Genomic DNA, 112675 nt, shown 5'->3' with positions numbered 1-112675 from the left:
CATACGGTGGCCCTGTGACACACGCCCGGACGATCTGGGAGGAAGGCCGCGAGCCCGGCCGCGAGCTGGTGGCGCTCGCCAGCGCCGCCGCCCTGACCGCCGTGGTGATCGACCTCCTCGTGGGCGGCCACGTCTCCTTCTTCTTCGACCTGTGCTTCGTGCTGCTCTGCGTCGGCCTGGCCCTGGCCGTCCGGCCGACCGACTTCTTCACCGTCGGGGTGCTGCCGCCGCTGCTCATGGTCGGCGTCTTCGTGCTGATCGGGATCAGCCGGCCGACCGTCCTCGGCAACGCCGGCGACGGCACCCTCCAGGCCGTCATCACCGGTCTGTCCGAGCACAGCATCGCGCTGGTCACCGGCTACCTGCTCTGCCTGGCGGTGCTCTACGTCCGCCAGCGGGTGCTGCCCGCCACCGACCTCGACGGCATCACGCAGGTCCTGCCGGAGGCCGACCTCGCCGAGGCCGACGAGATGTCCCGCAGGCTCAGCTGAACCGGTCGGGGTCCCCCGCGCCACGGCGTACGACCTCGGGCACGCCTGAGGACCAGTCGACGACCGTAGTCGGCTCCGCCGGGGTGTCACCGGCCTCGATCACCAGGTCCACCTCGTGGTCGAGCTCCTCCTTGATCTCCCAGCCCATCGTGCGGGGCTCGGTCTCGCCGGGGAGGATCAGCGTGCTCGTGAGCAGCGGCTCGCCGAGGGTCTCGAGCAGGGCCTGGACCACGACGTGGTCGGGGATCCGCACCCCCACCGTGCGCTTCTTGGGGTGCATCAGGCGCCGTGGCACCTCGGGCATCGCCGGCAGGATGAAGGTGTAGGGCCCCGGGGTCGCCGCCCGGATCGCGCGGAACGCCGAGTTGTCGACGTGGACCATCTGCCCGAGCTGCGAGAAGTCCTTGCACACGAGCGTGAAGTGGTGGCGGTCGTCGAGGCCGCGGATGCGCAGGATCCGGTCGCGGCCGTCACGGTTGCCGACCCGCGAGCCGAGCGCGTAGCCGGAGTCGGTGGGATAGGCGATCAAGGCGTCGTCCCGCAACGCGTCGGCCACCATGTTCAGCAGCCGCGGCTGGGGGTTGACCGGATGAATGTCGACGTACCTCGCCACTGCCAGCTCCTCTCGAGCGCCACCCGGGGGACGCGGGTCGCCCCGGTCCGGTCACTCCTGGCGTGCCACGATACGGACTTGACCGAGGACGACGAGAGCGAAGGCCATGTCTGACCAGCAGCACTCCCCGAGCCCGACCGAGGCTGTCGAGGTGACGCGCGCCAAGATCGCCTACGTGCTCCCCGTCTACAACGAGGGAGACAACATCGCGGTCTTCCACGGCGCCCTGATCGCGGCGACCCTGCCGCGCGCGGACGTCGACTTCGAGTTCGTCTACGTCGACGACGGCAGCCGGGACGCCTCGCTGGAGAAGCTCCTCGAGCTGCGGCAGGCCGACAGCCGGGTCACGGTGCTGAGCTTCTCGCGCAACTACGGGCACCAGATCGCGGTCACCGCGGGCCTCGACGCCGCCACCGACGCCGACGCCGTGATCATCATGGACACCGATCTCCAGGACCCGCCGAGCGTCAGCATCGAGATGATCTCGATGTGGGAGGACGGCGTCGACGTCGTCTACGCCCAACGGCGCAGCCGCCAGGACTCGCTGTTCAAGCGCGCGACGGCGTACCTCTTCTACTGGGTCCTCGACCGGCTCGCCTCCATCGAGATCCCTCGCAACGTCGGCGACTTCCGCCTCATGGACCGCAAGGTCGCCCTCGAGGTGGCGCGCTACCGCGAGCACGGCCGGTTCCTGCGCGGCATCGTCTCCCACGTCGGCTTCCGGCAGGAGGCGCTGCTGTTCGACCGCGACCCGCGCCACGCCGGTGAGACCGGCTACCCGTTGCGCAAGATGATCGCGTTCGCGGCCAACGGCATCCTCGGCTTCTCGACCGCGCCGCTGCGCTGGATCTCGAGGCTCGGCTTCTTCATCTCCGCCGTGAGCATCCTGCTCGCCGTCTACGTGCTCTGGGTGCGGCTGTTCATGCCGCAGCAGGCCGTGCCCGGGTGGGCGTTCCTCGGGGTCGGCATGTTCCTGCTCAGCGGACTCCAGCTGATCATGATGGGCGTTATCGGCAGCTACCTCGGCCGGGTCTACGTCGAGACGCAGGACCGGCCGCTCTACTCGCTGGCGCTCAGCGCGCGCGGTGAGCGGGTCGGTGTGACCGCGTCCCGCCGCGACCCGCGCATCCGCTCGATTTAACTTCACGTCCCCGCATTGCCGGGACAGGTGGGGAGCGCAGGCCCTACAGTTCCATGCGGGGAGGACTGTGGGGGGCTCCTTTCTGGCAGCGCGATCCTGGGGGGGACCGGATGCAAACGATCGTGTCGACGACTGCTGCTCTCTTCGCCGCAGTCATCCTGCTCATGACTCCCACCGCTCCGGCTGCCGCCGACGAGCTGGCGCTGCCTCAGTCGCTCACGACCCAGAGCTCGCAGCCCAATGTCACCCGTCTGGTCGTGCCCGACGGGGTCACGCCCAGTGCGCTCCGCGGGCTGCTGAACGTGGAGAACGCCGAAGGTGGGCAGGTCCGGATCTCGGTCCACGGGCGCCTGGTGCGAGCCGTGCCGGCCCGGCCCAGCCAGTGGGTGACGATCCCCGTCTCGGCCCGCGACCTGGAGGCGGACGGGGCCATCTCGGTGGGTCTGGAGTACGACGCACCGACCGCTGACCGCTGCGTCGCCGGCAGTGCACCGGCGCTCACCCGCCTGAGCCACCTCCGGCTCGCCTTCACCGGTAGCGAGTCCGCCCCCACGTCCGTCGCCGCCTTCCTTCCCGCCACGGCATCACGCGTCGACGTGGTGGTACCGGACTCCGCGGACGACTTCCTGGTCGAGGCCGGGCTCACCGCGGTGGTCGCGCTCAGTCAGAAGTACCCGGCCGGGGTGCCGGTCACCCTGTCCCCCGCGGGCGAGCCGGTTCCGCGTGTGGGGGCCGGGCAGCGAGTGGTCCGCTTCGTGCCGGGGGGCGGAGGGCCCATCACGTCGACCGTCGGGGTCGAACGCGGGATCCCCACCCTCACCATCAAGGGCTCCGGACCAGCCGTGGTCGACGCCGCGCGCGCGCTGCGAGCCGACGCGCTGGCCATCGCTGACGCCGAGACCGCCGAGGGCATGTCCCTGCGCGTGGCCGACTCCGACCTCGACACCCGGTCGTCACTCGCAGACCTCGGAGCCGAGCGGCTCCGCCTGTCGGGGTGGGGACAGACGGACGTGTACGTCGGCATCCCCCAGGACGAGTTCGGAGGTCCGATCGACTCGCTCGAGATCGACCTCGTGGGGACGCACACCGCCGTCCAGGGGATCAACGCCCAGGTCGACGTGTTCCTCAACGACGTGCTCGTCGGGTCGACCCTCTTGGATGACGAGGCCCAGTTCCACCTGCCGATCACGGTCGACTCGGTCCTGTTGCGTGCCGACAACGGTCTCCAGGTCGTGCTGCAGGCATTCCCGCAAGACGGCCGTTGCGGCGATGCCGCCACGCATGCTCCCCCCCTGCTCGACATCGACGGGACCCGCTCGGTGATCACGGCCGAGCGCGGCGCCGGCCGCCTCACAGGCTTCGAGCTCTATCCCCAGGTCTTCGGCGGCGACGTCCCGGTGGCCCTACGCAACACCTCGGCGAGAACGCTGGGCGACGCGGTTGCCGCGGCCTCGCTGCTCTCCGCGCTGCAACGTGCAGCCACACACCCGCTGACGGTCAGGCTGGTCAGCCCTGACGACCTGATCAACGGGAACCAGTCCGGACTGCTGGTAGGGGCGTCGTACGCCGACTCCGCCGCGATCGGGGCACCCCTGCGGCTCGCGGAGATCCAGCTGATCGACATGGCCGAGGAGACCTTCCAGATCGGCACCGCTCGCCCGTTCGCGGCGTTGGAGTCCGTCTCCAACGACAGTCGGCACATCCTGATGCTCGGGGGATGGACCCCGGACACCGAGACCTCCGAGAGGGACCTCGAGTCCGAGGTCGTGGCCAGCGTCACGGACTCCGGATGGCGTGCGCTGCGTGAGGACCTGCTGATCGCCACGCCGGACCAGGAGCCGTTCAACCTCTCGACCGACTCGGTGCTGCCACAGGCCGACCGGGTCGACGAGCAACGGTCGAAGGTGTGGTGGTTGATCGGCGGAGCCGCGCTCGTCGGTGCTGTGCTGCTCCTCCAGATGGCGCTCGCGAGCCGGCGTCAACGCGCCGTCCGCGATCTCGTCCGCGCCCAGGAGTGTCTCGGCGGCCCAGGAGAGCGTGAGTGACGCCGTGGTCGATCTGCGCCCGGCACCCGCACCCGCACCCGTAGTCGTCCCTGCCTCCGCGCCCGCAGCCGGGAAGCGCCGGGTAGCCGGGAGCGTCCCGGTCTTCGTCCTCACCTGCGCGATCGGGACCCTCGCGTCGATCTACACCGTGCGCAACGGGACCAACCTCGACTACGGCGACGCCATGGCGCACCTGACCATCGCGCGTCGCGTGATCGACAACAAGGCCCCGGGGTTGGCCCAGCTCGGGACCGTCTGGCTGCCGCTGCCCCACCTGCTCCTGATGCCGTTGGTGCAGAACATGTGGCTCTTCCGGACCGGGGTCGCCGGGTGCATCGTGGGCACCCTGTGCCTCGGCGCCTCGGCGACCGCGATGTGGCGGATCACGGCACGCCTCGGCCTCGGCCTCGGCGGACGGGTCGTGAGCCTGCTCCTGCTGGTCGCCAACCCCAGCCTGCTGTACGTGTTCACGACCGCCCTCACCGAGCCCGTCCTCATCGCCGCGATGCTGTGCACGATCGCCGGGGTCGCCGGATGGGTGCACAGCTCCCGACAGCTGAGCGGTGGTGAGCTGGCCGTCTTCGCGGGCCTGCCGGCCGCGGCCGGCGTACTCACGCGGTACGAGGCGTGGCCCCTGGTGCTCAGCACCATGGTCGTCGTCATCGCAGCCAGTCGGCGTCGCGGGCACTCGTGGCGGCGGGTGGCCGGCTATGCCGCGGCGTTCGCGGCTCCCGGCGTGGCCGCGGCGGCGTGGTGGTTGGCCTACAACATGGCCACGTACGGCAGTCCTTTCGAGTTCCTGAGCGGCCAGTACTCCGCGGCCGCGTTCACCCAAGTCTTCATCGACAAGGGCCAGCTGACCACCAAGGGCAACCTGGGGCTGTCGTTCGCCGTCCTCAGCTGGGCACTCATGGAGACAGCTGGCCTGGTGGCACTAGTGGCGGCCGGGGTCGGCCTGCTGCTGATGACGTGGCACTGGGGACTCGACAACCGCTCACTCATCGTCTGGACGGCAGCCACCTCGACCGCGTTCCTGCTCTTCAGCCTCACGACCGGGCAGCACATCATGGTCAACGACAAGTCACTGCCGACCGGGGCCTACAACAATCGCTACGTCCTCTCGGCCATCCCCTGGCTCGCCCTGCTCGCTGGCGTCGGCGTCCATCTGCTGGTCCGGCATCTGTCCCGGCTCTGGCTGCCGCTGGTCCTCGCCTGCACGATCGCCGTCACCGCGCAGAACCTGTGGTGGACCGAGAGACCGGGCGAACGGATGACGGTCATAGAGGAGGCCCAGGACCAACACGTGGCCTACCAACGTGTGAAGACCGCCGGGGAGTGGCTGAGGACCCACTACGACGGGGGCGGGATCCTCATGGACCAGACGCCAGACAAGTCGTCGATAGCACCGATCCTCGGGCTGCGGATCGACGAGTTCTTCACCCGAGCGTCCGGCGACGTGTTCGAGGAAGCTATCGCCGACCCCTACAGCCACGCCCGCTGGGTGTTCATGCATCGCGAGCAGGTCACCGACAGTGCGACGGAGACCGGCGTCGATCTCGTCACTGAGGCGCTGATGCCCGATCCGCAGTTCCATGCGCGCTTCCGGCTCGTCTACGCAATCGCGGATCTCGGGATCTACCGGCGGATCGGACCAGTCGGATGACCATCGTGAACGACGACCCCAGCGTCGACCTGGTCCTCGAGCCACCGGACGCAGCGCTGATGGCACGGATGAGCTACCGCGTGGCGATGCGCGAGGGGTGGATCCCCTGGAGGCGGAACGGCGACACCCTCGTCATCGCCACGGCCGTACCGCCGACCCAGCAGGCGGCGAGAGTGGCCGCCGAGCTCTTCGGGGCCGGGCCGATCGAGTTCCGGACCACGAGCCCAGCGGCGTTGCGCAACTCGTTCGAGCTCGCCCACCGCGACCAGCTGCTCTTCGAGTCCGCGGACCGGCTGGCCACAGAACGCCCGCTCGCCTCGGCTCGCTCGGGGCTCAGCGCGTGGCAACGACGCCTGCCACTCGCGGCGGTGGCGATGCTGGCAGCCGGTTTCGCCTGGGACCCCCTGGACGCACTGGTCACGCTCCTGGTGATCGCGAACCTGCTGTTCCTGACCAACATCGCGTTCAAGATCATCGCTTCCTTCCTGGTGCCCACCCGCAACCTGCTGCGGTCGAGGCGTGACCTGGCGGAGGTGCGCGAGCGCCTCCGTCGTGGTCTTCCTGCTGTGTGGGAGCCGTTCTCGGACGACTCCGACCTCCCGGCGTACACCGTGCTGGTGCCGGCCTACAAGGAGGCCAACGTCGTCGCCAAGCTCGTGACCAACCTCGGCGCCATCGACTACCCCTCCTCGAAGCTCGACGTCATGCTCCTGCTCGAGGCGGACGACCAGGAGACCATCGACGTAGCGCGCAGCATGGCGCTGCCCGACCACATGCGGGTGGTGATCGTGCCCCCCGGGACCCCGCAGACCAAGCCCCGCGCCTGCAACTACGGGCTCGCCTTCGCGCGGGGCAAGTACGCCGTCATCTTCGACGCCGAGGACCGCCCGGACCCACAGCAGCTGCGCACCGCCGTCGAGGCGTTCGAGCGAGACCGCTTCGAGCGCGAGACCGGCACCAGCGCACGGCCTCCACTCGCGATCGTCCAGGCGTCCTTGCACTACTTCAACGCTGACTACAACGTCCTCACGAGGATGTTCGCCATCGAGTACGCCCACTGGTTCGAGGCCATGCTGCCCGGCATGGACACCGCACGACTCCCGCTGCCGCTGGGCGGCACGTCCAACCACTTCGACGTCAGTCTCCTGCGGGACATGGGCGGGTGGGACCCCTACAACGTCACCGAGGACGCCGACGCCGGGCTACGAGCCAGCCTCATGGGCTACAGGGTGGCCGTCATTCCCTCCTCCACAGGCGAGGAGGCGTGTGCTCACATCGGGGCCTGGATCAAGCAACGGACCCGCTGGATCAAGGGCTACATGATCACCGCGGCGGTCAACACCCGGCGGCCGGCCCGGTTCGCCCGCGCCGTCGGCGTCCGAGGGGTGATCGGCATGGCCGGCCTGATCATCGCCACTCCGCTGGCGTTCCTCGCTTACCCCTTGGCACTCAGCCTGACCATCGCGACGTACATCGGCGTCCAGTTCATCGGGCTGACCTTGCCGCCAGCCCTCGTCCAGGTCAGCGTCGCGACGTTCGTGGTCGGCAACCTCGTCATGATCGTCTCCGCCGGGCTGGCCGCCACCTGGCGCTACAACTGGCGCATCGGAATCTTCGCGATCTTCAGCCCCGTCTACTGGCTCCTCCACAGCATCGCGGCCTGGCGGGCTCTCTACCAGGTAATCTGGGACCCCCATCGATGGGAGAAGACACCACACGGACTCACCGAGGACTACGAGTCCGAGGCGCATGTCTGAGGCGGTGACCGGTTACCCTCGGCGCACCATGACCGAGCCTGACACCGTCCCCCGACGACACGTCGTGCTCGGGCGGTTCGCGGTCGTCGGGGTGGCCAACACGGTCATCGACATCGTGCTGTTCATGGTGCTCCACGACCGGATCGGCATCATCGGCGCCAACTTCGTCTCCACCAGCGCGGGCATGACGTTCAGCTTCGTGGTCAACGGGCTGTTCACGTTCCGCGCCGACCGCCTGACGCTGCGCCACGCCGTACTCTTCCTCGCCACGACCGGCCTGACCATGTGGCTGGTGCAGCCACTGGTGATCCACGGCCTGTTGCGGCTGCTCGACTGCCTCGCTGACGGCGACCTGCTGGTGCTGGTCGTGAAAGTGCTCGCGATCGGGGTCAGCTTCGTGCTGAACTTCGCGGCCTACCGGTGGGTGGTGTGGCCCACGATGGGCGCCACCGCCGACGAGGCGGTCAGCTCCGACCCGCGGCCTTGAGGTCGCGGCGCAGCTCCTTGGGCAGCGAGAAGATCAGCGACTCCTCGGCGCTGTGGACCGCCTTGGCGTCGGGGTAGCCGCGCTCGGCGAGGTAGGCGAGCACGCCGTCGACCAGGGCCTCCGGGACGCTCGCACCCGAGGTGACGCTGACGGTGCGGACGCCGTCGAGCCACGACTCGTCGATCTCGGAGGCGTCGTCGACGCGGTAGGACGCCTTGGCGCCGGCCTCGAGGGCGACCTCGACCAGGCGTACGGAGTTGGAGGAGTTGCCGGAGCCGACCACGATCAGGAGGTCGGCGCCCTCGGCGATCTCCTTCACCGCGAGCTGGCGGTTCTGGGTGGCGTAGCAGATGTCGTCGCTGGGCGGGTCCAGCAGCAGCGGGAAGCGCTCCCGGATGGCCGCGACCGTCGTCAGCGTCTCGTCGACCGAGAGCGTGGTCTGTGACAGCCACGCGACCCGCGCCGGGTCGCGTACGACGATGCCGGCGACGTCCTCGGGACCCTGCACGAGCTGGATGTGGTCGGGGGCCTCGCCCGCCGTACCTTCGACCTCCTCGTGGCCCGCGTGGCCGATCAGGAGGATGTCGTAGTCGTCGTCGGCGAACCGCCTGGCCTCGTGGTGGACCTTGGTCACCAGCGGGCAGGTCGCGTCGATGGTCTTGAGCTCGCGCTCCTCGGCCTGGCGGTGGACCTCCGGAGAGACGCCGTGGGCGGAGAAGACGACGGTCTCGCCGGCCGGCACCTCGTCGAGCTCCTCGACGAAGATCGCGCCGCGCGACTCGAGGTCGGCCACGACGTGCTTGTTGTGGACGATCTGCTTGCGCACGTAGACCGGCGCGCCGTAGAGGTCCAGCGCCTTCTCGACCGTCACCACCGCCCGGTCGACCCCCGCGCAGTAGCCACGCGGGGCCGCCAGCAGGACGGCCTTGTCGGCCTCCTCGGGCGAGAGCAGGCGCGGCGTGCCGAGGTCGGTCGTCATGCTCCCCAGTCTACGGGCGGCCCCGTTCCTCACCGACTCCCCGTTGACCCGCCCGAAACTTTCGGGCGGGTCAACGTGGCCTCCGCTGAGTTTGTGACGGGTCAACGCCACGGGGTGGCTCGGCTGGCCTAGGGTCGCGGCATGGCTCTGCAGACCTCCGCGCAGGCACCGGCGCCGGTCCGTCAGATCGCCACCGCGATCTCGGGCTGGGTCGAACGGCTGGGTGCGGTGTGGGTCGAGGGGCAGGTGGCGCAGGTGAGCCGGCGGCCGGGGGTCGGCACGGTGTTCCTGACGCTGCGCGACTCGGTGGCCGACATCTCGGTGCCGGTGACCTGCTCGCGCGTGCTGTACGACGGTCTCAACCCGCCGCTGGTGGAGGGCGCGAGCGTCGTGATCCACGCCAAGCCGTCCTACTACGCCAACCGGGGCACGCTGTCGCTCTACGCACGCGAGATCCGGATGGTCGGGCTCGGCGAGCTGCTCGCCCGGCTCGAGCAGCGCCGGCAGCTGCTGGCGGCCGAGGGTCTGTTCGCGCTCGAGCTGAAGCGGCGGCTCCCGTTCCTGCCGGGCAAGGTCGGGCTGATCACGGCACCCAACTCGGCGGCCGAGCGCGACGTGCTCGACAACGCCAGGCGCCGGTGGCCGGCGGTGGAGTTCGTGGTGGTGCACGCCGCGATGCAGGGCACCCGCTCCGCGGCCGAGGTGATGGAGGCGCTCGACCGGCTCGACCGGGACGCAGAAGTCGACGTGATCGTGATCGCCCGGGGCGGCGGCGCGGTCGAGGACCTGCTGCCGTTCTCCGACGAGGGGCTGATCCGCGCGGTCGCCAAGGCCCGCACTCCGGTGGTCTCGGCGATCGGCCACGAGCCGGACTCCCCGCTGCTCGACCTGGTCGCCGACGTCCGCGCCTCCACTCCCACCGACGCCGCCAAGCTCGTCGTGCCCGACGTCCACCAGGAGCTCTCCGGCCTGGGTCTCGCCCGCGACCGGATGCGTCGCTCGGTCTCGGGGCTGGTGCACCAGGAGCAGTCGCGGCTCGATGCGCTGCGGTCCCGCCCGTCGCTCGCCGACCCGCGCTCTCTGCTCGACGACCGGGGCGACGAGCTGGCCGCGTTGCGCGACCGCTGCCGTCGTACGGTCCGGCACGCGCTCGACCGCGCCGCCGACGACATCGGCCACCAGCGGGCCCGCGCCCGGGCCCTCTCCCCGTTGGCCACCCTCCAGCGCGGCTACGCCGTCGTCCAGGACGCCGACGGCCACGTGCTCACCTCGGTCGACGGCGTCGCTGCCCGCGCCGCCGTCAGCGTCCGGGTCGCCGACGGCCGCATCCACGCCACCGTCGACAGCGTCGCCCCAGATCCCGTCACCGCCCAGGAAGAGTCCCGATGACCGACGACAAGCCGTCCTACGAGCAGGCCCGCGAAGAGCTGCTCGACGTCGTACGCCGCCTCGAGACCGGGGGGACCACCCTCGAGGAGTCCCTGGCCCTCTGGGAGCGCGGCGAGCAGCTGGCCACCATCTGCCAGGAGTGGCTCGACGGCGCCCGTCAGCGCCTCGACACCGTGCTTGGCGAAGACTCCGCCGAGGACTAGAGCGGGTCGACCGTCAGCGACTCGAGCAGCAGCCGCAGGTCGCCCTCGTCGGCCGAGCCGTAGACCAGCAGGGTGTCGTCGCCGAGCTCGGTCGCGTAGGCAGTGTCGCCGCCCTCGTCGGTGTAGGTCTCCCACGTGGTCGAGATCCGGCTGTCGAACTCCGTGGTCCCCTGCTCGCTGGCTTCCTCGTCGACGTACGTCTCCAGCAGGTCGGCCACCGACTCGTCCTCCTGGCGCACCCCGATGAACGTCTCGTCGTCGGTGAGGATCGAGAGCCCGAACGCCGGGCGGTCACCGGGCACGAACGCGACGTTGGTGGCGATCCAGCCCTCCGGCAGCGTCGGCGGGTAGACGAGCGTCAGGTCGGAGTCCTGCGCGAGCCCGACGGTCTCCAGGTAGTCGACCGGCTCCGGCCGGACCTCGAGGTCCTTGCTGGTCACGGCGCGGAACCCCACGAAGGCCAGGACGGCGACGACGGTGACGACCAGCGAGGCGATCAGGCCGTTGGCCGACCGCGCGTACTTGCCCGGCTTCTCGCTCTCGCTCACGGGCCCATCCTCACAGGTGACGTAGATTGCGCGAGTGCCGACCCTCGCCCACCCGGCGCCTGAAAGAACCGCAGTCACGGCACTGTGGCTGGTCACCTGACCGCACCTGCGGCACACTGGCTGCGTGAACACCTACCGAGTTGCGGAAGCCGCAGAGGTCCTCGGCGTCAGCGACGACACCCTGCGGCGCTGGGTGGAGGCCGGCCGGCTGCGGGCCTCGGTCCTCGACGGCCGCACCGTCGTCGACGGCTCCGACCTGGCGGTGCTGGCCGAGTCGCTCGCCGACTCCCGCGACCCCGACCCGGGCCGTGCGGCGACGGTCAGCGCACGCAACCGGCTCACCGGGATCGTCACCCGCGTCAAGAAGGACACCGTGATGGCCCAGGTCGACCTGATCTGCGGGCCCTACCGGATCGTCTCGCTGATGAGCTGCGAGGCCGCCGACGCGCTCGGGCTGGCGCCGGGGGTCCGCGCCGTCGCCTCGGTCAAGTCCACCAACGTCGTGGTGGAGCGCCCATGACACGCCTGCTCACCCTCGCATTGCTCCTGCCCCTCGCCGCGTGCGGCGCCGGGGACGACGCCGCCTCCAAGATCACGGTGCTGGCGGCCGCCTCGCTGACCGAGTCGTTCACGACCCTGGCCGAGGAGTTCGAGCGGGAGCACGAGGACGTGGAGGTCGAGCTCGCCTTCGACTCTTCTGCCACCCTCGCCGAGCAGGCGGTCGGCGGGGCGCCGGCAGACGTGCTCGCCACCGCCGACACCGCCACCATGGACAGCGCCGCCGACGCCCTGGCCGCCGACCCGGAGATCTTCGCCACCAACACGATGGTGCTCGTGACCCCTGCCGACAACCCGGCCGGCATCACGTCGTACGACGACCTCGCGACAGGCGACGTGACCTACGTCGTCTGCGTCGACACCGCCCCGTGCGGCAAGGTCGCGGCCACGCTCATCGCCGCCACCGGTCTCGCCGCGGAGCCGGCCAGCCTCGAGGTCGACGTCAAGTCCGTGCTGGCGAAGGTGATCAGCGGCGAGGCCGACGCCGGGCTCGTCTATGCCACCGACGCGGTCGCCGCTGGTGCGGCCGTGCAGACCTTCGAGATCCCGGGGGCCGCCGAGGTCGTCACCACCTACCCGATCGCGCCGCTCGACCAGTCCGAGGAGGCCGACCTGGCCCAGGAGTTCGTCGACCTGGTGCTCGCGGAGTCCGGCCAGCAGATCCTCCGGGACGCCGGGTTCGGTACGCCGTGAGCCAGCAGGCCGCACTGGGCCGCCCACCCACACCGCTCGTGGCGCTCGCGGCGGTGGCGGCGACCCTGCTCGTCGTACCGCTCCTCACGCTCGTGGTCGACACCCCCTGGGGCAGCTTCTTCTCGCTGCTCGGCAGCGAGGCGGTGCTCGACGCGCTCCGGATCACGGCGCTGACCTCGCTGCTCACGGTGGTCGGCTGCCTTGTCCTCGGCACGCCGCTGGCCTGGCTCCTGGCCCGCGTCGACTTCCCCGGCCGGTCACTCCTGCGCGCGGCGGTGACCGTGCCGCTGGTGCTGCCGCCGGTCGTCGCGGGCGTGGCGCTCGTGACCGCCCTGGGCCGCAACGGCGTGGTCGGCGGCCCGCTGCACGATGCCTTCGGCGTGACGCTGCCCTACACCACGACCGCCGTCGTGATCGCCCACACCTTCGTCTCGATGCCGTTCTACGTGCTGAGCGTCGAGGGCGCGCTGCGCTCCTCCGGAGAGCGGTACGACGTCGTCGCGGCGACGCTGGGTGCCACGCGGTGGGAGACCCTGCGCCGGGTCACGCTGCCCCTGGCGATGCCCGGGATCCTCGCCGGGTCGGCGCTGGCCTGGGCCCGCTCGCTCGGGGAGTTCGGTGCGACGATCACGTTCGCGGGCAACTACCCCGGCACGACCCAGACGATGCCGTCGCTGATCTACACGACCCTCCAGGGCGACCCCGAGGTCGCCCGCACGCTGAGCATGATCCTGCTGGTCGCGTCGGTGGCGATCCTCGCGGCCCTGCGCAACCGATGGCTGACGACACCGTGACCGGCCTCCACGCGACCGTCGCCGTGCCCGGCCGGCTCGATGCCGCCGTCACCGCCGAGCCCGGCGCCGTCGTCGCCGTGATCGGGCCCAACGGCGCCGGCAAGACCACGCTGCTGCGGGCCGTCGCCGGGCTGGTCGAGATGCAGGGCGAGATCACGGTCGACGGCGAGAGCTGGACCACGCCGCGACGCCTGGTCCGCGAGCGCCGGCTGGGCTACGTCTTCCAGGACCAGTCGCTGTTTCCCCACCTGAGCGCCCTCGGCAACGTCGCCTTCGGCCTCCGGGCACGCCGTACGCCGCGGCGCGAGGCGGAGGCCGCGGCGCACGGCTGGCTCGAGCGGTTCGGCATCGACGACCTGGCCGACCGCCGGCCCGGCGAGCTGTCCGGCGGCCAGGCGCAGCGCGTCGCCATCGCCCGGGCCCTCGCGCCCGACCCGGCGCTGCTGCTGCTCGACGAGCCCTTCGCCGGCCTCGACGTCGGCGTCGCCACCTCGCTGCGTCTCGAGCTCGCCCGCCACCTGCGCGACTTCGCCGGCGTCACGCTCCTCGTCACCCACGACGCCCTCGACGCCCTCACTCTCGCCGACCAGGTGCTCGTGCTCGACGGCGGCACCGTCGCCCAGGCCGGCACCCCCCGGGAGGTCGCCGCCCGTCCGCGCACCGACCACGTGGCCAGGCTGGTCGGGCTCAACGTCATCCGCGACGGCGACACCTACCGCTCCTTCAGCCCGCGCGCGGTCACGGTGTCCCTCAACCGACCCGAGGGCTCGGCCCGGCACCAGTGGGCCGGGCCGGTCGTGAGCGCAGTCCCCCACGGCGACGCCGTACGCCTGCTGGTCGCCGCCGACCCGGACCTGCTGGCCGACGTCACCCCCGCCGCCGCCGCGGAGCTCGGACTGGCCCCGGGGCAGCAGGTCTGGCTGTCGGTCAAGGAGACCGCCGTCGAGGCGTACGCCGTGAGCTGACCGGCACCGTTAACATGCGCCCTATGGAACGCCTTGACGTCGCCCCCCAGTCTCCCGACCGCAACCTGGCCCTGGAGCTGGTCCGGGTGACCGAGGCCGCCGCGATGGCTGCTGGCCGCTGGGTCGGACGGGGCGACAAGAACGGCGCCGACGCGGTCGCGGTCAACGCGATGCGGGTGCTGCTGGCCACCATCGGCATGAACGGCACCGTCGTCATCGGCGAGGGCGAGAAGGACGAGGCCCCGATGCTGTTCAACGGCGAGCAGGTCGGCGACGGCACCGGCCCTGACTGCGACGTGGCCGTCGACCCGATCGACGGCACCACACTGACCGCCAAGGGCATGACCAACGCGGTCTCCGTGCTCGCCGTCTCGCCCCGCGGCTCGATGTACGACCCCTCGGCGGTCTTCTACATGGAGAAGCTGGTGACCGGCCCCGAGGCCGCCGACGTCGTCGACATCCGCTACCCCGTCGCGGAGAACATCCACCAGGTCGCGAAGGCCAAGGGCTCTCGCCCCTCCGACATCACCGTCGTCCTGCTCGACCGGCCGCGCCACTCCCAGCTGGTCGAGGAGATCCGGGCGACCGGCGCGATGATCAAGTTCATCTCCGACGGCGACGTGGCCGGCGCGATCATGGCCGCGCGCCCCGAGACCGGCATCGACCTCCTGCTGGGAGTCGGCGGCACTCCCGAGGGGATCATCACCGCCTGCGCGATGAAGTGCCTCGGCGGCACCATCCAGGGCCGCCTGTGGCCCCAGGGCGACGAGGAACGGCAGAAGGCCACCGACGCGGGCCACAACCTCGACCCCGACTTCGTGCTCGGCACCGACGACCTGGTCACCGGCGACGACTGCTTCTTCGTGGCCACCGGCATCACCGACGGTGAGCTGATGCGCGGGGTCCGTTACCGGGCCGGGGGCGCCACCACGCACTCGCTGGTGATGCGCTCGCGCAGCGGCACGATCCGGTCGATCACCTCCGAGCACAAGCTCCAGAAGCTACGCGCTTACTCCTCGGTCGACTTCGAGCACTGAGGTCTGCGCCGTCCGGCGCAGCGACCCGACCACGTGGTCGATGACCCGCGGGTCGAGGGCCATCCCGATGTGGGAGGCCGTCACCTCGATCGCGTGCGCCGTCGGTCCGACGCAGGCCCGCCAGTCGACGATGCCGTCGCGCTTGGAGAAGATCGACGTGAACGACACGTCGTGGGGCATCGGCTCCTGGCTCTCCTCGAAGCTCTGCCGCGCACACCCGCCGGCGACGCACTCCTCCGACATCAGGCCGGGGATGCCGGCCCGGCTCAGCCGGATCAGGACGTCGACCCCGGCGGTCAGCGCGCGGTGGTGCGCGCCGGGCGCGAGCATCGGGCTGCCCAGGGTGACGATGCCCGACACCAGGTCGGGTCGTCGTACGGCGATCCCGCGGGCGAGCATGCCGCCGAGGCTGTGCCCGACGATCTGCACCCGGGAGCCGCGGCGGATCGCGATCGACTCGAGCCGCGCCTCCAGCTGGGCGGCGGCGTTGAGCGTGCAGCCGACGTTGGCGCGGATGTGGGAGCGGTAGGTGCGGTAGCCCTGCGCACGCAGCGACCGGGACATGAACGTCAGCGACGAGTCGCCGGCCATGAAGCCCGGCACCAGCAGGACCGGGTCGGCCTCGCGGGTGGTCTGGCGTCCGGTGTAGGGGGCACTGCGTCGTTCGCGCCGCTGGCCGACCGAGTGGAGGGCGTAGCGGCCGGCCTCCGCGACCAGGCTGCCCTCCCGCAGGACGGCGGCCACGGCAGGCCTCGCGAAGCCCTCCGGAAGGAGGAACGAGGCCAAGGTCGAGGTGCTCACCGCGATGACGTTACGCCGAAGTAACACCAACTCGGCGCCAATTCGACCCATTTGAAGACCGCTCTTGTTCTGTGCGGTTGACTCTGGGTATGCCAACGCCTGCCTCACGCCGCGCCGCTCCCGAACCGGAGGTGACCGTCTCCGGTGAGCTGTTCGCCCCTGTGAACAAGGGGATCGAGCTCTGCTACCAGACCTTCGGCGACCCCGACGACGACCCGCTGCTGCTCGTCATGGGACTCGGGGGCCCGATGACCTGGTGGGACGAGGACCTCTGTCGGCTGTTGGCGCGCAAGGGCTTTTTCGTCATCCGCTACGACAACCGCGACACCGGCCGCTCGAGCCGGGTCGGCGTCCGGGTCGGCCGTACGGCGCTCCTGCGCGCCGTCGCCGCCGGCACCCGGGCACGGCCGCCGTACACGCTGGACGACATGTCCGAGGACGCCTTCGGCCTGCTCGACCACCTCGGCCTCGAGTCGGCCCACGTCGTCGGCGTGTCGATGGGCGGGATGATCGTGCAGACGATGGCGATCCTCCAACCGCGGCGCATCCGCAGCCTGACCAGCATCATGTCCAGCACCGGCAAGCGCACCGTGGGCTGGCAGCACCCCAACCTCACCCCGACCCTGCTCGCACCGCGGGGACGGGGCCGGGAGGCCTACATCAAGTCGAGCGCCACCATGTGGCGGTTGATCGGCTCCCCCGGCTTCCCGCTGGACCACGAGACGATCACGACCCGCGCCGGGGAGACCTTCGACCGGGGCGTGAGCGCGTCCGGCGTCGTGCGCCAGATGATGGCGATCGTCACCCAGCCCAACCGGTCCGCACGGCTCAAGAGCCTGAAGGTCCCGGCACTGGTGATCCACGGCCTGGCGGACAGGATGGTGCACGTCTCCGGGGGCCGCGCCACCGCCGCGGCGATCCCGGGAGCCGAGCTGCTGCTCATCGACGGCATGGGCCACGACATGCCCCGGCCGCTCTACGAGACCATCGCGAGCGGCATCCGGCGTACCGCCGACCGGGCCTGACCGAGCGCCTTGACCAACCTCCTGAGCATTCTCTGAGCAGGATCGCCTCACCCCTGCGGGCAGTGGACAAACGCGGCGATCAGGACTAGACCATGTGACCACAGCCACATGATTTCGGGGAGGGGCCGCATGACGCACGCATCCGCACCACCGAGGGGTCGCGGAGGGGGCGGACGTCGTCGGCGCCGCGGTCTCGCCGTCGCGGCCTCGCTCGCCCTGGCCAGCGGCCTGCTGGCGGCCTGTTCCTCCGGCGACGACAGCGGTGTGCCCGAGCTCGTCTGGTACACCAACCCGGACGCCGGCGGACAGGCAGCGGTCGCGGCCAACTGCACCGAGGCCAGCGACGGCGCCTACAAGATCTCGGTCCAGGTGCTCCCGCAGGACGCCAACCAGCAGCGGATCCAGCTGATCCGGCGGCTCGCGGCCGAGGACACCGGCATCGACATCATGAGCATCGACCCGCCGTTCACGGCCGAGTTCGCCAACGCCGGCTACCTCGCCGAGATCCCGCAGGACCTTCAGGACAAGTTCCGCGAGCAGTCCTTCGACGGTGCGGCCGAGGCCGCCACCTGGGAGGACCAGCTGGTCGTCGCACCGTTCTGGTCGAACACGCAGGTGCTCTGGTACCGCAAGTCCTTCGCAGAGAAGGCCGGCCTGGACATGAGCCAGGCGGTCACCTGGGACCAGATCATCGACGCCGCCGACAAGGGCGGCGGCACCGTGGCGGTCCAGGCCAACAAGTACGAGGGCTACGTCGTGTGGATCAACGCCCTCATCGCCGGAGCCGGCGGCGACATCGTCAGCGAGACCGAGAAGGGCGTCGACCTCTCGATCGACATCGACGACGAGGCCGGCAAGGCCGCGGCCGCGGTGATCGAGAAGCTCGCGAGCTCCAAGGCCGCACCGTCCGACCTGTCGATCGCCCAGGAGGGCCAGGCCGGTGCCACCTTCGGCTCCGACGTCGGTGCGTTCCTCACCAACTGGACCTACATCTGGACCAACTACGACGCGGCCCAGCCGGAGGTCAAGGAAGACCTCGGGTTCGCCCGCTACCCGCAGACGGTGGAGGGCGAGGAGTCGCACCCGCCGTACGGCGGCATCGGCGTCGGCGTCAGTGCCTTCTCCGAGCACACCGAGGAGGCGATGCAGGCCATCGAGTGCATCACCAACGCGGAGAACCAGGGCGTCAACGCCGAGCTGACCGGCAACATGCCGGCCAGCGAGGGCGGTTACGAGTACCCCGCCCTGGCCGAGATCTACCCGCAGGAGCTGCTCGACCTGTTCCAGGAGTCCCTGGACGCCGCCACCCCGCGCAGCGTCACCCCCTACTGGAGTGACATCTCCGGTGCCATCCAGGGGACCTGGCACCCCGCCTCGGGCGTCGACTCCGACACCCCGGCGGACTCCAAGTCCTTCATCGACGACATCCTCCAGCAAAGGAGCCTGCTGTGAGCACCTCCGTCGCACCAGCGGCGGCGCAGGAGCCGCGCCGGCCGGGCAAGTTGGGCAAGGCGCCCGCCACCGCGCGCTCCGTGTCGGAGAACCGCCTCGGTCTCAGGTTGGTGGCCCCGGCCGTCATCCTGATGCTGCTGGTCACCGCGTGGCCGATGATCCAGGCGCTCTACCTCTCGATGTTCCGCTACCGGCTGACCGCTCCGGACGACAAGGAGTTCGTGGGCATCGGCAACTACACCACGATCCTCGGCGACTCCCTGTTCTGGCAGGACACGTTCAACACCGTGCTGATCATGGTGATCACCGTGGCCGTCGAGCTCGTGATCGGCTTCGCGTTCGCGATGGTGATGCACCGCATCATCTTCGCCCGCGGCCTGATGCGGACCTCGATCCTGATCCCCTACGGCATCATCACCGTGGTCTCGGCGTTCGCCTGGCAGTTCACGTTCAGCATCAACAACGGCTGGGTCAACAGCTGGTTCGAGTGGCTGCCGTGGATCGGCCCCGACACCAACTGGTTCGGCGACCACTGGCCGGCGATGTTCGCGATCATGGTCTCCGAGATCTGGAAGACCACGCCGTTCATGTCGCTGCTCCTGCTGGCCGGGCTCTCCCAGGTCTCCGAGGACATGCTCGAGGCCGCGAAGGTCGACGGCGCCACCTGGTGGCAGCGGCTGTTCAAGGTGATCCTGCCCAACATGCGGGCCGCGATCATGGTCGCCGTGCTCTTCCGGGCACTCGACGCCTTCCGCATCTTCGACAACATCTTCGTGATGACACGAGGAGCACAAGACACGGAGTCCTCGTCGTTCCTGACCTATCGGCAGGTGATCGAGCAGCTACAGCTCGGGTTGGGCTCGGCTCTCTCGGTGCTGTTGTTCCTGTCCGTGCTGCTGCTGGCGTGGTTGATCGTGAAGCTGTTCCGGGTCGACCTGGCCCAGGCGAGGGGTGAAGGCTGATGAAGAAGAACAACCTCGGCACCGGAGCGGGCTTCGTGCTCATCCTCGTGTGGTGCCTGCTGCCCGTGGCCTGGATCATCTCGCTGTCGTTCAAGTCCCCGGAGGAGACCGCGGCCGGAAGCCCACAGTTCCTGCCGAAGGACGCGACGCTCCAGAACTACCGCGACATCCTGGACAACCCCGACTTCCTCGACGCGCTGCGCAACTCCTTCGGGATCGCGCTGATCGCGACGTTCCTGTCGGTCGTGTTCGCGACGCTGGCGGCCTACGCCATCGCTCGGCTGGAGTTCCGCGGCAAGCGCGCCGTGCTGTCCCTGGCCCTGGCGATCGCGATGTTCCCCGTGGTCGCCCTGGTCGGGCCGCTGTTCGACATGTGGCGCACGTTCGGGCTGTTCAACACCTGGCCCGGCCTGATCATCCCCTACATGTCCTTCACGCTGCCCCTGGCGATCTGGACCCTCGCAGCGTTCTTCCGGGAGATCCCGTGGGAGCTGGAGCAGGCGGCCCAGGTCGACGGTGCCACGTCGTGGCAGGCCTTCCGCAAGGTGATCGTCCCGCTCGCGGCACCCGGTGTCTTCACCGCCGCGATCCTGACGTTCTTCTTCGCCTGGAACGAGTTCGTGCTGGCCATCTCGTTGACCTCGACGACGGGGTCGCGCACGGTGCCTGCTCAGCTGTCGTACTTCGTCGGGCCGGACCCGTTCAACCCGCCGTACGGGCAGCTGGCGACGGCCTCGGTCGTCGTCACGGTCCCGATCATCATCATCGTCCTGATTTTCCAGCGCAAGATCGTCGCCGGCCTGACCTCCGGCGCAGTGAAGGGTTGATCTCATGGCTGCCATCGACATGAAGAACATCGTCAAGAAGTACGGCGACGGGTTCCCGGCGGTGAACGACGTCTCCATCGACGTGCAGGACGGGGAGTTCATGATCCTGGTCGGCCCGTCCGGCTGCGGGAAGTCCACGCTGCTGCGGATGATCGTGGGCCTCGAGGACATCACCTCCGGCGACATGGTCATCGGGGACCGGAAGGTCAACGACCTGGCACCCAAGGACCGCAACCTCGCCATGGTGTTCCAGAACTACGCGCTCTACCCGCACCTCACCGTCTACGAGAACATCGCGTTCCCGCTTCGGCTCGCCAAGACCGACGACAAGACGGTCGACGAGAAGGTGCGCGCCGCCTCGAAGACGCTCGAGCTCGACGAGCACCTCGACCGCAAGCCGGCCAACCTGTCGGGTGGCCAGCGCCAGCGGGTGGCCATGGGTCGGGCCATCGTGCGTGACGCCGACGCGTTCCTCTTCGACGAGCCGCTGTCCAACCTGGACGCCAAGCTGCGTGGGCAGATGCGCAGCGAGATCGCGCGGCTGCAGAAGAAGCTGGGCATCACCACGGTCTACGTCACCCACGACCAGACCGAGGCGATGACGCTGGGCGACCGCGTGGCGGTGCTCAAGCGGGGCATCCTCCAGCAGCTCGCGACCCCGCGGGAGCTCTACGACAACCCGGGCAACCTGTTCGTGGCCGGGTTCATCGGCTCCCCGCCGATGAACTTCCTGCCCGCGAAGGTCGAGGGCACGTCCGTCGAGCTGCCGTTCGGCAAGGTCGAGATCTCCGCCGAGAAGGCGGAGCGGGCGGCCGGCCGCGGCCTCCTGATCGCCGGCATCCGGCCCGAGTCGTTCGAGGACGCCTCCGTGGTCGACGCCTCCCGGAAGGGTTCGACGTTCCGCGCGAAGATCGACGTGGTCGAGTGGCTCGGCAACACCGCCTACGCCTACATCCCGTTCGAGGCGCCGCCGGAGGTGCTCGAGCAGCTCCAGCAGCTCGAGCGCGACCTCGACGGCGAGACCCTGCGCACCCAGCTCGTGGTCTCGCTCGACGGGTCCAGCCGGGTCGCCGAGGGCGACGACGCCGAGATCTGGGTCGACACCTCGAAGATGCACCTGTTCGACCCCGCCACCGGTGAGAACCTCACCATCGACACCGCCAACGCCGGTCGGGTGCCGGCGCTGGAGCAGGGCCACGACCCGGCCCAGGAGATGGCGGCCGAGAGCCGCGTCGCGGACGAGCAGACGGCAGCAGCCGAGGGCAGCTGACAGCAGCAGAACCTATGCCCGGTCCAGCCGCTTCCCGCGGCCTGGGCCGGGCATCTGCTTGCGCTCCACCGACACGCCGCCCCACACTGCGACGCCCTTGATCCGCACCGTCGGTGACGACTCGTCGAGGACGGCGTCGACCAGCCCGGACGGGCCGGAGTAGCCGCCCATGACGCCGATCCCCTCGACCACGACGTGCGTGTGCGGGCCGACGATGATCGAGGCACCGCCCATGAACGCGTTGACGGTGATCACGACCTCGCGCGCGGCGAACGTCGCCTGGCGCAGGTCGAGGTTGGCGCCGCCCATCAGGCACAGGATCGTGAGGTGCTCGGGCACCGTCCAGACACCCGAGCGGTCGACGCCGCTGAGGATCGCGAACCGGCGCTGGGTGCGGGTGTCGACGGGCGCCGTCGCCGGTGCCGGTGCCGGGGACGCCACCGGGTCACGATGGGCGGGCAGGTCGTGGGTGATCGGCACCAGGTCGCCGTACGTCCTGGCGGCGTAGGTCGCCTCGAGCCGCTGGTCGAGCTCGGTGAGGTCGATCCGACCGTCACCGGCCGCCTCGCGCAGGATCTCGGCCACCCGGTGGCGCTCGGCGTCGGAGATCCGCAGCCGGCTCCGGTCGGGCCGGCGCTCCAGCTCTCCGTCCATGAGCACGACTGTAAAGCCTGTCCCCCACTAGCCTGGCCGGGTGAGAGCCCTCACCGCCCTCGCAGTCTGCGCCGCCCTGGCCGCGGCGTCGTGCACCACGGCCTATGACGAGCCGCCAGGCCCCGAGACGGTCGAGCTTGCCTGGGCGTACGTCGACCTGCCGCAGCCGCCCGGGCCCGCCGGACGGGTCGCCGTGCGCGAGGCGGTCTCCTGCGCCGACACGTGGTGGCTGGTGGGCGGGGTGCTCGGTGCGGACGGCGAAGGCTTTCCGGCCGGGTGGCGCAGCGACGACGGAGGTGTCACCTGGACCTCCGTGCGGTTCGCCGCGCGCGAGTACTGGGCCGAGCGGGCACTGCTGGCGTCGGTGGCCTGCCACGGCGACCGGGTCGTGATGGTCGGCGCCAAGTCCGGTGGTGCGCACGGCAACCCCCGGGTCTCCACCTGGCGCCAGCGGGCCGACGGCGTGTTCGTCGACGTGAGCGCCCCGTTCCCGCTCTACGGCGGGCCTTCGGCCGTCAGCGTCGGGCGGGTAGAGGGCGGCCCGTCCGGCTGGCTGATCTCCGGCAACCGGACCGCGGGCGCCGCGGTGTGGGTCGCCGCCAACGACCACGACTTCGTGCTGGTCGACGACGACCCGGCCCTGGTCCGTGACGAGGAGGTCGACACCCTGGCCATCGACCACGTCCACGACGGCACCGGGTGGACGGTGGTCGGCAGCGGACAGGTGGACGACGGGGGCCAGGTGGTCCCGATGGCGTGGTCCTCCGTCAACGGCATGACCTGGGAGCGGCAGGAGGTCCCGGCCGACGAGGGCTTCGGTGACCTCGAGCGGGTCGCCGCCACCGACGACGGGGTGCTGGCGCTCGGCCTGCGGGGTGACGCGTTCGGTGCCTGGCGCCGGACCGACGGCACCTGGCGGCTGGGCGAGGAGTTCGGCGCCGTGGACCCCGACGGCTACGCCTTCCGTGGGGCCTCCGGGCTGGCGACCGACGGCGACGACGCGATCGCCGCGGTGAGCGACGGGTCGTCGTACGGGCTCTGGGCGAAGCTCGGACCAGCCGCCTGGGCGCCTGTGGACGTGCCGGTCGCTCCGGACGCCGGTGGCGGGCAGGTGCTGACGGTGGCAGGTGCGGACGGCACGGTGCTGCTGCTCGCCGACGACGGCCAGACGGGTCGCCTCTGGCGCGCGGAGTGGCCGGAATAGGCTGCGCTCGTGAGCACCGAGCCCGAGTTCCACTACTCCGACCTCCTCCCGATCGGTCACGACGAGACGCCCTACCGGCTGGTCACGACCGAGGGCGTCTCCACGTTCGAGGCTGACGGGCAGACGTTCCTGCGGGTCGCCCCCGAGGCGATCCAGCGACTGACCGCCGAGGCGATGCACGACATCTCGCACTACCTGCGACCCGCGCACCTCGCCCAGCTGCGGCGGATCATCGACGACCCCGAGGCGTCCGGCAACGACCGGTTCGTCGCGCTCGACCTGCTCAAGAACGTCAACATCTCCGCCGGCGGCGTGCTGCCGATGTGCCAGGACACCGGCACCGCGATCGTCATGGGCAAGAAGTCCGAGGGCGTCCTCACCGGCGCCGACGACGGCGAGGCGATCAGCCGCGGTGTCTACGACGCGTACACGCAGCTCAACCTGCGCTACTCCCAGCTCGCGCCGCTGACCACCTGGGAGGAGAAGAACACCGGCACCAACCTGCCCGCGCAGATCGAGCTCTACTCGACGCCCGACAAGCCCGGGCCAGATGGGATCTCTCGGGCGGAGTACAAGTTCCTGTTCATGGCCAAGGGCGGCGGCTCGGCCAACAAGTCGTTCCTCTTCCAGGAGACCAAGGCCGTCCTGAACCCCAAGCGGATGCTGGAGTTCCTCGACGAGAAGATCCGCTCCCTCGGCACGGCCGCCTGTCCGCCGTACCACCTGGCGGTGGTCATCGGCGGCACGTCGGCGGAGTTCGCGCTGAAGACCGCGAAGTACGCCTCGGCGCACTACCTCGACAACCTGCCGACGGCGGGGTCGATGAGCGCGCACGGCTTCCGCGACCTCGAGCTCGAGGAGGAGGTCTTCAAGCTCACGCAGTCGTTCGGGATCGGGGCGCAGTTCGGCGGCAAGTACTTCTGTCACGACGTCCGGGTGGTGCGGCTGCCCCGCCACGGCGCCTCGTGCCCGGTGGCGATCGCCGTCTCCTGCTCGGCCGACCGCCAGGCGCTGGGCAAGATCACCGCCGAGGGTGTCTTCCTCGAGCAGCTCGAGACCGACCCCGCCCACTACATGCCCGACGCCGGCGTGGCCGACGACATCTCCGGGGGCGCCGTCGTACCGATCGACCTCAACCAGCCGATGGCCGACATCCTGGCCGAGCTGCGCAAGCATCCCGTCAAGACCCGCCTGTCTCTGACCGGCCCGCTGGTCGTGGCGCGCGACATCGCGCACGCCAAGATCAAGGAGCGCCTCGACGCCGGCGAGGAGATGCCGTCGTACCTCCGCGACCACCCCGTCTACTACGCCGGACCGGCCAAGACGCCGTACGGCATGGCATCGGGCTCGTTCGGCCCCACCACCGCCGGGCGCATGGACTCCTACGTGGAGCAGTTCCAGGCCGCGGGCGGCTCGCTGGTGATGCTCGCCAAGGGCAACCGGTCCAAGCAGGTCACCGAGGCCTGTCACGCCCACGGTGGCTTCTACCTCGGCTCGATCGGCGGCCCGGCCGCCCGGCTGGCCCAGGACTGCATCCGCTCGGTCTCGGTGCTGGAGTACGAGGAGCTCGGGATGGAGGCGGTCTGGAAGATCGAGGTCGAGGACTTCCCCGCCTTCATCGTGGTCGACGACCAGGGCAACGACTTCTTCACCGACCCCTCCGGGACCGTCACCGTCCCGATCAGTGGTATCCGGGTCCGCTCCGTTCAATGACATGTTGACCCGCCCGAAAGTTTCGGGCGGGTCAACGTGATTTCAGGCGGTGAGGGTGCGGAGGGTGTCGACGAGCGGGGTGGTGGGGCGGCCGAGGAGACGCGAAAGCGTGCCGTCGGTGTGGTCGAGGACGCCGTCGCGGATGTTGCCCTCCAGCGCCGCGACGAAGCCCGCCGTACCGGCGTCAAGGCCGATCTGCGTGAGCTGGGCGACGCGCTCCTCGGGAGTCAGCTGCTCCAGGACCACCTCGCGACCGAGCACCTCGGCCAGGGTCGCGGCCAGGGTCGGGAAGTCCCAGGCGACGTCGCCGGCGAGCTCGTAGACCTGGCCGATGTGCCCCTCCGTCGTGAGTACGACGGCAGCGACGTCGGCGAAGTCGGCGCGCGACGCGCTGGGCACGCGACCGCCCCCTGCGCTGGTCACGAGAACGCCGTGCTCACGGGCGACCTCGAGGTCCTGGGCGTAGTTCTCGGTGTACCAGTTGTTGCGCAGGATCGTGGCGGGCAGCCCGGACGCAGCGATGTGCTCCTCGGTGGCCTTGTGCTCGGGGGCCAGCACCAGCTCGCTGGTCGTGGCCTGCGGGGCGCTCGTGTAGACGAGCTGCTGCACGCCGGCGGCCGCGGCGGCCTCGATGACGTTGCCGTGCTGCGCGATGCGCTGGCCGACCTCGGAGCCGGAGATCAGCAGCACCTTCTCGACACCGGCGAGGGCTGCTCTGGCCGAGTCGGCGTCGGCGTAGTCCAGCGCGACGACGTCGACGCCGCGCTCGGCGTACTCCGACAGCGTCTCGGGCCGGCGGGCGGCCGCGCGGAGCGTGGCGGGCGCGACGCCGCGGTCGAGCAGCGAGTCGAGGACGAGGCGGCCGAGGTGGCCGGAGGCGGCGGTGACGAGGATGGTCATGAGGGGTCCTTCGCGGTCGTGCGGATGGGTGTCACCAGCCCGAACCCCTACATCTGACCGATACTTCCCGATCCGCCGTACCCACCTTTAGGTAAGGTACCTACATGACAGTTAGTCTCTCCTCGCTCCGTGGTGACGGCGACGCCTTCACGGACGGCTGCCCGACCCGCGTCGTGCTCGACCACGTGACCAGCAAGTGGGGCGTGCTGGTGCTCGCGGCCCTCGCCGACGGCACCCTGCGCTGGAGCGAGCTGCGCCGAGCCGTCGACGGCATCAGCGAGAAGATGCTCGCCTCGACCCTCAAGACGCTCGAGCGAGACGGGATCGTGGAGCGCGTGGCACACCCGGTCATCCCGCCGCACGTCGACTACAGCCTGACCGACCGCGGTCGCGACCTGATGGAGGCGATGTCACCCCTCCTGCTGTGGGTGGCCGCCAACGCCGATGACATCGTCCCGTCGGGATAGTCCCTCACAGGAGAGACCATAAGAGTCCTCTTATTCGCTCTCCTGTTGGGGACTATCCCGCCAACCAGGTCATTCGGCGGCCGCGAGGACTGCGTCGAGCGCGTCGTCCACCCGCTGGATCTCGTCGTCCGAGCCGGTGACGGCGCTGCCCTGGATGAGTACCGAGCTGAAGCGGCCGTCGCCACAGGTCTGCGCGGTGACGGCCTCGGGCGACTCCGTGGAGGGGATGACGTTGACGGTGCGGGTCTGGCCGGGCGCCAGGCCCTGGATCTCGAGGAACAGCCCGAAGAGCTCGCAGCCCTCGACGTCGTCGACCTCCTCCGAGGCGATGAGGTCGCGGGCCTCCTCGAGCTTGGCGGCGGTCGCGGGGTCGTCGGCCAGATCGCTCCGCTCGGCCTCGTCGAGCACGGGGTCGAGGTTGGCGACCCACTCCGCCACCGGCACGTCGATCACCTGCACCCCGATGCCCTCGGGCGAACCCCAGCGGCAGGTGGGCAGCCCGGCGGCGTCGCCCGGCTCGGGATCGCCGAGGTCCTCGCCGGCAAGGGCGACGACCTCGTCGCTAGAGAGCAGTGCGCAGGTGTCCTCCGCCTCCGGGCTCGCCTCGGGCTCGGAGCCGCCGACCGCACAGGCGGACACGGCCGCGACCAGCAGGGCGGCGGTCAGGGTCGTCGTGAGACGCATGCAATGCTCCGAGCGTGGATGGAACCCCGATCCTGCCTCGTCCGTTAGCCGGGTAGAAGCCCCCCACCTCAGGAGCGACCCATGCAGTGCCCCACCGACGGAACCACGCTGACGATGAGCGAGCGCAGCGGCATCGAGATCGACTACTGCCCGACCTGTCGCGGCGTCTGGCTCGACCGTGGGGAGCTGGACAAGATCATCGACCGCTCGCTCGCCCAGCAGGCTCCCCCACCTCCGGCCCAACCTCCGGCCCAACCTCCGGCCCAGCCGGCCGCTCCGCAGCAGTCGCGCGAGCGCGGCTACGAGCGCTACGAGGAGCCGCGCCAGGGCTACCCGCAGCAGGGCCAGTACAAGAAGAAGCGCAAGGAGAGCTGGCTCAGCGAGATCTTCGACTGACCTTCTCGGGCGCCCCCGCACCCAGGGCGCGGCCCCACTTGGCAGGATGGGCCCATGGAGTACGTCGAGCTCGCGCGCGCCGAGTCCGAGCGCGGTGAGCTCGTGCTGCGCGAGCGGCGTCCCCACGACGGGCCGACCGCGGTCGAGCTGCGCGCCAACGGCGTCTTCGTCATGGACACCCTCGAGGTCAGCACCGAGCGCGCGCTGGCCTCCGCGGCCCTCGCGCTCGTCGAACACCCGGCCGCCGTCGTGGTCGGCGGTCTCGGCCTGGGCTTCACGATGCACGAGGTGCTCTCCGACCACCGGGTCGAGCACTGCGCGGTCGTCGAGATCGAGGAGGCACTGGTCGGCTGGATGCGCGACGGCACCATCCACCACGGCCCCGCCCTGCTCGCCGACGCCCGGGTACGCATCGTGGTCGCCGACGTGGCGATCGCGCTGACCGAGGCCCACCCGGCGTCGTACGACCTGATCCTGCTGGACGTCGACAACGGCCCCGGCTACCTCGTCCACCAAGGCAACGCGGCGCTCTACGAGAAACCCCTGCTGTCCGCGGCCCGGCAGGTGCTGCGTCCCGGCGGCGCTCTGGCGGTGTGGTCGGCCGACGAGTCGCCCGACCTGGCCGCCGCCCTCGAGAGCGTCTTCGGCAACGTCGAGGTGACGCCGCTCGACGTCGAGCTCCAGGGCCACGACGAGCGCTACTGGCTGTTCGCGGCCCGGATGGACTGACACATGACCCGACCACACGGCGGGCGGCGCTACGTCGCCCTCGGCAGCTCCATGGCGGCCGGGCCCGGCATCACGCCCCGGGCCTCGGGCAGCCCCCGCGCTGCGATGCGGTCGGCCAGCAACTACCCCCACCTGCTGGCCGCCGACCTGACCCTCGACCTCGTCGACGTCTCCCACTCGGGAGCCACGACGGCCAACGTGCTCACCGATCCGCAGCTGGGCACGCCCCCGCAGGTGGAGGCTCTCGACGGCACCGAGGACCTGGTCACGATCACCATCGGCGGCAACGACATCGGCTACGTGCCCGGGCTCTTCGTCGCCACGCTCCCGGGCGTCGTCCGGGCGCTGCCGGTCATCGGCGCTCGGCTGCGCGACGCGCTCGACCGCGACGCGCGCGAGGAGGCCCTGGTGCGGGTCGCCGACTCGCTGCGCGCGGTCGGAACGACGCTGCGCCGGCGGTCACCGCACGCGCGCATCCTGTTCGTGGAGTACCTCACCCTGATGCCACCCCCGGGCGAACCCGCCTGGCCGCTGAAGGCGAAGCACGTCGACCTGGCCCGGCACCTGGCCGACCGGCTCGTGGAGATCACCTCGGAGGCCGCGGCCGAGACCGGCTGCGAGGTCGTGCCGGTCGCCGAGGCGAGCCGCGAGCACCACGCCTGGTCCGGGGCCCCCTGGACCGTCGGCGCGGCGCTGCCGCTCCCCGGCCGGCCGCTCGCCTACCACCCCAACGCCGCCGGCATGCGCGCCGTGGCCACGAAGATCCGGCAACACCTCGCGGGTTAGCGTGGACCTATGACCGACGAGTTCCGCACCGAGCACGACTCCATGGGCGAGGTACTCGTCCCCCGTGACGCCCTCTGGCGGGCGCAGACCCAACGCGCGGTCGAGAACTTCCCGATCAGCGGCACCCCCCTGGAGCGCCGGATGATCGAGGCGCTGGCCCTGGTGAAGGGTGCCGCCGCCCGGGCCAACCGCGACCTCGGGATCCTCCCCGAGGAGCAGGCGACCGCGATCGCCGACGCCGCCGCCGAGGTCGCCGCGGGCACCCACGACGCGCACTTCCCGATCGACGTCTTCCAGACCGGGTCCGGCACCAGCTCCAACATGAACACCAACGAGGTGATCGCCTCACTTGCCACCAACGCCGGCATCGAGCTGCACCCCAACGACCACGTCAACGCCAGCCAGTCCAGCAACGACACCTTCCCGACCGCCATCCACGTGGCCGTCACCCGCGCCGTCGTCGGCGACCTGCTGCCCGCGATCGACGTCCTCGGGTCCAGCTTCGAGGCCAAGGCCGAGGAGTTCGGCGGCCTCGTGAAGTCCGGTCGCACGCACCTGATGGACGCGACGCCGGTGATGCTCGGCCAGGAGATGGGTGGCTACGCCGCGACCGTGCGCTACGCCGCCGAGCGGCTCGAGTCGGTGCTCCCCCGGGTGCGCGAGCTGCCCCTCGGCGGTACGGCGGTCGGCACCGGCATCAACACCCCGCCGGGTTTCGCGCAGGCCGCCATCGGCGCCCTCAACGTGCTGACCGGCGAGGCGTTCACCGAGGCGCGCAACCACTTCGAGGCTCAGGGCACCCGCGACTCGCTGGTCGAGCTCAGCGGCGTCCTGCGCACGCTCGCGGTCGGCCTCACCAAGATCTGCAACGACCTGCGCTGGATGTCGTCCGGCCCCACCACCGGCCTCGCGGAGATCCACCTGCCCGACCTGCAGCCCGGGTCGAGCATCATGCCCGGCAAGGTCAACCCGGTGCTGCCCGAGGCGACGCTGATGGTCTGCGCGCAGGTGATCGGCAACGACACCGCGGTCACGGTCGCGGGCGCCAGCGGCAGCTTCGAGCTCAACGTCGCCATGCCGGTGATCGCACGCAACCTGCTCGAGTCGGTCCGGATCCTCTCGACGTCGATGACCCTGCTCGCCGAGCGCTGCGTCGACGGCATCACCGCCGACGCCGAGCGGATGCGCCGCTACGCCGCCTCGTCGCCGTCGGTGGTCACCCCGCTCAACAAGTACGTCGGCTACGAGAACGCCGCCAAGATCGCCAAGAAGGCGCTGGCCGAGGGATCGACGATCCGCGAGACCGTGCTCGCGATGGGCTACGTCGAACGCGGCGACCTCACCGAGCAACAGCTCGACGAGGCACTCGACCTCGAGAGCATGACCCACCCATGAGCGCCACCACACCGCTGACGGTCGTCATCACCGGTGCCAGCGACGGCATCGGGCTCGAGTCGGCGCGCCAGCTCGCGGCACTCGGGCACCGCGTCGTCATGGTCGGCCGCAACCCCGACAAGACCCGCGCCGCGGCCGCCTCCGTCGCCGCCGAGCACCCCGACGCGGTGGTCGAGACGGCGCTGGCCGACTTCGCGTCACAGGCCTCGGTCCGCGCGCTCGCTGCCGAGCTGCTCGAGCGCTGCGAGCGGATCGACGTACTCGTCAACAACGCCGGCACCGTCTTCGAGAAGCGCACCGTCACCGACGACGGCATCGAGGCGACGTTCGCGGTCAACCACCTCGGCGGCTTCCTGCTCACCGAGCTGCTGCTCGACCGGATCCTGGCCAGCGCGCCCGCGCGGATCGTGCTGACCAGCTCGACCGGTCACTACCAGGGCACGATGGACTTCGACGACCTCGGCTTCGAGAGCGGCTACGGCATCATGCGCGCCTACGGCCGCTCCAAGCTGGCCAACGTGCTCCACACCCGCGAGCTCGCCCGTCGCCTCCACGGCACCGGCGTGACCGTCAACTGCCTCCACCCCGGCACCGTCGCGACCAGCATCTGGGGCGGAGCGCCCTGGTGGGCCAGGCCCGTGCTCGCGCTGGCCAAGCGGATCGTGATGGTCTCGCCCAGCGAGGGCGGCCGACGGATCACCTACCTCGCCGTCGGGCCGGAGGTCGAGGGGCTCACCGGTGGCTACTACGACGACGACCGCCTCAAGGAGCCGTCCGAGCTCGCCCAGGACGACGCGACCGGGATCCGGTTGCGCGACGTGAGCCTCGGCCTCGTGGGGCTCCCCGAATGAGCGCCCTCAACGAGCCGGCCCGGGTCCGCGAGCAGTACGCCACGGAGGACAACCTCCAGACCCGGCTTTCCGTGTGGCACCCGACGATCGACGGGCGTGACCCCGCCACCGTCGCCCTCGACGAGATCCGCGACCTGCGACCGGGTCGGGTGCTGGAGGTCGGCTGCGGCACCGGTGCGTTCGCCGCGCGGCTGCTCGACACCCTGCCCGGCGTCGACCTGGTGGCGATCGACCAGTCCGAGCGGTTCGTCGAGCTGACGGCGACGCGCGGGGTGTCAGCGCGGCTCGCCGACGTACAGGCGCTGCCGTTCGAGGACGACTCCTTCGACCTCGTGGCCGCGATGTGGATGCTCTACCACGTGCCCGACCTGCACCGGGGACTCACGGAGATCCGTCGGGTGCTGCGCCCGGGCGGCACGTTCGTCGCCGCCACCAACGGCGACGAGCACGTCGGCGAGCTGCGCCGGGCGGTCGGGCGGCCGCCGGCCGTCACCCAGTTCAGCAGCCAGAACGGCGAGGCCGTGCTGCGCTCCCACTTCACCGACGTACACCGTGAAGACCTCGTCCCGCGCGCGATCTTCCCCGACCACGCCGCCGCCGTGGCCTACCTCGCCTCCTCCGACGAGCCCGACGAGCGCGAGCTCCCGTGGTTCGACGGCCCCCGCGAGTACGCCGGTCAGGTCACCGTCTTCGTCGCCCGCTGAGGCGTCGACCCGCCCGAAACTGACTGAAATGCACGTTGACCCGCCCGAAAGTTTCGGGCGGGTCAACGTGGAAGAGTCAGTACCAGCCGACGGACTCGGAGTGTCCCCAGGCGCTGCAGGGGCTGCCGTAGCGGTCCTGGATGTAGCCCAGGCCCCAGCGGATCTGGGTGACCGGGTTGGTGGCCCAGTCGGCGCCGGCCGACGACATCTTGGAGCCGGGCAGGGCCTGCGGGATGCCGTAGGCGGAGGACGACGGGTTGTCGGCGTTCCAGGTCCAGTTGGACTCGCGGGTCCACAGCGAGTCGAGGCAGCCGAACTGGTCGGAGGAGAAGCCGAACTCGGCGAGCAGGGCCCGGCCGATCTCGCGCGGGTCGTCGTCGGAGAGGTCCTCGGTGCGGGTCATCGCGGGGCCGTCGGTCTGCAGCAGCGACGCGGCCTTGACCGGGTCGGCCGCGCGGCGGCGGTCGGAGGAGCGCGACACCGCGGGGGCGCGGTCGGCGAGACCGCGCTGGCTCAGCGAGCTCAGGGTGCCGGACGCCTGGGCGGCGGTCGCCGGGCGGGTGTCGCCGGACGCGGCCGACACCGCCGGGGCCTGGCCGATGAGGCCGGTCGTCACCGTCGCGCCGGTGGCCGCGACGGCCACCGAGGACAGGATCACGGTGTTGCGCAGCGCCTTGCGAGGAGCCTCGACGAGAGCGGGCCGGGTGACCGGACCGCGGTGCTTGGGGACGTGCTTGACGTGCTTAGACACAGAGAAGTAGTCCAGGGGTAGGCAACGGGTTTCGTACGACAACCGATCAACGTGGCGTTAGGTCACGAATTGGTCTCGGCCCACCATGCCCGAGCCTCGGAGGGCGTGCAAACCGAACGGCCGAACTGGTGGGCAAAACCGGCGAGTTCTGCGCCACACCGGACCCTGCTGTGCCCCATGAGTCACAACCGACCCATGGGGCACAGCAGGCCCAGGAAGCGTCAGATGGTGACGTTCTCCAGCATCTCGGTCACCAGTGCCGCGATCGGCGAGCGCTCGGAGCGGGTCAGCGTGACGTGGGCGAAGAGCGGGTGCCCCTTCAGCTTCTCGATGACCGCCACCACGCCGTCGTGCCGCCCCACCCGCAGGTTGTCGCGCTGCGCGACGTCGTGGGTGAGCACCACCTTGGAGTTGGCGCCGATGCGCGAGAGCACGGTCAACAGCACGTTGCGCTCCAGCGACTGTGCCTCGTCGACGATCACGAAGGCGTCGTGGAGCGACCGCCCGCGGATGTGGGTCAGCGGCAGCACCTCGAGCATGCCCCGATCGAGGATCTCGTCGATGACCTCCTTGGAGGTCATCGCGCCCAGGGTGTCGAACACGGCCTGGCCCCAGGGCGACATCTTCTCCGACTCCGAGCCGGGCAGGTAGCCGAGCTCCTGGCCGCCCACCGCGAACAGCGGCCGGAACACCACGACCTTCTTGTGCTGGCCACGCTCGAGGACCGCCTCGAGTCCGGCGCACAGCGCCATCGCCGACTTGCCGGTGCCGGCCCGGCCGCCGAGGGAGACGATGCCGACCTCGGGGTCGAGCAGCATCTCCAGCGCGATCCGCTGCTCCGCACTGCGACCGTGGATGCCGAACGCCTCCCGGTCGCCACGCACCAGGTGGACCTGCTTGTCCGGACCGACCCGGCCGAGCGCCGTACCCCGGTCGGAGAGCAGCACCAGGCCCTGGTGGCACGGGAAGCCGCGGGCGGTGTCGAGATCGAGCACGCCGTCGTCGTAGAGCTCGTCGAGCTGGGCGGCCTCGACGTCGAGCTCCATCATCCCGGTGTAGCCGGTGTCGGAGTCGCTGATCGCCTCGGCGCGGTACTCCTCCGCGTCCAGGCCGACGGCGGAGGCCTTGATCCGCAGGGGCAGGTCCTTGGAGACCAGGGTCACCTGGTGGCCCTCGTTGGCGAGGTTGCGCGCGACGGCGAGGATCCGGGTGTCGTTGTCACCGAGCCGGAAGCCCGACGGCAGCGCGTTGGGGTCGGTGTGGTTGAGCTCGACGCGGACCGTGCCGCCGAGGTCGCCGACCGGAACCGGCTCGTCGAGACGGCCGTTGACCGCGCGCAGCTCGTCGAGCATGCGCAGCGCCGAACGCGCGAAGAAGCCGAGCTCGGGGTGGTGCCGCTTGCCCTCGAGCTCGGTGATCACCACGACGGGCAGGACGACCTCGTGCTCCTCGAACCTGCGCAACGCCCCTGGGTCGGCCAGCAGGACGCTGGTGTCGATGACGTAGGTGCGGGTCGCAACAGCTGAGCTCTGGGACTGTGTGGCCTCGGTCGGCACGGGTCACCCCTCACGGGTCGGCGCGCGCACTCGTCGCCCGGCCCTAGTCAGCGAAGTTGGACCGAGGGACCCGAACGCCGGAGTGCCGGCATCCGGTCACCGGCGACGAAGGGCAGGGGTTGACCTGCTTCGTCGTACCAGCGAGCTGGTCGTGAGCGATCACGAACGGGCCTCCGATGTGGCGAGCTTCCCCACTCGCCATTGCAGCGAAAGTACGCCCGAGACCGGACACTCTTTCGGCGACACGCCCGAACGCGGGATGAAGGCCGCATTACGAACGAGAGTCGGTTCAGGACCCGTAGCGCCGCTCGCGCAGGGCGTAGGCCCGGATGGCGCGCAGGAAGTCGACGCGCCGGAACTCCGGCCAGTAGGCCTCGCAGAAGTAGAACTCCGACTTCGCGCTCTGCCACAGCAGGAACCCGCCCAGCCGCTGCTCGCCCGACGTACGGATCACGAGGTCGGGGTCGGGCTGGCCCTTGGTGTAGAGGTGGTCGGAGATGTGCTCGACGTCGATCAGGTTGGCGAGGTCCTCGAGCGAGGTGCCCATCGCGGCGTGCTCGTGCAGCAGGCTTCGTACGGCGTCGGCGATCTCGCGCCGCCCGCCGTAGCCGACAGCGACGTTGACCAGCATCCCGTCGACGTCGCGGGTGGCCTCGGCGGCGGCCTTGAGCCGCTCGGCGGTGTGGGCGGGTAGCAGGTCGAGGGCGCCGACCGGGTGGAGGCGCCAGCGGCGCTGGTCGGCCAGGGAGTCGACCGCCTCCTCGATGATCTGGAGCAGCGGCGCGAGCTCGGCCTCGGGACGGTTGAGGTTGTCGGTGGAGAGCAGCCAGAGCGTGACCACCTGGATGCCGACCTCGTCGCACCAGCCGAGCAGCGGCTCGATGTTGGCGGCTCCGGCCCGATGCCCGTGCGCGGTGTCACGGCCGACGGCCTTCGCCCAGCGCCGGTTGCCGTCGAGCATCACGCCGACGTGCTGGGGCAGGCTGTCAGGCAGCCTCCGCAGGAGCCGGGACTCGTAGGCGGGGTAGATCACCCGTCGCAGTCCGCCCTTCCAGTCCATGTCTCCGATGGTAGGGGGTGAAGCGGCTCACGTCGGCACGTGACGTTCACCCCGTCGTTGTCACCTATCTCGCGGTAATGGGTACCTTCTAGGTATGAACCAGCCCTTCCACCACGCCAACGAGGCCGTGCGCGCGGGGCTCGAGTCGATCCAAGAGTCGATTCACGAGACGATCCAAGAGGTGAAGCCCAGGCTTCGCGGCTGGATGCACCTCGTGCTCACGCCCCTGGCCCTGGCCGGCGGCATCGTCCTGATCGTGCTCTCCCCCGACGCCACGACGCGCTGGGGCTCGGCGGTCTTCGCCGCCAGTGCGCTGCTGCTCTTCGGCATCTCGGCGCTCTACCACACGCGCACGTGGTCGCCGAAGACCTGGGCCCGGCTCCGGGCCTTCGACCACGCCAACATCTTCGTGCTGATCGCGGGCTCCTACACGCCGCTCACGCTGATCCTGCTCGACGGCACCCAGCGCGTGGTGCTGCTGACGACGGTGTGGTCCTGCGCCGTCCTCGGCGTGCTGTTCCGGGTGTTCTGGACCGACGCGCCACGCTGGCTCTACACCCCGCTCTACATGGGCCTGGGCTGGGCCGCGGTCTTCTTCATCCCCGGGTTCATCGACGGCGCCTCGACGCGGCTCGGCTCGGGAGTGGGCACCGCGGTGCTCGTGCTCGTCGCGGTCGGCGGCGCGCTCTACACCATCGGCGGCGTGGTCTACGGGTTCAAGCGCCCCAACCCGTGGCCCCAGTGGTTCGGCTTCCACGAGGTCTTCCACACGTTCACGATCCTCGCCTTCGTGAGCCACTACGTCAGCGTCTCGCTGGCGACCTACTCCCTGCGCTGAGGGTTGCGCTGAGGCTTGTGCTGAGCCGCTGCCGTCGTACGGTGGGGTGATGGCCACCATCGACCTGACCAACGACAACTTCACCTCGCACGTCGAGAACGACGACATCCTGCTCGTCGACTTCTGGGCCAGCTGGTGCGGCCCGTGCCAGCAGTTCGCCCCGACGTACGAGGCGGCCTCCGAGGCCCATCCCGACGTCACCTTCGGCTCGATCAACACCGAGGAGCAGCGGGAGCTGGCCTCGGCCGCGGGCATCCAGTCGATCCCGACACTGATGGCGTTCCGCGAGGGCATCCTGGTCTTCGCCCAGCCCGGCGCGCTGCCGCCGCAGGCGCTGGAGCAGGTCATCACCGGCGTCAAGGGTCTCGACATGGACGACGTACGCCGACAGATCGCCGACGCACAGGAGTCCGAGGCCGAGGCCGGCACCGGCACCGGCACCTGACGCTGACCGATCGCAAACTTTGCGACGGGTCAGTCCTGGTCAGTCCTTCGGGATGGTCCCGCCGCGGCCGTGCAGGATCGCCATGATCGAGGCGAGCTGCTGGTCGGCCTTCTCGGTGCGGGTGAACGACGTGAGCGCGAGCACCGGCTTGAACCGCTGGCGTGAGATCGCCTTCGGGTAGGTGAACTCCCGCAGCCCGTCGGGCCCGTGGATGCGGCCGAAACCGGAGTCGCCGACGCCGCCGAACGGCAGTGACGGGATCGCGGCGAAGGTGATCACGCCGTTGATCGCGGTCATGCCGGATCGGATCCGCTCGGCGATCTCCATGCCGCGCGCCTTGGAGAACACGGTGGAGCCCAGGCCGTAGCGGGTCGCGTTGGTGCGGGCGATCGCCTCGTCCATGTCGCGCACCTTGGCGACGGTGACGGTGGGACCGAAGGTCTCCTCCTGCACGGCCAGCGAGTCCTCGGGTACGTCGACGAGGATGGTCGGCTGCACGAAGCGGTCGCCCACGGCGTCGATGCCGCCGACCACGGCGCGGCCGCCCCGGTCGAGGGCGTCCTGGATGTGGCTGCGGATCACGTCGAGCTGCTTGGGCATCGTGATCGGCCCGAGCTGGGAGCCGGAGGTTGCGTCGGCGCGCAGGCCCTGCGCCTTCTCGACCAGCGCGTCGAGGAACTGGTCGTAGACCCGCTCGTGGACGTAGACCCGCTCGACCCCGGTGCAGGTCTGGCCGGCGTTGGCGCACGCGCCCCACAGCGTGGCGTCGGCGGCCGCGTCGATGTCGGCGTCGGAGTCGACGATGACGGCGTCCTTGCCGCCCGCCTCGATCACGACGGGGGTCAGGGTCTCGGCGCAGGCGGCCATCACCCGCTTGCCGGTGGCCGTCGAGCCGGTGAAGGCGACCTTGTCGACGCCGGCGCGGCACAGTGCGGCACCGGTGTCGCCGAGCCCGGTGACCACCTGGAAGACCGGCCGGCCGACCGCCTCGACGAAGGTGCGGGCCAGCCACTCGCCGACGCCCGGGGTGTATTCGCTCGGCTTGAAGACCACCGCGTTGCCGGCAGCGAGCGCGTAGGCGATCGAGCCCATCGGCGTGAACACCGGGTAGTTCCACGGGCCGATCACGCCGACCACGCCCAGGGGGCGGTACTCCACGCTGGCGGCCTGGTTGGCCATCAGCAGGCCGGACGGCACGCGGCGCCGCTTGAGGACTTTCTCGGCGTGGCCGCCCGCCCACGCGAGGTGGTCGATCGCCAGCGCCGCCTCGAGGGTGGCGTCACCGTGGGGCTTGCCGGTCTCCTGGTGCATGACGTCGGCCAGCTGCGCGAGCCGTCGGGTGATGACGCCCCGCCAGGTGGTCAGGTGCCGCGCGCGCTCGTCGTACGACAGGGCCGACCACCACGCCGCGGCCTCCCGGGCGCTCGCGACAGCGGCCTCGACGTCGGCGGCGGAGTGGACCGGGTGGGTGCCGACGACGTCGCCGGTGATCGGGTTGAGCGAGTCGAACGTCTCGGTGCGGGTCTGGTCCAGCTGCTGTGTCATCGGTTCTTCCTGATCTCGTCGGCGGCCTTCTCGGCGATCATGATGGTCGGGGCGTTGGTGTTGCCTCGGGGGACGGCCGGCATCACCGAGGCGTCCACGACGCGCAGCCCGTCGACCCCGCGCACCTTGAGCGAGGCGTCGACGACGGCGTCGTCTCCGCTGCCCATCGCGCAGGTCGCGACCGGGTGGTAGAGCGTCTGCGTCCAGGTGCGGATGTGCTCGAGCAGGTCCTCGTCGGAGGGGTCGTCGGGCAGGTTCCACGGCCGGTCGAGATAACGGGCCAGGGGGCCTTGCGTGCAGATCTCCCAGGTACGGCGCGCTCCCGCGAGCAGGGCGTCGAGGTCGCTCTGGTCCTCGAGGTACGCCGCGTCGATCGCCGGGTGCCACGACGGGTCGGCCGAGCGCAGCCGGACCGAGCCGCGGCTCTGTACCGACACCAGGGTCGGCGCGGCGGTGAACATCCGGCTGGTCGGCTCGTGCATCCCGTTGTCGTAGAACCCCGAGGGCGCGGCGTGGATCTGGAGGTCGGGAGCGGCGAGGCCGTCGCGGCTGGTGAAGAAGGCGCCGGCCTCCCCCACGTTGGAGGACAACGGACCGGTGCCGCGCACCTTCCAGCGCAGGAAGTTGGACACGTTGTTGAGCTGGGCCAGGTCGCTGATCCCGCGGGTGTACCAGAGCATCGGCACGACCGGGTGGTCCTGCAGGTTGCTGCCGACCCCGCCCAGCTCGACCTTGCCGGTCACCCCGACCTCGGCGAGGTGGGCGCCCGGCCCGACGCCGGACAGCATCAGGAGCTGCGGGCTGTTGACCGCGCCACCGCACAGCAGCACCTCGCGGGTGGCGGTGACCGTGTGCTCGGCGCCGCCCTGCCGGAAGGTCACGCCCGTGGCCCGCTCGCCGTCGATCTCGACGCGCGAGGCCAGCGCCCCCGTGGCCACGGTGAGGTTGGGGCGGCCGCGAGCCGGCCGCAGGTAGCCCTCGTTGGTCGACCAGCGGCGCCCGCCCTTGCAGGTCACCTGGTAGAGCCCAGCGCCCTCCTGCTCGGCGCCGTTGAAGTCGTCGTTGGGCTTCAGCCCGGCGGCGACCGCGCTCTGCACGAACAGGTTGCTCAGCGCGTGGGTGTAGCTGCGGTCCTCGACGTGCAGCGGGCCGCTCCGGCCGTGCAGCGGCTCGCCGAGCCGGGTGTTGGTCTCGCTGCGAACGAAGTAGGGCAGCACGTCGTCGAAGCCCCAGCCCGCGGCGCCGTACTGGTCACGCCAGGAGTCGTAGTCGGCCCGGTTGCCGCGAATGTAGATCATCGCGTTCATCGACGAGCAGCCGCCGAGGGCCTTCATCCGAGGCCAGTAGGCGCGGCGGCCGTGGAGCTGCTTCTGCTCGGTGGTCTGGTAGTTCCAGTCCCACTTGGTCTTGAACAGCGTCGGGAACGCGGCCGGGATCATCACCTCGTCGGCGTCGGCCTCGCCTCCTGCCTCGAGGAGCAGGACCGTGGTCCCGGAGTCCTCGGTGAGCCGTGCCGCCAGCACCGCACCCGCGCTGCCGGCTCCCACGATGACGTAGTCGTACCTGTCCTCGGCCATCTGCGAAACGTACTCTGCCGGTGGCTGCGCAACCACCGTCCCGGCCAGCTTGCTCAGACCGTGAGCAACCTGGCCGGGTCGCCCGTGCTGACCCGTCCGGCGACGGTGACCATGGCGTCGACACCGAAACCGAGCTGCTGGTCACGGCGACAGCGAGCGAGGGCCTTCAGCAGAGCCAGGTCGGGTACGCCGGAGTCGGGACCGAGGTCGACCACCGCACAGCGCGGGATGACGCTCCGGACCTCGATCTCGGCGGCGCCGAGCCGGAGTCGTCTCCCGACCCACTCGTCCTCCGTGTGCGGTGTCAGCTCGTCGCCGTCGAGCTGGAACGTGGCTCGGAAGCGGGCGCCGTCGACGTGCCCCCCGACCTCGTCGGCCAACCGCGCCAGCGACGCGCTCGTCACCAGCGACACCGAGGCGCCGTAGACCACGGCGCCCGGAGCGGCGGAGGCGAGGAGCACCTCGCGGCCCAGGTGCGCAGAGAACGCTGCCGCCCACGGCCCGTCCATCACCCGCAGCATCGCGGCTCGACCCCAGTAGTCGGCCGTGCGGATGTCGTTCGTCGGCTCCGGCTCACCGACCACGGTGCCTGTCGGCAGCTCGGCCGAGAGCACGGTCCCGTCCCACTCTGCGCGCGCCTGGAGCAGCGTCGGGCGCTCGACGGTCCGCAGGCAGCGGTCGGTCGCCGGGTCGATCAGGCAGAAGGCCCGGTCCCCCACCGGTCCGATCGCGCTCAGCTCCACCGAGCCGTGCGTGAGGTGCCGGCCGCCCTTGAGGGGCGTGAACCCGACCCGTGCCACCCGCATGTCGCTCACCCTGTCATGTCTGCGCACGGGCGGGGGCCCGAATGTCGCGGCGCAGGCGGCGAACGTCGGCAGTTCGCGCGAGTCCGGTCGAGCCTGAGCGCGGGCTGCGTCGGTTGCGTGGCGAACCGCCGACATTGCAGGCTGGCTGGCCGCACTGGCTCCACCGGTCATCCGCTCGGAAGCTCTGCGGAACGTTGTCGTATCCACGCCACCCCGTTCGTGGTGAGGGTGGAAGGTGGTCACCGGACCACCCAGAACCGAGGAGAAGTCTGATGACGCACTACCTGATGAGCGTGCACGGCCCCGCCGAGCGGAACGAGTTCGGCAACTACGGCTCCGAGGAGGAGATGGAGGCGGCGTTCGCCGCGACCGGCGCCTTCAACGAGAGGCTTCGCGCCGGGGGCTACTGGGTCTTCGCCGGGGGCCTCGAGCCGGCGTCGACGGCGACGGTCGTCGACGGCCAGGGCGACACGCCGGTGATGACCGACGGCCCCTACCTCGAGACCAAGGAGCTCATCGGAGGCTTCTGGGTCATCGACGCGCCCGACCTCGACGTGGCTCTGAGGCTCGCGGCCGAGGGCTCGAAGGCCTGCGGCGGCAAGGTCGAGGTCCGTCCCTTCCAGGGCATGGCCTGAGGCGGCTCCCTACTTGTCGATGCGCTCCCAGCCGCGGCGCGAGCTGTGGCTGCCGAGCTGCACGTCGTCGCGGCTGCGGTAGACGATGTAGGGGCGGGTGAGGTAGCCGACCGGCGCGCTGAAGACGTGGACCAGCCGGGTGAACGGCCAGAGCGCGAAGAGGGCGAAGGCGACCAGCGCGTGCAGCTGGAAGCCGATCGGGGCCTCCCCCATCAGCTCGGGCTGCGGCTGGAAGGCGAGGAACGAGCGGTACCAGACCGAGACCCCCTCACGGTAGTCGTAGTGGCCGCCGACCGAGAGGATCGAGCCGGCGATGGTGTTCCACATGCCGAGGGCGATCGCGGCGCCGAGGAAGGCGTACATCACCTTGTCCATGTTGGTGGTCGCGGAGAAGACCGGGCCGACGGTGCGCCGGCGGTAGATCAGGATCACCATGCCGACCAGGGCCATGACCCCGGCGACGAGACCGCCGCCGACCGCCGCCACGTGGTACATCTCGGTGGAGATGCCGACCGCGTCGGTCCACGACTCCGGGATGAGCAGGCCGATCACGTGCCCGCCCACGACGCCGAGCATGCCGAAGTGGAACAGCGGGCTGCCGATGCGCAGCAGCCGGTCCTCGTAGAGCTGCGAGGAGCGGGTGGTCCAGCCGAACTTGTCGTAGCGATAGCGCCAGAAGTGGCCGACCACGAACGTCGTCAGGCACAGGTAGGGCACGATCACCCAGAGGAAGACGTCCATCAGCTTTCCCCTCCATGGGACCGAGCCCGGAACGACGGCATCGGCAGTGAGATGGGACCGTCGGGCCGCGCCGGTCCGGGGTCGAAGGCAGGCGTCTCGTACGGCGTGAGGCCGACCTCCTCCTCGGGTGGGCCCTCGGCTGCGAGCCGGCGTACGGCGTCCCACTCGTCGCCCTGGAGCGGCGGCAGCGTGGCGGTGACCGCCTCGACCGCGCCGGCCCAGCGCGAGCCGGACTCACCGAGCGCGATCCGGAGCAGCTCGAGCCCGGCCCGGTGGTCCAGCAGCAGCTGGCGCCCGCGGTCGTGGTCGATCGTCGCGGCGTACTCGAGGACGACGCAGAGGTGATCGGGCAGCTCGGTGTCGGTCAGCTCGAAGCCGGACGCGAGGTAGGTCTGCTTGAACCGCAGCAGCGCCATCCCACGCTTGCGGGTGTCGCCGTGGGCGAAGTAGGTCAGGAACAGGTTGTGCCGACGCCGGGTGTCGAAGGTCTCGACGTAGTCGGCCTCCAGCTCGGTGAGCGGCGTCGCCTCCAGCTGCGCGACGCACGCCCGGAGCGGCTCACCGACCCGGTCGGGCAGTCCCAGAGACGCCTGCCGGATCAGGTCGAGCCGGCCGAGGAGCTCCTCGTCGGGGTAGCCGAGGAGCAGCGACGCCGCCTGCCAGGCCACCGTCAGCTGGGACTCGGTGAACGCGGGGCTGCGACGACTCTTCGGGGCACGTCCGGTCAGGGTGCGGCTCACGGGGTCGCCTCCTCGTCGTCGGACCGGCGCGGGAAGAGCCCCTCGGGGGTGCCCTTGCCGTCCCAGTTGAGCAGGTTGACCCGCGACGACTTATCGGCCGGCGAGGCCAGGCTGTCGGCGGTCTGGCGCTCCTGGAGCATCTGGAAGTTCTCCACCGCGATCGGCACCGGCGAGCCGGAGCCCTCGCCGAACAGGTCCTGCTGCCCGCCGCCGTACTCGGAGACCGAGCACTCGGTGCCCAACTCCTCCAGGGAGTGCGCCTGCTCGGCGTGCGCCGCCGGGATGACGTAGCGCTCGTCGTACTTGGCGATCGCCAGGAGGCGGTACATGTCGTACATCTCCTCCTCGGTCATCCCCACGGCCTCGGGGATCGAGGCGTCCGCCTCGCGGCCCATGTTGATGTCGCGCATGTAGGACCGCATCGCCGCAAGCTTCTTGAGCACCCCGTCGACGGGGGCGACGTCACCGGCTGTGAAGAGCTCGGCGAGGTACTCGATCGGGATCCGGAGCGCGTCGATCGCGGCGAACAGGTTGCCCTTGTCCTCCGCGTCGAAGCCGGTGTCCTTGACGACGTCGACCACCGGCGAGAGCGGCGGGATGTACCAGACCATCGGCATCGTGCGGTACTCCGGGTGGAGCGGGAGCGCCACCTTGAACCGGTTGATCAGGGCGTAGATCGGCGAGCGCTGGGCGGCCTGCACCCAGTCGCGCGGGATCCCGGCCTTCTCGGCCTCACGCTGGACCTCGGGGTCGTTGGGGTCGAGGAAGACCTCGCGCTGGGCCTCGTAGAGACCGTGCTCGTCGGTCGTGGTCGCGGCCTCGAGCACCTTGTCTGCGTCGTAGAGCATCAGGCCGATGTAGCGCAGCCGGCCGACGCAGGTCTCGGCGCAGACCGTGGGCAGCCCGACCTCGATCCGCGGGAAGCAGAACGTGCACTTCTCGGCCTTTCCGGTCTTGTGGTTGAAGTAGATCTTCTTGTACGGGCAGCCCGAGATGCACATGCGCCAGCCGCGGCACTTGTCCTGGTCGACGAGGACGATGCCGTCCTCCTCGCGCTTGTAGATCGCGCCACTGGGGCACGACGCGGCGCACGACGGGTTGAGGCAGTGCTCGCAGATCCGCGGCAGGTAGAACATGAAGGTCTGCTCGAACTCGAACTTCACCTTGTCGGCGATCTTCTTGAGCATCGGGTCGTGCTCGAGCGTCGCCGCCGAGCCGCCGAGGTTGTCGTCCCAGTTCGACGACCAGGTGATCTTCATGTCCTTGCCGGTCAGCAGGGACTTGGGCCGAGCGACGGGGGTGTGCTCCTGCGCCGGGGCGTCGGTCAGCGTGGAGTAGTCGTAGGTCCAGGGCTCGTAGTAGTCCTGGATCGACGGCATCTTCGGGTTGGAGAAGATCGTGGCCAGCTTCTTGAACCGTCCGCCGGCCTTGAGCTTGAGCCGGCCGCGCTTGTTGAGCTCCCAGCCGCCCTTCCACTTCTCCTGGTCCTCGTAGGTGCGCGGGTAGCCCTGCCCGGGCCGCGTCTCGACGTTGTTGAACCAGACGTACTCCGTGCCCGTGCGGTTGGTCCACGCCTGCTTGCACGTGACCGAGCAGGTGTGACACCCGATGCACTTGTCGAGGTTCATCACCATCGCCATCTGCGCCATGATTTTCATCAGTAGGTCACGTCCTGCGAGCGCTTGCGGATGACGGTGACTTCATCGCGTTGGTTGCCGGTGGGCCCGAGGTAGTTGAAGGCGAACGACAGCTGGGCGTAGCCGCCGATCACGTGGCTCGGCTTGACCAGGATCCGGGTCAGCGAGTTGTGGATGCCGCCCCGCTTCCCGGACGTCTCCGCGATGGGGACGTCGATCAGCCGGTCCTGGGCGTGGTGCATGTAGACGGTCCCTTCGGGCATGCGGTGGGAGACGATCGCACGGGCGACGACGACGCCGTTGCGGTTGACCGCCTCGATCCAGTCGTTGTCGACGACGCCGACCTTGGCGGCGTCCTGGTCGCTCATCCAGATCGTCTGCCCACCTCGGGACAGCGAGAGCATGAACAGGTTGTCCTGGTACTCCGAGTGGATCGACCACTTGTTGTGCGGGGTCAGGTAGCGGACCGTGACCCCCAGCTCGCCCACGTCGCCGATCTCCGGCTCGCTGAACAGCGCGCCCATGTTGAGCGGCGGCCGGTAGACCGGCAGCCCCTCGCCGAGCTCGGTCATCCAGTCGTGGTCGAGGTAGAAGTGCTGGCGCCCGGTCAGTGTGTGCCACGGTTTGAGCCGCTCGACGTTGATCGTGAACGGCGAGTAGCGACGCCCGCCGGTCTCCGAGCCGGACCATTCCGGCGAGGTGATCACGGGCACCGGCGCGGCGACCGTGTCGGCGAAGGTGATCTGCTTGCCCTCGTGCTCGGCCGCGAGGTCGTGCAGCAGGTGGCCGGTGCGCTTCTCCAGGGTCTTGAACCCCTGCGTGGCCAGGTGGCCGTTGGTGGTCCCGGACAGCGCCAGGATCGCCTCGCAGGCGTGCACGTCCTTCACCAGGGAGGGCCGGCCGTCGGCCGCGCCGCCCCGGATCGCGCCGTTCTTGTGGAGCAGGTAGTCGACCGACTTCGTGACGTCGTAGGTGACGCCCTTGGTGGTCGTGCCCAGCTTCTCGAGCAACGGCCCCAGGGCCTGCATCTTGTCGCCCACCGCGGTGAAGTCACGCTCGACCTCGACGATCTTGGGCATCGTGACGCCCGGGATCGGCTCGCACTCACCGTGCTTCCAGTCGCGGACCACGCCGTGCGGGTTGGCCATCGCGTCCGGGGTGTCGTGCAGCAGGGGTACGGCGACGACGTCCTTGCGGGTGTCGAGCCTGCCCGCCGCGAGCTCGCTGAACTTGGTGGCGATCGTCTGCCAGGCGTCCCAGTCGGTGCGCGTCTGCCACGGCGGTGCGATGGCGGGGTTGAAGGAGTGGATGAACGGGTGCATGTCGGTGGTGTTGAGGTCGTGCTTCTCGTACCACGTGGCCGCCGGCAGCACGACGTCGCTGAAGATCGTCGTGCTGGTCTGGCGGAAGTCGAGCGTGAGCAGCAGGTCGAGCTTGCCCTCGGGCGCACCGTCGTGCCACTCCACCTCCTGCGGCCGTTGGCCCTCGGAGGCCTCACCGGCGCGCAGCGAGTTGTCGGTCCCGAGCAGGTGCTTGAGGAAGTACTCGTTGCCCTTACCGGACGACCCGAGCAGGTTGGCCCGCCAGATCGCGAGCACCCGTGGGAAGTTCTCGGGAGAGTCGGGGTCCTCGGCGGCGAACCGCAGGTCTCCGGACTTCAGCTGGTCGACGACGTGCTCGGCGACCGGCTTCCCGGCCGCGGCCGCCTCGTCGGCGACATCGAGCGGGTTGCGGTTGAACGTCGGGTACGACGGCATCCAGCCCATGCGCGCGCTCTTCGCGATTACGTCGGCGGTGCTCATCCCGGCCAGCAGGCCGGTGCCGGTCTTGGCGGAGACCGTGTCGGCGCCGAACGTGTCGTAGCGGAACTGGTCGGTGTGGAGGTACCAGTAGGCGGTGTGGATCATCTGCCGCGGCGGGCGGTTCCAGTCCAGGCCGAACGCGAGCTGCGCCCAGCCGGTCACCGGGCGGCACTTTTCCTGACCGACGTAGTGCGCCCAGCCGCCGCCGTTGACGCCCTGACAGCCGGTGAGCGTGGTCAGGCCGAGGAAGCCGCGGTAGATCGTGTCGGAGTGGAACCAGTGGTTGGTGCCCGCGCCCATCAGGATCATCGAGCGGCCGTTGGAGTCCTCGGCGTTCTGCGCGAACTCGCGAGCGATCCGGGCAGCCGCCGACGCGGGGACGTTGGTGATCGACTCCTGCCAGGCCGGGGTGTACGGCGCCGAGGCGTCGTCGTACCCGCTGGCGTAGCCGGCCAGGCCGTCGCGGCCCACGCCGTACTGGGCGAGCATCAGGTCGTAGACGGTGGTGACCAGGCGGTCGCCGATGCGTCGGACGGGCACATCCCGCGGCAGCGAGCCGGGGGTCCCGTCGACGTCGTCGAAGCGGGGCAGCTCCAGCGAGACGGTCTCGCCGCCGGGCTCGAGCACGCTCAGCCGCGGGTCGACGTCGCCGAGGTCGAGGTTCCACTTGCCGACCCCGGCCTCGCCGAAACGGTCGCCGAGCGAGCCGTTGGGCACGACGACCTCGTTGGTGTGCGCGTCGAGCAGGACGGTCTTGAAGTGGGCGTTCTCCTCCGCGGCGTGCGCGGGCAGGTCGGCGGCGGTGAGGAACTTGCCGGCCCGGTAGGTGCCGGGCGCGTCGGCGACCTCGTCGAGCGAGACGAGGTAGGGCAGGTCGGTGAACTTCTTCGTGTAGTCGGTGAAGTACGGCGTCTGCCGGTCGACGAAGAACTCCTTGAGGATCACGTGACCCATCGACATCGCCAGCGCGCCGTCGGTGCCCGGGTTGATGGCCAGCCACTCGTCGGCGAACTTCACGTTGTCGGCGTAGTCGGGCGCGACCACGACGACCTTCTGGCCGCGGTAGCGGGCCTCGGCCATCCAGTGCGCGTCGGGCGTGCGGGTCACCGGGACGTTGGAGCCCCACATGATCAGGTAGCCGGCGTCCCACCAGTCCCCCGACTCGGGTACGTCGGTCTGGTCACCGAAGACCTGGGGCGACGCCACGGGCAGGTCGGCGTACCAGTCGTAGAAGGACAGCATCGAGCCGCCGATGAGCGACGTGAACCGGGCGCCGGAGGCGTGCGAGACCATGGACATCGCGGGGATCGGCGAGAAACCGGCGACCCGGTCGGGCCCCCACTTCTGGATCGTGTGCACGTAGGCGGCGGCGACCATCTCGGTGGCCTCGTCCCAGGTAGCGCGGACCAGGCCGCCCTTGCCGCGCGCGGACTTGTAGGCCTTGGCGCGCTGCGGGTTGTCAACGATGTGCGCCCAGGCCTTGACCGGGTCGCCGCCGTGCTGGGCCTTGGCCTCGCGGTACATCTGCAGCAGCACGCCACGGACGTAGGGGTAGCGCACCCGGGTCGGCGAGTAGGTGTACCAGGAGAACGCGGCACCACGCGGACAGCCGCGGGGCTCGTACTCGGGAGAGTCGGGGCCGACCGAGGGGTAGTCGGTCTGCTGGGTCTCCCAGGTGATGATCCCGTCCTTGACGTAGACCTTCCACGAGCAGGAGCCCGTGCAGTTGACCCCGTGGGTGGAGCGGACGACCTTGTCGTGGCTCCAGCGGTCGCGGTAGAAGTCGTCGGCCGACCGGCCGCCCTTCTTCGTGAGGGTCCGCAGGTCCGGCGAGACCGTCCCCTTGGTGAAGAACCTCCGGCTCCGCACCAGTGCGTCGTTCAAGGACCCGTCCATCCCTGGGTCGACTGTCGGCTTCGGCTCTGGCTGGACGTCGGTGCTCAATGTGGGTTCCCTCGGTGTCGTCGCCGGCTGGTCGCGCGCTGTCGTCACACCATAGGCGCGTGAGCGCCGTGGATATCTCGACACTTGGTCCTGCAGTTCCGATGACCAAGGTCCCTTCTGAGTCCCCCCGGCGTGGCGCATCCTGACCAAGGTCACCCTCACTCGGGGTGCCCTTCGCCACTCACCGGAGCCTTGATGCCAGCCACCGACCTCGCCGGGAACCCGGGCCCTACGGCCTCGGATCCCGCACCGTCAGCCGTCCCGCCCGGCGCGCGGAGGGTGTTGGCACTCTCCACCGTCGCCTTCACCCTGATGTTCGCGGCCTGGCTGATGTTCGGCGTCCTGGGCCTCCCGATTCGCGACGAGTTCGGCCTGACCGACGTCCAGCTGTCCTGGCTCTCCGCCGTCGCCATCCTCAACGGCGCACTGTGGCGGCTCCCTGCGGGCATCGCCGCTGACCGGTTCGGTGGCCGGGTGGTCTTCACGGTGCTGCTGCTGGCCACCGCACTCTTCTCCTACCTCATCTCGCTGGCCGGTAGCTACGGCATGCTCCTGGTGCTGGCCTTCGCCGTGGGGTTCGCGGGCAACGCGTTCACCGCTGGCATCGCCTGGAACTCCGCCTGGTTCCCGCGCCACCACCAGGGGTTCGCGCTCGGCGTCTTCGGCGCCGGCAACGTGGGCGCGTCGGTCACGAAGTTCATCGGCCCCGTGCTGATCACCGCCACCGCGGGAGGCACCTACCTGGGCTTCGTGGAGGGCGGCTGGCGACTGATCCCCGTCATCTACGCCGCGCTGCTGGTCATCGTGGCCGTGCTGCTCTGGACCATGACGCCGCGCCAGGACCGCAAGCCCGGCGCCGGGCGGCCGCTGCGCGAGCAGCTGGTCCCGTTGCGCCAGGTCCGGGTCTGGCGTTTCAGCGCTTACTACGTGGCCGTGTTCGGCGCGTACGTCGCGCTCTCGGCCTGGCTGCCCAAGTACTACGTCGACAACTTCGACCTGTCCCTGAGCACGGCTGCCCTGCTCACGGCGACGTTCATCTTCCCGGCCAGCCTGCTGCGCCCGGTGGGCGGCTGGTTCTCGGACCGGCTGGGCGCGCGCCGGGTCATGTACTGGACCTTCGCCATCATGCTCGTCACGACCTTTCTCCTGATGATGCCGAACGGCCACGTCGTGGTGGAGGTCTCGGAGAAGCACACCTCGGCCGGCACCGCCGATGTCCTCCCCTACTCGATCGGCCTCTGGCCGTTCGCCATCCTGGTCTTCCTGCTCGGGTGCTCCATGGGCATCGGCAAGGCGGCCGTCTACAAGCACATCCCCGAGTACTTCCCCACCGAGGTCGGCTCCGTCGGCGGGCTGGTGGGCATGCTCGGCGCCCTGGGCGGGTTCTTCCTCCCGCCTCTGTTCGCCTACACGACCGCGTGGACAGGCCTGCCGTCCGCGACCTTCTTCGTCCTGTTCCTGCTGACCTTGGCGTGCGCCATCTGGATGCACTTCACGGTCCTTCAGATGCTGCACGAGCAGTCGCCTGAGCTGGCAGACCACTTCGAACAACCCACCCCCAGAGAGGCCCACGTCTGATGCCCACTTCATCAACCTCCACCGAGGACGAGCGGACCGGGAAAGAGTGGCTCCAGGACTGGGATCCTGAGAACGACGAGACGTGGGACAAGGCCCTCGCCTGGCGGACCCTGTCCGTCACGACGTTTACGCTGACGCTGGCCTTCGCGTCCTGGTTCATCGCCAGCGCCCTGGCTCCCAAGCTCACCAACCTCGGCTTCGACCTCACGCAGAACCAGCTGTACTGGCTGGTCGCCCTGCCGGGCCTCTCCGCAGGTCTCCTGCGGTTGGTGTGGATGGTGCTGCCGCCGATCCTCGGCACCCGCAGGCTGGTGTCGATGACCACCCTGCTCCTCCTGTTCCCCCTGGTGGGCTGGGCGATCGCGGTGCAGGACCCTGACACGTCCTACACGTGGCTGCTGGCGCTCTCGTTCATGTCCGGCATCGGCGGGGGCGCATTCTCCGGCTTCATGCCGAGCACGTCGTACTTCTTCCCCCGCCGCATGCAGGGGACGGCACTGGGCGTGCAGGCCGGCGTGGGCAACTTCGGTGTGTCACTGGTCCAGTTCGTGACCCCGTGGATCATCGGCTTCTCGATGATCGGCTTCCTCGGCGCCTCCCAGACCGAGTCGTTCCCGGGGAAGGCGTCCAAGGACGTCTGGTACCAGAACGCCACCTACGTCTACGTGCCGTTCGTCATCATCGGCGCGGTCCTTGCCTGGACCATGCTCAAGAGCGTCCCGATCAAGGCCAACGTGCGCCAGCAGTTCGACATCTTCAAGAACCAGGACACCTGGTGGATGACGCTGCTCTACATCATGACCTTCGGCACCTTCGCCGGTCTGTCCGGGCAGTTCGGCCTGCTCATCAAGAACCTCTACGGCGGAGGCAACGCCGAGATCGCGCGCCTGCTGTCGGACGGGACGACACAGGTGCTGGTGGAGGGCTACTCCATCCCTGACCCGGTCAAGTTCGCTTTCCTGGGCCCGCTCATCGGCGCCGGCGCTCGGGTGGTGTTCAGTCCGCTCACGGACAAGACGGGCGGGGCTCGGTGGACGCTCTTCAGCGGCATCGGCATCCTGGGGTCGGTCCTCTACACGAGCATGCACCTCTCACCGGAAACCTCCAGCGCCGCCGCCCTGGAGGCCGACTTCGACAAGTTCCTCTACGGGATGCTCGCGATCTTCCTGTTCGCCGGGATCGGCAACGCCGCCACGTTCAAACAGATGCCGATGATCTTCGAGCGGCGACAGGCCGGCGGAGTGATCGGGTGGACGGCAGCGATCGCCGCCTTCGGACCGTTCTTCTTCGGGGTCGGGCTGACCCTGATGGAACCGGAGACCTTCTTCTACATCGGAGTCGCGTTTGCGGCGATGTGCGTCGTGATCACGTGGATGCGGTACGTCCGTCCCGGCGCGCCCAAGCCCTCCTAGAAGCGCGGCGCAGCACAACACCGAGGTGGTTGGCTCCACCTCGGTGTTGTGTCTTGCTCACAATGAGCGCATCAGCGACCGAGCAGCTTGCGCCAGCCGCCTTCTCCCGCGACCCGGGGGTGGCCCGGACAGCGGTCGGCCTGGGGGACGTGGGCGAGGACCTGCTGGACGTGCCGGCCGCAGCCGGCCCAGCCGGTCTTGCCGCAGGTGCGGCAACGGACGGGTCTGCACATGGTCAGGCTCCTTCGGTCAGTCGTGCGAGAAGCGGACGGACGGCAGGATCCGGGTGAGCCACGCCGGGCTGTACCAGGCGGCCGCACCGGTGAGCCGCAGCATCACCGGCAGGAGCACGAGACGGACCAGGAAGGCGTCCAGCAGGACCGCGACGCCGAGCACGATACCCATCTCCTTGGGGGGCAGCGGGCCGGACAGGGCGAAGGTGAAGAACACCGCGACCATGACCGCTCCCGCGGCGAAGATGACCCGCCCGGAGTGGGCCAGGGAGCCGACCATCGCCTCCTTGGCGTCACCGGAGTGCTCCCAGTGCTCCTTGGCCGAGGCCAGCAGGAACACGGTGTAGTCCATCGCGATCGCGAAGATCATCGCGAAGAAGAACACCGGCGCCCAGGCGTCCAGGAAGCCCTGGGACTCGAAGCCGAGCAGGTCGGCCCCGATCCCCTCCTGGAAGACCAGGCGCGCCACGCCGAACGCCGCGGCGGTCGACAGCAGGCTGGCCAGGGTGCCCAGCAACGCGATCAGCGGCGCCTGGAGGGCGAACAGCAGCAGCAGGAAGCCCAGTGCCAGGATCACTCCGATCACGATCGGCGTGGAGTCGTCGAGCTGGGTCTTCAGGTCGAGGTTCTCCACGGGGGCACCACCGACGAGGGCGGAGTCGGGCAGGTCGGCGCGTAGCCGGTCGACGGTCTCTCCCAGCTGCGGGTCGGAGGGGTCGACCGTGGGCACGGCCTGGATCATCACCGAGTCGGTGCCGTCGGAGGCCGGCATCGGCGGCATGGCTCCCGCGATCCCCTCGTCGGCGTTGAGGACGGCCGTGGCGGCGTCGGCGTCGCTGGCGTTCATCACGATGGTCAGGGTGCCGGGGGCGCCGTCTCCGAAGGCGTCCTGGACCTGGTCGTAGCCGACCCGGGCGCTGGCCTCCTCCGGGAGGACCTTGATCGAGGGCATCGCGGTCTTGAGGCCGAAGATCGGTGCGGCCAGGGCCAGCAGGACGACGAGCGAGGCCAGTCCCCAGACCACCGGGCGCTTCCACAGGCGCTCGCCCCAGGCGGCGAACCTGGGCGAGCGGTGCTCACCGGTGTGCACCCACGGCAGGGACAGCTTGTTGATCTTGTAGTCGAGCTTGAACAGCACCAGCGGCAGCAGGGTGAGGGTGGCCGCGAGCACGAAGACCACCGAGAGCATGATCCCGCCGGCCATGGAGCGGAAGGACGGCGAGGGCACGAGCATCACCGCGGACAGTGAGATCAGCACGGTGGCACCGGAGAGCAGGACCGCCTTGCCGGCGGTGTCCATGGTCTCGGCGACCGCTTCCCTGGCCGTCTCGTGGTGCCCCATCCGGGCAGCTCGGAAGCGCACGACAAGGAACAGGGCGTAGTCGATCCCGAGCGCGAGCGCGAACATCATCGCGAAGTTCATCGCCCAGATCGAGACCGGCACCAGCTCGTTGATCAGGACCAGCGAACCGGCGGAGGCGACCAGCCCGGCCAGGGTGAGGATCAGCGGGAGCCCGGCGGCGACCAGGGCTCCGAAGGCGAGGACGAGGATGGCGAGGGTCACCGGCCACGAGACCATCTCGGACTTGAGCATCGCGTCCAGGTTGGCCTCGTTGAAGTCCGACCACAGCAGCGAGGCACCGGTCGGGTTGACCTCGACCCCGTCGCGGGACATGTCGGCCAGTGGACCCTTCAGGTCGTTGGCGGCGCGCACCATGTCGTTGGGGTCCGCATCGGCACCGGCGAGGAGGATCGCCGTCGTGCCGTCCTCGCTGAGCGTGGCACCCGGCACCGGCTGCACGATCTGGGCGATGCGGGAGTCCTCCTCGAGCAGTGCGGTGGCCTCGGCGAGGATCTCCGCGCCGGCCCCTTCGGTCACGGGGCCTTCGGTGCTGTGCACGACGACCTGGATGGCCGAGCTGGCGTTGCCACCGAAGCTCTCCTGGGCCAGCTCACGGGCCGCGACCGACTCAGATCCGTCGGCCTGCCAGCCCGCGCCGGAGAGGTTGTGCTCGACCTGGGGCGCGAACGCGCCAAGGCCCGCGATGATCAGCAGCCAGACCACCATCGTCAGGCGGGCATGCTCGGTCACCCACACGCCGAGGCGACCCAAGGGGCCGGGTCGCCACGGCAGGTCGTCGGTGGGCGGGTGGACAGGTGGGCGGCCGGTAGCCGTCGAGGTCATCGTCAGTCCGTTCGAGAGTGCGTCATCCCCCTAGGGGGTTTCCGGGAGAACATTAACAGATCCCCCCAGGGGGTTGTATAGTTGACGGCATGGCCGACTACACGATGAGCATCACGACCTCCCGCCCCTACGACGAGACGGTGGCTGCCGTGCGCGAGCAGCTCGCCGAGGCCGGTTTCGGCGTCCTGACCGAGATCGACATCAAGGCCACGCTCAAGGCGAAGCTGGACGTCGACGTCGACCCGCAGGTCATCCTCGGTGCGTGCCGCCCGCAGCTCGCCCACCGGGCGCTCGAGGTCGAGCCCTCGATCGCGGCCATGCTGCCGTGCAACGTCGTGGTCCGGGCGACCCCCGACGGCACTGTCGTGGAGGCCTTCGACCCGAACGTGATGATGTCCTTCGCCGGCGACGGTGCCGCGGGGGAGACACTGAGGTCCGTGGCGAGCGAAGCCCGCGACCGCCTCTCGGCCGCACTGGCCGCCCTCGACGAGAAAGCAGGAAGCTGATGGAGCTCGAGCCCACCGAGATGAAGGCGATCATCACCCGGATGAAGCGCGCCAACGGCCACCTGGCCAGCGTGATCCGGATGATGGAGGAGGGCTCCGACTGCGAGTCGGTCCTCACCCAGCTCGCCGCCGTCAACAAGGCGATCAGCCGCAGCGGCTACGCGATCGTGGCGACCGGGCTGCAGAACTGCCTGGAGGCCGGTGACGGCCTCGACAGCGTCGACGTGAAGAAGATGGAGAAGCTGTTCCTCGCCCTCGCCTGACGGTGAGCCGACGGCTCAGCGCCGCCCCTTCCCCTTGCCCTTGCCCTTGCTCTTCGGCTTGGCGTTGGCCTTGGGCTTCGTGACCTTGGGCTTCGTGACCTTGGGCTTCGTGACCTTGGGCTTGGTCTTGGTGGCGCCCGCGTGGGCCGTGGGTGGAGCGGTCGCGCTGGAGGCGACCTTCGCGGGCGCGGGCGTCTGGACCGCCTTCTTCGTCCCGGAGACGCTCGGGGTGCGGTCGGGAACGGCCCGGCCCGCGGCCGTCGGCTCCCCCGCCCCGAAGACCCCGGTCCCGGCGATGATCATCGCGGCCGCCACCAGGGCCGCCGAGGCCATCATCCCGGCCAAGGGGCGGCGACGACCGGCGCCCGCGGTGGGTGCCAGCGGGACCAGGTCGTGGGTGCTGCCGTGCTCCAGGGCGGTCAGGCGTCCGACCACCTGCTCCGCGGAGGGCCGGTCGGCGGCCTCCCGTGCGGTCATCGCCCGCAGCAGGTCCTGCCAGGCCGGCGGCAGGTCCGTGGGCACCTCCGGGTCGCGGGTCAGCCGGGCCAGCGCGGCCTCGGCGGTCGGCCCGATGAACGCCCGCTCGCCGGTGACGGACTCGAGCAGCACCAGCCCCAGCGCGTAGATGTCGACGGCCTGGGTCAGCTCGCCGCCGGTCACCTGCTCGGGCGCGAGGTAGCTCACCGTGCCGATCGTGGTGCCGGTCGCGGTGTGCCGGATCGCGTCGCCGACCAGGCGGGCGATGCCGAAGTCGGCGAGCTTGACCCGGCCGTCATGGCCCACCAGGACGTTGCCGGGCTTCACGTCGCGGTGGACGACGCCCTGACCGTGGGCGTAGGCCAGCGCCTCGGCCACCACCCGCAGGATCCGCGCCGCCTCGCCGCGGCCCAACGGACCCGCCTCCAGTGCCGCGGCCAGGTTGGTGCCTTCGACGAGCTCCATCACGAGGTAGGGATGGTCGTCGCTCGTGCCCGCGTCGAGTACCGTGACCAGCCCGGGATCGGACAGCTGCGCCAGCGTGCGGGCCTCGGCCGTGAACCGCGCCCGGTCCGCCTCCGACGTGGCCTCCTGACGCAGCAGCTTCACGGCGACCTCGCGGTCGAGCAGGGTGTCCTGGGCCCGGTGCACGTCGGCCACGCCCCCGCGCCCGATGACCGGGCCGAGCTCGTAACGACCGGCGATCCGGTCCATGAGCGCCGGCACCGCGAGCGGCTCGGAGGGCTCCGCGAGCAGCGCTGCCATGTCCGCGATCGCCTGGGTCGGCTCGGGGTCGACCTGTCCGGGGAGTTCCTGGTCGCGGTTCATGGGGCCTCGTCGTGTCGGTCCGCCCACGGGGGAGGCGGTGCTCCTCCCCCGGTTCCCGCTCCCCGCAGGCGGCAAACCCCGGGTAACGGCTAGGTCTTCGGTCAGTCGGGTCGACCGGTCGCGGCGATCCCGATCCCGAGCCCGATCATCGAGAGACCGCCGACGGCGCCGAGCGCGCGGCCCCGACCCGCGGAGGCGTTGAACCAGTCCCGCAGCCGGCTCGCGGCCGCCGCCCAGACGGCGTCGCACACCAGGCCGAGGGTGACCGCCAACGCCCCGAGCACGAACATCTGGACCGGGACGTGGCCCCGCGAGCGCTCGACGAACTGGGGCAGCAGCGCCGCGAAGATCATGAACCCCTTGGGGTTGCTGACCCCGACGACGAAGCCCTGACGCATCGCCGTACGCCACCCGATCGGCGATCGCGCCAGGTCGTCGTCGACGTGCAGGGCCGAGCGGTGGCGGAAGGCCTGGATGCCGAGCCAGACGAGGTAGGCCGCGCCCAGGACCTTGAGCACCGTGAACACCAGGATCGACTCGGCCACGACCGCGCCGAGCCCCACCGCGACCAGCGTCATCACCAGCAGCAGGCCCAGCGTGTTGCCCGCGACGCTCGCCAGTGCCACGCGCTGGCCGTAGGCCAGGGCGCGGCCGATCACGAAGACCACGCTGGGCCCCGGGATCACGATCAGGACCAGCGCCGCGAGCCCGAACGTCAGCAGCTGCTCACCGGACACGTTGGTCGACATCGGCGCCGCCTGGGGCTAGTCGAGCTCGCTGCGCGCGATCATCGGGGTGACCCGGACGTCGGCGTGGACGAACGCGTGGTCGGTCGCCGAGCTGACCGGCGAGCCGTAGTCGACGACGTGGCCGGAGAAGTCGACCTCGCCGGCTCCCATGATCCAGTCGATCTTGATCGGGCCGGCACCGGTGCTGCAGCCGCCCGAGTAGTAGGCACCGTTGGAGCCGACCATCCCGGTCGAGGCCGCGACCCGGCAGAAGAACTCGGTGTGCTCGTTGGTGTCGCCCAGGATGAAGACGGTCTTGCCGGTGCTGCGCAGCTCGTTGATGAGCGCGATCTCCTCGCCGGTCGCGGCGTCGCGATCGCCCTCCTGGTCGCGGGGCGAGTTGTGGATGTCGATGACGTAGAACTCGCCCTGGGTGGCGCGGTGCTGGAGCAGCACCCACGGGATCGGGCGCTGCTGGCGGTCGAACGTGGTCGTGATCGAGCCGGTGTCCTGCAGGGAGAACATCGAGTCGCGCCACGCGATCTGAAGCCGGACGCCCTGGTTGCCGAGCCCCTGGCCGGGCCAGATGGTGTAGCCCCCGAGCTGGCTCTGCATGACGGCAAGCTGGTCGTCCTGGACCTCCTGGAGACCCACGATGTCGACCCCACGACCCTCGATCGCGCCGGCCAGCGCGGCCGCGCGGCTGGTGCCTCCGGGAGCGTGCTGGCTGCCCAAGATGTTGAGGGTGCCAAGCCTGAAGGAGAACGGATCGCCCGGGACGGGGCCGGGCGGCAGCTTCTCGATCGTGGGCTTGGCCTCGACGACCTTGTAGGGCGGGATGCGCACCAGCGAGGACTCGGGGGCCTTCGCCGTGGCCGTCGTGGCCTTCAGGGCCGGCGTGCGGTTGCCGGACGCGAGGCCGCCGCGCGAGACGTCGACCGGTCGCGCGGTCACGTCGGCGCTGTGGACGACCGACTGGGCGGCCACGTCGACGACCGTCAGGTCGACCGGGCCGGGGGCGCTCAGGATGCCGATCCCCACCGCGGCCGATGTGACCAGGGTCGCCACGAGCAGCAGGGCTCGAGAGCGTGTGGGGCGGCGGCGCACCGGACGAGGATAGCGGCCGGAGCGGCCGATCACCCCATCAACGACCGACCCTGGACCTCAGCCGGGCGGTCGCGCGGACGAGATGGTGGTCGCTGGCACGACGTACTGCCTTGCCGTCCTCGGACTCGTAGTCGGAGAGCTCCAGAAGCCCTCGCCCAAAGATCCAGTCGACCCGAAGTGGGCGTTCGGGCGGCGCGCAGCGCCGAGCCGAGACCCAGCCGCCGTTAGCCGCTCTGAGGTCGGTGCGCCCGACGACCTTGCAGAAGCCCTCCCGGTGCTCGTTGAGGTCGCCCAGCAGCAGGACGGTGCGCCCGGTGCTCCGCAGCCGGTGCACGAGCTCGATGATCCGACCGGTCGCCCGGTCGCGTTCGAGCTCCTGGTTACGGGGAGAGTTGTGCACGTCGATGACGTAGAGCGCCCGCCCGGTGGCGCGGTGGCGGAGCAGGACCCAGGGGATCGGCCGGTTCTGGTGGTCGAACTTGGTCACGAGCGTGCCTGTGTCGAGCAGGTCGAAGGCCCGCTCGCGCCACACGACCTGCAACCGCAACGATCCCTTGCCGAGCTGGTAGGCCGGCCAGATCCGGTAGTGGTCCAGCTCGTGCTTGAGCACGAGGAGCTGGTCGGCCTGCACCTCCTGGAGCCCCACCAGGTCGAGGCTCTTGCGCTCGATCAGCTCGCTGACGATCCGGGCCCGCTTCTTGCCCGGTGGGCGCCCGCCGGGTCCCACCGTGTGCTGGCTGCCCAGGATGTTGAACGTGGCGACCTGGAACGACGCGTAGCGCGCGCGGGGAGTATCGGACGGCGCGGGCAGGGTCGGCACGGCGACGGCCGGGACCCCGAGGACGAGCGCCAGCAACCCCACGAGCGCGCCCACGCCATTGGACGTACGGCGCAGCGGTGCCGTGGGAGATGGTCTAGTCCGGGTCACGCATCGACGCTACAAATGCGCGGCGGGCCGGGGAAGCCACCGCGCCGCAGTGACGTGCGTGTTGTCGGAGGTGACGTCAGGGGTGTCCGGGTTGCGACTTCTTGGTGGAGGGGTCGAAACGGCCCTCGGCCTCGGACTGGGCGGCGCGCTTGAGGTGCTTGGTGAGGCTGAAGCCGAGCAGGGCGACAGCGAGGATGCCCAGCCCGAAGAGCGCGAAGGCGGTCCAGCCGGCGACGACGTCGTTGGGCTCGGGTCCCTTCTCCACGAGCGGGAGAAGAAGCAGGGTCAAGGCGTCCATGGTCACAGTCTCTCAGGCGGGGTCGATGATGGCGGCGAACAGGTCGTCCTCGGGGGTTCTCGACGCGACGTGGCTCACGACCAGCTCGTAGTCCTCGGTCGGCCAGACCTTCTCCTGGAGCTCGCGGGGCACTGCGAACCAGAAGCCGTCGGGGTCGATCTGGGTGGCGTGGGCGAGCAGCGCCTGGTCGCGCACGCCGAAGTAGTCGGCGCACGGAACCTTGGTCGTGATCCGGGCGTCCCACTCGGGCTCTGGCTTCCACTCGGCGAGCCGCTCGGCCCACGGCGACTCGAGGTCGTGGGCGAGCATCGCCTCGTGGATCGCCTGCATCCGGGGCCGGTTGAACGAGTGGTGGTAGTAGAGCTTGAGCGGCTGCCACGGCTCCCCCGCGTCGGGGAACAGCGAAGGGTCGCCGGCCGCCGCGAACGCCGCGACGCTCACCTCGTGGCAGCGGATGTGGTCGGGGTGCGGGTAGCCGCCCCGCTCGTCGTACGTCGTGACCACGTGGGGCCGGAACGAGCGGATCAGCGCGACCAGCCGCTCGGTCGCCTCCTCGAGCGGGACCTGGGCGAAGCAGCCCTCGGGCAGCGGGGGCTTGGGGTCGCCCTCCGGCCAGCCCGAGTCGACGAAGCCGAGCCAGTCCTGGGTCACGCCGAGGATGTCGCGCGCGCGCTCCATCTCCTGGCGGCGCACCTCGGAGATGTTGGCCAGGATCTCGGGTCGGTCCATCTTCGGGTTGAGGATCGAGCCGCGCTCGCCCCCGGTGCAGGTGACGACGTGGACGTCGACGCCCTCGGCGACGTAGCGCGCGGTGGACGCGGCGCCCTTGCTGGACTCGTCGTCGGGATGGGCGTGCACGTGCATCAACCGGAGGCCCTCACGGGCGCCGGTCGGAGGGTGCTGCGGCATCCCTCCATCGTAGGTGTCACCCTGGAGTGGTGACCGCGCAGACTCCCCCAGCACCTTCGGTCGACCGGTACGGCGCGCCCCGGCCGGGCCGGCGCAGGGCCGTCATCGCCGTCTCCGTCGTCGTCGCCCTCGCCTTCCTCGCGTGGCTCGCCTGGACCACGTGGGAGCACGCCAACCCCAGCGTCGACTCCGAGCTGGTGTCGTTCGACATCGTCGACGAGCACACCGCGACGGCGGTGCTCCAGGTCGAGTTCTCCGACGACGACATCGAGGCCAGCTGCATGCTGCGCGCCCTTGCGGAGGACCACTCCTCGGTCGGTGACCTGTCGTTCACCCCGGACCCGGACGAGGGCGACCGCTTCGAGGTGACGATCCGCACCGAGCGCCGGGCCACGTCCGTCGAGTCCGTCGGCTGTCTTGCCGAGGGCCAGTCACGCCGCCGCTGAGCCTGCTGCCGCCCGTACGAACCAGGTCTTTGGCACTTCCTTTGTATACTGATCCTTTGACCCGTCCCCGGGGCGTCAGCCCTGCGACGCCGAGACCGGCCGATCGGCCCGTTGTCTCGAAGCCTCACCACGCAGTCTCACCACTAATGCAGCAGTACAGGAGTACCCCCATGACGCAGCAGACCGAGCAGGGCACCATCTGGTTGACCCAGGACGCCTTCGACAAGCTCACGGCCGAGCTGGCCAACCTCAAGGGGCCTGTGCGCGAAGAGATCATCTCCAAGATCAGCGCTGCGCGTGACGAGGGTGACCTCAAGGAGAACGGCGGCTACCACGCCGCCCGCGAGGAGCAGGGCAAGCTCGAGGGCCGGATCAGGCAGCTCGAGGACATGCTGCGTCGCGCCGAGGTCGGCGAGACCCCTCCCGACGACGGCGTCGTCGAGCCCGGCATGGTCGTCACCTACCGCTTCGTCGGCGACGCCGAGGACGAGACCGAGACGTTCCTGCTGGGTGCCCGCGAGATCGAGCCCGAGGGCCTGACCGCATACTCCCCGCAGTCCCCGCTCGGCTCGGCCATCAACGGCCACAAGAAGGGCGAGACCGTCTCCTTCGAGGCGCCCAACGGCAAGCAGCTCGAGGTCGTCATCGTCGACGCGGTCCCCTACACAGGTTCGTGAAGCGACGGGAGTACGAGCGCAGCGAGTACTCCCAATGGAGCGACGGAGTCGCTCCACCGTCGCTCCACTCTTACTCGACGATCGTGTAGCCGCACTCGCGGAGGCGGGACTTCACCTTCGCGGCGTGCGGCTCGCCGCGCGTCTCGAGCTGGAGGTGTACCTCGACCTCGTCGAGGTGCAGCAGCGGCGAGATCCGCTCGTGTGCGACCTCGAGGACGTTGGCGCCGGCGTCGCCGACCTCCGCGAGCAGCTTCGCCAGCCCGCCGGGCAGGTCGGGGATGTTGACGCGCAGGTTGAGGTAGCGCCCCGCGGCGGCCATGCCGTGACGGATGACCTTGCCCAGCAGGAGCGGGTCGATGTTGCCGCCCGACAGGACCGCGACCACCGGGGTCTCGAACGCCGTCGGCTGGTCGAGCAGCGCCGCGACCGCGGCCGCTCCGGCCGGCTCGACGACCATCTTGGCCCGTTCGACCAGGGCCAGCAGCGCCCGTGACATCGACTCCTCGGAGACCGTGATGATGTCGTCGACGTAGTCGCGCACCGCGGCGAACGTGATCTCGCCGGGCAGGCCGACCGCGATGCCGTCGGCCATGGTGTTCATGGAGCTCAGCGCGACCGGGCGGCCCTGCCTCAGCGAGTCGGGATAGGCGGCAGCGCCCTTGGCCTGGACGCCGACGACGCGAACGCCGGGGAGCAGCGCCTTGACCGCGATCGCGATCCCGGCGAGCAGCCCTCCGCCGCCGGTCGGGACCAGCACCGTGCGCATGTCCGGTGCCTGCTCGACCATCTCGAGACCGCAGGTGCCCTGGCCCGCGACGATGTCGGCATGGTCGAAGGGGTGGATCAGCACGGCCCCCGTCTCCGCCGCGTGCTGCCCGGCGGCCCGCAGGGAGTCCTCCAGGTAGCGGCCCTCGAAGACCACCTCGGCGCCGTACCCCCGAGTGGCCTTCTCCTTCGGGATCGGAGCGCCCTCCGGCATGAACACGGTGGAGTGGATGCCGAGCAGCTGCGCGGCGAGTGCCACACCCTGTGCGTGGTTGCCGGCCGACGCCGCCACGACGCCGCGGGCCCGTTCCTCGGGGGTGAGCCGCGAGATCCGGACGTAGGCACCGCGGGCCTTGAAGGAGCCGGTGCGCTGGAGGTTCTCGCACTTGAGCCACACCGGACCGCCGACCAGCGCGGAGAGCCACCGGGACTCCTCCATCGGGGTGTTGATGGAGACCCCGGCGAGGACCGCCCGCGCCGACTCGATGTCGTCCAACGTCACGTCACTCATCAACCGGCGCCTCGATCTCCACGCTCGTGCCGGTCTCCTCGTAGTCCTGCCGGAGCTCCTCCACCGGATCCTCGTCGCCGATCGGCGTATAGGTCGCCAGGTGCTGGACGACGGCGTTAGCGGCGGCGGCCAGGGGTACGGCGACGAGGGCCCCGGCCACGCCGGCCACGATGACGCCGGCACCGATGGCGAAGATGACACCAAGGGGATGCATCGAGACCCAGCGGCCCATGAGGAACGGCTGGAGCACGTGCCCCTCGATCTGCTGGACTCCGATCACGACGCCGAGCATCAGCAGCGCGGTGATCGGGCCCTGGTCCACGAGCGCCACCAGGACCGCGACCGTCCCGGCGACAGACGCACCGATCATTGGCACGAACGACCCGAGGAACACGAGCACGCCGATCGCCAGCACGAACGGCACGCGGAGCACGGCGGCGCCGATCATGATGCCGACCGCGTCGACGAGGGCGACCAGCACCGTGGCGCGCACGAACTGGGTCAGCGAGATCCAGGCGACCCGACCCGAGCTGTCGACATGGGAGCGGGCGGCGCGCGGGGAGAGCCGGACCATCCACGCCCAGATCCGCTCGCCGTCGGCGAGGAAGAAGAAAGTGGAGAAGAGCACGATGAAGAAGCCGGCCAGCACGTGGGTGAGAGTGCTGCCGAGCGAGGTCACCTGGCTGAGGATCTCGCCGTTCTCGGCCCGGCTCGCGATGCCGTCCTGTGCCTGGTTGATCCAGTTGTTGATCTGCGACTCGCTGGCGTCGACCGGACCGTTCTTGAGCCAGTTCTTGATCTCCTCGAGGCCTTCGACCGTGGAGTCGGCGAGGTCGTTGGCGCCGTTGGCCACCTGCTGCCCCGCGAACGTGAGGAGCAGACCCACCATGCCGAGGCCACCGAGCACCACCAGGATCGCGGCAATGCCTCGCGGCACGTGGTGGCGAGCCATCCACGAGACCACGGGGCTGACCAGCGCCGAGATGAGCAGGGCGATCACCGCGGGGAGCGCGATGACCGAGAAGAATCCGATCGTCTTGAAGAGCACCGCGCCGGCCGCCACGATGACGAGGAAGCGCCAGCCCCACGCCGCGGCGAGGTCCAGCCCCCACGGGACCTGGGCCCGGTTGAAGTTGGACGGCCCGGACACGATCACCGGCGGCTCGCTGCGCCGCTCCTCGCGCATCGCGGACCACTGGTGGGCCAGGCGCTGGGTGATCGGCTCGAGGTGGGACGAGGAGCCCGGGAGCCGGAGCCGACGCCGGTGCTCGGGCTGCGCGTCCTGCCCCGGTTCGGCGTCGTCGTTGCTCACGGCGTCACCCTAGGCCAGGGGGTGTGACAACGGGTGTCACAGCAGTGTCATCGCGAGCCGGTAGGCGGCGTCGGGGTGGTCGGCGGCGAGCAGCCCCACCGCCGCCAGGACGTACGACGAGTCCACGACGACTCGGGCCCGCTCCGGCAGCTGCCACGCACCGTCGAGGTCGGCACCGACGCTGCCGGCGAGCACCCGCTCGGCCACACCGTCGCGGCCGTGGCGCAGCACGCCGCCGGACCCGACCAGGAGGTCCACCTCGCGCAGGTCCTTGCCGGAGCGCTCGACCACGCGGCCCTCGGGCCCGACCACGACCTTCGACCGGCCGGCGTGCCGGCGCAGGGCCAGCCCGACCGCGGCCCGGGCGATCGCCTCGTCGGCGTCCTGCTCGTCGGCGGTGGTGGGGAGGAAGCCCGGGTCCGACGCACGGCGTACGGCCTGGTGGGCGAGATCGGGGAGGCCGGCCGCCTCGACGGTGGTGTGCGCCGACCAGCGCATCCCGAGGTCGCCCTCGACGGTGCGGGTGACCGGCGTCGTCGCCACCACCTCGCGGGAGAGGCCGGAGTCCTCGGGGTCGACCTCGACGACCGAGTGCACGTCGGTGGTCGCGCCGCCGACGTCGACCACGACCACGTCGCCGGCTCCGGGGTGCTCGCTGTCGAGCCCGTTGGCGAGCAGCTCGACGCCGGTGAGCACGAGGTCGGGCGTGGCGCCGCGAACCATGGCCGTGAAGTCGGCGCGGCTGCTGAGGTGCTTGCCGCCGATCACGTGGGCCAGGAACATCTCGCGGATCGCGGCGCGCGCGCCGGCCGGGGCCAGCACGCCGATCTTGGGCACCACGTTGTCGGCCAGCACGTGCGGCACTGCGCCGAGGACGTCGCCGACCTCGGCCTGCGCCTCGACGTTGCCGGCCACGACGACCGGGCCGGTCCACCCGGACGCCACCAGGTCGCGTGCCGCCTGGAGCAGCACGTCGCTGTTGCCGCCGTCGGTGCCGCCGGTGAGCAGTACGACGTCGGGCCGGGTCGTGTGCCTCAGCGAGCGGTAGGGCGCACTGTCAGGGCCACGACCCGCCGCCGCGACCACCTCGACCACCTTGCCGCCGCTGGAGAGCGCCACCCGGCGACCCGCCTCCGCGGTCACCAGCTCCTCGTTGCCGATCACCGCGATCCGCAGCCCTCCTCCGGCGCTCGAGCAGGCGAGCACCTCGGCGTCCGCCGCGCGCGGGTCGGCGGCCACCAGCGCGGTCAGGCACTCGTCGTACCCGTCGAGGACGTCGCCGACCCCGTCGACCGGCAGCGTGGTGGCGTGCTCGGCGGAGGCCACGATCCGGCCCTGCGTCAGGTCGACCAGCGAGGCCTTGGTGAACGTCGAGCCGAAGTCGACGCAGACCGCGACGTCAGCCGAACGCACGGTCGAGGTCGGCGATCAGGTCGTCGACTGTCTCGATGCCGACGCTGAGCCGGACCAGGTCCGCGGGCACCTCGAGGTCGGTGCCGGCCACGCTCGCGTGGGTCATCCGACCGGGGTGCTCGATCAGCGACTCGATCCCGCCCAAGGACTCGGCCAGCGTGAAGACCTCGGTGCGCTCGCAGACGGCGAGCGCCGCGGCCTCGCCGCCGGCGACGCGGAACGACACCATCCCGCCGTACCGCTTCATCTGGCGCCCCGCGACCGCGTGCCCGGGGTGCTCCTCGAGGCCGGGGTAGATCACCTGGCTGACCGCGGGGTGGCCGGTGAGGAACTCGACGACCCGCTCGGCGTTGTCGCAGTGGCGGTCCATGCGCACCGCGAGCGTCTTGAGCCCGCGGTGGGTGAGGAACGAGTCGAACGGGCCGGGCACCGCACCCATGGCGTTCTGGTGGAACGTGACGGCCTCGGCGACGTCGAGGTCGCGTACGACGATCGCACCGCCGACCACGTCGGAGTGGCCGCCGACGTACTTCGTGGTCGAGTGGACGACGACGTCGGCACCGAGGACCAGCGGCTGCTGGAGGTAGGGCGAGGCGAACGTGTTGTCCACGACCAGCAGCGCACCGGCATCGTGGGCGACGGCCGCGAGGGCCTCGATGTCGCCGATGTTGAGCAGCGGGTTGGTGGGGGTCTCGACCCACACCAGCTTGGTCTCGCCGGGCCGGATCGCCGCGCGCACCGCGTCGACGTCGGAGACCGGTGCCGGGCTGTGCGTCAGCCCCCACGCCTGCTCGACCTTGTCGAACAGCCGGAACGTGCCGCCGTAGGCGTCGTCAGGGATCACCACGTGGTCGCCGGGCCGGCACAGGGCGCGCACCAACGTGTCCTCGGCGGCGAGGCCCGAGGCGAACGCGAAGCCACGCTCCCCCTCCTCCACCGCCGCCAGCGCGCCCTCGAGCGCAGTGCGGGTGGGGTTGGCCGAGCGGCTGTACTCGTAGCCGCCGCGCAGCCCTCCGACGCCGTCCTGCTTGTACGTCGAGGTCGCGTAGATCGGTGGGATCACGGCCCCGGTGGTCGGATCGGGCTCGTAGCCGGCGTGGATCGCACGCGTCTCGAAGCCGGACTTGTTCCTGTGCTGCTGCTCGCTCACTCATCGAGCGTACTCAGACCGATCTCGACGCCGACGGGGTAGTCCTCCTGGGTTCCCGCGTAGTCACTTCGAGTCATTTCGTCGCCCACGGGTATCGCTGGCCGCCGACACTCGTTGTGCTGTGCAGGGAGATGTCGCTCGGGCTCTCCTCACCCTGCCGGGGAGGCGGGAACGATGCAGACCACGCGCACCTTCACCATGGCCGTGTCGGGCGACCTCGACCTCGAGGGCGCCCTCCGGCTGCGCGAGGCGGTCTGCCGCCAGCTCGCCCCCGACGTGGCCGCCGACGTGACGATGGACCTCACCGACGTCCGCTTCATCGACTGCTCCGGGGTGGGCGCGCTGCTGTGGACCCGCCGTCGCGTCCGGGACTCCGGCGGCACCCTCGTCCTGTCCGGCGGCAACCGCAGCGTGACCCGCCTGCTCCATCCCCTCGGGCTCTCGGCGGTGCTGTCCGAGACCCGCCGCCTTGCGTGACCGGAGACAATGGAGCCATGTTCTTCTCCCGCAGCAAGACCGAGCTGATCGACGCCGAGCAGGCCCTTCCCGGCCGTAGCGAGCGCAACTTTCCCCTGGCCGAGAAGCACCTGGTGCTCGGCACTCCGCTGGTCACCGACGAGGCACCCGCCGGCTTCGACGTCGCGGTCTTCGGGCTCGGCTGCTTCTGGGGCGCCGAGGAGATCTACTGGAAGACCCCCGGCGTCTGGTCGACGTCGGTCGGCTACGCCGGCGGACACACCCCGCATCCGTCGTACGAGGAGGTCTGCTCGGGGCGCACCGCGCACACCGAGGCCGTCCGCATCGTCTTCGACCCTGCCCGTGTGTCCTTCGCCGACCTGGTCAAGCGCTTCTTCGAGGTGCACGACCCGACCCAGGGCATGCGCCAGGGCAACGACGTCGGAACGCAGTACCGCTCCGCCATCTACTTCACCTCCCCCGAGCAGGAGAAGGTCGCGCGCGAGCTGACCGACGTGTACGGCGCCGAGCTCGCCCGCCGCGGCTTGGGCGAGATCACCACCGAGGTGCGCGAGGTCCCGACGTACTACTACGCCGAGGACCACCACCAGCAGTACCTCGCCAAGAACCCCCACGGCTACCGTTGCCACGCCAACACCGGCGTGAAGTTCCCCGAGACTGCCTGACCGGCACGGACGGGCCCCATCGTCATCGGCCTCAGCCCCATCGCCGTCGCCACCCCGAGCCCGCAATGCCTTGGGCGCTCGCATCGCGGCAGGAGCTCGCACTCTTGGGAGACGCAAACCACGTTCACGGGCGCTGGCGCACGCGCCTGTTCTCGCCGAACGGGCGGTCGCACACCGGTGCCGGTGCCGCGGCGACCGGCGGCGCCACAGGTCTGTGCCGTGGGTAAGTTAGTCCTTCTTTCGGGACTTCTTCGAACGCTCCGGCGGCATGATGAGCTCGGGGATCTTACCTTCTTTATCTCTGTTTATCGGATCTCGATAAAGCGGACTAAAGTTTGTAAGGGTCCGCAGGACGCTAGCCCATCGCGGCCTCCAGTTACACGGCGCTGTTCTGGAGCACGCCTACCCCCGCGGGTCGGCTCACGAGCGACGCGCCGCGCCGGGGCCACACAGCTTCTTCCCGCTCCCAGCTCGGTACTAGGGCGGCGATGATCCGACGTCCGCTCATCGACGTTGCGCACCATCAGCGGCATTATGCACAGGATCGCGGCGGTCGCTCATGATGCTTCGCCTTCCGTGAGGCCGGTGAGGAGCTGGTCGAAGAGGGCGGTTCGGTGGTGTTGGCCCTTGGCTGCAGCGTCGTCGTGCTGGGCTTGCAGGGTGGGTCGGAACTCGATGCTGGTCTGGAAGAAGCTGCAGTTCTCGCAGATGGCCTCGAAGGCGCAGTCGAGCTCGGTCGGGCGGGTGCAGTAGCCGTTGCCGAGCAGTCGCATGAACTCCAGATAGTCGTCGACCAGCGGCACCCCGAGCCGGACCACCACCTGCCCGGACGGCCCTCGAGAACGGATTAGACACGGATCGAGCAGCGACATCTCGGGGCCTCCAGCTCCGTCGACAGGCAGCCACAACGGCTGGTCGAAATGTCCTGCTGGATCACGTGCATAACTGGATCACGTGCATAACAAGCAAGAGCGTGCGTCTTCGGGCGCACGCTGCGCGGCAAGATCGCTCGTTGGCCTCGACAGGCAGATGCGACTGCATCGGCCATGCGCCACGCTCAACTTCAGCCGGTGGCAGCCAACCTGCCTGTCCATGTGTCACGAACGCGGGTCCGCTGGGAACATGTCTCAGTGCGGACAGTCCATGACGTCCGCGGCCTCGACCTCAGACAGGTCACACCGATGAGGGCCGTCCGTCGCTAGGACAGCGGGTCCGTGTGGTGGCCGATCATGGCCCACCGGTCACCCTCGAGGCGGTACATGCTCGTGGCCCGGATGTCGACAAGTTGCGTGACGCCTCCGACTTCCACGCTGCCGCGTTCGCAGCCGACCACGAAACCGAGGTCGGACGAGCTGAGGCACCGGAGCTCCTCAGCGGCGACCTGACCGCCGAGTCGGGCAGCGGCCTGTTTCTCCCACGACTCTCGGACGGCCTCCCAACCCACGAGAAGCTCGCCGAACGGGCTCATGTAAGTCACGTCGTCCGCGTGCGACCAGACCTCCAGCATCGGTCCCACGTCTCCGGTCAGCATCGTGTTGAGTGCCCTGTAGAACGTGTCGGAAGCCTGCTCGAGGGTGCTCATCGCCAGAGCGTCCCACCGCGCTGGTAGCACGTCAAGGAAGGTCCGGAAGCAGCACGGATGACGAAGGGGTCGCGACTGAACCGCTTCTGCAACCTCGTCTAGATCCATGCCGTCCGGCATGTAGCGACTGAGGAACAACGGCTCAGTCGAGGCATCTAAGGGTCGAGCTTGAGAAGATTTTCGATCATTGTGGCGACGGAAACCTAACGGCGACGGGTGTCCGTGATGAGGCTGCAGAGGGAGGGGGCGGGTGAACCTCGTCCACAGGAACCTGCCAAACGTCGCGGAAGTCTTACTGACTAGCCCACATCCGCGTACGGCTGCGCCGAAGAGGGCGCCAGGGCTAACGTCGCCTCACTACTTTCGTCGGGTGCTCCGAACGACGTCCGAGCTTGAGGTCGGACGCCGTCGCCGCCGCTGGAGCGTCTCATCACAAGTCGACGGAAGGCCAACACATGTCCCCCACGGAGCCCCTGACCTGCCTTCGACGACGCAGGGCGGTCGTCATGGCGGTGGCCGTCTGCCTCAACGGCTCGCTCCTCCTCCCGGCCCACGCGGAGGCACACGCAACGATCCGGCAGCCCACGACGGTCTCGTCGGACTCGCACGGACCCGCCTCGACGCTGACCGACCCGGGACGAATTCGCTCGCTGGCCGCCAAGGCCTACCGGTGGGGCCTGCCGGCCGAGTTCGTCTACCGCTTCTCGCGCTACAACTACCTGGCGACCGCACCCCGCAACAAGCTCGGCGGCGGGAGGGCCGCGGCCGCCTGGAACAACAACGCGACCAACGCAGGCGACGCCTCGGTCGTCTACCTCAACGCGATGCTCGACCTGAGCGGCGACCCGAGCCGTGGCCACACGCGCGAGCTCGTCATGACGGTGCCCCCGTCGCAGGACGACTACTACGTGGCCAACCTCCTCGACAGCTTCGTCAACACGGTGGGCAGCATCGGCACCCGGACCACGCCGTCCACGACCGCGCAGACGTACCTGGTCGCCGGCCCGTCGTCAAAGTACGCACATCGGCGGAAGGTCACGATCAACGGCTTCACCTATCGGGTGATGACGATGGACACGAACCTCAACTGGCTGCTGATTCGCATCCGGGCCGACACCCTCGTGGACCCGGCGTCCCCCGCGTCGGCTCGGTCGGTCATCGACCACGTCGTCGCGGGCTTCGGACTCCAGAGCCTGCGTAGCTTCGAGCGGAGTCATCATGAACCCCGCTACTTCGAACCCGGGTACACCCCCACTGCCTGGCAGAAGGCGGCAGCCCAGAAGTGGCACAACACACCCACGGAGGCGACGACGTTCCTCGAACAGATGGGGCGCTCACTGCGCATCAGCCCCCTGCCCACCCGAAACACCGGGCTCAACGGCACGCCCCTGAAGGCGCTGCCGCCGTGGGTGATCGCGCAACCCGGCGCGAAGAAGATCTACCGGTACCCGTCGTACGGCCAGCGGAAGTCCCTAGAACGGTTCGCGCGACTCGGCCTGACCGAGCGCGGCTTCCACGTCCCCAGCAACTGGGGCGAAGCCCAGCTGGAGGCCCTGCAGGACGGCTTCGAGCTCGGTCAGCAGCGGGTCGCCCGAGCTGCGACCGCGGTCGGCGTCAGCAGCAGCACCCACTACTGGAGCTACCTCAACAACGACATCGGCAGCTACCCGAACTCCGCGGCCGGCTACCTCATGCGCGCCATCGTGGTCCTTGCGGGCGGGTCGGCGAACCTCCCGGAGGACGCCGTGTACGCCCAGCTGAACGAGTACGTCGACCCCGACGGCGTCGCGGAGGGCCTCGACGGCAACAACACCTACACGCTGACCTTCACGCCCCCGGTCGACGGCGCACCCGTGCCCGCCGACGGGATCCTGCCGCCGATGGTCACCGGCCCCAACGGCAACCCGAAGGGCTTCTGGTCGATCCACGCCTACGCGACGGACGCCTCCCAGGCAGCTGCGCCGTTCATCACCCAGGCCAGCGTGCTCAACACGGCCTACTCGGACGCCGACCTCACCGTCACCGCGGTGGACGCCGTCGCCGACACGGTGACAGTGACGCCCTCCGACTGGGGCCCGTTGGTGCAGAGTTCACCCGTGCTGTTCGGGTCGACGGCCGGGTCGTACGGGCTGCAGCCCAACACGCCGCACTACGTGGCCAGCGTTCCGACCGAGACCACCGCCGACGGGATCGTCACGAGCTACACATTCCAGGTCAGTACGACGTGGCAGCAGGAATGGAAGGCGACAGACGCACACCCCGTGCCGATCCAGGGGACGGGCGGCGAGCCGGGAGACGTGGTGCCAATCGACGACCCGGGCGATGCGGTCGACCTCACGTGGGGGCCGGTCCAACCGGTGTCCCAGCTCGGCTCGCAACAGATCACGTCGGGCCGACTAGCGACGAACCCCGACGGCTCGGTCACGATCTGGATCGCACCCACACTGCCGGACGGCGCGCCGATGACCAACTGGCTCCCGACGCCCTCGACGGCGTACAACGAGTCGGTGTACGGCGCCACCGGCACGTCGATGGCGACGAGCATCCGGCCGATGATGCGGATGTACTACCCGTCGCCCGGCAGCGACACCCAGCCGTCGATCCTGCCCCCGCCGAGCGGCGCGTCGACGGCCACCTACGTACTGCCCCAGCTGGCGAAAGTGGGCTAGTTCACGGTCAGGTCCTGAGCGTGGGGGTGAAGAGTTCGTGCCGGTGTGCCACTCGGCCGCTTACGAGGACATGGATGGGGCCGACGACGACTCCCCCCTCCTCAATTGCAGGATCTTGCCCACTCAACGCAGTTCGTCGGCCCACCCCTCGAAGAACGTCTTGGCGAGCGGGAGATCGCTTGCCGCAAGCGGAATCTCGTCGGCGGCGAACCGCTTGAGGGTGTCCATCATCTGCGCGAGGACCTGGGGGTCGAACCCTGCGTCAAGCACCTGGGCCTGTTCCAGCGGATCGTCCTTGCCGAAGCGTTGCGCGAGAACGTCAACGTCGGCGAAGACCACTTGCACGCCCTGTTCGAGCCGTTCACCCAGACCGACCCCTCCGCCACACGCGGCTATGAGGGTGCCGAACTCGGCCTAGCAATCTGTCGTGACCTGGTTGACTTGATGGGCGGGCAACTCCAGACCTCCCCCACGATTCGGGGGGGAACCACATTCACCTTCGTCGTCCCCCTGGGACACTCCAGCGAAGGCAACGTTGGAGAGCAGGACCGGTAGCCGACCGTTGTCCCAGGTCCCGCCCCTTAGCCCTTCCTTGGTCGAACTAGGGCGACCCATGGTTCCTCTCCGCGCCTGCGAGCGGCGGGGCTGATTACTGCCGGGACGCCACGACCGCTCATGACCGACCGCTTCGCGGCGGAAGCGGATGGTGTCTCCTACCCCAGGAGTGCTCGAAGGCGGATGCCGTCGCCGACCCGCTGGCTGCCCACGCGCCAGCCGTCTCGGTACGTGAGCTCGGAACTCGGGACCTCGATCACGCCCTCGGCGGTGGGCGTGATCCGCATGAGGACCTGAGGGTTCTCACTGGACTCCCAGGTGATCGGTGTGCCATCGACAGGCTCTAGCGTGGCGCAGTGCTGCTCGGCCCCCGCTTCGTCTATGGAGCCGATGCTGCCGCCGCCGGTCCGTACGGGGATGCAGATGAAGTGGTCGATCTCGGCTCGCGCGCTGTTGCGTTCGACGACCGGCTCGGCGTCCTCAAGGGTGATGGTGCCGTTGGGGTCGCCGTACGTGACTCCCACATAGATCGACTTGCCCACTGGCCACGAGCGAGCGACCTGGCCGATGCTCCCGTCTGCGTCATCGAAGGCGTGCGGATGACGCCAGACCCAGGCGAGCACACTCAGCGCGATCACGAGAGTGACCGTCGTTGCGGCGGCAAGGACTGTGCGCCGACGTGCGACCGGCGTCCCTGCCCGGGACTCGGGCGACTCAGAAGCGCCGCCCAGCGTGGAGGAGTTGTCGATCACGGTCCCCTAACGGAGTGAAGGGGAGGGAGTTACGTGAAGCAGTGGCTGCCGGTCGCTCGCGCATCGACTACCGCTCGGGTCGCGGCATGAGCGTAAGTGTGCTCAGTCCTCGTCCTAGTCACTGTGCGTGAAGAAGGCCGTTCCTTTCAGGATGGCAGGGACCACGCCCAGAGCCATCAGCGACAGGATCGGCGCGCGGCGTGGTCCAGCCAGCGCGTAGCCGGGGCAGCGCCGCATCCCGTACCAGCGATCCCGCTAGCGATGAGCATGGGGAGGTCGCGCCTCAACTGGTCGCCCGGATCAGTCTCGAAACCCCATCCGGTCATCGCCACGGCGAAGAGCGCGAAAAGGCCGGTTAGGCGGCGCGACGACTAACGCGACCACCAGTCGGATGAGCCACGCCGGAGGACCGACACGAGAAGGCTGCGCTTTGGGTAGCACAAGGGACCGGTTGCTGGTGAGCACGCCCCTTCAACGGTCGACCTGCCAAGTGGTCACTCGTCACGTGGCGTTGCGGCTGCTGGCCGATGGCCAGGAGGTTGTCGACGTCCCGCCGACGCTGTCGGCACAGGCCAGGGTGTTCTCGACCGGCCAAGGCCCCCACGGCTACCGCTGCCACGCCAACACCGGCGTGAAGTTCCCGGACACGCCCTGACCGAGCCACGCTCGGGCTGATGGCGCCGCCGGGGCTGGGCGCGCCGCGCGTGTGCCGGGCGAGGCACCGGTGTCAGGTCAGCTCAGTCGCTCGATGGTGAGCGTCGAGGCGACGGGGTGGGACCCGCCCGCGAGAGGCGTCACCGTGAGGGCGGTGCTGTTACCCGCCGGGTTCCGCACGGTCAGGATGGAGTTCACCGTCGTCGACTCCACGTAGGCCGTGCCGGAGATCGGTGTCGTCCCGGTGGCCCGGCCGACGACCGTGTAGGCCAGATCAACGCCGTTGAGCGTGAGCACCAGCTGACCCGCCTCGCTGATCGGCACCGAGAAGGACACCCGGTAGGTGCCGATCTGCGCCAGGTTGAACGTGGAAGGGCCAGTGCGCACGATCGACCCCACGGAGGGCCCGTCCTGGGGGAACGAGACGTCGGCGCCCAGCGCCACGGTCGCTGCGTTGTCGGGCGGCGCGAGCGCGAAGAACTCGGCGAACTCGGAGATGGCGTCCGCGCCATCGGCGCCGTTCGCACCGGCGGCACCAACCGGACCCGGGGGACCAGCCGGACCCTGGGCACCAACCGCACCGTTGGCGCCGGCCGGACCGGTCGCGCCGTCAGCCCCGGCCGGGCCCTGCGCCCCTGGTGCGCCGGCGGGGCCGGTGACGCTCCACGAGATCTTGTAGTAGCCCTTCGGACAACGCTTGAGAGCGCCGATGCGGGTCATGCTGCGGGTGTCGACCTTGACGCAGGCGTAGAGCCGAGTCACCTTCTGGGCCACCGACGCGCTCTGGCCGTGGCCGGCCACCGCATAGGCGACCCCACTACCGCCCATGAGCAACGCGAGTGCCAAGACGGCTACTGCGTGCCTGCGTAGATATCCGAGGAATTTCAGCATGAGGAACCTCCGGACCTAGGGCTCGGTCGTGGTGACCACGGGAGCGTCCTCGGCACACTAGCGCTCGGAACACCGCCGGCGGGCTGCTTCCAAGAAGCCTTGTCCTCGACGAACAACGGGCGCAAAGTTTCCTGGCTGCGGGTGTCGTATCCGGCGCCGGCCGTTCGTAGCGTAGGCAACGGCGGACACCGGGTGCGCCTGAGCGAGGGAGCAGGAATGGCCGAGTACCTCATCTACTTCAACCAGCAGTGGGTCGGCGACCACACCGAGGAGTGGTTCCGCAGCCGCGGCCCGCTCGCCATGGCGGTCGTGAACGAGATCAAGGCCGCCGGGGAGTACCTCTTCGCCGGTGGGCTCGAGGAGGAGGGGCCGGTCTTCAGCGCCGACGCCACCAGCGGCGAGCTCATGTTCACCGACGGGCCGTACGTCGAGACCAAGGAGTGGCTGGGCGGGCTGACCGTCGTCGACGTCGCCGACGAGGAGCGGGCCAGGATGTGGGCCGGCAAGATCGCCGAGGCGTGCGGCTGGCCCCAGGAGGTCCGGCTGTTCGGGTCCATGCCCGAGATCGAGACCTCGGAGGACTAGCGTTCGCTCATGCGACTCCGGCTCGGCCGTCCCAGACTCGATCGGTACGCCGGCCGGTTCGACGTACCGCCGGCCGACGGGGACCTGGCGGTCACGTTCCTCGGGGTCGCCAGCCTCCTGGTGAGCGACGGCGAGTCCGCCGTGATGACCGACGGGTTCTTCTCGCGGCCCTCGCTGCTCAAGGTCGCGACCGGAAAGCTCGCCCCCGACCTCGCCCGGATCGACAGCGCGCTGAGGCGGGCCGGGGTCGAGACGCTGGACGCCGTACTGCCGGTCCACACGCACTACGACCACGCCCTCGACTCCGCCGTCGTCGCCGACCGGACCGGAGCGGTCCTGGTCGGCGGCGAGTCCAGCGCGAACATCGGGCGCGGTCATGGCCTCCCCGAGGACCGGATCCGGGTCGCGACGCCCGGCGAGCCGATGACGTACGGCGCGTTCACCGTCACCCTGGTCGAGTCCCATCACTGCCCGCCCGACCGGACCCCGGGCGAGATCACCGAACCCGTCGTCCCGCCCGCCAAGATGGCCGACTACAAGTGCGGCGAGGCCTGGTCGATCCTGGTCGAGCACACCAGCGGCAGGACGGCGCTGCTGCAGGGCAGCGCCGGCTTCGTCGAGGGGTCACTCACCGGGCGTAGCGCGGACGTCGCCTACCTCGGCGTCGGCCAGCTCGGAGTCCAGAGCGAGGACTACATCCGCACCTACTGGGCCGAGACCGTCGAAGCTGTCGGCGCGAAACGTGTCGTACTCACCCACTGGGACGACTTCTTCCGGCCCCTCGACAAGGAGCTCCGGGCGCTCCCGTATCTCGGCGACGACCTCGACCTCACCATGCGCGTCCTCGACGACCTCTCCGGCGAGCACGCGGTCCCCGTCCACTTCCCGACGCTGTGGCAGCGCGAGGACCCCTGGCTCGGTTTTCACTGAACGTGGTGAATACTGAGACCCGGTCAGGCTCGTCAGAGGCTGGCTTCGCGGACGTGGTGTAGTTGCAGCACGCTTCCCTTCCAGGGAAGGGGTCGAGGTTCAAATCCTCGCGTCCGCTCCATATCTCGAACCCGGGCGTGCTCACTCGCGCCGGGTGAAGCTGATCTTGCCGCCGGGGTGGTGGGTGAGGTCGTAGTCCTGGAGGTGGGCCAGGGTGTGGTGTCTCCGACAGAGGAGGACACCGTCCCCGACCGAAGTCCCCCCGCCTTTGGCCCACTGGGTGAGGTGGTGGGCGTCGCACCAGGAGCCGGGGCGCTCGCACCCGAGGGTGACGCAGCCGCCGTCGCGCACCAGCATCGCGATCCGTTGGGCCTTGGTGTGGAAGCGGCGTCTGCGGCCGACGTCGAGGACCTCGGACCTGCCGCCGAGGACGACAGGGATGACACCGGCTTCGCAGGCGAGCTTCCTCGCGAGGCCGGGGCTGATCCTGGTGCCGGTGTCGAGCTGCGCCGCCTTGAGCCCACCCATCAACGTCTCCAGGGTCATCGTCACGACCACCGTGGCACTGACGCCGCCGGCGGTGGGGAGCTTGTCGGTGGGGTAACGGCGGACGTACTCGGCGAACGCGAGCCCCATGCCGTGGGAGGAGAGACCTTCACCGCCGGCCTTGGGCGAGGCGATCGCCTGGACCGCTTTGCGCAAGGTGTCGGCGACCTCGGTGGGCACGGTGAACCGGCCATGGGTCTGGCCGTGGCCGTCGTCGTGCATGGTGAGTCTGGCGGCCTGCTCTGCCGTCTTCTCTTCGGCGGCGAGCTGTCTGGCTTCTTCGTCCTCGCCGATCTCGGGGGCGACGACGTCGAGGATCCGTCGGCCCTGGATCCGCAGCGCGCGGGCGTCGTAGTGCGCGGCGGCTTCGAGGAGGTAGTCACGTGCTCGAGTGCGGACGTCCGACTGGACGGTGTCGGGCAACGCGCCGACGGAGTCAGTGATTGCCCGGGCCTGGTCGACCAGGACGTCACCGCCCGCAAGAGCCTCACCGACGGGTTCGTGGGCCTCGAGTGCTTTGGCGAGCTTGATCTTGCGGTGCGCCTCGGCCTGGGTCATCCGGGTGTGGTTGGCCCACCACACCCCCGCCGAGGTGGCACCCGTGGCGTCGCCGACCTGGTTGCGGTCGGCGTGGGCGGCGACCTTCAGCTCGAGGGCGCTGAGTCGCGCGAGGAGCCGGGTCGCCTCGACCAGCGTGTGGCGGGTTTCGTCGTCGCCCATCGACCACATCGGGCGCTCGCCGATGTGATCGAGCTCGTCGTGCATGCGCGCCACGAACGAGGCAACCGGGTGCCTCGGTGTGTGATCGGCGCTGATGCTCATGACACCTACTCAAGCACCAGGCACCGACAGTCACGGGGCTCAGACCCCAGTATCCACAAGGGTTTCGAGAGGTTTCTGAGTCTTTACGTTGGTGGTTTCGAGGCCCGAGACGCTACGCGCGCGGGCCCCAGTCCCCTGCGGAGGCAGTCACGTCGCCGGGTCTCGACACGGGCTCGCTGCGCTCCCCCGGCTCGACCAGCGAAGGAAGCGGGGCCGTCGACGCACACATAGGTGACCTTCGTCCCTGCTGACCCGGCACCCCGAGGGAGTAGGCAGGGGACATGACTGCGAGCACCCCCGCCCCTCCGTCCAGCCTGGAGATCGCCACCGCCGCCACGTTGCGGCCCATCTCGGAGGTCGCGGCCGACCTCGGGATAGAGGAGGCCCACCTGGAGCACTACGGCGCGGGCGTCGCGAAGATCGATCTGAAGGCGCTGGACGTGGGCCGGGCGCCAGGAGGAAGGGCCAAGTACGTCGTCGTCACGGCCGTGACGCCCACGCCGCTCGGGGAGGGCAAGACGACCACGTGCGTGGGTCTCGCGCAGGGGCTGGTCCAGCGCGGCGCGAAGGCGGTCGTGACCCTGCGGCAGCCGTCGATGGGGCCGACGTTCGGGATCAAGGGCGGGGCCGCCGGTGGCGGCTACAGCCAGGTGGTGCCCATGGAGCGGGTCAACCTCCACCTCACCGGCGACTTCCACGCCGTCACCGCGGCCCACAACCTGCTGGCGGCCATGGTCGACAACGACCTGCACCACGGCAGCGCCGTCGGTCTCGACCCCCGCAGCGTGACCTGGCGGCGAGTCATGGACGTCAACGACCGGTCGCTCCGCAACGTCGTGGTCGGGCTCGGCGCCCGGATGGACGGCGTACCGCGCGAGACCGGCTTCGACATCACCGCGGCCAGCGAGGTCATGGTGATCCTGACGCTCAGCACGTCGCTGCGTGACATGCGCGAGCGGCTGGGCCGGATCGTGGTCGGCAGCACCTGGACCGGTGAGCCGGTCACCGCCGAGCAGCTCGGGGCGGCCGGGGCGATGGCGGTGATCCTCAAGGACGCGCTCAAGCCCAACCTCCTGCAGACCCTCGAGGGTGGCGCGGCGCTGGTGCACTGCGGACCGTTCGGCAACATCGCCACCGGTACGTCGTCGGTGATCGCCGACCGGATCGCCCTGGCGCACGCCGACATCGTCGTGACCGAGGCCGGCTTCGGCGCGGACATGGGTGCCGAGCGCTTCTTCGACGTGAAGTGCCGAGCCGACGGCCTGACCCCCGACCTGGCCGTGGTCGTCACCACGGTCCGGGCGATGAAGGCCCACTCCGGCCGCTACGACATCCGCCCCGGCAAGGACCTGCCGCCGACGATGCTCGAGGAGAACCCCGGCGACGTCACCGCGGGGCTGCCCAACCTCAAGGCGCACATCGGGATCGTGCAGCGCTTCGGCGTCACGCCGGTCGTGGCCATCAACGCGTTCCCTGAAGACCACGCCTCCGAGCACGAGGTCATCCGCCATCTCTGCGAGCGCCTCGGCGTCCGCTGCGCGGTCACCCGCCACGTCGCCGAGGGCGGCGCCGGAGCCGGCGAGCTGGCCGAGGTCGTCATGGAGTCGCTGCAGGACGGGTCCGCGTTCAAGTTCCTCTACGATCTGTCGGTCCCGCTCGTGGAGAAGATCGAGACCATCGCCACCCAGGTCTACGGCGCCGACGGCATCGATCTCTCCCCCGCCGCGGCCAAGGGGCTGGCCGACTTCGAGCGACTCGGCTTCGGCCGGCTGCCGGTGGTCATTGCCAAGACCCACCTGTCGATCAGCTCCGACCCCAAGCTGAAGGGTGCCCCCACGGGCTGGCGGATGCCGGTGCGCGAGGTACGTGCCTCCGTGGGGGCCGGCTACGTCTACGCGATCTGCGGAGACATGCGGACCATGCCGGGACTACCGAAGCACCCCAACGCCGGCCGGATCGACCTCGACGCCGACGGCAACGTGGTCGGGCTCTTCTAGCGGGGACGCCTCGCCCTCGACGGTGAGGCGGGGCAGGACCCGGTCGAGCCAGGCCGGCAGCCACCAGTTGGCCCTGCCCAGCAGCGCCATGGTCGCCGGCACCAGGATCATCCGGACCACCGTCGCGTCGATGAGTACGGCGGTCGCGAGGCCCAGGCCGAGCATCTTGAGCGACGGGACCGGGCTGGCCACGAAGGCGAGGAAGACCGCGACCATGATCAGCGCCGCCGAGGTGATCACGCGGCCCGTGCCGGCGAGGCCGCGGGCGACCGACTCGGTGTTGTCGCCGGTCCGCACGTACTCCTCGCGGACCCGCGACAGCAGGAACACCTCGTAGTCCATCGACAGGCCGAACAGGATCGGGAACATGATCACCAGAATCAGCGAGGTGATCGGGGTCGGGCCCTCGAGCCCGATCAGGCTGCTGCCCCAGCCCCATTGGAAGACCACGACCAGGACGCCGTAGGCACCGCCGATCGACAGCAGGTTCATCACGGCCGCCTTTAGTGGGACGACCACGGACCGGAAGACCAGCATCAGCAGCAGGAACGACGCCACCAGCACCGCCCCCACGAACAGCGGCATGGTGTCGCTCAGCTGGGTGGTGAGGTCGTCGGTCGTGGCCGTGATCCCGGAGACGCGGACGTTGCCGGGCAGCAGGTCCCGGACCTCGGCGATCGCGACCGAGGTCTCGAGGTCCGCCGGGCCGGTGGTCGGCATCGCGGTGAGGACCGCCGTACCGCCGTCGGCCGACGTCCGCACAGCGCTCACCGAGGCGATGTGCGCGTTGGCAGCGACGGCCTCGGTCAGGGTGGTCAGGTCGGCGGCACCCGCACCCGGGGCCTCCAGGTCGACCACGAGGAGCAGCGGGCCGTTGACGCCCGGACCGAAGCCCTCCTCGAGCAGGTCATAGGCCTGGCGGTACGTCGTGCCGCTCGGCGCGTCGCCGGCGGCCGGGAACGCCGTCTGGATCCACAGTGCCGGAGCGGCCAGCGCGAGCAGGGCCACGGTCGCACCGAGCAGGTAGGGCCACGGCCTCCCGGCGACGCGGTGACCGAAGCGCCACCAGGCGCTGTCGGAGGGGCGAGCCGCGGGGCGGTGGCGCAGCACCCGGCCGGTGTCGATCCGGTCGCCGAGCAGCGCGAGCAGGGCGGGCAGCAGGGTGAGCGCGGCGGCGACCGCTGCCAGCACCACGATGGCGGTGGCCAGGCCGATCGAGGTGAGCAGGCCGAGCCCGGTCAGGGCGAGGGCGGACATCGCGACGGCGACGGTGCCGCCGGCGAAGATCACCGCGGCTCCGGACGAGCCCATGGCGCCGGCGAGCGCCCGCTCGTTGTCCTGCCCGGCCTCGCGGTTCTCCCGGTAGCGGGCGACGATGAACAGGGCGTAGTCGATGCCGACGCCGAGCCCGACCACCCCGGCGACCGGGACCGCGGACACCGAGACGTTCATGGAGCCGGCAAGCAGCAGGATCCCGCCGATACCGGCACCCACCGAGACCAGGGCGAGAGCGATCGGCACCAGAGCCGCCACGATGGTGCCGAACGCGACCAGCAGCACCAGCAGGGCGACCAGGATGCCGATCCCCTCGCTGGGTGAGCTCTCGTCCGGCGCGTTGAGGAAGACGGCGTCGCCGCCGAGCTCGACCCGCAGACCGGGTACGTCGGACGTCTCGACCACGTCCGTCAGGTCCGCGAGCGAGCCCTTGCCCAGGTCGACCCCGGGCGCGTCGAGGGTGAGCTCGACGAACCCGACCCGGCCGTCGGCCGAGACCGTTCCGACGCGGAGCGGGTCGCCGAAGCCCTCGACGTGCTGGGCCAGCGCGACCTCGACCATGACTGCGTCGATCGCCCGCCGGTGGGCCGCCAGGGGCTGCCCGTCCTCTGAGGCGAAGACCACCAGTGCGGAGCCCTGTGCCGCCTCCGGGAAGTCCTCCTCGAGCTGCTCCAGTGCCCGGCCGCTCTCGCTGCCAGGTGCGACGAAGTCGTCGACGAACGAGCCTCCGCCGCCGGCCGCGAGGAACACCACCGCCAGCAGCAGCGCCACCCAGCCCACGATCGTGCGCGACGGGTGCCTGGCGCTGGCGGTTCCGATGCTGCGACTGAAGCGGTTCATGGTCTGTCTCCTCGTGGGGCGGCGGCCTCGGCGGTCGCTGATGGGTACGACGGTGCCGTGCGACGAGGCCAGTGGTCGCCCCCCACGAGGCGGACCCGGAGCCCCTCCTCCAGACGGAGTTGCGCGCGCCCGCAGCGCCCTACAGTGGCCAGATGCCCCCTCGCCGCTCCGCGGACGCTGCCCTGGTCGGCGCCTCGTTCCTGGCGAGCGTGCTGGTCTTCGCGCGCAACGGCCAGGACAGCGCCTTCCGCACCTTCGGCGACGTCCCGCTCCCGGCGTACCTCGTCTTCGCCGTCGCGGCCGTGGCCCTGCTCGGCCGCCGCCGGCAGCCGGTGGCGGTCTTCGCCGTGGTGCTGGCCTGCGCCGCGCTGTCGATCACGTTCGACTTCGGGCACGTCGGCGTCGCCACCCTGGTGTCGCTCTACAGCGTGGGCCGCTACTCCCCCGGCCGGGTGGCCAACGGGCTGGTCGTCGCCAGTGCCCTCGGCTTCGCCATGGTCGACGCGCTCACGGCCGACGCCACGGTGGCCGACGCGGTCGGTGGCGCCCTGGTCACCGTGCTCGTGTGGTCCGCGGGCCTGGTGGTCCGCCAGCGGGCGGAGCGGGCCGCCCTGCTCGTCCGCGAGCAGGCTGCCCAGGAGAGCCGGGTGCTGGCCGAGGAGCGGACCCGGATCGCCCGCGAGCTGCACGACGTCGTCGCCCACGGCGTCAGCCTGATGACCGTCCAGGCCGGCGCCGCCAAGACCGTCGCCCGCGTCGACCCCGAGGGAGCCGTCCAGGCGATGGCCGCGGTGGAGCAGGCCGGCCGCCAGGCGCTGGGCGAGCTCCGTCACCTCCTCCAGGTGCTGCGCCCGGACAGCGCCGACGGCGAGCTGGGGCCGCAGCCCGGCCTGGCCGACGTACCCCGCCTGGTCTCCCAGCTCGGCGAGGCCGGGCTCCACGTGTCGCTGGACGCGGACCCCGCACCCCCCGGCCTGCCCGGTCGCGTCGACCTCTTCGCGTTCCGCATCGTCCAGGAGGCGCTGACCAACGCCCTCAAGCACGCCGGCCCGGGTACGTCGGTCGCGGTCGGCATCCGCGTCGACCACCGTGCGATGACCATCGACGTCGCCGACGACGGACCCGGCAGCCAGGTCCGAGCCGGTTCTGGGCACGGGCTGGTCGGGATGCGCGAGCGGACGCAGCTCCTCGGGGGCAGCCTCCAGGCGGGGCCGCGCTCCGGTGGCGGCTTCCAGGTGCTCGCGGTGCTGCCCCTCGGGGACGGCGCATGACGATCCGGGTCGTCGTGGTCGACGACCAGGCCCTGGTCCGCGGCGGCTTCGCGATGGTGCTCGGCCAGCAGGACGACCTCGAGGTGGTGGGCCAGGCGGGCACCGGGGCGGAGGCGATCGAGGTCGCCCGGGCCACGCGGCCCGACGTCATCCTGATGGACATCCGGATGCCCGAGATGGACGGGCTCGAGGCGACCGCCCGGATCCTGGCCGAGGCGGACTGGCCGGTCCGGGTGCTGATCCTCACCACCTTCGAGCCGGACGCCTACGTCTACGAGGCCCTGCGCGCGGGCGCGAGCGGCTTCATCCTCAAGGACATCCCGCCCGAGGAGCTGCCGGTCGCCGTCCGCACCGTGGCGTCCGGGGGTGCGCTCCTGGCGCCGTCCATCACCCGGCGGCTGATCGGCCGGTTCGCCCAGCGCCTCGCGGTCGACACGGCGACCGCCGCCCAGGCCGAACGGCTCACCGAGCGGGAGCGCGAGGTGCTGCTCGCCGTCGCCCAGGGCGCCAGCAACACCGAGATCTCCGGGGAGCTGTTCATCGGCGCCGCGACGGTGAAGTCCCACGTCTCCAGCCTGCTCACCAAGCTCGACCTGCGGGACCGCACGCAGCTGGTCGTCTTCGCCTACGAGAGCGGTCTCGTCGACGCCGCCCGGCGCGACGGCGGCGCCTGAGGCGCAGGCGATCAGGGACCCCCTGGAACAATGGGCGCATGGCCGACCTCCCCCGCAAGGCAGCAGCACGTACGGCCAGGTTGGCGGCGTTGCCCTTGGGCTTCGCGGGCCGCAGTGCGATGGGTCTCGGCCGACGGCTCGGAGGTGCGCCCGCCGAGCAGGTGATGGGCGAGATCCAGCAACGTACGGCGGAGCAGCTGTTCCGCACGCTGGGTGAGCTCAAGGGCGGGGCGATGAAGTTCGGCCAGCAGCTGTCGATCTTCGAGGCGGCACTTCCGGAGGACCTGGCCGGCCCCTACCGCGAACAGCTGACCCGGCTCCAGGACTCCGCGCCGCCGATGCCCACCCAGACCGTGCGTGACATCCTGACCCGCGACCTGGGCCCGGACTGGCCCGACCGTCTGGTGTGGCTGGACGGCGGGCCGACCGCCGCCGCCTCGATCGGGCAGGTGCACAAGGGCCGCTGGCACGACGGCCGCGAGGTGGCCGTCAAGGTGCAGTACCCCGGCGCCGGCGACGCCCTGCGCTCCGACCTGCGCCAGCTCGCCCGCCTGGCCCGGACGATCGGGCCTCTCTTCCCCGGCATCGACATCAAGCCGCTGGTCGAGGAGGTCCAGGCGCGCGCCGAGGACGAGCTCGACTACCGCCTCGAGGCGGAGGCGCAGCGTGCGTTCGCGGAGGTCTTCCGCGATGACCCCGACATCGTCGTACCGGACGTCGTCGACGTCGGCGGTGAGGTGCTGGTCACCGAGTGGCTCGACTCCGACTCGTCCCTCGCGCAGGTCATCCGCGACGGCACCGTCGAGGAGCGCAACCACTACGGCGAGCTGATGGTGAAGTTCCTCTTCGAGGGCCCGACCCGCACCGGCATGCTCCACGCCGACCCGCACCCCGGCAACTACCGGGTGATCCCCGCCAAGGACGGCTCGCCCGGTCGCCTTGGCGTGCTCGACTTCGGCGCCGTGGCCCGGCTGCCCGAGGGCCGCTTCCCCGACGCGATGGGCACCCTGATCCGGCTCACCGCACTGGCGGACAAGGAGCCGCTGATGGCCGAGCTGCGCCGCGAGGGCTTCATCAAGGACAACATCAAGATCGACCCCGACCTGCTGGTCGACTACCTCTCCCCGCTGGTGGAGCCGACGCTGGTCGAGCGCTTCCAGTTCAACCGGGAGTGGATGCGCGAGCAGTTCCAGCGCATCAACAACCCCCGCGAGCCCACCTACACGGTCGCGATCAAGCTCAACCTGCCGCCGTCGTACATGCTCATCCACCGCACCTGGATCGGTGGCATCGGCGTGCTCAGCCAGCTCGAAGCCGAAGCGCCGTTCCGGCAGATCCTCACCGACTACCTGCCGGGGTTCGCCGACCCGAGCTAGTGGCCGACGGTGCCGTCGATCGCCTCACGGATCAGGTCGGCGTGGCCGTTGTGCCGGGCGTACTCCTCGACGAGGTGGACCAGCACCCAGCGCAGGTTGAAGTGCTCGCCGGTGCGCCCGCTCTTGCGCGCCGACGGCGCGTCCAGGCTGGTGAACGAGGCGATCACCGCGTCGGCCTTGTCGACCTCGGCGTCGAAGAGATCGCGCAGCTGGGCGGGGTTGTCGTCCTTGGCGCTGTGCCAGTCCCAGTCGCCGTCGGCGTCCCAGTCGACCGAGGCCCACGGCTCGTCGTCGTGGCCGGCCATGATCGAGCGGGCCCACCAGTTCTCGACGTAGGCCAGGTGCTTGAGCATCCCGCCCAGCGTCATGTCCGACGGCGGGTGCGGGGTGTCGAGCTGGGTGGCGCCGAGACCGGCGGTCTTGATCCGCAGGGTGTTGCGGTGCCAGTCGAGGAAGGCCAGGAGCGTGGTGCGCTCGTCGGCGTTGTTGGGCGGGAAGCCACGCTGCTCGGAGTCCATGCCCCGACGCTAGCGGTCTGCGCTCAGGGCAGCAGCCCGGTTTCGGGGTCGCGGTCGGTGATGCAGTACGCCGAGCCGGCGGGGTCGGCCAGCACGGTCCAGTGCTCGTTGACCGAGAGGACCCGCGCCCCGAGCCGCTCGTGGCGCGCCGCCTCCGCAGCGCGGTCGCTGCTGGCGAGGTCGAGGTGGGCGCTCACCTGCCCGGCCGGGTCGTCGAGCCGCTGGAGCAGCAGGCGTAGCGGGATCCCCGCCGGGCGGACCAGCCGGCGGAACTCCGGGCCGGCCTCCTGGAGCTCCCAGCCGGTCACCGCCTGCCAGAACGCGCACTCCTCGTCGAAGCCGGCCGCCGGGATGTCGAGGCAGACCTGGTCGACCAGCGACGAGCCGCCCGGCCAGCCGGCGGGCGGGGGCCGGACCCCGGCGGGGTGGGCCACCAGGCAGTAGACGAAGCCCCCGGGAGAGGCCACGACGACGTAGCCGTGCCTGGACCGGTGCACGACCCGGGCGCCGAGGGCGACCGCCTCCTCGGCCGCGACCTGCGGGTCGTCGACGTGGACGTCGAGGTGGATCCGGGACGGCCCGACGGCCAGCTTCTGCACCCGGAGGAAGTCGTCACCCTGGGGCGGGACCAGGGTCGCGAACTCCTCGCTGTCGCCACGCGGCGACGAGACCCGGTAGCCGGTGACCTCCGCCCAGAACACCACGCCCCGCGCGAAGTCGTCGTCGGCGAGGTCGAGGAAGGCGCTGACCCAGAAGGGCGTCATCAGGCGGCCCCTCCGACGGACTTGTGCAGGACGGCGGAGGTCGGCGTGAGCCGCACGTCGTCGCCGTCGACCTCGGCGGTGCCGTCGACGAGGAGCGTGAAGCCGAGCGCCAACCGTGGCGGGAACAGCACCGTGGCCTGGGGGTTGGCGGCCACGTTGGCGCACGACCCCCGGCCCGGCGACCGGGCGACGAGCACGCCGTCGACCAGGTCGGGCGCGACGCTGACGGCCTTGACCCGCTCGTCGGAGGTGGTGAGCAGGTAGCCCGCGTCGAAGTCTGCGAGCGTGCGGTCGAGGTCGGCCAGGTCGACGGGGATGCTCATGGGTCGAGGCTATCGACCCAGCGCTGTCCTGCGGGGCTCGTGGCTCCCGTGCCGCCGGTCAGCTCGGCGACCAGGCCGGCGAGCCGCTCCTCACCGTCCGGCGGCACGGCTAGTCGCAGGGTCACCACGGCGCCGTACGACGTGTCGAGCACGGTGACGCCCCGCTGGCGCAGCTCGCCCTCGATCCGGCCGGCGTCGGCATGTCCGAGGTCCAGCAGGTGCTCGGTCAGCAGGTCGCGGCGCAGCGTCCCGGCCGCGTCGAGGCCGGCGCGCACGGCGTCGCCGTAGGCGCGCACCAGCCCGCCGGCGCCGAGCAGCGTCCCGCCGAACCAGCGGGTGACAACTGCGACCACGTCGGAGAGCCCGTGCCCGCGCAGCACCTCGAGCATCGGCGCACCGGCGGTGCCGGCCGGCTCGCCGTCGTCGCTGGAGCGCTCGATCGCGGCCTCGGGGCCGAGGACGTAGGCCGTGCAGTGGTGCCGGGCGTCCCAGTGCTCCTTGCGGAGCCGGGCCACCACCGCGCGCGCGGCGTCCTCGGACTCGACCCGGACCAGCGTGGCCAGGAAGCGCGAGCGCTTCACCTCGGTCTCGGCCTCGGCGTCGCGGGCGACCGTGCGGTAGCCGCTCACCACAGGCCGACCACCCCGCCGCCGATCCGCACCACGAACGCCGAGACCACCACGATGAAGAACACACGCACGAACCCCGCGCCGCGCCAGACCGCCATCCGCGCCCCGAGGTAGCCGCCCACCAGGTTGGCCGCGCCCATGAGCAGCCCGACCTTCCAGAGCACGGCGCCCTGCGGGACGAAGACGACCAGCGCCCCGAGGTTGGTGGCCCAGTTGGCCAGCCGGGCCTTGGCCGAGCCCTCCAGGAACGAGTAGCCGAGGAGGCCGACCAGGATGAACACGAAGAAGCTGCCGGTGCCCGGCCCGAGCGCCCCGTCGTAGAAGCCGACCGCGAGCCCGGTGAGCATCGCGGCAGAGGTGTGCCGGCGCCCGGCGAAGCGCAGCGTCGTGGTGTCGCCGATCTCGGGGCGCAGTACGACGTAGGCGCCGACCGCGACCAGCACCACCAGCACGATCGGGTCGAACGCCGAGCGTGGGATCAGGAACGCCACGCCCGCACCGAGGACCGCGCCCACGAACGACAGGGCCATCAGCGGGAGGAACGTGCGTGGGTCCGGCTTGACCCGCCGGTAGTACGTCGCCGAGCTGACCGTCGTACCGCAGATGGAGGCGAGCTTGTTGGTCGCGAGGACCTGCACCGGGGTGGCGCCGGGGAGCCCCAGCAGCAGCGCCGGGAGCTGGACCAGCCCGCCGCCGCCGACCACCGCGTCCACGAAGCCGGCCGTGACCGCCGCCAGCCCGAGCAGCAGCAGCACGGTCAGGCTCGGGTCGTCCACGGACGGAGCCTAGGCTCACCGCGTGCGCATCGTGTCCTTGCTCCCCTCGACCACCGAGATCCTCTTCGCCGTCGGCGCGGGGGACGACGTCGTGGGCGTGACCTTCGAGTGCGACCACCCGGCCGAGGCCAGGACGCGCACGATCGTGTCCACCTCGGCGATGCCCGAAGGGCTGGCCCCGGCGGAGATCGACGCGTTCGTGGTGGGCGCGATGGCCCGCGGCGAGGACCTCTACCACCTCGACGAGGGTGCCCTGGCCGGCCTCGACGCCGGCCTGGTCGTCACCCAGGACCTGTGCGCCGTCTGCGCCGTCGACGTCTCGGTGGTCGACGAGGCCCTCGCCCATCTGGGCTGTACGGCGGAGGTCCTGACGATCGACCCGCACACGCTGGACGAGGTGTTCGACTCGATCCTCGTGCTCGGCAAGGCGACCGGCCACGAGGGCGAGGCCGACGCCCTGGTGACGTCGCTGCGCGGACGGCTGGAGGCGGTGCGCGCGGGCGTGCCCGCCGGGCCGCGACCACGCGTCGTACTGCTGGAGTGGACCGACCCGCCGTTCGCGCCGGGCCACTGGATCCCCGAGATGATCGAGGCCGCCGGCGGCGAGTCGGTGCTCGGCACCGCCGGCAGCAAGTCCGTGCGCGTGACCTGGGAGGACGTCCACGAGGCGCGTCCCGACGTGATCGTGGTGGCGCCCTGCGGCTACGACCTCCCCGGCGCGCAGGCGCTGGCCGACGAGCTGGTCAGCCGCGGCGTCCTGCCGTCCGGCGTGCCCGTGCACGCCGTCGACGCCAACGCCGCCTGGGCCCGCCCCGGGACCCGCCTCGTCGACGGCGTCGAGGAGCTTGCGCGGATCCTGCGGGGCTAGGCCCAGGCGTGCCCCGGAGAAGGCACCGTGGCGTCAGTGACGGATCCGCACCACCTTGGTGGTGCCGGCGATCTTCAGCTTGGCGCTCTTCAGCGACGCCGAGCCCAGGGCCTTGCGGCCGGTCGCGGTGGACTTGAGGACCACCATCACCTTCCGCCCGGCGGCGATCCGGTACGTCGCCTTGGCCAGCACCGCGCCCTTGCGGACGACGACCCCGTTGAGCTTCTGGGTCTTGCTGGCCATCAGCACCGCTGTGCCCTGGCAGGCGCGAGCGCCGGCCGCACACTGCACCGAGGCCTGGGACTTGGCGCCCGACATCACCGTCACCGTCGGCGCCGCCAGGCTGGCGAAACCGGCCGGCGGGGCCGAGGAGTCGATCACGAACTGGGCGCTGTCGCTGTTGTCGGCGGTCGTGGTCTCGGCCGTCGACGTGGTCGCGGACGCCGTGTTCACGACGGTCGCGGTGCCCTCGCCACCCGTGGTGCGGTTGCCGAGGCACAGCAGCCACAGCCTCGCGCCCAGCGGACCGGACGTCGGGTTGTAGAGCTTGAACACGCGGACGATCGGCCGCGGGTCGTTGCCGAGGTTGACCAGACCGTGGTCGAGGTCGTAGCCGGCCACGATCCCCTTGGCGTCAGCCGCACAGCTCAGCGTGATCTCCGCGACCTGGCCGGGCTGGACGACCACGGACTGCATGATCTCGTCGAGCCTGAGGTTGTGGCTGTGCCCGGCCGCGGTGGTGAGCGCACGGTCCAGGCAGCGGATCGTGAACGTCCCCGTGGTCGCCGTACCGTCGGCCCCGGCGCTGACCGCGAAGGTCCAGCCGGTGGCGCCGGAGGGGTACGACGTGGGCACGTTGGCCGTCCCGTCGAGCTGGTAGCCCGGCTGGATCGGCACCTGGCCCGGGTTGCAGGTCAGCGTCGACGTGGTCTGGCCCGCGCCGATCGGCTTCGTCTCGGTGACGACGCCGCCGACCTGGAGTGCGTGGCTGTGGCCGTTGACGACCTCGGTCTGCTGCTTCACGCAGAGCCCGAAGACCTTGAGCTGGGCTCGTCCGGTGGCCTGGTTGACCGCCGTCATCTGCCAGGTGTCGAGACCGACCGCGCGCGACTCGAGGATGCGCGGCGAGGCGAGCGTGCCGGTGTCCTGGTCGACGTGGTCGATGCGGCCGGACCCGTCGGTCATCACGTAGCCCGACATGCAGGAGACGGTCATCGTCCGCTGCTGACCGGGCTCGAGGTCGAGCTGCGCCTCGGTCTTCTGTACGTCGATCCAGTGCTGGTCGCCGGCTCCGGCCGGCGGCAGCGCGTTGACCTTCGCCTGGATTGTGACCGTCTTCGACGCGCCTGCGGCGAGCGTCCCGAAGGCGCAGGTCACGGTCGAGCCGGCGAGGGTGCACGGGGCGTCTGCGGAGACGAAGGTGACCCCCGGCGGGAGCACGTCCTTCAGCACCACGTCGTCGGCCGCGGCGGGCCCGTCGTTGGTGACGACGAGCGTGTAGGTCACGACGTCACCGACCCGCGGGCTGGTGTCGTCGACGCTCTTGGTCACGCGGATGTTGGACTTGCTCGGCGGGGCCGGGGTGATCGGGGTCGTGGTGGAGTCGTCGTCCTCGACCTCCTCACCGTCGGGTGCCGTGCCGCGCACGGTGGCGGTGTTGTGCACCTGGCCGGCGGTGACGTCGGCCTCGGTGATCGAGTAGGTGCGCGGCGAGCAGGCCACCGACGCACCCGGCGCCAGTGGCGCGGAGGGGCAGGTGACCGGGCCGATCTTGGGGTCGCCCAGGACCAGGTCGGTCAGGGTGACGTTGCCGGTGTTGGTCACCTCGAACGAGTAGGTGATCGTGTCACCGGCGTCCGTGCCGTTTCCGTTGAGGTCGTTGATCGCGCTCGCCGTCTTGACCAGCTCGATGCCCGGGTGGGCAGCGATCGGGGTCGACGTGGAGTCGGGATCGGTGACCTCGGTGCCGTTGGGCGAGGTGCCCGTGGCGGTCGCGGTGTTGTCGACCTTGCCGGCGTCGACGTCGGCCTGCGTCAGCGTGTAGGTCTTGCTGGTGCAGGTGATCGACGCACCGGGAGCCACCGCACCGGTCGGGCAGGTGATGTTGGGCGACGTACCGCCGAAGAGCGGGTCGTGGACCGTGACCGGGTTGAGGGTCACGTTGCCGATGTTCTTCACCTTGAAGCCGTAGGTGACCTTGTCACCGGCGTCGGGACCGTTGCCGTCGACGTCGGTCACCGCACCCGCGGTCTTGTCCAGCTCGATCGACGGCTCGACGGCGATGGTGGTCAGCGTCGAGTCGTCGTCGGTCACCGTGCCCCCGCCCGGCGTGGTGCCGGTCACGGTCGCGGTGTTGCGGATCTCGCTGGCCTCGACGTCCGCCTGCGTCAGCGTGTAGGTCTTGGGCGTGCAGGCCCGTGAGGCACCCGGAGCCAGCGCGCCGCCCGGGCAGGTGACGGGGCCGACCTTGGGGTCGGCCACCGTGACCGGGTTGAGCGTCACGTTGCCCGTGTTGGTCACCTCGAACGTGTAGGTGATCGTGTCACCGGCGTCGTGCCCGTTGCCGTCCACGTCGGAGATTGCCGAGGCGCTCTTGTCCAGGGCGATGTCGGCGTGCGGCGGCACCGGGGTGCTGGTGGAGTCCGGGTCGGTCACCTTGGTGCCGCTCGGCGCGGTGCCGGTCGCGGTCGCGGTGTTGTCGACGGTGCCGGCGTTCACGTCGGCCTGGGTCAGCGTGTATGTCCTGCCCGTGCAGGTGATCGACGCACCCGGGACGACCGGCCCGGTCGGGCAGGTGACGTTGGGCGACGTACCGCCGAAGAGCGGGTCGTGGACCGTGACCGGGTTGAGCGTCACGTTGCCGGTGTTGGTCACCTTGAAGCCGTAGGTGATCGTGTCACCGAGGTCGGGACCGTTGCCGTCGACGTCGTTCAGGACGCCGGCGGTCTTGTCCAGCTCGATCACGGGCGTTGCCGGGATCGTCGTGGTGGTCGAGTCGTCGGCCGTGACGTTCGGGCCGGTCGGCGGCGTGCCGGTGGCGGTGGCGGTGTTGGCGACCGTGCCCGCGTCGACCTTGGCCTGGGTGAGCGTGTAGGTCTTGCTGGTGCAGGTCACGGATGCACCCGGGGCCAGCGGCCCGGTGGGGCAGGTGACGTTGGGCGACGTACCGCCGAAGAGGGGGTCGTGGACCGTGACCGGGTTGAGGGTCACGTTGCCGACGTTCTTCACGGTGAACGCGTAGGTGAGGGTGTCACCGGCGTCGACGCCGTTGCCGTCGACGTCCGAGATCGCCGAGACCGTCTTGTTGAGCTCGATCCCGGGCGTCGCGCCGAGGGGGCTCGTGGTCGAGTCGGAGTCGGTCACCGTGGTGCCGAGCGTCGTGGTGCCGGTGACGGTCGCGGTGTTGTCGACCTTGCCGGCGTTCACGTCGGCCTGGGTCAGCGTGTAGGTCTTGGGCGTGCAGGTCCGCGACGCTCCGGGAGCGAGTACGCCGGTCCCGCAGGCGATCGCCCCGCCGAGCTTGGGGTCGTCGACCGTGACCGGGTTGAGCGTCACGTTGCCGGTGTTGGTCACCAGGAAGCCGAAGGTGATCGTGTCTCCGGCGTCTGCGCCGTTGCCGTCGAGGTCGTTGAGCGCCCCGGCGGTCTTGTCGATCTCGACGGCCGGGGTGCGGCCGACGATGGTCGAGACGGAGTCGGGGTCGGTCACCTTGGCGCCGCCGGGTGCGGTGCCCGTGGCGGTGGCGGTGTTGTCGACCTTGCCGGCGTCGACGTCGGCCTGCGTCAGCGTGTAGGTCTTGCCGGTGCAGGTGATCGAGGCACCGGGCAGGACCGCGCCCGACGGGCAGGTGATGTTGGGCGACGTGCCACCGAAGAGCGGGTCGTGGACCGTGACCGGGTTGAGCGTCACGTTGCCGATGTTGGTGACCTTGAAGCCGTAGGTGACGGTGTCACCGGCGTCGGGACCGTTGCCGTCGAGGTCGTTGACGGCGCTGCCGGTCTTGTCCAGCTCGATCGCCGGGACGGTGGCGATCGAGCTGGTGGTGGAGTCGGGGTCGGTGACCTTGACGCCGCTGGGCGCGGTGCCCGTGGCGGTCGCGGTGTTGTCGACCTTGCCGGCGTTCACGTCGGCCTGCGTCAGCGTGTAGGTCTTGCTGGTGCAGGTGATCGACGCGCCCGGAGCCACCGCACCGGTCGGGCAGGTGACGTTGGGCGACGTACCGCCGAAGAGCGGGTCGTGGACCGTGACCGGGTTGAGCGTCACGTTGCCGGTGTTGGTGACCTTGAAGCCGTAGGTGATCGTGTCGCCGGCGTCGTGCCCGTTGCTGTCGTTGTCCGAGATCGCCGAGGGCGTCTTGTCGAGCTCGACGGCGGGGCTGGGCGTGACCGTCGTGGAGACGGTGTCAGGCGAAGTGACAACGACGCCGGTCGGCGAGGTGCCCGAGGCGGTCGCGGTGTTGTCGACCTTGCCTGTGTCGATGTCGGCCTGGGTCAGCGTGTAGGTCTTGTTGGTGCAGGACCGGGACGCGCCGGCGGTGAGTGCGCCGGTGGGGCAGGTGATCGCGCCGAGCTTGGGGTCGGAGACCGTCACCGGGTCGAGGCTGACCTGGCCGGTGTTGGTGACCAGGAACGAGTAGGTGATGGTGTCGCCGGCGTCCTGACCGTTGCCATCGAGGTCGTTGACCGACGAGGCGGTCTTGTCGAGCAGGATCGCCGGGAACTTCGGGGTGTTGGTGAACGTGCAGGTCACGTTGGCGCCGCTGGCCGCGGGCACGGTGAACGTGCCGGTGCTGCCGGTCCCCGACGCGATGGTGGTGCCACTGCCGTCCACGCACTTCCAGGTGGTGACGTAGTTGCCCAGGTTGGCCCCGCCGGCCGCGGTCTGCGTGATCGTGTACGACGAGGACGGGAGCACGACGACCGGTCCGGCGACCTCAGCGGTGTTGGACTGGAGGCCGGTGTCGGTGCCGGCGGTGGTGCCGGTGTTGCCGGAGGTCACGCCGTTGCCGGTGATCGAGACCGTGAACTGGTCGGTCGAGGCGTAGCGGCCGCTGGGCAGGTTGACGTTGGCCGAGGCGGTGCTGGGGAGCGCGCAGGAGGCCATGTCGGCGAACGAGGTGCCGGTGGTGACGCTCGAGATGATCGCGCCGGTGCTCGGGTTGACCCGGATGACCTTGCCGCTGCCGCTGCCGATGACCAGCGCGCCGGAGGAGTCGAACGCCATCGAGTGGTACTGCCCGGAGTCGTCGGGTGTGTTGGTGAGGACGGTGATCGTCAGCGCGGCGCTGCCGGCCGTGGTGGGGATGGCCTCGTTGACCCGGGCGAGGGTGCCGGCTGCGGTCGAGTTGGCGTTGCTGACGACGTAGAGGTTGCCGAGCGCGTCGAAGGCGAAGTCGCCGTTGCCGGAGAGGCCGGTGCCGGAGATCGTGGCGACCTTGCCGATCGCGGTGTTGGTGTTGGTGTTGAACGCGTTGACGGTCCAGGTCGAGCCGCCGGACGCGTAGTAGTAGATGCCCGTCGCCGGGTTGATCGCGCCCGCGACGACGCTCGAGGCCTCGCTGTTGGAGGGCGCGGTGTAGCTGCTCGTCGACGACGTCGTGGCGTCGAAGCGCAGCACCTTGTTGGTGCTGCGGTTGAACGCGTAGATGTAGCGACCGCCGCCGGCCGGCAGGGCGAGCGCGTTGACGGCGTCGTCGTTGTCGGCCGAGAAGTTCCCGTTGTCGGACGCCGCGCCGGTGAGCGCGTTGACCTTGTCGATGCCGAACGACGAGCTGCCGGACACGGTGTAGACGGTGTTGCTGCCACACACGAAGCTCGACACACCCGTGGTCGCCGACGCCGGAGCGATCGGCAGCAGGGTCAGCCCGGAGGCGACCACCAGCAACGAGAGCGGCCCAGTGATCCGAGCCCGCGGAGTACGGAATGAACGCGAAATTACACGCAAAAGCGACATGGTCGCCGGCCCCCCAGCCGTGTTTTGCTCGTCTACGAGCGTCTTGTGTTGCCCCCTAGCCCCCACATCGTGAGGACCCTGAACGGACCCGGCAGAACCTGGTCCAAACTCAGTGTGGCACCAGCCGGGGCTCGGCGTCCAGCAAACGGATCAGTCGCCGACCCAGAAGCCGCGACCGCCGAACCAGTCGCCGTAGGCGCTGCGCACCTGGCTCATCGGGCTGCTCGACCCGCGTGAGCCGAGGTAGGAGCCGACCACGGCAGCGCCCAGGTCGTCGAGCTCCGGTGCGACCACATTTCCGTCTACCCGCTTGGCCATCGAGTCGATGAAGCGGGCTAGTCCAGGGTCGTCGCCGAGGCGGAAGAACGTCGTGTGGGCGCCGAAGCGACCGGCGTTGTCGAGCTCGCGTACGGCGTAGGCGACCGTCAGCGGGTGCGGCGGGTAGGAGAAGTAGACCTCGCCGTCGGCCTCGAGGTGCGAGGTCGGCTCGCCGTCGGTGACGATCAGCAGCACCGGCTGAGCGTTGGGGTGCTTGCGGAAGTGGCGGTTGGCCAGCAGCAGGGCGTGGTGGAGGTTGGTGCCCTTGTCCCACATGGCGTCGAGCGCGGTGAGCTCCTCGATGTCCATCACCTGCGCGTGCCGGCCGAACGCGATCAGCTGGAGCGCGTCGCCGCGGAAGCGCGACTTGATCAGGGTGTGCAGGGCGAGCGCAGTGCGCTTCATCGGCACCCAACGGCCGTCCATCGCCATCGAGAACGACGTGTCGACCAGGAGCGCCACGCAGGCCTGCGTGCGAGCCTCGGTCTCGGTGACCTCGACGTCGCGCAGGTCGAGCCGGACGCCGGCGGAGGCGTCGCCGCCCTCGGAGGCAGTGCGTACGACAGCGTTGGTGATGGTGCGGGTGACGTCCCAGGGCTCGGTGTCGCCGAACGCCCACTCGCGGGTAGCGCCCGACCGCTCCCCCGCGGCGCCGGACTGGCGCAGGTCGCGCTGCCCCTGGCGCCCGGACATCTTGTCGGCGACGTCCTTGAGCAGCGCCTTGCCCAGCTGGCGCATCGCCTTGGGCGTGAGCTTGAGCTGGCCGGTGGAGTCGCGGCGCAGGGTGCCGCTGTCGCGCAGCGCCTTCTCCAGCTCCTTGAGGGTGCGGGCGTCGACGGCGGCCTGGTCGCCGAGCTGGCGGGCGAGCTTGTCGAGGTCGACGTCGTCCATGCGCGCGCCGCCGTAGGACTGGGAGAGCTGGTCGGACAGGGCGTCGAGGTCGGCCAGGTCCTGGAGTACGCCGGTGCCGTCGCCGAGACCGAGCCCCTGCTGTCCGTCGAAGCGCTCGGAGGAGCCCCAGTCCTCGTCGGGGCGGAGGTCCTGGAGGTTGGCGTCGAGCTGGGACAGCGACTGCATCAGCTCGGGACTCCCGAACGCCTGCGCAGCAAGGGCGTCGAGCTCGTCGCGCTGCTCCTGGGTCATCGAGTTGCGCATCCGCTGGGCCGCGGCGGCGCGTTGGGCGAGCGCGTCGAGCAGCTCGTCGATGTCCTGCGGGTTCTCGGGAAAGAAGTCGCCGTGCTTGTCCATGAACTGACGGAAGTCGTCGTCGGTGTCGGAGCCCTCACGGTGCTTCGCGAGCAGGCTGTTGAGGTCCTGGAGCATCTCGTTGACCGCGGCCCGGTCCTCGTCGGTGGCGTTCTCGAGCGCCTGCTTCATGCCGGCGAAGCGCTGGTCGAGCAGCTCCCGGCCGAGCAGGTCCTTGATCTTCTCGTAGTCCTCGCGGGCCTCGCGGCTCTGCCAGTCGTAGTCGGCGAGCTCGCTGACGGCGGCCGAGGTGGAGTCGGGGAGGTTCTCCAGGCGCATCTCGGCGAAGGCCCGGTCGGCGTCGTCCATCATCGCGTCGCGGGCGAGCTGCTTGCGCTCCTCGAGGACGGCGTGGTCGAGGAGCTCCTTGACCTCCTGGAGGGTGCCGTCGAGGTTGTGCCGCTGGAGCAGGTCCTTGCGTCGCTCGGCCACCCGCCGGGCGAGGTCGTCCAGGCCCTGCTGGTCCTTGCCCCCGCGGCGCAGGAACTCACGCATCGCCCGCTCGGGGCTGTAGCCGGCCATCACGTCCTCGCCGATGGCGTCGAGCGCCTCGGCGATGTCGACCGGCGGCGCCAGCGGGTCGCCGCCGTCGTACCGCTTGAAACGGGACGCCCTGCTGTGACCTGGCCTAGCCATAGACGGTCTCGGATCCGTCGGAGTCCTTGCCGATCTTGCGGGCGAGGTAGAGGCCCTCGAGGGCGAGCTCGATGGCGCCGGCGCGCTGGCCGTCGTTGGTGGCGTCGAGGCGGTCGCACAGGTCGTCGTACAGCTCGGACTCGCCCAGCACCGGCAGGCCGGTGAGGAAGTCGCGGGCGGTGACCTGCTCACCGGTGGTGACCATCGCGCCGGACTCGATCGCGTCGACCAGCAGCGTGAGGTCGAGGCCGCGGAAGTGGGCGCGCACGGTCTCGGCGGTCGCTGTGCGGAGCAGGTGGGTGAGGATCTCGTCCTCACGGCCCTCCTCGCCGGACTCGAACTCGATCTTGCCGCCGAGCACGTCGACGGCGGTCTCGAGGTCGACGACCCGGGCGACGGCGGCGTCCTCGCCCTGCACGGTGGCGCGGTGGAGGGCGGCCGCGGCGATGGTCTCGGCCCCGGCGATCGCGAATCGCGCGGAGACGCCGGAGCGCTGGTCGACCGACGACGACTCGCGCAGGTTGCGGGTGAAGCGGGCGAGGATCTCGACCAGGTAGTCGGGCACCTCGGCCACCAGGTCGGCCTCCTGGCGGATGACGGAGATCTCCGCGTCGAGCTCGATCGGGTAGTGGGTGCGGATCTCGGCGCCGAAGCGGTCCTTGAGCGGGGTGATGATGCGGCCGCGGTTGGTGTAGTCCTCGGGGTTGGCGCTGGCCACGACGAGCACGTCGAGCGGCAGCCGCAGCACGTAGCCGCGGATCTGGATGTCGCGCTCCTCCATCACGTTGAGCATCGCGACCTGGATCCGCTCGGCGAGGTCGGGCAACTCGTTGATCGCGACGATCCCCCGGTGGCTGCGCGGGATCAGCCCGAAGTGGATGGTCTCCGGGTCACCCAGCGAGCGCCCCTCCGCGACCTTCATCGGGTCGACGTCGCCGATCAGGTCGGCCACCGAGGTGTCCGGGGTGGCGAGCTTCTCGGCGTAGCGCTCGTCGCGGTGGCGCCACGAGATGCGCAGGTCGTCGCCGTACGTCGCCACCGCCGCCTGCGAGGCGTGCGTGATCGGCTCGTAGGGGTGCTCACCGAGCTCGGAGCCCGAGATCACGGGGGTCCACTCGTCGAGCAGCCCGGACAGGGTGCGCAGCAGCCGGGTCTTGCCCTGGCCGCGCTCACCGAGGAGCACGACGTCGTGCCCGGCGAGCAGCGCGCGCTCGAGCTGCGGGATCACCGTCGTACCGAAACCGTGCAGGCCCGGCCAGGGGTCGCGCCCCTCGGCCAGGGCGGCCAGCAGGTTGTCGCGGATCTCGGTGCGCAGCGACCGGTGCACGTGCCCGGACGCGCGCAGCTCGCCGACGGTGGAGATGGTGGGAGCCTCAGAGGTTGTCACTCTCCGAACCTAGCCGCCCGCGCAATCCTGGAGCGCGGTCCAAGACGGCTCCCACGGTTCTTCACGGGGCACTAAGGTGCGCCCGGGAGCAAGACGAGGAGACACAGTGGGGCGCAAGCTGTTGGCCGTCAACGACTCGGCATGGCTGTTTGCCGAAAGTCACCGGACCCCCATGCAGGTGGGGATGCTGGCGACGTTCCGGGTGCCGGAGGACCGACCGACGTTCGTGCAGGACCTAGTGGCGCGGTGGCGTGAGTGCCACGAGTTCGCGCCGCCGTTCAACTACCTCTTCCACAGGACCCCGGTGCCGAGCTGGGTCGAGCTGCCTGACGACGAGATCGACCTCGACTACCACCTGCGCCACTCGGCGCTGCCCGGCGCCGGCTCCCAGCGCGAGCTCGGCGTCCTGGTCTCGCGGCTCCACTCGGCCAAGATGGACCGCCGCTACCCGCTGTGGGAGTGCCACGTCATCGAGGGCCAGGAGAAGGACCGCTGGTCGCTGTACATGAAGGCGCACCACTCGCAGGTCGACGGCGTCGGCGGCATCCGGCTGCTGCGCCGCATCCTCTCCGCCGACCCCGACGCCCGCGACATGCTGCCGCCGTGGGCGATCGGCACCCGCGGTCCGGACCAGTCCGGCCTCGAGGTCGCGCCGAAGCCGGCGCGCGTCCCGGAGAGGGCTGCTGGCGACGGGGGCTCGCTGCTGGTCGACGGGATCAAGAGCGGCGTCTCGGTCGCCTACTCGCTCGGCAAGACGTACGTCGAGACCGTCACCGGCCTCGGTGACGACGACCAGGCGGCACCGTTCCGCGCGCCGAAGTCGATCTTCAACGGGCGCATCCACACCCCGCGCCGGTTCGCGACCCAGCACTACTCCATCGACCGGCTGCGGGCGGTGGCCAAGGCCGCCGACGGCAGCCTCAACGACGTCTTCCTGACCATCTGCGGAGGGGCGCTGCGGCGCTACCTGACCGAGCACGACCAGCTGCCGGGCGAGAGCCTCACCGCCAACGTCCCGGTCTCGGTTCGCGAGGGGAGCAGCGCCAAGGTGGGCAACGCGATCACGTTCCTCTACGCGACGCTCGGGAGCGACATCGACGACCCGGTCGAGCGGATCACGGCGATCAAGGCCTCGACCCGGCTCGGCAAGGCGCGGCTGCCGGAGGTCTCGGGGGTCGCGATGGACGCCTACACGGCGGTGCTGATGCTGCCGTTCATGGCGCAGGCGATCCTCGGCGTCGGCGGCCGCGGGCGGCCGGCCTCCAACCTGGTGATCTCCAATGTGCCCGGCCCGGCCGAGGCGCGCTACCTCGACGGCTCGCGGATGGAGGAGATCTACCCGGTCAGCCTGCTGTTCAACGGCCAGGCCCTCAACATCACCGCCGTGAGCTACGACGGCGAGTTCAACATCGGCTTCACCGGCTGCCGCGACTCGATCCCGAGCCTCCAGAAGATCGCGGTCTACGCCGGCGAGGAGCTCGACCGGCTCGAGGCAGCACTGGCGTGACCGAGCTGCTGGCAGTCGCCGTCGCGGTGCTCGGCGCCGGGCTTGCGCTGACCGTCGTACTCCTGCTGCGGGCGCGGTCCGAGCTGAGCGCCGAGCGGAAGCGCTCGGCCGCGCTCGAGGCCGACCTCGACGCGGCGCTGCGGCCCCGGCCTGCGGCCACCGCCACCGAGCGCGCCGTACGCCGCGTCGTCGAGACGGCGACCCGGGTGCGCGAGCACGGCTTCGCCGGGCTGCTCGGGCGGTCGCTGGACGACCTGGCGAGCTGGGCGGCCGACGAGCGCACCGAGATCGCCAACATCGCGGCCTCCGACGGCACCGTCACGCTGCTCTTCTCCGACATCGAGGGGTCGACCGAGCTCAACCACCGGCTCGGTGACGCCGCGTGGGTGCGGCTGCTGGCGGCACACGACACGGTGGTCCGCTCGCGGGTCGAGCGCTACCGCGGCCAGGTCGTCAAGACCGCGGGCGACGGCTTCATGGTGGCCTTCCGCGACGCCGAGGCCGCCTGCCGCGCCGCGCTCGGGGTCCAGCGCGACCTGCGCCGCAGCCTCGACCCGAAGCTGCGGCCGGTGCGGGTGCGCATCGGCATCCACACCGGCACGGTGGTCAGCCGGGACGGCGACTACTTCGGGCGCAACGTCGCGATGGCGGCGCGGGTCGCGGACAAGGCAGTCGGCGGCGAGGTGCTGGCCAGCGCCGCGGTCGTCGAGGCGCTCGACGACGACGCTGCGGTGGAGCTGGTCAAGGCCGCGGACGTCGAGCTGCGCGGCCTGCCCGGCCGGCACGAGCTGTTCCGCGTCGAGCGGAAGGACGCCAGATGAAGCTCCAGCAACCCTGTCCCTGCGGGAGCGGCGCGACGTACGACGCGTGCTGCGGGCGGCTGCACCGTGGCTCCGCCCGGGCGGTCAGTGCCCTGGAGCTGATGCGGGCCCGCTACGCGGCATACGCCGTCGGCGACCTCGACTTCGTCTTCCGGACCTGGCACCCCCGCACCCGACCGGACGAGCTCGCGCCGGATCCGTCGCTGACCTGGACCGGTCTGACCATCGTCGACTCCGGCGACGACTGGGTGGAGTTCGTGGCGGCCTACTCGCGAGGCGGCACGGCCGGGGAGCGGCGTGAGCGCAGCGTCTTCGAGCTGCGCCGCGGCGACTGGGTCTACGTCGGCGAGGCCTCGGCCTGACGCAGCCGGAAGCTCCGGCGGCACTCCTGCTCGGCCCACCGCACCGTGCGCCAGGCCGGCGTCACGTCGATCACGACCGGTGCTCCGCGGGCGTCGAGCAGCACGTTGCCGTCCAGGGCGGCGTGGACGAGCTGGTCCGGCCCGGCTGAGCCCGGGTCGGCGTCCAGGCCGGTCGGTCGTTCGCGGACCAGCGAGTCGAGCTCGGCGTGCAGCAGCCGCCCTGCGGCGAGGGTCACGTCGAGGTCGTCGCAGACATCGGTGCCGGGCTCGTAGCGGCTCGCACCCCACCCCCGCACCACCCACGAGCCGTCGCGCGCCGGCACCGGCATGGCGATCCGCAGGTCCCGCGGACGTCGTCCCGGCCGCTCGTCGAGGCGCACCGCCAGCCGCGCCAGCAAGGGGCTCAGCCAGGCCTGCGTCTCCGGGTCACGACCGGGCGAGAGCAGCAGGTCGCCCGCTCGGACCCTGCCGCCGCGGTCGCCGGGCAACCGCGCGAGGTCGCCTGGTACGGCGAACAGGTCCAGCACCTCGGCTGGCGGCAGGTCGGGCACCGGGCCAGGCTAGTCAACGCCGGTCGCGGAACTCCGGCTCGCGGCCCTCCTTGCGGGCGAAGGTGGCCTCCTCGAAGTTGTCGGTGAGCAGCCGCAGGTAGAGCTGGCCGAGACCCTCGGAGGTCAGGTGCGCCTCGAGCGACGAGGCCGCCATCCCGGCCTGGAGCGACTTCTTGGTGAGCTCGATGCCGGGCTGCGAGAGGCGGGCGATCCGGGCTCCGGTCTCGACCGCGGCGGCCACGACGTCGTCGTGCAGCGACGAGACCAGGCCGATCCGCTCGGCCTCTTCAGCGCCGAGATCGCGCCCGGTGAGCATCAGGTCGGCGGCGCGGGTGGAGCCGATCGCCCGAGGCAGCAGGAAGCTCAGGCCGAGCTCGCTGGCGGTCAGCCCGTTGTTGATCCCGGCCGCGCGGAAGTACGCCGCCGGCGCGGCCAGCCGCAGGTCGCAGGCCAGGGCGAGGCACAGTCCACCGCCGATCGCGGCGCCGTTCACCGCCGCGATGACCGGCTGCGGCAGCCGGCGGAGGGTGAGCACGACGTCCTCGAGCAGCTGCATGGCGCGCAGCGCGTAGGCCGGCGGGGGCAGCCCCTCCAGGCCCGGTGGGATGCCGGCCGACTCCTGGTCGGCACCGGAACAGAAGCCCTTGCCGGCGCCGGTCACGACCACGGCACGGACACCGACGTCGGCGCCCACCTCGAGCAGCGCATCGCGGAACGGGACCATCACGTCGAACGACATCGCGTTCATCCGCTCAGGACGGTTGAGCGTCACCACCGCGACCGCGTCGTGCGGCCGCGCGACCTCGACGTACGACATGGTCAGCCCCTCAGATCGCCAGCAGCACCGAGGAGCCGTGCCCGAAGAGGCCCTGGTTGGCGGTGATCCCGACGCGCGCCCCCTCGACCTGGCGACCCTCGGCCTGGCCGCGCAGCTGCCAGGTGAGCTCGCAGACCTGGGCCAGCGCCTGCGCCGGCACGGCCTCGCCGAAGCAGGCCAGCCCGCCGGACGGATTGACCGGGATCCGGCCACCGATCGTGGTGTCGCCGGCGCGGAGCAGGGCCTCGGCCTCGCCGCGCTTGCACAGCGCGAGGTCCTCGATCCAGTCCAGCTCGAGCGCGGTCGACAGGTCGTAGACCTCGGCGACGTCGACGTCCTCGGGGCCGATCCCGGCCTCCTCGTACGCCGCGTGGCCGATCGACTCCTTGAACGTCCGCTCGGGCACGCCGGCCACCGCGCTCGAGTCGGTGGAGAGGTTGGGCATGTCCATGACCGTGTTGGGGAACGTCGGCGTGACCGTCGAGATGGCCTTCACCTTGACCGGGTCGGTGAGCCCGTGGCGGCGCGCGTAGTCGACGCTGGTCAGCACGACCGCCGCGGCCCCGTCTGAGGTGGCGCAGATGTCGAGCAGGTGCAGCGGGTCGGAGACGACCGCGGAGCCGAGGACGTCGTCGACGCTGACCTCCTTGCGGTAGCGGGCGTTGGGGTTGTGCAGCCCGTGCTTGGCGTTCTTGACCTTCACCTGCGCGAAGTCGGCCTGGGTGGCGCCGTAGAGGTCCATCCGGCGGCGCGCGTAGAGCGCGAAGTACGCCGGGTTGGTCATGCCGAGCAGCCGGAACCGCAGCCAGTCGGGGTCGTCCCACCGCTCCCCCGCGTTGGGTGCGAGGAAGCCCTTGGGCGTGGTGTCGGCACCGACGACCAGCGCGACCTCGCACATGCCGGCGAGGATCCGGGCCCGCGCGGTGTCGAGGGCCTGGGCGCCGGTCGCGCAGGCGGCGTACGACGTGGCGACGCGGGCGCCGTTCCAGCCCAGGGCCTGGGCGAACGTCGCGCCGGCGACGTAGCCGCCGTAGCCGTTGCGCACGGTCTCGCCGCCGACGATCAGGTCGACGTCCTGCCAGGGGATCCCGGCGTCGGTCAGGGCAGCACGCGCGGCGTGGACGCCGTACGTCACGAAGCTCTTGCCCCACTTGCCCCAGGGGTGCATGCCGACTCCGGCGACGGCGACGTCCTTGCTGGTGCTCACTGGTCGGCCTCCTGGCCCATCTCGGTCACAGGCTTCCAGCGCCAGATGGAGCGCTCGCCGGTCTCGTCGGTGTAGAGCGTCTCGACCACCAGCTCGGCCTCGTCGCCGACCTTGAGGTCGTCGACGCCGTAGCCCTTCGCCACCTGGCCGAGGACGACGAGGCCCTCGGGCAGCTCGACGGCCGCGAGCGCGAACGGCTCGTAAGGATCGGCCGCGGGGATGTAGGGCGGCGGCGGCTGGTACTGCGCGTCGGTGTAGGACCAGATCCGGCCGCGACGGGACAGCTCGACCTCCTCGAAGGTCTCGCCGTCGCACGCAGGGTTGCGACAGAACCCGTCGGCCTTGGGGAAGAACACCGTCGTGCACGTCGCGCAGCGGGTCCCGACCAGGGCCGGTGCGGCACCCGTCGTGAACCAGCCCTCGATGGCAGGTGTGGCCGTCATGCGTCCTCCGAGCGTCCGGAACTAGAACAGGTTCTCATTCTCGCACGGACGCGCAGGTGCCCGGGAAAGTACGGAACGAAATCGACCTCAAATCGGCCGATCAGGGTCGATTTCGTTCCGTACTTTCCCGGGATCTGGACTCAGCCGTTGGCGAGGAAGGTCAGCAGGTCTTGGCGGGTGAGTACGCCGACGGGCTTGCCGTCCTCCTGCACGAGGACCGCGTCGGCGTGCTCGAGCAGGGCGACGGCGTCGCGGGCGTCCTCGGTGGAGCCGATGGTGGGGAGCGCCTCGGACATGTGGTCCTCGACGGGGTCAGTGAGGCGGGCGGTGCCGGTGAAGAGCGCGTCGAGCAGGGTGCGCTCCGAGACCGAGCCGGCGACCTCGGCGGCCACGATCGGAGGCTCGGCGCGGACGACCGGCATCTGCGAGACGCCGTACTCCTGGAGGATCTGCACGGCCTCGGCGATGGTCTCGCTGGGGTGGGTGTGCACGAGCTCGGGGAGCCGGCCGGACTTGCCGCGCAGCACCTCCCCGACGGTCTGTGAGGCGGTCTCGTGGCCGCTCGCGAAGCCGTACTGCGCCAGCCACTCGTCGTTGAACACCTTGGTGAGGTAGCCGCGACCCGAGTCGGGAAGCAGTACGACGATCACGGCGGCGTCGCCCTCGGGCGTGCCCGCAAGCTCGGCGGCGAGCTGCTTCGCGGCGTAGGCCGCCATCCCGGACGAGCCGCCGACGAGCAGCGCCTCCTCGCGGGCCAGCCGGCGGGTGAACGCGAAGGAGTCGGCGTCGGAGACCTCGATGATCCGGTCGGCGATGTCGCGGTCGTAGCACTCGGGCCAGAAGTCCTCGCCCACGCCCTCGACGAGGTAGGGGCGGCCGGAGCCGCCGGAGTAGACCGAGCCGGCGGGGTCGGCGCCGATCACCTTGACGTCCGGCCCCCCTCTTTCAGCAGCGCGCTCCTTGAGGTAGCGCCCGATCCCGCTGATCGTGCCGCCGGTGCCGACGCCGCACACGAAGTGGGTGATCTTGCCGTCGGTCTGCTCCCAGATCTCCGGACCGGTGGTCTCGTAGTGGGAGCGCGGGTTGTTGGGGTTGGAGTACTGGTCGGGCTTCCAGGCACCGGGCTGCGACGACAGCCGGTCGGAGACGTTGTAGTAGCTGTCGGGGTGCTCGGGCGCGACCGCGGTCGGGCAGACCACCACCTCGGCGCCGTAGGCCTTGAGCACGTTGCGCTTGTCCTCCGACACCTTGTCGGGGCACACGAAGATGCAGTGGTAGCCCTTCGCCTGCGCCACCATCGCCAGCCCCACACCGGTGTTGCCCGACGTCGGCTCGACGATCGTGCCGCCGGGCTTGAGCTCGCCGGACGCCTCGGCCGCCTCGATCATCCGGGTGGCGATGCGGTCCTTCACGGAGCCGCCGGGGTTGAGGTACTCGATCTTGGCCAGCACCAGCGGCCCCCCGTCACCACTCCCCTCAGGCAGGTCGAGGGTGCGCGAGAGCCGCAACAGCGGAGTGTTGCCGATCAGGTCCAGGAGAGAGTTCACGTACTGCACATGATCAACATAGAGCGCCGTCCGTAGACTGCGGCACGTGGGGAAAGCCGGAGCCGCCAGAAAGTTGGCTGCCGCCGCGGCGTTCGGCGGCGGCGGCCTGTCCGCGCTCGGGGGCGGCCTCTACGGCGTACTCACCGTCGAGGCCAAGCTCGCGCGCCGCACGATCGGCAACGCCGACGGCGAGGCCCCCGACGCGACCGGCTGGTACGGCCGCGGCCGGCCCGGCCCCGCGCTCAAGATCGCGCTCCTCGGCGACTCCAGCGCCGCCGGCTACGGCGTCGACCTGGTCACCGAGACGCCCGGCGCGGTCCTGGCCAACGGGGTGGCGGAGCACGCCGACCGGCGGGTCTACCTGCGCGAGGTGTGCAAGGTCGGCGCCGAGTCCTCCGACCTGGGCGGCCAGATCGACCGCGCGCTGCCGATCGAGCCCGACGTGGCCGTGATCCTGATCGGCGCCAACGACGTCACCCACACCGTGCTGCCGTCGCAGTCGGTGCGCCACCTCTCCGAGGGCGTACGCCGCCTCGTCGACGCCGGCGTCGAGGTCGTGGTCGGCACCTGCCCCGACCTGGGCACGATCCAGCCGATCATGCCCCCGCTCAAGCAGGTGGCCCGCGCGTGGTCGCGTCGGCTCGCCGCCGCCCAGACGATCGGGGTGATCAAGGAGGGCGGGCGCACCGTCTCGCTCGCCGCCGTCCTCGGTCCCGAGTTCGCGGCCGCGCCGGCCCTGCTGTTCGGCCCCGACCAGTTCCACCCGTCCGCCGAGGGCTACCGGTCGCTGGCGACGGTGCTGCTGCCGTCGGTGCTGGCCTCGCTGGGCCTGGCCCCGGACGACGAGGAGCGCCCCGAGCCCTACCGCGGCGAGGGTGTGCTGCCGGTCGCCGCTGCCGCCGTACGCGCCGTGGCCATGCCCGGGACCGAGCTCGACGGCACCGAGGTCGCCGGCAACCGCGCCGGCGTACGCGGGCTGTGGGTGGAGCTGCGGCACCGCCGCCGCCGGCCGCAGGCCGAGGGCGAGGGCCCCGACGCGGGCGACGGCGCCGACCAGCCGGTCCAGGAGCAGGCGTCCAGCTGACGAGGCGAGGCGTGGTGTGATGACGCCCTGGTTGTCCGCATGGGCTGCCGAGAACCACATGGAAGGCGCGAGATGCCTCAGTTCGCAGTCCTCATCTACAGCGATGACTCCGCCCACGAACCTGACAAGACCGCTGCCACCTCGGACGAGATCGCCGTCTGTGACGAGCACGCGGAGGAGCTGGCCTCGAAAGCCACCATGACCGCTGCCTGGGCCTTCACGCCGCGGGCCATGGCCAAGTCAGTTCGCGCCGAGGCGGTCACGGACGGGCCTCTCGTCGACTCACGCCAAGTGGTTGCTGGTGTCTACATCCTCGACGCTCCCGACCTGGACGCTGCGCTCGCCACGGCGGCAACCAACCCGGTCCTGCGGCAGGGAGGTGGGCTCGAGGTCCGACCCATCCACAGTGGGGGTCCAACAGACGCACCGCAGCCCTGACGCGGGTGCCTCACCCTCGACCTACTGGTCGCCTCCGGACACGGCAAAGGCCCCGGGGGTCTCCCCTCGGGGCCTTGCAGTTGTCGACCGAGCGTGTCGGTCGCCTGATCAGTCCTGGCTGAAGAACGCCAGGATGCGGAGCAGGTTCGTGTAGATCCAGACCAGGCTCACGGTCATCGCGAACGCGGCACGCCACGACTCCCGCTCGGGCAGGCCGTTGGCCACACCCTGCTCGACGAAGTCGAAGTCCATGATCAGCATGAACACACCGAGCACGAGGCCGGCGACGGCGGTGATCATGCCGAGGCCGCTGACGCCGAACAGTCCGGTCTGGACCCCGAAGAGGCTCAGGACCAGCGACATCATGCTGAGGCCGATCATGCCGAAGACACCGGCGATGACCATCTTGCGGAACTTGTCGCCCACCTTGATGTTGAGCACCTTGTAGGCGGTCAGCGTGCCGGCGAAGGCGGCGAAGGTACCGATGACGGCACCGGACACGACACCGTCACCGAACTGGGCGTCGAAGAGCTTGCTGATGCCACCGAGGGCCACGCCCTCGAGCGCGGCGAACCCCAGCACCAGGGCCGGGCTGATGACGCGCTTGAACGAGTTGACCATCGAGAGCGCGAACGCGCCCAGGCTGCCGATGGTGACGGCGGCGATCAGGGGACCGAGGTCGGCGTCGGACGACACGTCCGGGCTGAGGATCCAGGTGGCGAGCGCGGTGATGATCACGACGCCGAGCGTGATGGCGGTCTTCTGGACGACCGAGTCGATGGTCATGGGCCCCGTGGATACCGGGGCATGCGTGGCGGGGGTGCCGGGCTGACCGGGCTCGCCGGTGCCCCAGGTGGAGGGGTCGGTGCCGTAGCCCTGGTAGGTGGCAGCGCCGCCGCCCCGCTTGAACTCCTCGGAGCGGTTGAACACGGGGTTGTTGCTCTGCATTGGTCTCCTCCTTGGAGGCCGGGTCACCGTCTCTCTGACGGTGGATCTGTCTAGACCCCAGTCTAGGGCCTGTACCGAGTCCAACGTCGGCGCGGGCGCGGGCGTTCCCGCAAACCTGAGAGTTCCTTGTGAACCTGACGCTCAACGGCGGCGCTGGACCACCCGCACGGTCACCACCTGGCGCGAGGTCGGCTGCACGCTGAGCAGCCGCCCGTCACGCCGTACGACGCGGCCGTTGTCGACGCGCACGACGTAGCCGCGGGGGTAGTGGATCGGGCTCACGAAGACCTGCGTCGGTGCGGTGATCCGGCGGTCGGGCCGGTAGCGGTAGGCGAACGCACCCGTCTTGGCGTCGAAGCGCATCCGCAGCGGCGTACCGGCGGTGGCCTGGGCGTAGGTGCGCACCAGGCGCCGCAGCTTGGCCTTCTTCACCGTCGTCAGGTCGCGGTCGTCGCGGAACAGGCCCTGGGCGTTGTCGGCCGTGGTGGGGTCGTTCCAGAACTTGTAGGCCCAGTGGGTCCAGCCCATGAGGTGGCGGTCGGCCACGTCGGCGTCGATCTCGATCGCGCGGATGTTGTCGGTGGCGCCCCACTCGGACATCAGGGGTACGGCGTTCATCTCGCGGGCCTGGCCGAGCGCGTGGCGCTGCCGGTCGTTGGCGAAGTCGGTGCAGTTCTCGACGTCGCCGCCGGGGATGCCCTGCGACTCGAGGAACACGTCGGGGCAGTAGCTGTGCCAGGAGAGCCCGAGCTGGCGCTCCCCCACCATCTTCTCGAAGAACGTGTCGAGCTTCTGGCCGCCGGCGAACTGCTGCGGCTCCCACCACACGATGTTGCGCTGGTCGATCTTGCGGATCGCCCGCGTGGCCTTCTCCAGCGCCGGCTGGAGCTCGTTGGCGTACGACGAGGGGCAGCCGTCGACCAGGCAGGTCTCCCACTCGGTGCCCATCCAGGGCTCGTTGATCAGGTCGTAGCCCATCAGGTAGGGCTGGCGCTTCCACTCCTTCGCCGCGACCCGCCAGGCCGCGACCCAGCCGTCGAGCAACCCGTCCTGGTTGGCCCAGAAGTTGTCGAAGACCGTGGAGACCTCGGGGGTCCAGTAGCCGGTCGGGAACGGTGCGACCACCGGCGGCAGCGCGTTGTACGGCGCCGGCCGGATCACCGCCCAGTCGGGGGCACCCTCGCCGCCGTAGATCTCGTGCCACTGGTCCTGGTGGGCGTCGAGCTGCATCCATATCTTCTGCCCGGCGAGCAGGTCCATGACCCGCTGCCACCGCTTGAGGTACGACGGGTCGCCCTGGCCGGGCGCGTCCGGGGTCAGCCCGGCCCACAGCGTGCCGATCCGCGCGCCGTTGAAGCCGTGCCGGGCCAGCCACCGGGCGTCGCGCGCCTGGAAGCCGGTGACCTTGGCCGGTGGCGCGTAGGGCTTGCGCTTGTAGACGAGGTTGAGCCCGTGCACGATCACCACCCGGCCCTGCGGGTCGACCAGCCAGCGACCCTTACGCCGCAGCTGCGGCGCAGGCCCAACGGTGGTTGAGGAGGTTGCGCTGGCAACCGTCTCGAAACCCCCGACTGCGCTGGTTGAGGAGGTTGCGCTGGCAACCGTCTCGAAACCCCCGACGCCGAACGTGGGCACCATGAGCGCCGCAGCCAGCAGCCCGAGCCAGGTAGAACGTGTTCTCGTCACCCTCATCCAACGAACGGTAGACCTGAAGGTGACTGCCGTCACCGGCGTCGAGTCACCTCTTTCGGGCGAGCACCACCGTGTCGGTCACCGTCGCCGGACCGTCCCCGTGCTGGTGCTCACGGGTGGGCGTCTCGGCGACGAGCACCTCCCAAGCCGCGGGGTCCAGGGCGGCGACCACGCGCTCCGGGGTGAAGAGCAGGTCCGGTCCGTGCGGGCGCCGTACGCCCGTGGTGACGTCGTCCGGGTGGTGGCCGACGACGAGCAGGTGTCCACCGGGGCGCACCGCGGCGCCGATCCGCTCGTGGATCTCGGCGAAGATCGCCGGCGGCGGGTGGAAGAACTGCACCGACACCAGGTCCTGGTCACCGGGCAGCTCGTCGCCACCGATCAGGTCGAGGCGTTCCCAGAGGACCTTGTCCTCGACCCCGGCCTCCTCGGCGTGCGCGGCCGCCTTGAGCAGCGCCACCTCGGAGACGTCGACGCCGGTCGCGGCCCAGCCCTGCTGCGCCAGCCAGACGACGTCGGCGCCCTCGCCGCAGCCGACGTCCAGCGCGCGGCCGGGCGTCAGGCCCGCGACCTGCTCGACCAGGCGGGGGTTGGGGTTGCCGCTCCAGACCCGCTCGGACTCGGCGTACCGCGCGTCCCAGGTCTCCTGCGTGTACATCGTGGCGAGGTCGACCTCGTGGTGCTCATGGCTCATGGGGATCACTCTGCCGCTTCAGGTCGACCTGAAGGCAAGTGTCACCTCCAGGGGTGTGCCCCGGTCGCAGAGGCTGCCGAGATACTCCCGGTATGCAACTGGTAGACGAGATCGGCCCCACCTGGCCCGGCGTGGTCGACGAGACGCTCGAGGTGGGAGGTCGACCGGTCAGAGTCCTGCGCGCGCCCGCCGAGAGGGGGGCCGAGACCGGGACGCCGCACCTGCTGGTGCACGGTCTCGGCGGCTCGTCGGTCACCTGGGTCGAGGTCATGCCGGGCCTGCGCGCCTCCGGCCCGGTGGTCGCCGTCGACCTTCCCGGCTTCGGGCACACGCCGGCCGGGCCGGGCGACCCGCTGACCATCGACGGGTACGTCGCGTTCGTGCTGCAGGTCGCCGACGCCCTCGGCTGGACGCGCTTCACGCTGCACGGCAACTCGATGGGCGGGCTGATCGCCGTACTCCTCGCCGCGCAGCAGCCCGAGCGCGTGGAGCGGCTGGTGCTGGTCTCCCCCGCCGTACCGCCCTCGCATCCCGTGAAGCTGCTGATGCCGGCGCGCGCCACCATCGACGGGATGGCCCCGATCGTGCTGTCCTCGATCAGCGCCACGGCCCTGAGCGTCGTCGGCGCCGGGACCGGCTCCGACGAGCGCCGCAACCGTCACCTGCTGCGCCTGATCTTCACCGACCCCGACGGCGTCCGCCCCGAGCTGATCGAGCTCATGGCGAAGGAGTTCGCCGACGACGACGCGGACCTCGTCGCCGCCCGGCGCCGCGCCCTCCGCACCGCCCTGGGCTCGATCACCCGGCTGTGGGCCAGCCCGCGCCGCGTGCTCCGCGCGATCGCCTCCGTGGAGGCACCCACCCTCGTCCTCGGCGGCACCGCCGACGCCCTCGTCCCGGCCCGGGTCCTGCGCCAGATGCTCAAGTCCCGCCCCGACTGGGTCGGTCACGTCCTCGACGACCGCCGGCACGCGCTGATGATGGAGAGCCCCGAGGAGTACCTCGACCTCGTCGAGGCTTGGAGTTCGGACCTGCGCGAGGCTGTGTAGCTCGTCGACACGGGCGGTGCGTCCTTCGGGTCACGCAGCGAACTACCTCGTCAGCGTTCAAGCTCCTCGGCCGCTCGAGACACCAGGGTCTGCGCCCAACGCACTGCATCACGCGCCTTGCGCGAGGACACGAGGTTTAGTCCGTAGTGCGCTTCGTCCTTCATGTCGATGAGTCGGCGGAACACCTGAGACAGCTTTGCTCCGTCGGGGGTCGCAGTGGCGAGGAGTCCGGAAGCCGCTCGATGGTCATCGCCGCGGTGAATCACACCAAGTCGTCGAGCACAGATCGCGTCGGACGCTGCGATGCCGGCGAGGACCGCAAGACCCGCCGCGACGCCAGGCATAGCGGTTGAATCATCATCGAGAACGAGCCCGGCGACCTCGAGGTACGCGACAGCCGCTTGAGCCCGCGTCCGAGCATTGTCGTTGTCGGCCACGCGGGTCCGCGGCGGCTTAGCCATCAGCTGGCCCCGTGGTAGTCCATATCTTGAGTCCGCGCGCCTTGACCAGCTCGACTCCGTCGCGGCGGACATCAGACAGCAGAGGCTGATACTCCTTAGGCGGATGGCGCCATTCATAGAAGGACAAGTCGACGATCTGTAGTGGGTTGCCGGTCCATCGCTCTACCCGGTCGTGCAGATCGGCAAGTTGGCTCTCCCAGCGCTTCTCCGCATCTCGATCAGCGGCGCTTAGAGTCACGGCGCCTGCTGCGTCCGCAACCTGAGTTCGGATGTCGCTGCGGACGCTCTTTGGCCTCTTCTCACCAGGAAATACTTGGTGGACGACGAGCAGGTCGATGTCGCTGTCTACGCCTCCGTCACCTCGCGCCGCAGAGCCGAAGACAGCGGCGTAGAGCGGGGGGATCTTCCACGACCTCAGCTCGGACCGGAATCGCTCCCATAGGTCAAGCCTTAGCCCGGCCAATAGCACTGCGACCTGAGCGGCGACATGGTCGCGATTGAGCTCGTGGACCCGGTTTCGCCCCATCAAGGTGGCCCGGACCGTGCCCTGCTCGACGAGTCGCGCGAGACTTCGCCGGACACCGATCTCGGACCCTCGTGCCACCTCCGCCGCGACCTGGCCCACAGTCAGCGGCCGACCAGCAGTAGCCAGGACAGCCAGCACCGGGCCGTCGAGAGTAGGCATCACGGCCCGTGTCGGATCAGATAGGTCCATATCTAATAGTATATGTCTCTCTCGTTTTGGATACACCAATAAACGTTGGCCATTGCACCGCGAGTACGACTAGGTAGCCGCGGCCACCAGGCTGGCGAGCAGCACGAGCGGCAGGGAGACGACCGCACCGAGCGACGTCGCCAGGGTCAGGGTCTTCAGGCTTCCCTTCGTCGAGAGGTCGAGGAGGGTGCTGAACATCCAGAAGAAGTTGCTGTTGACGTGCAGCGCGAACATCGCGCCCGAGGCGATGGCGAGCGCGATCACCACGGGGTCGACCCCCAGCGAGCCGACCACCGGGGAAATGATCCCGGCCGCGGTGATCGCCCCGACCGAGACGGATCCGATCGCGAAGTGCAGCACCGCGGCGATGAACCAG

Annotated in this window: 110 protein-coding genes and 1 tRNA gene (2 of these 111 running past the window's edge); 56 read left to right on the top strand and 55 right to left on the bottom strand. The window is 70.4% G+C overall.

All coding sequences use genetic code 11. The features are described from left to right. Together BLR90_RS07915 and BLR90_RS07910 are read left to right on the top strand one after the other, a co-directional pair. Positions 1–18: the end of a DNA recombination protein RmuC gene (locus BLR90_RS07915; RefSeq protein WP_091024234.1), read on the top strand. The gene continues 1068 nt to the left of window position 1, outside the view; 18 of the gene's 1086 nt are visible here — the last part of the coding sequence; its start codon lies beyond the left edge, outside the window; its stop codon occupies positions 16–18. Then, positions 15–491 (top strand): DUF6542 domain-containing protein, encoded by a 477-nt coding sequence (locus tag BLR90_RS07910; RefSeq protein ID WP_174812376.1) that lies wholly within the window; start codon positions 15–17, stop codon positions 489–491. Before BLR90_RS07915 ends, BLR90_RS07910 begins: the two co-directional genes overlap by 4 nt. Here the strand turns inward: BLR90_RS07910 and BLR90_RS07905 are convergent. Next, positions 484–1104, bottom strand: coding sequence for an L-threonylcarbamoyladenylate synthase (locus BLR90_RS07905; protein WP_091024232.1), 621 nt, complete (start codon positions 1102–1104; stop codon positions 484–486). The two genes, BLR90_RS07910 and BLR90_RS07905, sit on opposite strands and share 8 nt — an antisense overlap. A 106-nt stretch (positions 1105–1210) precedes the next feature. Here BLR90_RS07905 and BLR90_RS07900 point away from each other — a divergent pair, with 106 nt between their 5' ends. The 5 genes from BLR90_RS07900 (at position 1211) to BLR90_RS07880 (ending at position 8197) form a co-directional block, all read left to right on the top strand. After that, entirely contained in the window at positions 1211–2245 is a 1035-nt protein-coding gene (locus tag BLR90_RS07900; RefSeq protein WP_091024231.1) for a glycosyltransferase family 2 protein, read from the top strand. 110 nt (positions 2246–2355) lie between these two features. Beyond that, the gene (locus BLR90_RS07895; protein WP_170254337.1) at positions 2356–4290 is read left to right on the top strand and encodes a cellulose biosynthesis cyclic di-GMP-binding regulatory protein BcsB; all 1935 of its coding nucleotides are present in this window, start codon (positions 2356–2358) and stop codon (positions 4288–4290) included. Continuing rightward, complete coding sequence (locus BLR90_RS07890) at positions 4283–5953, top strand: hypothetical protein (RefSeq protein WP_091024227.1); 1671 nt, start codon at positions 4283–4285, stop codon at positions 5951–5953. Before BLR90_RS07895 ends, BLR90_RS07890 begins: the two co-directional genes overlap by 8 nt. After that, a complete protein-coding gene (locus BLR90_RS07885) occupies positions 5950–7710 on the top strand; it encodes a glycosyltransferase (protein ID WP_091024225.1) in 1761 nt (586 codons plus the stop codon). The genes BLR90_RS07890 and BLR90_RS07885 overlap by 4 nt, the downstream gene beginning before the upstream one ends. Before the next feature lie 28 nt (positions 7711–7738). Next, a complete protein-coding gene (locus BLR90_RS07880) occupies positions 7739–8197 on the top strand; it encodes a GtrA family protein (protein WP_170254338.1) in 459 nt (152 codons plus the stop codon). Here BLR90_RS07880 and BLR90_RS07875 read toward each other — a convergent pair. Further along, positions 8175–9176, bottom strand: a complete 1002-nt coding sequence (locus BLR90_RS07875; protein WP_091024221.1) for a 4-hydroxy-3-methylbut-2-enyl diphosphate reductase — start codon at positions 9174–9176, stop codon at positions 8175–8177. The genes BLR90_RS07880 and BLR90_RS07875 overlap by 23 nt on opposite strands. A gap of 141 nt (positions 9177–9317) precedes the next feature. Here BLR90_RS07875 and xseA point away from each other — a divergent pair, with 141 nt between their 5' ends. Both xseA and BLR90_RS07865 read left to right on the top strand, forming a co-directional pair. After that, complete coding sequence (xseA, locus tag BLR90_RS07870) at positions 9318–10565, top strand: exodeoxyribonuclease VII large subunit (RefSeq protein WP_091024219.1); 1248 nt, start codon at positions 9318–9320, stop codon at positions 10563–10565. Next, positions 10562–10768: an exodeoxyribonuclease VII small subunit gene (locus BLR90_RS07865; protein WP_091024217.1), complete on the top strand. Its 207-nt coding sequence runs from the start codon at positions 10562–10564 to the stop codon at positions 10766–10768. The genes xseA and BLR90_RS07865 overlap by 4 nt, the downstream gene beginning before the upstream one ends. On the opposite strand, the gene BLR90_RS07860 is transcribed toward BLR90_RS07865, so the two are convergent. Continuing rightward, complete coding sequence (locus BLR90_RS07860; RefSeq protein ID WP_170254339.1) at positions 10765–11316, bottom strand: DUF4245 family protein; 552 nt, start codon at positions 11314–11316, stop codon at positions 10765–10767. The two genes, BLR90_RS07865 and BLR90_RS07860, sit on opposite strands and share 4 nt — an antisense overlap. Before the next feature lie 124 nt (positions 11317–11440). Between BLR90_RS07860 and BLR90_RS07855 the strand changes: the two genes are divergently transcribed. The 5 genes from BLR90_RS07855 to glpX are packed head-to-tail and all read left to right on the top strand — an operon-like array spanning position 11441 to position 15363. Next, complete coding sequence (locus BLR90_RS07855) at positions 11441–11836, top strand: TOBE domain-containing protein (protein WP_091024213.1); 396 nt, start codon at positions 11441–11443, stop codon at positions 11834–11836. Further along, positions 11833–12567 carry a molybdate ABC transporter substrate-binding protein gene (gene modA, locus BLR90_RS21235; RefSeq protein ID WP_218029426.1) on the top strand — a complete coding sequence of 245 codons (735 nt, stop codon included), beginning with the start codon at positions 11833–11835 and terminating at the stop codon, positions 12565–12567. The genes BLR90_RS07855 and modA overlap by 4 nt, the downstream gene beginning before the upstream one ends. Continuing rightward, positions 12564–13361, top strand: a complete 798-nt coding sequence (locus BLR90_RS07850) for an ABC transporter permease (RefSeq protein WP_245715206.1) — start codon at positions 12564–12566, stop codon at positions 13359–13361. Before modA ends, BLR90_RS07850 begins: the two co-directional genes overlap by 4 nt. Further along, a complete protein-coding gene (locus BLR90_RS07845; protein WP_091024209.1) occupies positions 13343–14326 on the top strand; it encodes a sulfate/molybdate ABC transporter ATP-binding protein in 984 nt (327 codons plus the stop codon). Before BLR90_RS07850 ends, BLR90_RS07845 begins: the two co-directional genes overlap by 19 nt. A 23-nt stretch (positions 14327–14349) precedes the next feature. Continuing rightward, complete coding sequence (glpX, locus tag BLR90_RS07840) at positions 14350–15363, top strand: class II fructose-bisphosphatase (RefSeq protein WP_174812377.1); 1014 nt, start codon at positions 14350–14352, stop codon at positions 15361–15363. On the opposite strand, the gene BLR90_RS07835 is transcribed toward glpX, so the two are convergent. Beyond that, positions 15328–16164, bottom strand: coding sequence for a lipase family alpha/beta hydrolase (locus BLR90_RS07835; protein ID WP_091024206.1), 837 nt, complete (start codon positions 16162–16164; stop codon positions 15328–15330). The two genes, glpX and BLR90_RS07835, sit on opposite strands and share 36 nt — an antisense overlap. Positions 16165–16253: 89 nt before the next feature. Between BLR90_RS07835 and BLR90_RS07830 the strand changes: the two genes are divergently transcribed. From BLR90_RS07830 to BLR90_RS07810, 5 genes are all read left to right on the top strand, one after another. Further along, the gene (locus tag BLR90_RS07830) at positions 16254–17189 is read left to right on the top strand and encodes an alpha/beta fold hydrolase (RefSeq protein ID WP_170254340.1); all 936 of its coding nucleotides are present in this window, start codon (positions 16254–16256) and stop codon (positions 17187–17189) included. Positions 17190–17318: 129 nt separating this feature from the next. Beyond that, the gene (locus BLR90_RS07825) at positions 17319–18641 is read left to right on the top strand and encodes an extracellular solute-binding protein (RefSeq protein ID WP_170254341.1); all 1323 of its coding nucleotides are present in this window, start codon (positions 17319–17321) and stop codon (positions 18639–18641) included. Then, a complete protein-coding gene (locus BLR90_RS07820; protein ID WP_091024200.1) occupies positions 18638–19603 on the top strand; it encodes a carbohydrate ABC transporter permease in 966 nt (321 codons plus the stop codon). The genes BLR90_RS07825 and BLR90_RS07820 overlap by 4 nt, the downstream gene beginning before the upstream one ends. Continuing rightward, positions 19603–20430 (top strand): carbohydrate ABC transporter permease, encoded by an 828-nt coding sequence (locus BLR90_RS07815; RefSeq protein WP_091024198.1) that lies wholly within the window; start codon positions 19603–19605, stop codon positions 20428–20430. Before BLR90_RS07820 ends, BLR90_RS07815 begins: the two co-directional genes overlap by 1 nt. A gap of 4 nt (positions 20431–20434) precedes the next feature. After that, positions 20435–21700: an ABC transporter ATP-binding protein gene (locus BLR90_RS07810; protein WP_091024196.1), complete on the top strand. Its 1266-nt coding sequence runs from the start codon at positions 20435–20437 to the stop codon at positions 21698–21700. 12 nt (positions 21701–21712) lie between these two features. On the opposite strand, the gene BLR90_RS07805 is transcribed toward BLR90_RS07810, so the two are convergent. After that, positions 21713–22354, bottom strand: a complete 642-nt coding sequence (locus tag BLR90_RS07805) for a DUF1707 SHOCT-like domain-containing protein (RefSeq protein ID WP_091024194.1) — start codon at positions 22352–22354, stop codon at positions 21713–21715. 40 nt (positions 22355–22394) lie between these two features. Here BLR90_RS07805 and BLR90_RS07800 point away from each other — a divergent pair, with 40 nt between their 5' ends. Together BLR90_RS07800 and BLR90_RS07795 are read left to right on the top strand one after the other, a co-directional pair. Continuing rightward, on the top strand, positions 22395–23558 hold the full coding sequence (locus tag BLR90_RS07800; RefSeq protein ID WP_091024192.1) for a hypothetical protein: 1164 nt from the start codon (positions 22395–22397) through the stop codon (positions 23556–23558). A 9-nt stretch (positions 23559–23567) separates the two neighbouring features. Next, positions 23568–25271, top strand: coding sequence for a fumarate hydratase (locus BLR90_RS07795; RefSeq protein WP_091024189.1), 1704 nt, complete (start codon positions 23568–23570; stop codon positions 25269–25271). A gap of 42 nt (positions 25272–25313) precedes the next feature. Here the strand turns inward: BLR90_RS07795 and BLR90_RS07790 are convergent, their stop codons facing one another. Then, a complete protein-coding gene (locus BLR90_RS07790; RefSeq protein ID WP_091024187.1) occupies positions 25314–26171 on the bottom strand; it encodes an SDR family oxidoreductase in 858 nt (285 codons plus the stop codon). A gap of 104 nt (positions 26172–26275) precedes the next feature. On the opposite strand from BLR90_RS07790, the gene BLR90_RS07785 reads away from it, so the two are divergent. After that, positions 26276–26638, top strand: coding sequence for a winged helix-turn-helix transcriptional regulator (locus BLR90_RS07785; RefSeq protein ID WP_091024185.1), 363 nt, complete (start codon positions 26276–26278; stop codon positions 26636–26638). 69 nt (positions 26639–26707) lie between these two features. Here the strand turns inward: BLR90_RS07785 and BLR90_RS20955 are convergent, their stop codons facing one another. Then, positions 26708–27322 (bottom strand): hypothetical protein, encoded by a 615-nt coding sequence (locus BLR90_RS20955; protein ID WP_170254342.1) that lies wholly within the window; start codon positions 27320–27322, stop codon positions 26708–26710. Between the two features lie 81 nt (positions 27323–27403). Between BLR90_RS20955 and BLR90_RS07775 the strand changes: the two genes are divergently transcribed. From BLR90_RS07775 to BLR90_RS07750, 6 genes are read left to right on the top strand one after another with little or no spacing between them, the layout of a single operon-like run. Continuing rightward, positions 27404–27718, top strand: coding sequence for a TFIIB-type zinc ribbon-containing protein (locus BLR90_RS07775; RefSeq protein WP_091024183.1), 315 nt, complete (start codon positions 27404–27406; stop codon positions 27716–27718). Positions 27719–27772: 54 nt separating this feature from the next. Continuing rightward, complete coding sequence (locus BLR90_RS07770) at positions 27773–28447, top strand: spermidine synthase (RefSeq protein WP_091024181.1); 675 nt, start codon at positions 27773–27775, stop codon at positions 28445–28447. A gap of 3 nt (positions 28448–28450) precedes the next feature. After that, positions 28451–29233, top strand: coding sequence for an SGNH/GDSL hydrolase family protein (locus BLR90_RS07765; protein ID WP_091024179.1), 783 nt, complete (start codon positions 28451–28453; stop codon positions 29231–29233). A gap of 9 nt (positions 29234–29242) precedes the next feature. Next, positions 29243–30628 carry a class II fumarate hydratase gene (locus BLR90_RS07760; protein ID WP_091024177.1) on the top strand — a complete coding sequence of 462 codons (1386 nt, stop codon included), beginning with the start codon at positions 29243–29245 and terminating at the stop codon, positions 30626–30628. Then, the gene (locus BLR90_RS07755) at positions 30625–31479 is read left to right on the top strand and encodes an SDR family oxidoreductase (protein WP_091024175.1); all 855 of its coding nucleotides are present in this window, start codon (positions 30625–30627) and stop codon (positions 31477–31479) included. Before BLR90_RS07760 ends, BLR90_RS07755 begins: the two co-directional genes overlap by 4 nt. After that, positions 31476–32183 carry a class I SAM-dependent methyltransferase gene (locus BLR90_RS07750; protein WP_091024173.1) on the top strand — a complete coding sequence of 236 codons (708 nt, stop codon included), beginning with the start codon at positions 31476–31478 and terminating at the stop codon, positions 32181–32183. Before BLR90_RS07755 ends, BLR90_RS07750 begins: the two co-directional genes overlap by 4 nt. 76 nt (positions 32184–32259) lie before the next feature. On the opposite strand, the gene BLR90_RS07745 is transcribed toward BLR90_RS07750, so the two are convergent. The 3 genes from BLR90_RS07745 to BLR90_RS07735 form a co-directional block, all read right to left on the bottom strand. After that, complete coding sequence (locus BLR90_RS07745) at positions 32260–32934, bottom strand: aggregation-promoting factor C-terminal-like domain-containing protein (RefSeq protein ID WP_091024171.1); 675 nt, start codon at positions 32932–32934, stop codon at positions 32260–32262. A 221-nt stretch (positions 32935–33155) separates the two neighbouring features. Next, a complete protein-coding gene (gene phoH2, locus BLR90_RS07740) occupies positions 33156–34490 on the bottom strand; it encodes an RNA 5'-3' helicase PhoH2 (protein WP_091024170.1) in 1335 nt (444 codons plus the stop codon). A 289-nt stretch (positions 34491–34779) separates the two neighbouring features. After that, positions 34780–35550, bottom strand: coding sequence for an isoprenyl transferase (locus BLR90_RS07735; protein WP_091024168.1), 771 nt, complete (start codon positions 35548–35550; stop codon positions 34780–34782). Between the two features lie 94 nt (positions 35551–35644). Here BLR90_RS07735 and trhA point away from each other — a divergent pair, with 94 nt between their 5' ends. Together trhA and BLR90_RS07725 are read left to right on the top strand one after the other, a co-directional pair. Next, positions 35645–36388, top strand: coding sequence for a PAQR family membrane homeostasis protein TrhA (gene trhA, locus BLR90_RS07730; protein ID WP_091024166.1), 744 nt, complete (start codon positions 35645–35647; stop codon positions 36386–36388). Positions 36389–36437: 49 nt separating this feature from the next. Then, positions 36438–36833: a thioredoxin family protein gene (locus BLR90_RS07725; protein ID WP_091024164.1), complete on the top strand. Its 396-nt coding sequence runs from the start codon at positions 36438–36440 to the stop codon at positions 36831–36833. Positions 36834–36872: 39 nt separating this feature from the next. On the opposite strand, the gene BLR90_RS07720 is transcribed toward BLR90_RS07725, so the two are convergent. Genes BLR90_RS07720 through BLR90_RS07710 form a run of 3 tightly spaced genes read right to left on the bottom strand, consistent with a single transcriptional unit; the run spans position 36873 to position 40761 of the window. After that, positions 36873–38378 (bottom strand): aldehyde dehydrogenase family protein, encoded by a 1506-nt coding sequence (locus tag BLR90_RS07720; protein WP_091024162.1) that lies wholly within the window; start codon positions 38376–38378, stop codon positions 36873–36875. After that, on the bottom strand, positions 38375–39955 hold the full coding sequence (locus BLR90_RS07715) for a GMC family oxidoreductase (RefSeq protein WP_091024160.1): 1581 nt from the start codon (positions 39953–39955) through the stop codon (positions 38375–38377). The genes BLR90_RS07720 and BLR90_RS07715 overlap by 4 nt, the downstream gene beginning before the upstream one ends. Before the next feature lie 53 nt (positions 39956–40008). Beyond that, positions 40009–40761: an MOSC domain-containing protein gene (locus tag BLR90_RS07710; RefSeq protein ID WP_170254343.1), complete on the bottom strand. Its 753-nt coding sequence runs from the start codon at positions 40759–40761 to the stop codon at positions 40009–40011. Positions 40762–41033: 272 nt separating this feature from the next. Here BLR90_RS07710 and BLR90_RS07705 point away from each other — a divergent pair, with 272 nt between their 5' ends. Next, the gene (locus BLR90_RS07705; protein WP_091024156.1) at positions 41034–41396 is read left to right on the top strand and encodes a YciI family protein; all 363 of its coding nucleotides are present in this window, start codon (positions 41034–41036) and stop codon (positions 41394–41396) included. A gap of 9 nt (positions 41397–41405) precedes the next feature. Here BLR90_RS07705 and narI read toward each other — a convergent pair whose 3' ends face one another. Genes narI through BLR90_RS07685 form a run of 4 tightly spaced genes read right to left on the bottom strand, consistent with a single transcriptional unit; the run spans position 41406 to position 48212 of the window. After that, the gene (gene narI, locus BLR90_RS07700; RefSeq protein WP_091024154.1) at positions 41406–42137 is read right to left on the bottom strand and encodes a respiratory nitrate reductase subunit gamma; all 732 of its coding nucleotides are present in this window, start codon (positions 42135–42137) and stop codon (positions 41406–41408) included. Continuing rightward, positions 42137–42877 carry a nitrate reductase molybdenum cofactor assembly chaperone gene (gene narJ / locus BLR90_RS07695; RefSeq protein WP_245715205.1) on the bottom strand — a complete coding sequence of 247 codons (741 nt, stop codon included), beginning with the start codon at positions 42875–42877 and terminating at the stop codon, positions 42137–42139. The genes narI and narJ overlap by 1 nt, the downstream gene beginning before the upstream one ends. Then, positions 42874–44535, bottom strand: coding sequence for a nitrate reductase subunit beta (gene narH, locus BLR90_RS07690; protein ID WP_091024153.1), 1662 nt, complete (start codon positions 44533–44535; stop codon positions 42874–42876). Before narH ends, narJ begins: the two co-directional genes overlap by 4 nt. Beyond that, positions 44535–48212 (bottom strand): nitrate reductase subunit alpha, encoded by a 3678-nt coding sequence (locus BLR90_RS07685; protein ID WP_091024151.1) that lies wholly within the window; start codon positions 48210–48212, stop codon positions 44535–44537. The genes narH and BLR90_RS07685 overlap by 1 nt, the downstream gene beginning before the upstream one ends. A 327-nt stretch (positions 48213–48539) precedes the next feature. Between BLR90_RS07685 and BLR90_RS07680 the strand changes: the two genes are divergently transcribed. Both BLR90_RS07680 and BLR90_RS07675 read left to right on the top strand, forming a co-directional pair. Then, complete coding sequence (locus BLR90_RS07680) at positions 48540–49838, top strand: MFS transporter (RefSeq protein ID WP_245715204.1); 1299 nt, start codon at positions 48540–48542, stop codon at positions 49836–49838. After that, on the top strand, positions 49838–51250 hold the full coding sequence (locus BLR90_RS07675; protein WP_091024147.1) for an MFS transporter: 1413 nt from the start codon (positions 49838–49840) through the stop codon (positions 51248–51250). The genes BLR90_RS07680 and BLR90_RS07675 overlap by 1 nt, the downstream gene beginning before the upstream one ends. Before the next feature lie 71 nt (positions 51251–51321). On the opposite strand, the gene BLR90_RS20950 is transcribed toward BLR90_RS07675, so the two are convergent. After that, positions 51322–51483 carry a hypothetical protein gene (locus BLR90_RS20950; RefSeq protein ID WP_091024145.1) on the bottom strand — a complete coding sequence of 54 codons (162 nt, stop codon included), beginning with the start codon at positions 51481–51483 and terminating at the stop codon, positions 51322–51324. Between the two features lie 16 nt (positions 51484–51499). Further along, positions 51500–53668: an MMPL family transporter gene (locus BLR90_RS07665; RefSeq protein ID WP_091024143.1), complete on the bottom strand. Its 2169-nt coding sequence runs from the start codon at positions 53666–53668 to the stop codon at positions 51500–51502. Positions 53669–53757: 89 nt separating this feature from the next. On the opposite strand from BLR90_RS07665, the gene BLR90_RS07660 reads away from it, so the two are divergent. Then, on the top strand, positions 53758–54174 hold the full coding sequence (locus BLR90_RS07660) for a DUF302 domain-containing protein (RefSeq protein WP_091024141.1): 417 nt from the start codon (positions 53758–53760) through the stop codon (positions 54172–54174). Next, on the top strand, positions 54174–54437 hold the full coding sequence (locus BLR90_RS07655; protein ID WP_091024139.1) for a metal-sensitive transcriptional regulator: 264 nt from the start codon (positions 54174–54176) through the stop codon (positions 54435–54437). The genes BLR90_RS07660 and BLR90_RS07655 overlap by 1 nt, the downstream gene beginning before the upstream one ends. Positions 54438–54452: 15 nt before the next feature. On the opposite strand, the gene BLR90_RS07650 is transcribed toward BLR90_RS07655, so the two are convergent. The 6 genes from BLR90_RS07650 to mca all read right to left on the bottom strand — a co-directional run bounded on the left by BLR90_RS07650 (position 54453) and on the right by mca (position 59712). Next, positions 54453–55742: a serine/threonine-protein kinase gene (locus BLR90_RS07650; protein ID WP_091024138.1), complete on the bottom strand. Its 1290-nt coding sequence runs from the start codon at positions 55740–55742 to the stop codon at positions 54453–54455. Between the two features lie 101 nt (positions 55743–55843). After that, positions 55844–56491 carry a LysE family translocator gene (locus BLR90_RS07645; RefSeq protein WP_091024136.1) on the bottom strand — a complete coding sequence of 216 codons (648 nt, stop codon included), beginning with the start codon at positions 56489–56491 and terminating at the stop codon, positions 55844–55846. A 15-nt stretch (positions 56492–56506) separates the two neighbouring features. Beyond that, complete coding sequence (locus tag BLR90_RS07640; RefSeq protein WP_170254344.1) at positions 56507–57577, bottom strand: endonuclease/exonuclease/phosphatase family protein; 1071 nt, start codon at positions 57575–57577, stop codon at positions 56507–56509. Positions 57578–57614: 37 nt separating this feature from the next. Then, positions 57615–58505 carry an endonuclease/exonuclease/phosphatase family protein gene (locus BLR90_RS07635; RefSeq protein ID WP_091024132.1) on the bottom strand — a complete coding sequence of 297 codons (891 nt, stop codon included), beginning with the start codon at positions 58503–58505 and terminating at the stop codon, positions 57615–57617. Between the two features lie 76 nt (positions 58506–58581). Beyond that, a complete protein-coding gene (locus BLR90_RS07630; RefSeq protein WP_091024130.1) occupies positions 58582–58803 on the bottom strand; it encodes a hypothetical protein in 222 nt (73 codons plus the stop codon). Positions 58804–58815: 12 nt separating this feature from the next. Continuing rightward, complete coding sequence (gene mca, locus BLR90_RS07625) at positions 58816–59712, bottom strand: mycothiol conjugate amidase Mca (RefSeq protein ID WP_091024128.1); 897 nt, start codon at positions 59710–59712, stop codon at positions 58816–58818. Between the two features lie 29 nt (positions 59713–59741). On the opposite strand from mca, the gene BLR90_RS07620 reads away from it, so the two are divergent. Beyond that, on the top strand, positions 59742–60158 hold the full coding sequence (locus BLR90_RS07620) for a DUF4307 domain-containing protein (protein WP_170254345.1): 417 nt from the start codon (positions 59742–59744) through the stop codon (positions 60156–60158). Between the two features lie 170 nt (positions 60159–60328). Then, positions 60329–60835, top strand: coding sequence for a transcription elongation factor GreA (greA, locus tag BLR90_RS07615; protein ID WP_091024124.1), 507 nt, complete (start codon positions 60329–60331; stop codon positions 60833–60835). Between the two features lie 70 nt (positions 60836–60905). Here greA and ilvA read toward each other — a convergent pair whose 3' ends face one another. The 4 genes from ilvA to BLR90_RS07595 are packed head-to-tail and all read right to left on the bottom strand — an operon-like array spanning position 60906 to position 65986. Beyond that, the gene (gene ilvA / locus BLR90_RS07610; RefSeq protein ID WP_091024122.1) at positions 60906–62111 is read right to left on the bottom strand and encodes a threonine ammonia-lyase; all 1206 of its coding nucleotides are present in this window, start codon (positions 62109–62111) and stop codon (positions 60906–60908) included. Continuing rightward, positions 62104–63423 carry an AI-2E family transporter gene (locus BLR90_RS07605; RefSeq protein ID WP_245715203.1) on the bottom strand — a complete coding sequence of 440 codons (1320 nt, stop codon included), beginning with the start codon at positions 63421–63423 and terminating at the stop codon, positions 62104–62106. Before BLR90_RS07605 ends, ilvA begins: the two co-directional genes overlap by 8 nt. A 36-nt stretch (positions 63424–63459) precedes the next feature. Beyond that, positions 63460–64836 carry a glutamate mutase L gene (locus BLR90_RS07600; protein WP_091024120.1) on the bottom strand — a complete coding sequence of 459 codons (1377 nt, stop codon included), beginning with the start codon at positions 64834–64836 and terminating at the stop codon, positions 63460–63462. Next, positions 64823–65986: a cystathionine gamma-synthase gene (locus tag BLR90_RS07595; RefSeq protein WP_091024109.1), complete on the bottom strand. Its 1164-nt coding sequence runs from the start codon at positions 65984–65986 to the stop codon at positions 64823–64825. The genes BLR90_RS07600 and BLR90_RS07595 overlap by 14 nt, the downstream gene beginning before the upstream one ends. A 174-nt stretch (positions 65987–66160) precedes the next feature. Here BLR90_RS07595 and BLR90_RS07590 point away from each other — a divergent pair, with 174 nt between their 5' ends. Both BLR90_RS07590 and msrA read left to right on the top strand, forming a co-directional pair. Beyond that, positions 66161–66463 (top strand): STAS domain-containing protein, encoded by a 303-nt coding sequence (locus BLR90_RS07590; RefSeq protein ID WP_091024107.1) that lies wholly within the window; start codon positions 66161–66163, stop codon positions 66461–66463. Positions 66464–66480: 17 nt separating this feature from the next. After that, on the top strand, positions 66481–67128 hold the full coding sequence (gene msrA / locus BLR90_RS07585) for a peptide-methionine (S)-S-oxide reductase MsrA (RefSeq protein WP_091024105.1): 648 nt from the start codon (positions 66481–66483) through the stop codon (positions 67126–67128). Positions 67129–67685: 557 nt separating this feature from the next. On the opposite strand, the gene BLR90_RS07580 is transcribed toward msrA, so the two are convergent. Both BLR90_RS07580 and BLR90_RS07575 read right to left on the bottom strand, forming a co-directional pair. Continuing rightward, entirely contained in the window at positions 67686–68000 is a 315-nt protein-coding gene (locus BLR90_RS07580; RefSeq protein WP_218029427.1) for a hypothetical protein, read from the bottom strand. A gap of 326 nt (positions 68001–68326) precedes the next feature. Further along, positions 68327–68710: a YybH family protein gene (locus BLR90_RS07575; protein ID WP_170254346.1), complete on the bottom strand. Its 384-nt coding sequence runs from the start codon at positions 68708–68710 to the stop codon at positions 68327–68329. 506 nt (positions 68711–69216) lie between these two features. Between BLR90_RS07575 and BLR90_RS07570 the strand changes: the two genes are divergently transcribed. After that, on the top strand, positions 69217–71379 hold the full coding sequence (locus BLR90_RS07570) for a DUF1254 domain-containing protein (protein WP_170254347.1): 2163 nt from the start codon (positions 69217–69219) through the stop codon (positions 71377–71379). 123 nt (positions 71380–71502) lie between these two features. Here BLR90_RS07570 and BLR90_RS21430 read toward each other — a convergent pair whose 3' ends face one another. Continuing rightward, positions 71503–71718 (bottom strand): hypothetical protein, encoded by a 216-nt coding sequence (locus tag BLR90_RS21430; protein ID WP_245715218.1) that lies wholly within the window; start codon positions 71716–71718, stop codon positions 71503–71505. On the opposite strand from BLR90_RS21430, the gene BLR90_RS21760 reads away from it, so the two are divergent. Then, on the top strand, positions 71686–71934 hold the full coding sequence (locus tag BLR90_RS21760) for an ATP-binding protein (protein ID WP_425433644.1): 249 nt from the start codon (positions 71686–71688) through the stop codon (positions 71932–71934). The two genes, BLR90_RS21430 and BLR90_RS21760, sit on opposite strands and share 33 nt — an antisense overlap. Before the next feature lie 158 nt (positions 71935–72092). Here BLR90_RS21760 and BLR90_RS07560 read toward each other — a convergent pair whose 3' ends face one another. Next, on the bottom strand, positions 72093–72686 hold the full coding sequence (locus BLR90_RS07560; protein WP_143016148.1) for a hypothetical protein: 594 nt from the start codon (positions 72684–72686) through the stop codon (positions 72093–72095). A gap of 490 nt (positions 72687–73176) precedes the next feature. Between BLR90_RS07560 and BLR90_RS07555 the strand changes: the two genes are divergently transcribed. Then, positions 73177–73341 (top strand): hypothetical protein, encoded by a 165-nt coding sequence (locus BLR90_RS07555; protein WP_218029428.1) that lies wholly within the window; start codon positions 73177–73179, stop codon positions 73339–73341. Between the two features lie 77 nt (positions 73342–73418). Here BLR90_RS07555 and BLR90_RS07550 read toward each other — a convergent pair whose 3' ends face one another. Next, complete coding sequence (locus tag BLR90_RS07550; RefSeq protein WP_218029429.1) at positions 73419–74186, bottom strand: hypothetical protein; 768 nt, start codon at positions 74184–74186, stop codon at positions 73419–73421. Between the two features lie 261 nt (positions 74187–74447). Between BLR90_RS07550 and BLR90_RS07545 the strand changes: the two genes are divergently transcribed. The 3 genes from BLR90_RS07545 (at position 74448) to BLR90_RS07535 (ending at position 75867) form a co-directional block, all read left to right on the top strand. Further along, positions 74448–74816 (top strand): YciI family protein, encoded by a 369-nt coding sequence (locus BLR90_RS07545; RefSeq protein ID WP_091024095.1) that lies wholly within the window; start codon positions 74448–74450, stop codon positions 74814–74816. 9 nt (positions 74817–74825) lie between these two features. Continuing rightward, positions 74826–75746 (top strand): MBL fold metallo-hydrolase, encoded by a 921-nt coding sequence (locus BLR90_RS07540; protein ID WP_091024093.1) that lies wholly within the window; start codon positions 74826–74828, stop codon positions 75744–75746. Between the two features lie 47 nt (positions 75747–75793). Continuing rightward, positions 75794–75867, top strand: a tRNA-Gly gene (locus BLR90_RS07535). A 20-nt stretch (positions 75868–75887) separates the two neighbouring features. Here the strand turns inward: BLR90_RS07535 and BLR90_RS07530 are convergent. Further along, on the bottom strand, positions 75888–77114 hold the full coding sequence (locus BLR90_RS07530) for an HNH endonuclease signature motif containing protein (RefSeq protein WP_245715202.1): 1227 nt from the start codon (positions 77112–77114) through the stop codon (positions 75888–75890). Between the two features lie 281 nt (positions 77115–77395). Between BLR90_RS07530 and BLR90_RS07525 the strand changes: the two genes are divergently transcribed. Beyond that, a complete protein-coding gene (locus BLR90_RS07525; RefSeq protein WP_091024091.1) occupies positions 77396–79111 on the top strand; it encodes a formate--tetrahydrofolate ligase in 1716 nt (571 codons plus the stop codon). Here BLR90_RS07525 and BLR90_RS07520 read toward each other — a convergent pair. Then, positions 79043–81226: an MMPL family transporter gene (locus tag BLR90_RS07520; RefSeq protein WP_091024089.1), complete on the bottom strand. Its 2184-nt coding sequence runs from the start codon at positions 81224–81226 to the stop codon at positions 79043–79045. The two genes, BLR90_RS07525 and BLR90_RS07520, sit on opposite strands and share 69 nt — an antisense overlap. Positions 81227–81378: 152 nt before the next feature. On the opposite strand from BLR90_RS07520, the gene BLR90_RS07515 reads away from it, so the two are divergent. Genes BLR90_RS07515 through BLR90_RS07505 form a run of 3 tightly spaced genes read left to right on the top strand, consistent with a single transcriptional unit; the run spans position 81379 to position 84547 of the window. Next, the gene (locus BLR90_RS07515; protein ID WP_091024532.1) at positions 81379–82497 is read left to right on the top strand and encodes a sensor histidine kinase; all 1119 of its coding nucleotides are present in this window, start codon (positions 81379–81381) and stop codon (positions 82495–82497) included. Beyond that, positions 82494–83171 carry a response regulator transcription factor gene (locus BLR90_RS07510; protein ID WP_091024087.1) on the top strand — a complete coding sequence of 226 codons (678 nt, stop codon included), beginning with the start codon at positions 82494–82496 and terminating at the stop codon, positions 83169–83171. The genes BLR90_RS07515 and BLR90_RS07510 overlap by 4 nt, the downstream gene beginning before the upstream one ends. Before the next feature lie 38 nt (positions 83172–83209). Continuing rightward, positions 83210–84547, top strand: coding sequence for an ABC1 kinase family protein (locus tag BLR90_RS07505; protein ID WP_091024085.1), 1338 nt, complete (start codon positions 83210–83212; stop codon positions 84545–84547). Here the strand turns inward: BLR90_RS07505 and BLR90_RS07500 are convergent. The 5 genes from BLR90_RS07500 to BLR90_RS07480 are packed head-to-tail and all read right to left on the bottom strand — an operon-like array spanning position 84544 to position 87557. Then, positions 84544–85065, bottom strand: a complete 522-nt coding sequence (locus BLR90_RS07500; RefSeq protein ID WP_091024083.1) for a DinB family protein — start codon at positions 85063–85065, stop codon at positions 84544–84546. The two genes, BLR90_RS07505 and BLR90_RS07500, sit on opposite strands and share 4 nt — an antisense overlap. Before the next feature lie 23 nt (positions 85066–85088). Continuing rightward, positions 85089–85829, bottom strand: coding sequence for a VOC family protein (locus BLR90_RS07495; RefSeq protein WP_091024081.1), 741 nt, complete (start codon positions 85827–85829; stop codon positions 85089–85091). After that, positions 85829–86152, bottom strand: a complete 324-nt coding sequence (locus BLR90_RS07490) for a pyridoxamine 5'-phosphate oxidase (protein WP_091024079.1) — start codon at positions 86150–86152, stop codon at positions 85829–85831. The genes BLR90_RS07495 and BLR90_RS07490 overlap by 1 nt, the downstream gene beginning before the upstream one ends. Next, positions 86149–86781, bottom strand: coding sequence for a YigZ family protein (locus tag BLR90_RS07485; RefSeq protein ID WP_170254413.1), 633 nt, complete (start codon positions 86779–86781; stop codon positions 86149–86151). Before BLR90_RS07485 ends, BLR90_RS07490 begins: the two co-directional genes overlap by 4 nt. Then, positions 86778–87557: a TSUP family transporter gene (locus tag BLR90_RS07480; RefSeq protein WP_091024075.1), complete on the bottom strand. Its 780-nt coding sequence runs from the start codon at positions 87555–87557 to the stop codon at positions 86778–86780. The genes BLR90_RS07485 and BLR90_RS07480 overlap by 4 nt, the downstream gene beginning before the upstream one ends. A gap of 22 nt (positions 87558–87579) precedes the next feature. Here BLR90_RS07480 and BLR90_RS07475 point away from each other — a divergent pair, with 22 nt between their 5' ends. Beyond that, positions 87580–88425, top strand: a complete 846-nt coding sequence (locus BLR90_RS07475) for a cobalamin-binding protein (protein ID WP_091024073.1) — start codon at positions 87580–87582, stop codon at positions 88423–88425. A gap of 33 nt (positions 88426–88458) precedes the next feature. Here BLR90_RS07475 and BLR90_RS07470 read toward each other — a convergent pair whose 3' ends face one another. From BLR90_RS07470 to BLR90_RS07460, 3 genes are all read right to left on the bottom strand, one after another. Further along, positions 88459–94302 carry a DUF11 domain-containing protein gene (locus BLR90_RS07470; protein ID WP_245715217.1) on the bottom strand — a complete coding sequence of 1948 codons (5844 nt, stop codon included), beginning with the start codon at positions 94300–94302 and terminating at the stop codon, positions 88459–88461. 225 nt (positions 94303–94527) lie between these two features. Beyond that, a complete protein-coding gene (locus tag BLR90_RS07465; RefSeq protein ID WP_091024069.1) occupies positions 94528–96576 on the bottom strand; it encodes a vWA domain-containing protein in 2049 nt (682 codons plus the stop codon). Next, entirely contained in the window at positions 96569–97963 is a 1395-nt protein-coding gene (locus tag BLR90_RS07460; protein WP_091024067.1) for a MoxR family ATPase, read from the bottom strand. The genes BLR90_RS07465 and BLR90_RS07460 overlap by 8 nt, the downstream gene beginning before the upstream one ends. A 76-nt stretch (positions 97964–98039) precedes the next feature. On the opposite strand from BLR90_RS07460, the gene BLR90_RS07455 reads away from it, so the two are divergent. From BLR90_RS07455 to BLR90_RS07445, 3 genes are read left to right on the top strand one after another with little or no spacing between them, the layout of a single operon-like run. Further along, positions 98040–99470: a WS/DGAT/MGAT family O-acyltransferase gene (locus BLR90_RS07455; protein ID WP_307725108.1), complete on the top strand. Its 1431-nt coding sequence runs from the start codon at positions 98040–98042 to the stop codon at positions 99468–99470. Beyond that, a complete protein-coding gene (locus BLR90_RS07450; protein ID WP_170254412.1) occupies positions 99467–100291 on the top strand; it encodes an adenylate/guanylate cyclase domain-containing protein in 825 nt (274 codons plus the stop codon). The genes BLR90_RS07455 and BLR90_RS07450 overlap by 4 nt, the downstream gene beginning before the upstream one ends. Next, positions 100288–100653: a YchJ family protein gene (locus BLR90_RS07445; protein WP_091024063.1), complete on the top strand. Its 366-nt coding sequence runs from the start codon at positions 100288–100290 to the stop codon at positions 100651–100653. The genes BLR90_RS07450 and BLR90_RS07445 overlap by 4 nt, the downstream gene beginning before the upstream one ends. On the opposite strand, the gene BLR90_RS07440 is transcribed toward BLR90_RS07445, so the two are convergent. The 5 genes from BLR90_RS07440 to BLR90_RS07420 all read right to left on the bottom strand — a co-directional run bounded on the left by BLR90_RS07440 (position 100629) and on the right by BLR90_RS07420 (position 105227). Next, positions 100629–101204, bottom strand: a complete 576-nt coding sequence (locus BLR90_RS07440) for a hypothetical protein (RefSeq protein WP_091024061.1) — start codon at positions 101202–101204, stop codon at positions 100629–100631. The two genes, BLR90_RS07445 and BLR90_RS07440, sit on opposite strands and share 25 nt — an antisense overlap. Positions 101205–101217: 13 nt before the next feature. Next, positions 101218–102021, bottom strand: coding sequence for an enoyl-CoA hydratase (locus tag BLR90_RS07435; RefSeq protein WP_091024059.1), 804 nt, complete (start codon positions 102019–102021; stop codon positions 101218–101220). A 10-nt stretch (positions 102022–102031) separates the two neighbouring features. After that, a complete protein-coding gene (locus BLR90_RS07430; RefSeq protein ID WP_245715200.1) occupies positions 102032–103228 on the bottom strand; it encodes a lipid-transfer protein in 1197 nt (398 codons plus the stop codon). Next, positions 103225–103671: a Zn-ribbon domain-containing OB-fold protein gene (locus tag BLR90_RS07425; RefSeq protein ID WP_091024057.1), complete on the bottom strand. Its 447-nt coding sequence runs from the start codon at positions 103669–103671 to the stop codon at positions 103225–103227. The genes BLR90_RS07430 and BLR90_RS07425 overlap by 4 nt, the downstream gene beginning before the upstream one ends. Positions 103672–103811: 140 nt before the next feature. Beyond that, positions 103812–105227, bottom strand: coding sequence for a cystathionine beta-synthase (locus BLR90_RS07420; RefSeq protein WP_091024055.1), 1416 nt, complete (start codon positions 105225–105227; stop codon positions 103812–103814). Positions 105228–105264: 37 nt separating this feature from the next. Between BLR90_RS07420 and BLR90_RS07415 the strand changes: the two genes are divergently transcribed. Next, entirely contained in the window at positions 105265–106302 is a 1038-nt protein-coding gene (locus BLR90_RS07415) for an SGNH/GDSL hydrolase family protein (RefSeq protein WP_091024052.1), read from the top strand. A 72-nt stretch (positions 106303–106374) separates the two neighbouring features. Beyond that, positions 106375–106740 (top strand): YciI family protein, encoded by a 366-nt coding sequence (locus tag BLR90_RS07410; protein ID WP_091024050.1) that lies wholly within the window; start codon positions 106375–106377, stop codon positions 106738–106740. A gap of 108 nt (positions 106741–106848) precedes the next feature. On the opposite strand, the gene BLR90_RS07405 is transcribed toward BLR90_RS07410, so the two are convergent. From BLR90_RS07405 to BLR90_RS07395, 3 genes are all read right to left on the bottom strand, one after another. Then, a complete protein-coding gene (locus BLR90_RS07405) occupies positions 106849–107688 on the bottom strand; it encodes a Bax inhibitor-1/YccA family protein (protein ID WP_091024048.1) in 840 nt (279 codons plus the stop codon). Positions 107689–107829: 141 nt separating this feature from the next. Further along, positions 107830–109152 carry a cellulase family glycosylhydrolase gene (locus BLR90_RS07400; protein ID WP_170254411.1) on the bottom strand — a complete coding sequence of 441 codons (1323 nt, stop codon included), beginning with the start codon at positions 109150–109152 and terminating at the stop codon, positions 107830–107832. Positions 109153–109426: 274 nt separating this feature from the next. After that, positions 109427–110074: a class I SAM-dependent methyltransferase gene (locus BLR90_RS07395; protein WP_091024044.1), complete on the bottom strand. Its 648-nt coding sequence runs from the start codon at positions 110072–110074 to the stop codon at positions 109427–109429. 92 nt (positions 110075–110166) lie between these two features. Here BLR90_RS07395 and BLR90_RS07390 point away from each other — a divergent pair, with 92 nt between their 5' ends. Beyond that, complete coding sequence (locus tag BLR90_RS07390; protein ID WP_091024042.1) at positions 110167–111123, top strand: alpha/beta fold hydrolase; 957 nt, start codon at positions 110167–110169, stop codon at positions 111121–111123. Positions 111124–111173: 50 nt separating this feature from the next. Here the strand turns inward: BLR90_RS07390 and BLR90_RS20665 are convergent, their stop codons facing one another. The 3 genes from BLR90_RS20665 to BLR90_RS07380 all read right to left on the bottom strand — a co-directional run. After that, complete coding sequence (locus tag BLR90_RS20665) at positions 111174–111560, bottom strand: hypothetical protein (RefSeq protein WP_143016146.1); 387 nt, start codon at positions 111558–111560, stop codon at positions 111174–111176. 16 nt (positions 111561–111576) lie between these two features. Next, entirely contained in the window at positions 111577–112299 is a 723-nt protein-coding gene (locus BLR90_RS07385) for a nucleotidyltransferase domain-containing protein (protein WP_091024040.1), read from the bottom strand. Positions 112300–112368: 69 nt separating this feature from the next. Further along, on the bottom strand, positions 112369–112675 hold the end of the coding sequence (locus BLR90_RS07380) for a GntP family permease (protein WP_091024038.1). 1061 nt of this gene lie beyond the right edge of the window; only the last 307 of its 1368 coding nucleotides appear in the window; the start codon falls outside the window, past its right edge; it ends in the stop codon at positions 112369–112371.

Origin of the sequence: Nocardioides szechwanensis (assembly GCF_900103935.1) — a bacterium.
GTDB classification, from domain to species: Bacteria; Actinomycetota; Actinomycetes; order Propionibacteriales; family Nocardioidaceae; genus Nocardioides; species Nocardioides szechwanensis.
The sequence above is the reverse complement of the archived record's forward strand: the minus strand, read 5'-3'. Positions and strand labels throughout refer to the sequence as shown.

Coding starts and splice junctions, on each gene's coding strand:
- BLR90_RS07900 (WP_091024231.1), top strand. CDS start 1,211: ATGTCTGACCAGCAGCACTCCCCGAGCCCGACCGAGGCTGTCGAGGTG.
- BLR90_RS07895 (WP_170254337.1), top strand. CDS start 2,356: ATGCAAACGATCGTGTCGACGACTGCTGCTCTCTTCGCCGCAGTCATC.
- BLR90_RS07885 (WP_091024225.1), top strand. CDS start 5,950: ATGACCATCGTGAACGACGACCCCAGCGTCGACCTGGTCCTCGAGCCA.
- BLR90_RS07880 (WP_170254338.1), top strand. CDS start 7,739: ATGACCGAGCCTGACACCGTCCCCCGACGACACGTCGTGCTCGGGCGG.
- BLR90_RS07875 (WP_091024221.1), bottom strand. CDS start 9,176: ATGACGACCGACCTCGGCACGCCGCGCCTGCTCTCGCCCGAGGAGGCC.
- xseA (WP_091024219.1), top strand. CDS start 9,318: ATGGCTCTGCAGACCTCCGCGCAGGCACCGGCGCCGGTCCGTCAGATC.
- BLR90_RS07865 (WP_091024217.1), top strand. CDS start 10,562: ATGACCGACGACAAGCCGTCCTACGAGCAGGCCCGCGAAGAGCTGCTC.
- modA (WP_218029426.1), top strand. CDS start 11,833: ATGACACGCCTGCTCACCCTCGCATTGCTCCTGCCCCTCGCCGCGTGC.
- BLR90_RS07845 (WP_091024209.1), top strand. CDS start 13,343: ATGGCTGACGACACCGTGACCGGCCTCCACGCGACCGTCGCCGTGCCC.
- glpX (WP_174812377.1), top strand. CDS start 14,350: ATGGAACGCCTTGACGTCGCCCCCCAGTCTCCCGACCGCAACCTGGCC.
- BLR90_RS07830 (WP_170254340.1), top strand. CDS start 16,254: ATGCCAACGCCTGCCTCACGCCGCGCCGCTCCCGAACCGGAGGTGACC.
- BLR90_RS07825 (WP_170254341.1), top strand. CDS start 17,319: ATGACGCACGCATCCGCACCACCGAGGGGTCGCGGAGGGGGCGGACGT.
- BLR90_RS07815 (WP_091024198.1), top strand. CDS start 19,603: ATGAAGAAGAACAACCTCGGCACCGGAGCGGGCTTCGTGCTCATCCTC.
- BLR90_RS07810 (WP_091024196.1), top strand. CDS start 20,435: ATGGCTGCCATCGACATGAAGAACATCGTCAAGAAGTACGGCGACGGG.
- BLR90_RS07805 (WP_091024194.1), bottom strand. CDS start 22,354: ATGGACGGAGAGCTGGAGCGCCGGCCCGACCGGAGCCGGCTGCGGATC.
- BLR90_RS07790 (WP_091024187.1), bottom strand. CDS start 26,171: ATGACCATCCTCGTCACCGCCGCCTCCGGCCACCTCGGCCGCCTCGTC.
- BLR90_RS07785 (WP_091024185.1), top strand. CDS start 26,276: ATGACAGTTAGTCTCTCCTCGCTCCGTGGTGACGGCGACGCCTTCACG.
- BLR90_RS20955 (WP_170254342.1), bottom strand. CDS start 27,322: ATGCGTCTCACGACGACCCTGACCGCCGCCCTGCTGGTCGCGGCCGTG.
- BLR90_RS07775 (WP_091024183.1), top strand. CDS start 27,404: ATGCAGTGCCCCACCGACGGAACCACGCTGACGATGAGCGAGCGCAGC.
- BLR90_RS07770 (WP_091024181.1), top strand. CDS start 27,773: ATGGAGTACGTCGAGCTCGCGCGCGCCGAGTCCGAGCGCGGTGAGCTC.
- BLR90_RS07765 (WP_091024179.1), top strand. CDS start 28,451: ATGACCCGACCACACGGCGGGCGGCGCTACGTCGCCCTCGGCAGCTCC.
- BLR90_RS07760 (WP_091024177.1), top strand. CDS start 29,243: ATGACCGACGAGTTCCGCACCGAGCACGACTCCATGGGCGAGGTACTC.
- BLR90_RS07755 (WP_091024175.1), top strand. CDS start 30,625: ATGAGCGCCACCACACCGCTGACGGTCGTCATCACCGGTGCCAGCGAC.
- BLR90_RS07750 (WP_091024173.1), top strand. CDS start 31,476: ATGAGCGCCCTCAACGAGCCGGCCCGGGTCCGCGAGCAGTACGCCACG.
- BLR90_RS07735 (WP_091024168.1), bottom strand. CDS start 35,550: ATGGACTGGAAGGGCGGACTGCGACGGGTGATCTACCCCGCCTACGAG.
- trhA (WP_091024166.1), top strand. CDS start 35,645: ATGAACCAGCCCTTCCACCACGCCAACGAGGCCGTGCGCGCGGGGCTC.
- BLR90_RS07725 (WP_091024164.1), top strand. CDS start 36,438: ATGGCCACCATCGACCTGACCAACGACAACTTCACCTCGCACGTCGAG.
- BLR90_RS07720 (WP_091024162.1), bottom strand. CDS start 38,378: ATGACACAGCAGCTGGACCAGACCCGCACCGAGACGTTCGACTCGCTC.
- BLR90_RS07715 (WP_091024160.1), bottom strand. CDS start 39,955: ATGGCCGAGGACAGGTACGACTACGTCATCGTGGGAGCCGGCAGCGCG.
- BLR90_RS07710 (WP_170254343.1), bottom strand. CDS start 40,761: ATGCGGGTGGCACGGGTCGGGTTCACGCCCCTCAAGGGCGGCCGGCAC.
- BLR90_RS07705 (WP_091024156.1), top strand. CDS start 41,034: ATGACGCACTACCTGATGAGCGTGCACGGCCCCGCCGAGCGGAACGAG.
- narI (WP_091024154.1), bottom strand. CDS start 42,137: ATGGACGTCTTCCTCTGGGTGATCGTGCCCTACCTGTGCCTGACGACG.
- narH (WP_091024153.1), bottom strand. CDS start 44,535: ATGAAAATCATGGCGCAGATGGCGATGGTGATGAACCTCGACAAGTGC.
- BLR90_RS07685 (WP_091024151.1), bottom strand. CDS start 48,212: ATGGACGGGTCCTTGAACGACGCACTGGTGCGGAGCCGGAGGTTCTTC.
- BLR90_RS07675 (WP_091024147.1), top strand. CDS start 49,838: ATGCCCACTTCATCAACCTCCACCGAGGACGAGCGGACCGGGAAAGAG.
- BLR90_RS20950 (WP_091024145.1), bottom strand. CDS start 51,483: ATGTGCAGACCCGTCCGTTGCCGCACCTGCGGCAAGACCGGCTGGGCC.
- BLR90_RS07665 (WP_091024143.1), bottom strand. CDS start 53,668: ATGACCTCGACGGCTACCGGCCGCCCACCTGTCCACCCGCCCACCGAC.
- BLR90_RS07660 (WP_091024141.1), top strand. CDS start 53,758: ATGGCCGACTACACGATGAGCATCACGACCTCCCGCCCCTACGACGAG.
- BLR90_RS07655 (WP_091024139.1), top strand. CDS start 54,174: ATGGAGCTCGAGCCCACCGAGATGAAGGCGATCATCACCCGGATGAAG.
- BLR90_RS07650 (WP_091024138.1), bottom strand. CDS start 55,742: ATGAACCGCGACCAGGAACTCCCCGGACAGGTCGACCCCGAGCCGACC.
- BLR90_RS07645 (WP_091024136.1), bottom strand. CDS start 56,491: ATGTCGACCAACGTGTCCGGTGAGCAGCTGCTGACGTTCGGGCTCGCG.
- BLR90_RS07630 (WP_091024130.1), bottom strand. CDS start 58,803: ATGGACGCCTTGACCCTGCTTCTTCTCCCGCTCGTGGAGAAGGGACCC.
- mca (WP_091024128.1), bottom strand. CDS start 59,712: ATGCCGCAGCACCCTCCGACCGGCGCCCGTGAGGGCCTCCGGTTGATG.
- greA (WP_091024124.1), top strand. CDS start 60,329: ATGACGCAGCAGACCGAGCAGGGCACCATCTGGTTGACCCAGGACGCC.
- ilvA (WP_091024122.1), bottom strand. CDS start 62,111: ATGAGTGACGTGACGTTGGACGACATCGAGTCGGCGCGGGCGGTCCTC.
- BLR90_RS07590 (WP_091024107.1), top strand. CDS start 66,161: ATGCAGACCACGCGCACCTTCACCATGGCCGTGTCGGGCGACCTCGAC.
- msrA (WP_091024105.1), top strand. CDS start 66,481: ATGTTCTTCTCCCGCAGCAAGACCGAGCTGATCGACGCCGAGCAGGCC.
- BLR90_RS07580 (WP_218029427.1), bottom strand. CDS start 68,000: ATGTCGCTGCTCGATCCGTGTCTAATCCGTTCTCGAGGGCCGTCCGGG.
- BLR90_RS07575 (WP_170254346.1), bottom strand. CDS start 68,710: ATGAGCACCCTCGAGCAGGCTTCCGACACGTTCTACAGGGCACTCAAC.
- BLR90_RS07570 (WP_170254347.1), top strand. CDS start 69,217: ATGGCGGTGGCCGTCTGCCTCAACGGCTCGCTCCTCCTCCCGGCCCAC.
- BLR90_RS07545 (WP_091024095.1), top strand. CDS start 74,448: ATGGCCGAGTACCTCATCTACTTCAACCAGCAGTGGGTCGGCGACCAC.
- BLR90_RS07540 (WP_091024093.1), top strand. CDS start 74,826: ATGCGACTCCGGCTCGGCCGTCCCAGACTCGATCGGTACGCCGGCCGG.
- BLR90_RS07530 (WP_245715202.1), bottom strand. CDS start 77,114: ATGAGCATCAGCGCCGATCACACACCGAGGCACCCGGTTGCCTCGTTC.
- BLR90_RS07525 (WP_091024091.1), top strand. CDS start 77,396: ATGACTGCGAGCACCCCCGCCCCTCCGTCCAGCCTGGAGATCGCCACC.
- BLR90_RS07520 (WP_091024089.1), bottom strand. CDS start 81,226: ATGAACCGCTTCAGTCGCAGCATCGGAACCGCCAGCGCCAGGCACCCG.
- BLR90_RS07515 (WP_091024532.1), top strand. CDS start 81,379: ATGCCCCCTCGCCGCTCCGCGGACGCTGCCCTGGTCGGCGCCTCGTTC.
- BLR90_RS07510 (WP_091024087.1), top strand. CDS start 82,494: ATGACGATCCGGGTCGTCGTGGTCGACGACCAGGCCCTGGTCCGCGGC.
- BLR90_RS07505 (WP_091024085.1), top strand. CDS start 83,210: ATGGCCGACCTCCCCCGCAAGGCAGCAGCACGTACGGCCAGGTTGGCG.
- BLR90_RS07500 (WP_091024083.1), bottom strand. CDS start 85,065: ATGGACTCCGAGCAGCGTGGCTTCCCGCCCAACAACGCCGACGAGCGC.
- BLR90_RS07495 (WP_091024081.1), bottom strand. CDS start 85,829: ATGACGCCCTTCTGGGTCAGCGCCTTCCTCGACCTCGCCGACGACGAC.
- BLR90_RS07490 (WP_091024079.1), bottom strand. CDS start 86,152: ATGAGCATCCCCGTCGACCTGGCCGACCTCGACCGCACGCTCGCAGAC.
- BLR90_RS07465 (WP_091024069.1), bottom strand. CDS start 96,576: ATGGCTAGGCCAGGTCACAGCAGGGCGTCCCGTTTCAAGCGGTACGAC.
- BLR90_RS07445 (WP_091024063.1), top strand. CDS start 100,288: ATGAAGCTCCAGCAACCCTGTCCCTGCGGGAGCGGCGCGACGTACGAC.
- BLR90_RS07435 (WP_091024059.1), bottom strand. CDS start 102,021: ATGTCGTACGTCGAGGTCGCGCGGCCGCACGACGCGGTCGCGGTGGTG.
- BLR90_RS07425 (WP_091024057.1), bottom strand. CDS start 103,671: ATGACGGCCACACCTGCCATCGAGGGCTGGTTCACGACGGGTGCCGCA.
- BLR90_RS07410 (WP_091024050.1), top strand. CDS start 106,375: ATGCCTCAGTTCGCAGTCCTCATCTACAGCGATGACTCCGCCCACGAA.
- BLR90_RS07405 (WP_091024048.1), bottom strand. CDS start 107,688: ATGCAGAGCAACAACCCCGTGTTCAACCGCTCCGAGGAGTTCAAGCGG.
- BLR90_RS07395 (WP_091024044.1), bottom strand. CDS start 110,074: ATGAGCCATGAGCACCACGAGGTCGACCTCGCCACGATGTACACGCAG.
- BLR90_RS07390 (WP_091024042.1), top strand. CDS start 110,167: ATGCAACTGGTAGACGAGATCGGCCCCACCTGGCCCGGCGTGGTCGAC.
- BLR90_RS07385 (WP_091024040.1), bottom strand. CDS start 112,299: ATGGACCTATCTGATCCGACACGGGCCGTGATGCCTACTCTCGACGGC.